The sequence below is a fragment of the Roseomonas mucosa ATCC BAA-692 genome (assembly GCF_000622225.1).
Classification (GTDB): Bacteria; Pseudomonadota; Alphaproteobacteria; order Acetobacterales; family Acetobacteraceae; genus Roseomonas; species Roseomonas mucosa.
Map to the genome: position 1 here is coordinate 1 of NZ_JHWD01000007.1, position 110833 is coordinate 110833.

The following is a 110833-nucleotide window of genomic DNA, read 5'->3' on the forward strand; positions in this document are numbered from 1 at the left end:
CATTTGGCTATCGCCATTGCCCGGGCCTGCATCCGCGATGGAGCGCGCGGACGGTTCTACAACGTGGTTGACCTGGTGAACCGCCTCGAGGCCGAGACCCGGGCCGGACGACAAGGGCGCATCGCCGATCATCTCTGCCGCCTGGATTTCGTTGTCCTCGACGAGCTCGGCTACCTGCCATTCGCCCAGTCCGGCGGCCAGTTGCTGTTCCACCTTGTCAGCCGTCTCTACGAGCAGACCTCGGTCATCGTCACCACCAACCTCGCTTTTGGTGAATGGCCCAGCGTCTTTGGGGACGCCAAGATGACCACCGCCTTGCTCGACCGCCTCACTCACCACTGCGACATCGTCGAGACCGGCAACGACAGTTGGCGATTCAAGAACCGCGCCTGAACGCCTTACAAGAGGGGTCCCTTTTGCGCGCCGATCTGGGGTCCCCATTCAATGCCGATTGACATCATCGTGGTCAACTCCTGCGTGGTAGGAAAATCGAAGCCGTCTGGCGCATGCTCGAAGAGGACGGTGCGGCCGAAATCCAGCGCCTTGTACAGAGCGGGCGTGTAATGTTCGCCCACATCACCGATGTAGCTGCCATAAGCGGGAAAACACATGAGCCGCGCCGTTCCCAGGACGGCACTGGCGATTTCCTTGGCCGTGTCCTGCGATGTCTGAGTTGTGGTCATCCCGAACCGGGCGAAGTACGCTCGGATCTCCTCGTGTGGACGGTAGCGGTACTCACAGTCCCGGACGAAATGCAGATAGCCCTCGACGATCTCTCGCTGCCGCTTCCACTGACGTCGGGTAAGCGCGAAACCCCAGTTGTGCCCCATGGGCATGATGCGGCGGCGAAGGCGGCCATGCTCCTCCGGCGAGGCATGATGCTGGCCATAAGCCGCCACATATCCCACCCGTTCCTCGGCGAGGGCGAAGGCGGAAAGCTTCTCCAGAGCATCGAGGTAGTGCGGCGAGAGGACCATATCGTCCTCGAAGAAGATTCCCAGTTCCGCGTTCAGGGTCTCGAAGAAGAACCGCTCAGCCCGGTCGAAATTCAGCGCGATGCCCAGATTATGCGGCGCCTCGTGCACGACGCCATCGGGGAAATGGCGGCGGAAGACGCTGATGCAGGCGGCGATCTCATCTTCTGTTGCCCGCGTCATGCCACCGGAGCGGTTGCGCGCCGCATCCTGGAACAGATGCACGCGCTGCTCCGCAACCGGCAGTGTCTGGGCCTTCAGGCTGGCCAGCACGCGTTCCAGCATCCCGGGCCGGTTGAACGACATGATGGCGATCGGTGCCGGTAGAGAAACGGCAAGACTGTCTGGCATGAACTGGTTTGTCCTGGCCCCTGTTCCCGCGCGGTGGCCGTTTCCCGGCCCGTTCTTCCACGCGTCCTTCGGTCGTGCTCCGTTCCGGAATGGCGGAGCATCCGGACCGGCCGTGGCATGCCCCGCTGGGCGTGCCCGCGATGTCATGCCCCGTCGAAGAGAAGACGCTCGGTGATGTTCTGCCGCCCCGGCCCATCGGTCTCCGGGGCCCAGCCGACCTGACAGAGACCGACGGCGAAGCGCCGCGGGTCACCCTCGGCCAGTTGCTCGGCCATGCCGATCAGCGTGAAGTCCAGGTCCACCAGCCCGTCGGCGGGCGGGGCGATGCGCAGCCGCAGCACCTTGCTGGTGTTGGGTTGCAGGACCATGCGCCCGGTCGCGGGGTTCTCGATGAACTCGGCATGGAGCGGAATCCGTACGCCTCGCGGCGCCACATGCAGAACCTGCCCCTTCGCATGGGGCGCGCCCACGAGTTGCAGATAGGCGACGATGCAGTCCGTGCCGTTCCAGACCCCATTCGCGGTCGGTTTGGCATAGAAGGCAAGCCGGGCCGCCTCCCCTGCCATCCAGGCGCCGAAGCCTTCGCAGCCGTACCAGCCGTCCACCATGACCGAGCGCAACGGCTGCGCGATGTAGCTCGGCGGCATGCCATGCGTGCGCCCGAGGCTCGACGGCTTGAAGGTGGTTCCGACCGGCAGGCTGGCTACGCTGGCACGCCTGCCCTTCGGGGGACGCGCGCGCTGGCGCTCGATGGCAGCCAGGAGATTGTCAGTGACATCCTTCCAGCTGCGAGGCCGGAAGCGCGCCGCGATCTCCGCCCGGCGCCGGTCGAGCAGGCCGGGCTCGAACAGCATGCGCCGGAAGACCTCGATCCCGTCGCGCAGGTTCAACGGATCGACGTAGTCCACCAGATCGCCGCCGACCTCAGGGATCGAGCTGCTGCTGGAGGCGACGCAGGGCGTGCCATAGGTCAGGCTCTCGCCCACCGGCAGGCCCCAGCCCTCCACGAAGGACGGGAAGGCGGTGAACAGGCAGTTCTGGTAGAGGGTGGCCAGTTCCTCATCCGACAGGTCGTGCAGGATGTGCAGGCGGCCATCGAGATGGTTGGTATCGCGGATCTGGTTCATCAGATCCTGGACGCGCCAGCCGGGGCGGCCGACGAAGACGAGGTCGGGCACCGCCTCGCCCTTCGTCATCATCTCGCGCCAGATCCGGAACAGGTAGGCGTGGTTCTTGCGGGCCTCGATGGTCGAGACGCTCAGCACGAAGGGACGGTCGCGCAGGCGTGCGATGGCCGGTGTCCAGCGGCCCGGCGCCGCCGCGGGGCGCGACGGGACGGGCTTGAGCACATGCGCGAGCGGCACGGCCTCGACCTCGATCCCCGTGATGCCGTTCTCGGCCATCAGCCGGCGCATGTCCCCCGCCACGTGCTCGCTGATGGTCAACAGGAAGTCGAAGCTGAGCAGGCCGTCGCCCATGGCCAGGGTGAACCAGACGCTCAGCGTCGGATCGCAGAACTCTGGATGGGTGATCGGGATCAGGTCATAGACATAGAGGCCGACCCGTACGCCGATCTCGCGCAGCCGGGCGCAGTTGTAGACGACGTCGCGCACGTTCCAGAAGGCGCCCAGCACCAGCAGGGTCTGCGTCGGGGCGGGCGTCAGCGTCTGGGCCGAGAGGCGCAGATCCGCCACCAGTTCCTTGAGCCTGTCATGGCTCACCACCGCACTGGTCGCGTAGCGGATCATCTGCGCCAGCACGTCGCTCTGCAGCAGGAGAAGCCCGGTCGGGCTGCTGATCACGAAGCGGTAGGCGTTCAGCGCCGCGGGTGGCAGGGCCAGGACCTGCTCGATGATGTTGGCTTGCACCCGCTGGATGCCGGAAAGGGTCTTGTGGTTGTCGAGGTAGTGCAGGAGGTCCGTCACCTCCAGCAGCGTGGCCGTGGCGAGTTCCTGTTCCGTCCAATGGCCCATCAACTCCGTGGCGATCTGGCTCTCCCCCAGCATCACCAGTTCCCGATAGGCATCGGCCGAGGCCCCCAGCCGCAGCGCCCCGGCCAGGCACTCGATGGCCTCGCCACGCCGACCGGCCAGGACCAGCGCGCGGCCGAACTGGAGCTGGGCGTCGCCGTCCTCAGGCGCGAGGGCCGCCGCGCGGCGATAGGCCAGCAGGGCATCGGCGGTCTGGCTCTGTTCCTTGAGCGCGTGGCCCAGCTGCACCCAGATGGGGGCATCCTCCGGCTCCGCCTCCAGATGCAGGCGGTAGAACTCCGCTGCGGCGGTCCAGTCCTTCCGATCCCGGGCTTCATCGCCTGCCCGCCGGAACTGGCGGTCCTCACCCCGCAGAGGGGATGTCAGGGAAGCCAGCTTGGTCAAGATCAGTTCCCCGCCACGCATGATTCGTCCGCTCACAAAACTGAGCGATCATCTGTTATCCAATCGAACCATACAACCCGTGGGAGAAACTAAAGAAAGGAATATCCCTTTTGGCGAGTTTTCGTGAAGCCGTAGCATGGATGCGCAGAGGATCAGGCACCTCCACGCGTCTCACCTGTCAGCCAACGCCGTGGCGCCCCATTTCCAGGAACTTCTCGCGACGGCGGCTCTTCAGGGTTGCACCATCGACGGACAGCAGCGGCTGCAGGACTTCCCAGACCTTCTGCCCCACGTCGGACACCGCCTTGGCCGGGTCGCGGTGCGCGCCGCCCAGCGGTTCCGGCACCACCGCGTCCACGAGGTTCAGGCGCAGCAGGTCCTCCGCCGTCAGCTTGAAGGCCTCCGCCGCCTGCGGCGCCTGGGCGGCGTCACGCCACAGGATGGAGGCGCCGCCTTCCGGCGAGATGACGCTGTAGATGCTGTGCTCCAGCATCAGGATGCGGTCCGCCGCGGCCAGGGCGATGGCGCCGCCGGAACCGCCCTCGCCGATGATCGTGGCGACCACGGGCACCGGCGCCTCCAGGCAGGCCTCGATGGAGCGCGCGATGGCCTCGGCCTGTCCGCGCGCCTCGGCCTCGATGCCGGGAAAGGCGCCCGCCGTGTCCACGAAGGTGATGATCGGGATGCCGAAGCGCCCGGCGAGCTCGATCAGGCGCCGCGCCTTGCGGTAGCCTTCCGGCTTGGCGCTGCCGAAATTGTGCTTGATGCGGGTCTCGGTGTCGGTGCCCTTCTCGGTGCCCAGGACCATCACCGAATGGCCGCGGAAGCGGCCGAGGCCGCCCACCACCGCCTCGTCATCGGCGAAGGCGCGGTCCCCCGCCAGCGGCGTGAACTCCTCGACCAGCGCCTCGATATAGGCCAGGCATTTCGGCCGCTCCGGGTGGCGGGCCACCTGCGCCTTCTGCCAGGGGGAGAGCTTGCTGTAGGTGGCGGCGAGGAGCTTCTCGGCCTTGTCCTGCAGGCGGCCGACTTCTTCCGCCACATCGATGCCGCCGGCATCGGTGGTCCGGCGGAGTTCCTCGATCTGGCCTTCCAGCTCGGCGATCGGCTTTTCGAAATCCAGGAAATGACGCATCGGGGGTCCGTACACGGGGGCGTGCGGAGCGGCTAGAGCGGATCGTGCCGGAAGGGAAGCGCCGGACCCGCGAATCCGCCCCGCCAGGAAGGGAAGGCGATGCCCCGGCCCCGGCCGTGCAGGCAAGGCCCAATGCGGGGCGGCGGCGTGCCCGTCAGCGACCTGCCTCGTCCGGCTTCTCGACCTGGCCGCGCCGTTGCAGGCGGAGCGCCACCAGCCAGCACGAAAGGGCCCAGGCCGCGCCCAGGCACCAGCCGGCCAGCACATCGGTCGGCCAGTGCACCCCCAGGTAGATCCGGCTGGCACCCACCAGCAGCGTCACCGCCACCGCGACGGCCATCACATAGAGCTTCAGCCGCGGCCCGGCCTGGATGCGCGTCATCAGCGCCCCCAGGGTCAGGTAGGTGACGGCCGAAAGCATGGCATGGCCGCTGGGGAAGCTGGCGGTGAAGACCTCCACCATATGTGGCACCACATCCGGCCGTGGCCGCTCGAAGGCCAGCTTCACCAGCAGGGAGAGCACGGTGCCGCCCAGGATGGACACCGCGGTCAGCAGGGCCGCGCCGCGCTTGCGCTCCAGCAGCAGGCCGCCCAGCACCACGAGGCTCACGGAAACCAGGATCACGTTGCTGCCCAGGGCCGTCACGTCCTGGGCGATCGCCGGCAACCAGCGGGGACCGATCGGATGCTCCAGGTCGGCCGGGTCCCGCAGCAGGAGCAGCATGTGGCGGTCGAAGCCCTCCAGGCTGTCACCATGCACCAGCGCCGCCAGCGCCACGAAGCCAAGCAGCCCGCCCGCCACCAATAGCAGGCCGAGCAGCCCCGGCAGTTCGGGCATGGCGTCGCGCCGCTCGAATCGGGTCATGCGTGTCCTCCTTCCCGCCCTTGCCCTGGCGAGGTGCCCCGGTTCTCCCTTCGCCCCCGCCAGGGCAGCAACGGCTCAGCCGGCGTCGCGTTCACCCGCCGGCACGGCGGCGTCGGAGAGCGGGTGGTGCAGTTCCATCACCGCCCGCAGCCGCTCCTCCAGCACCTTGGTGTAGATCTGCGTGGTCGCGATATCGGCATGGCCGAGCAGCACCTGCAGCGAGCGCAGATCCGCCCCCCGGTTCAGCAGGTGCGTGGCAAAGGAGTGGCGCAGCACATGCGGCGTCGCCCGCGCCGGGTCCAGCCCGGCCTCCAGCGCCGCCGCATGCAGCAACTGGTTCAGACGCTGCCGCGTCAGATGCCCGGCCGCGGCGCGGGAGGGAAAGAGCCAGCGCGCGCCCGGCCGGCCCTTCCCCTCCTCCGGGGCCGACTTCGGGACCAGATCGGCCAGGGCCTGCCGCGCCCGGGCGCTGATCGGGATCAGCCGCTCCCGCCCGCCCTTGCCCCGGATGGCGATCAGCGGCGCCGTGTCGCGCAGCGCCGCCGCCGGCAGGGCGACCAGTTCGCTGGCCCGCAGGCCGGAGCCGTAGAGCAGCTCGCAGACCGCCACGGCCAGCAGGCCGCTGCGCCCCGGCAGGCGGGAGGCCCCGGCGATCAGCGCCTCCACCTCCTCCTCCCGCAGGGCTTTGGGCAGGGATTGCGGCAGGCGCGGCGTGTCGAGCAGCGCGGTCGGGTCGTCGCCCCGCATTCCCTCGCGGGCCAGGAAGCGGAAGAACTGGCGCAGCGCCGAAAGCCGCCGGGCGACGGTGCGCGCCGAAAGCCCGGCGCCCGAAAGGCCGGAAAGATAGCCGCGCAAGGCCTCGGGCGTGGCGCTTTCCAGCGATCCGCCCTTCCGGCGCAGCCATCCCGCCACATCCGTCAGGTCCGCCTCGTAGGCGGCCAGGGTGTTGCGGGCGGCGCCGCGTTCGGCCGCCAGCATCTCCAGAAAGGCCTCGACACGGGCATCCATGGCGTGCAGGAGGGCCGCCCGGCGACGCCCTCAGCGCGTGCCGAAGCGCTCTGCCGGGATGGTCCGCTCCACCGGCTGTGGACTCACATCGGGCGGAAAGGCACCAATGACGAGCAGGCCCACGGCGAGCAGTGCGATGATGACAAGAATGATCAGGGTCAGTGGGCGACGAAACATGGAGTTGCGCGTGGTCCCTCGCGTGCGGGCGAAGCCGTGCTAGCCTTGGGCATCGTGTCGCGCAACCTGGACATCCTCGCCGATCCGCATTCGGAGCGAAACCGTGGCCCCGCCGCCCCGCCGGCGGAGGCCGGGCCGGCTCCGGAAAGGACCCGGGCGGAGAGCAAGGCGGGACATATCCAGGGGGAAAGGACCCCGGGCCCGGATTCCGCGGCCGTGGAGCGGATGGCATCCGCCGCGACCCGCAGCATCGTCCTGGTCGGGCTGCCGGGTGCCGGGAAGTCCTCGATCGGCCGGCGACTCGCGGCGCGGCTCGGCTGTCCCTTCCTCGACACCGATGCCGAGATCGAGGCCGCGGCCGGCCTGCCCGTCTCCGAGATCTTCGCCCGCTATGGCGAAGCGCATTTCCGCGACGGCGAGCGGCGGGTGATCGCCCGCATCCTGGCCGGCCCGCCGGTGGTGCTGGCGACGGGCGGCGGCGCCTTCAACGATCCGCGCACGCGCGCCGCGGTGCGTGCCTCCGGCGCCGTCGCCGTCTGGCTGCGCTGCTCTCTGCCCGCCCTGGTGCGACGGGTGGCCGGGCGGGACCATCGCCCCATGTTCGTCGGGCGCGACGCGGCCGAGGTCCTGCGCGGGCTCATGCAGGTGCGCCATCCTTATTATGCGGAAGCCGATATCGTGGTGGATTGCACCGATGAGACCCCTGACATGACGACCGCCGATGTCGAAACGGCGCTCCATGCCCATGAGGCGCCGTCCCGCCTGCCGGTCACGCTGGGCGCGCGCAGCTACGAGGTCGCCATCGGCGGGCACCTGCTCGAACGCGCCGGGGGGCTGCTGGCCCCGGTGCTGCCGGCGCGCCGCGTGGCCGTGGTGTCCGACGCGGCGGTGGCGGCCCTGCACGGCGCCCGGCTGAGGGCCGGGCTGGAGGATGCGGGCTTCGAGATCCGCGCCGAGATCGCCGTGCCGCCCGGCGAGGCCTCCAAGAGCATGGCCTCGCTCGAAGCCGTGCTGGACGCGCTGCTCGGCGCCGGGATCGACCGCAAGACGACCGTGATCGCCCTGGGCGGCGGCGTGGTGGGCGACCTGGCCGGCTTCGCGGCTGCCGTTGCCCTGCGCGGCCTGCCTTTCGTGCAGGTGCCGACGACCCTGCTGGCCCAGGTGGACTCCTCGGTCGGCGGCAAGACCGGGATCAACCTGCGCGCCGGCAAGAACCTCGCCGGCGCCTTTCACCAGCCACGCATGGTCCTGGCGGATATCGGCACCCTCGCCTCCCTGCCCCCGCGCGAGCTGCGCGCCGGCTGGGCGGAGGTCGCCAAGCACGGGCTGCTGCAAGGGTCGCTCTGGGACTGGTGCGAGGCGCAGGGGCCGGCGGCCATGGCCGGGGACCCGGCGGCGCTGCGCCACGCGGTGCTGGAATCCTGCCGCCTGAAATCCGCCGTGGTGGCCGCCGACGAACGCGAGGAATCCGCCGAGGGCGGCCGGGCGCTGCTGAATCTCGGCCATACCTTCGGCCATGCGGTGGAAGCCGAGTGCGGCTATGACGGCAGCCTGCTGCATGGCGAGGGGGTGGCGATCGGCCTGGCCCTGGCGGCGAAGCTCTCCGCCCGGCTCGGCCATTGCGACCCGGCCCTGCCCGGGCGCGTGGTGGCGCATCTGCGCGCCGTGGGCCTGCCCGCCTCGATCCGTGACCTGGAGCGGCGCTTCACCGTGGAGGCGCTACTGGGCCGGATGCGCAAGGACAAGAAGGTGCGCGACGGCGCGCTCCGCTTCGTGCTGATCCGCGAGCCGGGCGACGTCTTCACCACGGGCGACGTGCCGGAGGATGTGGTGGCGGCCCTGCTGCGGGAGGACGGCGCCACCGGCTGAGGCGTTCCCCGCGCCCCTGGGAGCCCCGGCCCGTCCAGGGATCGCGCCCTCCCTGCTGCCGGAAGTATGGCACCCTCACGCTTCGGGCGATTCCGCCGCCGGCGATCGCGGGCTAGGCTCGTCCCATGCCCCTTTCCCAGCCCGAGGCGCGCACCCTCCAGCACAGCCGCGACATCACCCTGCGCGGCTATGAGCGCGAGGACGGGTCCTTCGACATCGAGGCCCGCCTGACCGACACCAAGGCCTATCCGCTGCCCAACCTGGACCGCGGCACCCTCATGCCGGGCGAGGCCCTGCACGACATGTGGATCCGGCTGACGGTGGATGCCGAGATGCTGATCCTGTCCTGCGAGGCGGCGACAGACAGTTCGCCCTATTCGATCTGCCCGGACATCGCGCCGAACTTCGCCCGGCTGGCCGGAATCCGCATCGGCCCCGGCTTCAACCGTGCCGTGAAGGAGCGGGTCGGCGGCACCGAGGGCTGCACCCATCTGCGCGAACTCCTGGCGCAGATGGCCACCGTCGCCTACCAGACCCTCCACTCGGCCCGCACCCGCCGGCGCCGGCAGGCCGGCGAGGGCGAGCCGCCCCTGTCGCCGGCGATCCTCGGCACCTGCCATGCCTATGCGCCCGACAGCCCCGTGGTGCGGCGGCGGAAAGGCTGACACGCCGGCGCGGCTCGTTGCTCCCGGACGCTTCCTGGCCGCGCCGGATCTTGTCCTACCGGCGCTCGGCCGCCATGACGGCGCCGAGTTCCTCTGTCACGCTGATCGGTTCGAGTGCCGGCCGGGCCTCCGCAGCGGGCCGGGGGGCGCCGCGGGTCAGCCGCTGGCCCAGCCGCATGCTGGGCGTCTCCACCAGCCGGTAGCCGAGTTCCGCCACCACCAGCGAAACGGGGATCGCCAGCAGCACCGCGAGGCCGGGCGGCACGATTCCCACCAGGCCATGCGCCAGGGCCAGGATGACGATCTGGTGGAAGAGATAGAGGCTGTAGGAGATCTCCCCGAGCCGGCGCAGCGGCCGGATGGCCGCCAAGCGGTGGAACAGGGCGGTGCTGATCGCGGCGGTGATGATCACCGTGGCGGAGAAGCCCATGCCCAGCATCCAGACCAGCTTCATCGCCATGCTCGTGGTGGAGACCGGCCCCCAGGCCGGCATGCCCAGCAGCAGCAGCGCCATGGCCACCAGCCCCAGCCGCGCCACGGCGGGCAGGCCGGAGAAGAACCGTTCCAGCCTTTCGCGCTGGAACCAGAGCGCCGAGCCCAGGAAGAAGAGCGGCATCCACTGGAACAGGAAGGCGAGGCTGCCCAGCGGGGTCATGGGCAGGGTCTGGCCGTCCCGGCTCATGAAGCCCGCCGCCGCCATGTAGAGGCCCAGGGCCAGCAGCGGTGCCCAGAGGCTGCGGCTCCTCACCAGCAGGAAGACCAGCGGGAAGATCAGCGAGGCCCGCAGTTCGACGATCAGGCTCCACATCGGGGCGTTCAGATCGTGATAGGGCTCCATGCCATAGGCCGCGAGATGGCCGAGGACCAGGTCCGGCGTGAGCGGCATGGACCAGGAGGTCGTGTTCAGCCAGTCGCTCATGCCGGGAATGGCGCCCTTGTAGGTCGCGGCATAGAAACCGGCCGCCACCAGCACCGCGGCGGCAAAGGGCAGGTAGATCCGGCAAAGCCGCTTCACCACATACTGCCCATACGAGATGCCGCGCCCGTTCTCGAAGGATGCGGAAAGGACGAAGCCGCTCAGCACGAAAAACACCGCGACGCAGCCGGGCCCGGCCACGAGGAACCGTGCCGGCGTGTATTTCAGCGCGAAGAAAAGATAGTCGGCGAGGCCGGATGCCCCGGTCAGCGGTGGCACATGGAATGCCTGTGGAAACGACATCCAAACATGGTGAAGAAGCACAATGAAAGCGGCGAGACCTCGTACGACGTCCAGCTCATGGTAGCGCCTGGAAGGCATTCGTCCTGATCTCCCTCAATCAGTCAGCAGAGAGGCGCCGGCGGAGGGGTGTACAACCCATCCGGCAAGACTTGGCGGCCAATGCACCTTAAAATGAAATTACATCCATATCATGAGACGTTCGCACAGCGGCAAACGAGAAAGCAAGAAAGCTGCTCAGACCCGGTCGTGAAATGTTTTGGAAGCGGGCCGGCTCCCCCCGGCCCCTTCCCTCTCCAATTCCCCTTCGCGGCCTATACCCTCAGCCCTCGCCCGGCGCCCTGGCCTCGATGGCGAGGGCATGCAGGCCACCGGCGAATTCCCCCGCCAGCGTGGCGTTCACGGCACGTTGCCGGGCCACCCGGGATTGCCCCTGGAATCCCGCCCAGACCACCCGGACGGCATAATGCGTCTCGCCCCCCGGCCGGGCGCCGGAATGGCCGGCGTGGTGATGGCTGTCGTCACGCACCGTGACCTCGGCGCCCGGAAAGGCGGCGGCCAGGGCGGCGTGCAGGCGGGCGGCGCGCGCGCCCGCAGAATGAGGATGCTCTGGGATCATGCAACCGCTTTTTCCATGCGTTACCGATGTTTGTGAAGCGTAGGATACTGCCTTGCCCGCATGGCGCCGGACGCCCATAAGGGGGACACCATGGCCCGACGCGGCACGACACACACCCCGCCCTCACCCGGAAGCAGCAGCTTCCGCCGTTGCGATTTCCCAGGCTGCGAGGCGGCCGGGGAGTTTCGCGCCCCTCGCGACCGGTCCCGCCTGCGCGACTATTATCATTTCTGCCTGGAACATGTCCGCGCCTACAATCAGGCGTGGGACTTCTACAAGGGAATGACGCCGGAGGAGATCGAAGTCCATCTCAAGGAGGATTCCGGCTGGCAGCGCCCGACCTGGCCTCTTGGCCGCCTCGGCATGCAGGGCAAGTTCGATCCCTCGCAGCTCAAGGACCCGCTCGGCCTCTTCGCCGACGCCAAGCCCACCCCTCGAAAATCGGCGACCAAGGCCCCAGCTGAGCTCCGTGCCGCGCTCGACGTGCTGGGCCTCGGCTGGCCGCTCGAGGAAGATGCGCTGCGCGAGCGTTGGAAAGAGCTCGCCAAGCGTTATCATCCGGACACCAACGGCGGCGACAAGTCGGCCGAGGAACGTCTGAAGGACGTGAACCGCGCCTACAGCCTGCTGCGCAAGCGGCTCGCCACCCTGGGGGCCCAGGCGACCAGCGTCGCCGCCTGAGGCCCTTGCCACACTGACACTGAGAAGCGGGAACCCCCCGATGGACACCATCGCCACCTTGCCCGACAGCCGTCCCGACATGCCCGACGCGCGGGTCAAGGTGCGCGAGGTCTTCGGGATCGACACGGACCTCGAGGTCCCGGCTTTCTCGAACCCGACCGAGCACGTGCCGGAGCGCGACCCGACCTACCGCTTCGACAAGGACACGACGCTCGCGATCCTGGCCGGCTTCGCCTTCAACCGCCGCGTGATGATCCAGGGCTATCACGGCACCGGCAAATCCACCCATGTGGAGCAGGTGGCGGCCCGGTTGAACTGGCCCTGCATCCGCGTGAACCTGGACAGCCACATCAGCCGCATCGACCTGGTGGGCAAGGACGCCATCGTCCTGAAGGACGGCAAGCAGGTCACCGAGTTCAAGGAAGGCATCCTTCCCTGGGCCTTGCAGCGCCCCTGCGCCATCGTGTTCGACGAGTACGACGCGGGCCGCCCCGACGTGATGTTCGTGATCCAACGCGTGCTGGAGGTCGAGGGCAAGCTCACCCTGCTGGACCAGAACCGCGTGATCCGCCCGCATCCGGGCTTCCGCATCTTCGCCACCGCCAACACGGTGGGCCTGGGCGACACGACCGGCCTGTATCACGGCACGCAGCAGATCAACCAGGGCCAGATGGACCGCTGGAACATCGTGGCGACGCTGAACTACCTGCCGCACAAGCAGGAGACCGACATCGTCTCCGCCAAGATGGGCGTGACCGACCCGAAGGGCCGCAAGCAGATCGAGGCGATGGTCAGCCTCGCCGACCTGACGCGCGCGGGCTTCATCGCCGGCGACATTTCCACCGTCATGTCGCCGCGCACGGTCATCACCTGGGCCGAGAACGCCAAGATCTTCGGCGATGTCGGCTTCGCCTTCCGCCTCTCCTTCCTCAACAAGTGCGACGAGGCGGAGCGCGCCACGGTGGCGGAATACTACCAGCGCTGCTTCAACGAGGAGATCCCGACGGGCCTCTACGTCAAGGCCTGACGGAAAGGCGGGGCGGCGCGCCGGGCGCTGCCGCCCCACGGGATGACTGCGGCCGGTGGGAGAGGTGTCGGTGAGCAATTCCAAGGATCTGTCCCGCCAGGAGGAGTTCAAGCGGGCCACCGCCGGCGCGGTCCGCGCCATCGCCCGCACCGATGACGTGCAGGTGGCCTTCCAGCCCGGCCCCTCCGGCCTGACCGGCAAGCGCGCCCGCCTGCCACTGCCGACCCGTGCCCTGCCGCCCGCCGAGATGGCGCGGCTGCGCGGTGCCGCCGATGCCGTGGCGCTGAAGCTGCGCTACCACGACGAGACCACCCACGCCGCCCGCCTGCCCGCGCGCCGCGACGCGAAGGAGGTCTTCGACACGCTGGAGCAGGCGCGGGTCGAGGCGGTGGGCAGCCGGGCGATGCCGGGCGTGGCCGCCAACCTCCAGGCGAGGCTGACCGAGCAGGCCGAGGCCGAGGGCTATGACCGGATGACCCGCAAGGACCAGCTGCCCCTGCCGGTGGCGCTGGGCCTGCTGGCGCGGGAGAAGCTGTCCGGCGAGCCGGTGCCCGAGCCCGCCCGCCGCGTCCTCGACCTGTGGCGCGACACGCTGGGCGAGCGGGCCGAGGCCGCGCTCGACGAGATGGCGGGCAGCACCGAGGACCAGGACGCCTTCGCCCGCGCCGCCCGCAAGCTGCTGACCGCGCTCGACCTCGCCGAGGCCGAGGTGGAGGCCGAGAGCAGCGAGGACGAGGAGCAGCAGGGCGACCAGGGCGCCGACTCCTCCCAGGTCCAGGACAATTCCGGCGAGGGCGAGGCCCAGTCCGAGGATGCCGAGAGCATGCTCGGCGCCCAGCCCGAGCAGGCCCAGGGCGAGGCCGCCGAGGATGAGGGCGAGGGCGAGGAGGAGGACGGTTCCGCCGCGGAGGGCGAGGACCGCCCGGGCGGGCCGCAGCAGCGCAAGGAGGTCCCCGCCTCCGACGACGCCTCGGTGTACCGCGCCTATACCAAGAGGTTCGACGAGGAGGTCGGCGCCGACGACCTTTGCGACCCGGAGGAGCTGGCCCGGCTGCGGCAGCAGCTCGACCAGCAGCTTTCCCACCTGCAGGGCGTGGTCTCCAAGCTGGCCAACCGCCTCCAGCGCCGCCTGATGGCGCAGCAGCAGCGCGCCTGGGAGTTCGACCTGGAGGAAGGGATGCTGGACGTGGCGCGGCTGGCCCGCGTCATCTCCAACCCGACCTATTCCCTATCCTACAAGCGGGAGCGGGAGGCGGATTTCCGCGATACGGTCGTCACCCTGCTGATCGACAATTCCGGCTCCATGCGTGGCCGCCCGATCACCGTGGCCGCCATGTGCTGCGACATCCTGGCCCGCACGCTGGAGCGCTGCGCGGTGAAGACCGAGATCCTGGGCTTCACCACCCGCGCCTGGAAGGGCGGCCAGTCGCGCGAGCGCTGGGTGCAGGACGGCAAGCCGCGCAATCCCGGCCGGCTGAACGACCTGCGCCATGTCGTGTACAAGGCGGCGGACGAGCCCTGGCGCCGGGCGCGCAAGAATCTCGGGCTGATGCTGCGCGAGGGGCTGCTGAAGGAGAACATCGACGGCGAGGCGCTGGACTGGGCCTATCGGCGCATGCTTTCCCGCGCCGAACACCGCCGCATCCTGATGGTGATCAGCGACGGCGCGCCGGTGGATGACAGCACTCTTTCGGTGAATCCGGGCAACTACCTGGAGCGGCACCTGCGCAAGGTGATCGCCGACATCGAGGGCCGCGACATCGTGGAGCTGGTGGCCATCGGCATCGGCCATGACGTCACCCGCTACTACCGCCGCGCCGTGACCATCGTGGATGCCGAGGAGCTGGGAGGCACCATGATGCAGAAGCTGGCCGAGCTCTTCGACGAGGATGCCGCGGCCGCCTACCAGCGCGCTGCCGCCGAGCGTTCCCCCGCCCTGATCTGACGGGCTTGCACCGGCGTCGCCTGCTCGGGGGCGGGCTGCTGGCGGCCGTGGCGGGGCTTGGCGGCTGTGCCCTGGCGTTGCAGCCGGAAACCGGCCGCCCCTTGTCGCGCCCGCTGCCGCCACCGGAGGGCGCTCCGCCCTTCGGGGCGGAGCGCGTGCTGGGCATGCTGGAGCTTGATGCCCGGCGCCTGGGGGGAGAGGGCCTGTCCGGCCTGCACATCTCCGACGACCTGCACCTGACCGCGATCGGCGACCGTGGCGCCTGGTGCCACGCGCGCCTCGTGCTGGATGAGCGGGGCGTGCCGCTGCGGCTGGAAGCGCCGCGCGCCGGGCGCCTGCACGACGCGCGCTGGCGGGCCCTGCCCGTGCCCTTCTCGGCCGATGCGGAAAGCCTGGCGCGCCTGCCCGACGGCTCCTGGCTGGTGGGCTTCGAGCGCTGGCACCGGATCTGGCGCTACCGCGACCTGAACGGCCCGGCCGAGCCGGTCAGGGCGCCACCGGGGCTGGAGGAAGCGCCGCTGAACGGAGGGCTGGAAAGCCTCGCCGTGCTGGCGGACGGGCGCTGGCTGGCCATCGCCGAGAAGTACCATGCGGACGAGGCCGGCGCGCTGCGCCATGCCTGGATCGGCAGCCCCGGAGGCTGGCAGGCCCTGGCCTACCGCCCCGCGCCGGGCTTCGACCCTTCGGATGCCTGTCCGCTGCCGGATGGCGGTGCGCTGGTGCTGGAGCGGCATTTCTCCTGGCTGGACGGGTTGCGCGGGCGGCTTTGCCACATCCCGGCCGGACGCCTGGCCCGGGCCGGGGCCGGCAGTGTGCTGGAGGGCGACGCGTTGCTGGACCTGGCCGATCCCCTGCCCACCGACAACTGGGAAGGGGTCAGCGTCTTCCACCACCGGGGGCAACGGCTGGCCGCGCTCATCTCGGACGACAACGGGTTGGCCATCCAGCGGACGCTTCTGATGGTGATCCGCCTCTGACGGGCGTTTCCGTCAGGCGCCGGTGTTGGGGGCGAGCAGGCGGTGTTCCGGCAGCGTCATCCAGACCCGGCTGCCGATGCCGCTCATGGCCTCGACCACCAGGTCGCCGCCATGCGCATGCAGGAGGTCCCGCGAGGTCGCAAGGCCCAGTTCCAGCCCACGCGTCCCGGCGCGCGTGACCATCGTGTCGCCGAGGTCGCCCACGGCGGCGCCATGGCCCTCGTCCTCGACCACCAGAGCGAAGCGGCCCGGCTGGTGCCGGACATGGATGGCGATGCAGTCGCCCATGCCGGTGTCCCGTACCGCCCGGGCCAGGACCTGGAACAGCACCCGGCCGAGCGCCCGCCGGTCACCGAGCAGGACGATGTTCTCGACCTCCGGATCGATCCGCCACAGGCGCATCCCCTCCCCCATGGGGCGCTGCACCTCCGCCAGGGCTTCCTGGAACACTTCGCCCAGCCGCAAGGGTTCCTCGGCCAGATGCCGGCCCTGCCCCTGCGCGGCCTGATGCTCCGCGAGGCTGTCGCCCGTCTCGTCGGCGAGGTTGAGCAGGTGCGCGGCGCCACTGCGAAGCCGGCCGATGGTCTGGAGGTAGAGGGAGGTGGAGACGGTGAGGTCCGGGTGCTGCGCCAGCCGCTCGGACAGGGTCAGTAGTTCCAGCCCGGGCCGGGTCAGCTCTCGGGCCAGGATGCCCAGGTGGCGGCGCTGGGCCGCCAGGGCATCCTGCTCGGCGGACAACCGGGCCTCGGCGGTGCGGGCCCGGCGGGACTGCCTCAGGGCAAGAAGCCCCAGGCCCACCGCAGCCAGAACGGCCGCGAGGGCGAGGAGCGTCAGAATCGGGACGTAAGCCATTTCCCCACCACTATAGGGGGAAAGGTTAAATGCCCGTAAAGATCAGGCTGCCTGCTTCTTGACCTGGGCGCGCTCGATGCGGCGCTTCAGGGTCAGGGCCTCGGTGCCGAGCTTCCGGTCGGGCGTGCCGAGCAGGAAGGAGTCGAGACCGCCATTGTGCTCCACCGTGCGGATGCCATTGGTGGTCAGGCGCATCTGCACCGCCGTGCCGAGCACATCGGAGAAGAACGACGCCTGCTGCAGGTTGGGCAGGTAACGGCGGCGGGACTTGTTGTTGGCGTGGCTGACGTTGTTGCCGGTCAGCACGCCCTTGCCGGTGATGTCGCAGCGGCGGGACATGTCGTTGAACCTCGAATTCGCGAACGCGCGGGAAGGGCGGCCCTATGGCCCACCGAGCCCGCGTCGTCAAGTTTTGTTCCTGGGAAGAACAATCCAGGCAAGGTCGCCGACTGTCCTTCCCGCGTTCTTCAATGGGAGCCGCGCATGCTCTCCAGCTCGCCGCGCTCCACCGATTCGAGGGCGCTGCGCAGCACGCGGGCGATGGCCTTGTCCTCCATCGAGCGCGCCATCAGCCCCAGCGCGCCGCCCAGCAGGGCCGAGGCGACCGAGATCGGCGCGATGTTCTGCTCCGTCATGTACTCGATGGCCTTGTCCACGATGGAGCCGGCATGGCTCAGATCCTCCGGGGCCATTTCGTCGAGCTTGTTGTTCCCCGGGTTGTCAGACGCCATCAGGGGCTCTCCTCAGTTCTGCGGTCGGGCGCAACATGGTCATGCCGTGGCCGGAGCGGAAGCCCCTTCGGCCGCCCCGTGCCGGCGGCGGGCGGCCTCCGGCCCCCGGTCCGCGTCCAGGTCCGCCGCGGCTGCGGCCTCGGCGGCGGCCACCGCCTCGGACTGGCGGCGCCACATGGCGGCATAGAGGCCGTCCTCGGACAGCAGCCGCGCATGGCTGCCCCGCTCGGCGATGCGCCCGTCCTGCAGCACGATGATCTCGTCGGCATCCACCACGGTGGAAAGCCGGTGCGCGATCACCAGCGTCGTCCTCCCCTGCGCCACGCCGCGCAGGGCGGACTGGATCTCGCTCTCGGTGCGGGTGTCGAGGGCGCTGGTGGCCTCGTCCAGGATCAGCACGCGCGGGTCCTTCAGGATGGTGCGGGCGATGGCCACGCGCTGCTTCTCGCCGCCCGAGAGCTTCAGCCCCCGCTCGCCGACCCGCGTGTCGTAGCCGTCGGGCAGGCGCAGCACGAAGTCATGCACCTGGGCGAGCCGCGCCGCCTGCTCGACCTCCTCCTGCGTGGCACCGGGGCGGCCATAGGCGATGTTGTAGCGGATGGTGTCGTTGAACAGCACCGTGTCCTGCGGCACCACGCCGATGGCGGCACGCAGGGATTCCTGCGTCACGTCGCGGATGTCCTGCCCGTCCAGCAGCACCCGGCCGGAGGAGGCGTCGTAGAAGCGGAACAACAGGCGGGAGATGGTGGACTTGCCCGCCCCTGTCGGCCCGACGATGGCCAGGGTCCGCCCCGGCGGCACGGTGAAGGAGACGCCCTTCAGGATCTCCCGGTCCGGGCGGTAGCCGAAATGCACGTCCTCGAACCGCACCTCGCCCTGCCCCGCCGCCAGGGCCGGGGCGCCGGGGCGATCGGCCACCTCGCGCTCCTCCCGCATCAGGGTGAACATGGCGTCCATGTCCACCAGCCCCTGCTTCACCTCGCGGTACACGAAGCCCAGCATGTTCAGCGGCAGGTAGAGCTGGATCAGGTAGGTGTTCACCAGCACGAAGTCGCCCACCGTCATGCTGCCGGCTGCGACGCGGCTGGCCGCCATCAGCATCACCGTGGTCAGCCCCACGGCGATGATCGCCGCCTGGCCGGCGTTCAGCATGTTCAGCGTGGTCTCGGAGCGGGTGTAGGCGCCCTCGTAGCGCGCGAGCGAGGCGTCGTAGCGCCGCTCCTCGTGCCGCTCGTTGCCGAAATACTTCACCGTCTCGTAGTTCAGCAGGCTGTCCACCGCCTTGGTATTGGCATCCTGGTCCATCTCGTTCATCGCCCGGCGGAAGCGCAGCCGCCAGTTCGTGAAGGCGAGGGTGAAGACGATGTAGATGCCGATCGTGCCCAGCGTGACGGCCGCGAAGGCGAAGGAGAACATCTTCCACAGGATCGCCGCGACCAGCAGGATCTCGAAGATCGTGGGGATGATGTTGAACAGCATGAAGTCGAGGACGAAGTTGATCCCCCGCGTCCCCCGCTCGATCACCCGCGACAGCCCGCCGGTCTGGCGGTCCAGGTGGAAGCGCAGGCTGAGCGCGTGCAGGTGCTGGAAGACCTGCAAGGCGATGCGCCGAGCCGCGCGGGCCTGCACCTTCACGAAGATGGCGTCGCGCAGTTCGGCGAAGAGGGAGCTCGCCACCCGCAGCAGCCCGTAGCCCAGCACCAGGGCCACCGGCACCGCCGCGACGGCCGCCATGCCGCCGGCCGCGGTCGCATGGGGGGTCAGCGCGTCCACCGCCCGCGCATAGGCCATGGGCACATAGACATTGGCCACCTTGGCACAGACCAGGAAGGCCAGCGCCAGCACCACCCGGACCCGCAGGCCGGTCTCGTTGCGGGGCCAGAGATAAGGGGCGAGGTTGCGCAGCGTCTGGAAGTGGTTGCCGCCCATGCGGGCGGGGGGTGATTCGGCCATCAGTCGGAAGTCTCGCGAAATTTCCTCCCAGATGGGCAGACTTCGCCACCCCGCAAAGCCGAATGGTTGCAGGCCAGTCCGGCGCGGCGCATCTGCGGGGGATGGACACACGCCTCTATCGCCACATACAGGCCTGCAACGACCATCCGGAGCTGGGGCGCTACACGCCGCTGCGCCTGGGCGGGGAGCAGGTGGGATGGCTGCCGCCGGTCCTGGCGGCGCGCCTGCCGGAGCTCTCGCCGCATCTCCGGGCGGCGCCGGAGGGTGTGGTGCTCGACCCGGGCCTGGCCGGCCCCGGCGAACGCTCCGCCGCCCTGGCGCATCTGACGGCGAGGCTCGCGGCCGAGGGCATGTTCAAGCCGCGCAAGGAGATGTTCGACGTCCGCGCGGCGCCCGGCGGGCCGGTGCTGGCGGTGGTGGACCGGGCGGCCGTCGCCGCCTTCGGCATCCTCAGCCAGGGCGCGCATCTGAACGGGCTGGTGCGGCGGGCGGATGGGCTGCACCTGTGGATCGGCTGGCGCCCCCGCCACAAGGCGCTCGCGCCCGGGCAGATGGACAACATCGTGGCCGGCGGCGTCCCGGCCGGGCTCTCGCCCCACGACACGCTGCTGAAGGAAGCGGAGGAGGAGGCCCGGATGCCCGCTGCCCTGGCCGCCCGGGCGAAGCCCGTGGGCCGCGTCTCCTATGTCATGGACAGCCCGGGCGAAGGGCTGCGCCGCGACATCCTGCATTGCTTCGACATCGAGCTGCCCGAGGATTTCACCCCCGAGCCGGGCGACGACGAGGTGGAGCGCTTCGAGCTCTGGCCCGCCGCCCGCGTGCTGGAGGCGGTACGGGACGGCGATCGCGTGAAGTTCAACGTCAACCTGGTGCTGATCGACCTGTTCCTGCGGGAAGGGCTGGCCGAGGACCCGGACGGCCGCCTCCGCCAGGGCCTGGACCGGTTCCGCTGACGATCCGCCCAGCCGCCGGTTTTCATCGGGACGGCGAGGTGTTGTACCCCTGTCCTCTCCAAGACCCTTTCGGGAGTCCGCTGCCATGATCGTTCTCGTCACCGGCGCCACCGCCGGCTTCGGCACCGCCATCGCCCGGCGCTTCGCCGCCGATGGGGCACGCATCGTCGCCGCCGCCCGCCGGGCGGAGCGGCTGGAGGCGCTGAAGGCCGAGCTGGGCGCCGACAAGGTCCTTCCCCTGGTGCTGGATGTCCGCGACCGCGCGGCGGTGATGAAGGCCGTCGAGGGGCTGCCGGCGGAATGGGCCGCCGTCGATGTGCTGGTGAACAATGCCGGCCTCGCCCTCGGCCTTGATCCCGCCCAGAAGGCCGACCTGGACGACTGGGATACGATGGTGGACACCAACGTGAAGGGACTGATGTACCTGACCCGCGCCGTGCTGCCGGGCATGATCGAGCGCAAGTGCGGCCATGTCATCAACCTGGGCTCCACCGCCGGCGAGTGGCCCTATCCCGGCGGCAACGTCTATGGCGCCACCAAGGCCTTCGTGCGCCAGTTCAGTCTGAACCTGCGGGCCGACCTCTACGGCACGCCGGTGCGGGTGACGGATATCCAGCCGGGCCTGGTGGGCGGCACGGAGTTCAGCAATGTCCGCTTCCATGGCGACGACGCGAAGGCCGGCGCCGTCTACGAGGGCGCCGACGCGCTGACGCCGGACGACATCGCCGATGCCGTCCACTGGGTCGCGACGCGTCCGGCGCGGGTCAACGTGAACATGCTGCAGGTCATGCCGGTCTCCCAGAGCTTCGGCCCGCTGCGCGTCCACAAGCCGGGGAGCTGAGGCCCGGGCGGCCCTCGGCAGGCTGCTCCCTTGGCCATCCGCCGCAGCGGCGGAAAAGGCCGGGGCGGGCAGTGCGGGGGCCAACCCACTCGCTCTGCGTGTTTCCGTTAACTCTTTCTTTACCGTATCACCCGTTCGGGTGATCGCAAGGGGCTCAAAAACTTGCAATCTCCCCGTTAATTTGATCGGGCCCGGGAGGCAGCCTTGCTCGCAATCAGCCACGGCAGCGAAGACCCTTCCCCGGAAACCCTGGCGCTCGACCTCTATGCCGCGTTGCTGGACGGGACCGGGCTGCCGCAGGTGCTGGAACGCATCGCGAAGCGCCTGGGCGCCGCTTCCTATGCCGCGCTGGTGACGGAGTACGACGGACAGCACGTCCTGCGCGGCCATGCCGTCACCTATGCCAATCTCGATCCCGCGCGGATGGTGGAATACGGCCGTCACTGGGTGCATCAGGACCCGTGGTGGCAGGCGGCGCTGCGGCATGGCCCCGGCGTGCTGAACATGACGCGCCTCGTCTCACCGCAGATCTTCGCCCGCACGGCCTTCTGGAACGATTTCCTGCGCGGCCCGGACACGCCGTTCCACGCGCTGGGCGCCCATGTGCACACGGCCGGCGACGTGTCGGCCGCCCTGGCCCTGCACCGCCCCATGCGGCAGGAGCCCTTCGACACGCGCGAGGAGAAGATCCTCGGCTTCCTCTATCCGCACATCCAGCGGGTCCTCGTGGCCCAGGCCCGGCTCAACGCGGCGGAATGGCCACTCGCCACGGCGGCGGGGCTGGACGCGCTGACCCAGGGCGTGGCCGTGCTTTCCACCGAAGGGCGCCTCGTTCTGGCCAATGCGGCGCTCCAGGCCATGGCGGCGCGGGAGGATGGCTTCGTCCTCGACCGCCAGGGGATCTTCTGCGCCGGGGCGGCCGCGCGCCATGCCGTGACCGGCGCGGTGAACGCCGCCCAGGCGGCGGCCAGCGGCAAGGTCCGCCTGTTGCCCGATGCGGGGAGCTTCGCCATCCCCCGCCCCTCCGGCGCGCCGCCCTGGCTGGTCCAGGCCCTGCCGCTCCGGCAGGAGGACGGGGAATGCGGCTTCGCCAGCCTGCCGCGCCGCTTCACCAGGGTCCTGTTGCTGGTGCTCGACACGAGCCGGCGGCAGGCGCCCTCCCAGGGGCTGCTGCGCCGGCTCTTCGGCCTTTCCGCCGCCGAGGCCGCCCTCGCGGCGGCCATGGCGGAGGGCAAGAGCGTCGCCGCCATCGCCCAGATGCGCGGGGTCCTGCCGGGCAGCCTGCGCTCCCAGCTCACCGCGATCCGCCGCAAGACGGGCTGCGCCCGGCAGGCGGACCTCGCCGTGCTGCTCGCCCGGGTCGGGGGCTAGGCCCCTCGCCCGGTCCGGCGGCTCAGCAGTAGCCCGAGGCCACCGGGGTGGCCTCGGCCCGTTCCGGGCCGGACGCCCTTGCCGCGGCACGCTCCGGCTGGCGCAGGGCGATCTCCGGCTCTGGCGGCAGCAGCGCCAGCAGGAGGGCCGCCTGGGAGCGCCCATGGCCCAGGCCGGCCCTGGAGTTGCCGAGCGCCGAGACCCTCGCCTCCAGCCCGTCCGGCCCGTGGTCCCAGAGCAAGCCGCGCAGCACGCGCTGCGCTTGGCCGATCATCACCCCGGCCCGTTCCCGCAGCGCCTCGGAAAGTTCCAGCCGCCCTTCCTCCGCGACGAGGCTGAGCGCGGCCAGCGCGCGCAGCAGCAGCCCACATTCCTCGGCGGACACCACGCCGCTGCGCTGCCAGGGCCCGTCGCTGCAACGGCGGCGGATCAGGATGGTCTCCAGCGGCGTGGCGCGGCCGGGCAGGTCCATGGCCCCCAGCCGCAAGGCCGCCACGCCGCGCGCCAGCGCATCACCCAGTCCGGGCCAGGAAGGGTCCAGCAGGGCCAGGCGCGCCAGGGCGAGCAGCCCGGCCGCGTGGCTGGCCATGGAAAGCGCCTCGCCCTCCTGTCCGGCCCCCTCGGCGAAGATGCCTTCCTCCCCTTCCGCCTGGCGCGCCAGCAGTGCCCGCACAGGCTCCCGCAGCAGGTCCCGCCGCGCTTCCCCGCCCGGCAGGCGTGCCAGGGAATCCAGCGCCAGGACGAGGTCGCAAAGGGACCGCGTCGGCAGGCCGGGCGCCTGTTCCAGCAGGGGAGCGAGATGCGCGTGGCACCAGGAGAGCAGCGCCTCCCTTTCCTCGACCCCGGTCTCCGGCGGTGCCAGGAGCAGCGTGGCCGCGACGGCCAGCAGCGCCGCGGCGGGCTCCTCGGGCGGCGACGGGTCGCGGCCGGCCAGGGCCGCACCCGGTGCCATGGCCCGCGCCGCCTGCGCCACCCCCTCCGCCGTTCCGGTCAATTGCAGCCGGTCCTCCCGCACCACGAAGCTTTCGCCGCCCGCGAGGGAGGCGATCCCGTGGCGGACCAGCAGCCAGTGCAGCCGCCCCGCGCCGTCGGTATGCGCGGTGACGCTCGCCACCGTGCCGGGCGCCCGCGGCCGGGCATGGAGGGCATGGGCGCCACCCGCACCCGCGGCACCGCCGTGGCCCGTCACGGCCAGATGGTCCAGCGGGCCGGCATGCAGGCGCAGAGAGGCCCCGCCGGTTGCGGGCAGGGCGTGCCGCGACAGCGCCCCGTCCCGGCCGCCGATCACGCCGCGCCGCATCGGGCTCAGGCTCAGCTCGTCCCAGGCCGTGGTCACGCGCACGGCGCGGAGCTGGAGGCCACTCTCTGCCCGCAGCGTCACCGTCAGCCGCAACACCGGCTCCCCGGCGCGCAGCGCGTATTCGTAGCGCAGCGTCCCCACCGGGCGTGGCTGGCCACGCCGCAGCAGCCCGCGCAGCCCCGGGCCGCCCGGCACGGCGAGCCGGCTCTCGTGGAACAGCACCACGCCATCCTCGGTGCGCCGAAGGCCGCAGTCGGCGATGCTGTCCTCGACATCCAGGCAATGGGCGCGCCGGCCGAGCCGGAACTCCACCAGGTTGCCCGTATGCCGCGCCGCCTCGGCATCGGGCGCGTCGCTGTCGCAGAGGGATTCGATCACCAGCCCGCGCGACAGATCCCCGGTGAAGCGGGAGGTGCCCGTCACCACCTCGAAGGCGCGCGGATCGTCGCTGCGGATCTCCAGCATGGGCGGCAGCCGGCGCCGCGACGCCATCCCGTCCTCCCCCAACGCCAGGACCGTGTCCCGCAGCCCCCGGGCGAGCTCCGGCGCCGCCGCCCGCAGCGCCGGATGCGCCAGCGCTTCCAGCACCCGCGCATGGTCCACGGTCCAGACGGATCCGGCGGCGGCCGGCGGGGACTGCGCGGGCGGGCGCGGGGTGCCGCCGGCGGGCGGCACCGGTCCTGACACCAAGGCCAGCGACGGGGTCAGGGAGGGACGCACGACCCCGTCCAGGGTGACGTCCCGGATCATCCGCTGCCGCAGGAAATGCAGCAGGCGATTGCATTCGGCTTGCGGTTGGAAGCGTCTCATTGCGGTGCAGGATAAGGCAGCGCCGCGCGTACCGCACCCCCAATATGCAACCTTTGGTGGAGTTTTATTGAATTCCCATAATGGGAAATTTCAGGCTGCCGCGGGCACCACCACCGGACGCAGACCCATCATCGCCTCCACATCCACCAGCGCCGCCAGCCGCTCCGCATCCCAGCCCTCGGTGCCGGCGGGGCGCAGCGGCAGGACCATCCAGCGGTAGTCCGCCGTGCTGTCCACAACCCGCACCGACACGCCGCCCGGCAGGACCGTGCCCCATTCGGCCAGGACGCCGCGCGGGTCGCGCACCGCCCGCGCGCGATAGGCAGCGGACTTGAACCAGCCGGGCGGATAGCCGAGCACGGCACGGGGATAGCAGGAGCAGAGGGTGCAGACGACGAGGTGGCGCCGCGCCTCGGTATCCTCCAGCACGCCCAGCGGCGGCAGGCCGGCCATGCTCACGCCCATGGCCTCGGCGGCGGCGCTGCCGTCGCGCAGCATCAGCGCGCGATAGGCGGGGTCGGTCCAGGCCCGCGCCACCATGGCGGCCCCGATGGCGGGCGAGGCGCGGTCCGTCCGCGCCTGCTGGGCATCGAGCTCGGCGGCATTGGTGATGCCCTTCGCCTCCAGCGCCGCCAGGAAGCGGTCCAGCAGGGCGACATAGGCGGCGCGCGGCGGTGCGGCCATCAGGACATCCTCCCTTCCTGGCCCAGCGGCTCCAGCCAGTGGCCGTAGAGCTCGACCAGGGTCGAATCCTCCTCCGGCACCGCCCCGAAAAGCACCGGCTGGGCAAAGGCCACATGGTACAGCGCGCGCAGCGGCGCCGGGCGGCCGAAGGCCAGTTCCGAGGGGTCCGGGAAATCCCCGAGATGGGCCAGCACGACCCCTTCCCGCCCCCGCAGGTAATGCGGCGTGCGGACATGGGCGGGGCCCCGCGATTCAGGCCAGTCGAAGCGCACGCGCACGCGGGTGCCGGGCACCAGCACGGTCCCCGGCGGGGTGGCTCCGTTCACGCCTCGCCCCCGATCCCGTCCAGCAGTTCCGGGACGACGATCCCCTTCTCGGCCATCAGCGCGGCCATGGCCCGCAGCCAGCGCTCGTAATAGGTCAGCGCATGGTACTCGGCCTCGGGGATGGCCTCGATCGAACGGCGCAGCTCGTCCACCGTCATCAGCCCGCGCGCGGCGAGGATCTGGCGCAGCGCGTCCACCCGGCGGCCGAAGGCGTCGGGTGGGGCATCGTCCTGCGGCTCGACCGGCGTGCAGAGGAAGCGCGGATGCGCGCCGAGATCGTGCGGCGCGGCGCGCGGGTCTCGTTCCGTGCCGGGCGCGTTCCCGGTTGCCGCGGCCTGCGTCATCCGCCGATCACCTCGTCCGCCGTCACGCCGAACATCTCGGCCCGCTTCAGCCAGCCACGGTACTCGCCCACCTGGACCTCGCACCAGGCACTTCCCTGGGCGCAGGCGCGGATGCGGCCGATCACCCCCGGCTGCAGCCGCGCCACCGCGCCGGCATCCTCCTCCGGGCGGCGGCGCATCGTGTGCATCTCGCCCCGCACGGTGAAGGTCCGGCGCCCGAGGCCCAGGTTGGAATGGTGCACCCAGCCCTCGGTGCCGTCCTGGTCGCGGATGCGGCGCCACTGGTCGAACTCGCGGACGATCTCCACCGGCAGGTCCCGGCGCTGATAGGTCCATTCGATGGGGAAGCGCGTGCCCGGACCGGCACGCATGTTCACCTCGTCCGAGCGGAGCGGCGCGAAGCGCGGCAGCGGCAGGCCGGTCACGGAGCCCACGGCGGGCTCCGGCTCGGACGGCGGGGCGGGGGCCGGCGCGGGCGGCTTCAGGACGCCCGCGCCCGCGGCGGCGCCCGCCGCCCCGGCAGCGGCGCCGGCGGCGGCACCGGCCGCTCCCTTGGCGGCGGCGCCCGGGCGCTTGGTGGCGCGGGCATCGGGCTTGCCGGCGGTCGGGGGCTCCCGGCGGGCGGCATTGCCCCGGGCCTCCCCCTGCGGCCTGACGGTGGAAGGGCGGGACGCCGTGCCGGAGCCCCCTTGGGTACTCCCTTGGGCACGCGGCGGCAGTTGCAGCGTGTGCGGCGGGGCGGCCTGCCCCCCGGTCTGTCCCCCGGTCTGGGCCAGCACGGCGGCGGGGGTCCCGAGCGATCCGGAGAAAGCCAGGAGCAGGAAGGTCGGCAGCGTGAAGGTACGTCGCATCGGCAGGCCTATTGAGGGCCGCGAACGGGGGGGTCGGTCAACCCGTCCGGCCCATCATTCAGAAAGTCAGGATTTGCCCCGCCCCGACCGATTCGAGAAAGGTGGCGAAGCCCGCCACCTCCACCTGCGGGTGCAAGGCCGATGCCGGCAAGCCCTCGGCACGCAGCCCGGCCTCGCAGGCGAGCAGCCGGACCGGCAGTTCCAGCGCCGCCTCCAGCAGCTCCGCCGCCGTGGCCACGCCGCGTTCCGCCATCAGCGCCTCGCGCATGTCGGCCAGCAGGGGGCTTTCGCGCAGCAGCAGCCGGCAGCCGCCATTGGTGGCGAAAAGCGTCACCCGCCGCCCTAGCGCCGCTGCCCCGGTCGCCGCCACCAGGGCGTAATGCCCCTTCTCATGTCCCCCGGAGGCGAGCAGCACCCCCAGCGGCACCCCGCCCGTCCCCATGCTCACGCCACCCCGCAGACGGGGGTCGTGGCTTCCGTCGCATGGGCGGAAAGGTCATGGATCGTGGCATTCTCGCCACAGAGCGCGCAGCCTGGATCGCGGCGCAGGCGGATGTCGCGGAAGCGCGCCTCCAGCGAGTCCCAGAGCAGCAGGCGGCCGGACAGGCCGGCGCCGATGCCCAGGATCTCCTTCAGCACCTCCGTTGCCTGGAGCGTGCCCATCACCCCGGTCACCGCCCCCAGCACCCCGGCCTCGGAGCAGGTCGGCACCAGGCCGGGCGGTGGCGGTTCCGGGTGCAGGCAGCGGTGGCAGGGATGCGGCGCGCCGAGATGCGACTTGTAGGTGGAAAGCTGCCCCTCGAAGCGCAGCACCGCCGCCGAGACCAGCGTGCGGCCCAGCAGGTGGCAGGCATCGCCCAGCAGGAAGCGGGTCTCGAAATTGTCGGTGCCGTCGCAAACCAGGTCGTAGCGCGGGATCAGCGCCTCCGCCGCCGCGGCATCCATGCGCCGCGCATGGACCTCGACGCGAACCTCCGGGTTCAGCCGGCGGATGGTCCCGGCGGCGCTTTCCGCCTTGCCCTGCCCCAGCCGGTCCGTGTCATGCGCCACCTGGCGCTGGAGGTTGCTCAGCTCCAGCGTGTCATGGTCCACGATCCCGATCGTGCCGACCCCGGCGGCGGCGAGGTAGAGCGCCAGCGGCGAGCCGAGCCCGCCCGCCCCCACCACCAGCACCCGCGCCGCGCGCAGTTTCGCCTGCCCCGTGGCGCCCACCTCGGCCAGCAGGATGTGACGGGAATAGCGGTGGAGTTCCGCTTCGGAGAAGTCGAGCGACATGCCCGCCATATGGCACGGCGGCGGCGCTTCCGCAGGGGGGGCCTTCCCGCTCCGGCCGCCGGGTTTCAGATCGGCGCGCGGCCGATGCGGCCCAGATGCGTGTCGTGGAAGCCGGAGGCGTATTTCAGCCCGTGTCCCAGGGCGCGGTCGATGCCGATATGCAGCAGCCAGGCCAGGGCGAAGCTGCCCAGCAGCCGGTCGCCGGTGCTGACGGCCAGCGCGCCCAGGACCAGCGGCCCCGGCGTCACATGCACGAGGTTGTAGAGGATGGAGCCCAGCCGCCGCCCACCGAGATAGGCCAGGATCGACAGGTCCGGCGCGATGGCGGCCAGGACGAAGGCCCACCAGCCGGTGCCGAGCCAGATCTGCCCGACCAGCCCGACCGTGGCCAGCGCCAGCCCCTCCAGCCGCAGCATCAGGTTCACCGCGCCGGTCGCATGGCCCGGATCGGTGGAGTAGGTCACGGCGATCGCCTCGGCCTCCCGCCTCTGGCGCGGGGCACGGGCGGGCGCGGCGCGGCGAGGCACGGGGACGGGTTCCGCGACGAGTTCGGGAGCGGGTTCCGGCGGGGCTTCGGCCGGCGACTCGCCCGCGGCGCGGCGGCGGGCCGCGGGGGCCTTCGCCCGGCGCTTCGCGGGGAGCGGCTCCTCGACGGAAAGCGGCGGGCGGCTGCGGGTGGCGCGGGTCACCGCGCGCCGCCCCTGCGGGGGTTCGGGGTGGGAAGACCGGTCCTGTGCGGCGCCATCGGCGGGGTGTCTCGTCCTGGGAAGTGCAAGCGCGAAGAGCATCACCGGCATAACAACCCCGCCTTCGCGCGACCAGGGGCCGGCCAACGCCCGCGCCGGCCCCTGGCCCGCCTGCGGCATGGCGGCTACACCTGCCGCCATGCTGAACGGCAAGCGCGTCCTGCTGATCGTCTCGGGCTCCGTGGCCGCCTTCAAGGCGTTGGAGCTCGCCCGCCTGCTCGGCAAGGCCGGCGCCTCGGTGACCGGGCTGCTCACGGAAGGGGGGGCGCGCTTCGTCACCCCGCACGCGCTGCAGGCCATCACCAACCGCCCCCTGGCGCAGGACCTCTGGTCGCTGGAGGAGGAGGCGGAAGGGCTCGGCCATATCGCCCTGGCGCGCGGGCACGACATCGTGGTGGTCGCCCCCGCCTCGGCCGACCGGCTGGCGCGCATGGCCGCCGGAATGGCGGACGACCTCGCCGGGGCCGCGCTGCTGGCCACCACCGCGCCGGTGCTGGTCGCCCCGGCGATGAACTGGGCCATGTGGGCGCATCCGGCGACGGTGGCGAACATGGCCATCCTGGCGAATCGCGGCGTGCATGTGGTGGGACCGGAGGATGGCCCGATGGCCGAGGCCGAATCCGGCCCGGGCCGCCTCAGCGAGCCGCCCGCCATCCTGGCCGCGATCGGGGCGGTGCTGGAGGAGACCCTCCCCGGCCCGGCCGATCCGGGGCTGGAGGCCGCGCTCGACGCCGCCATCGCCGCCGGCGAGGACGCGGGGGGCATGGCGCCGCCCGGCAACCCGGCGGCGGAGGACGCGGATGTCCCGGCTGCCCCGGCCGCCGCTCCCTTGGGCAGCGCCACGCCCGCCCTGGGCGACGTGCCCGCGCTGCGCGCCGCGCGCCCGGCGGAGAATGCCGCCGCCGCCTCGGCCGCGCGGCCGCTGGTGGGGCGCCACGTCCTGGTGACGAGCGGCCCGACGCATGAGCCGATCGACCCGGTGCGCTACCTCGCCAACCGTTCCTCCGGGCGGCAGGGCCATGCCATCGCCGCGGCGCTGGTGGCGCTGGGCGCCCGGGTGACGCTGGTCACCGGCCCGGTCGCGCTGCCGGACCCGGCGGGCACCGTGGCCGCGCATGTGGAAAGCGCGCGCGAGATGCTGGCCGCCTGCGAGGCCGCCCTGCCGGTGGATGCGGCAGTCTGCGCCGCGGCGGTGGCGGACTGGCGCGTGGCCGAGGCCAGCAACGGCAAGATCAAGAAGCGCGAGGGCGCGGCCCCGCCGGAGCTGCGCCTGGTGCCCAACCCGGACATCCTGGCCACGCTCTCGCACCATGCGCGGCGCCCCGGCCTCGTGGTGGGCTTCGCGGCGGAAACGGACGACCTGCTGGCGAACGCCCAGGCCAAGCTGGCGCGCAAGGGCTGCGACTGGATCGTGGCCAACGATGTCTCGGGAGATGTGATGGGCGGCGCGGAGAACAGGGTGCATCTGGTGACGCGGGACGGCATCGAGGACTGGCCGCGCCTGCCGAAGGAGGAGGTGGCGCGCCGCCTCGCCGCCCGGATCGCGGAGGCGCTGGCATGAGCCGCGCCACCATCCAGGTCACCCGCCTGTCCCATGCCGAGGGCCTGCCCCTGCCCGCCTATGCCACGCCGGGCGCCGCGGGGATGGACCTGCTGGCGGCGGTGACGGCACCGCTGACCATCCCCCCGGGCGGGCGGGTGCTGGTGCCGACCGGGCTCTGCGTCGCCCTGCCGGCGGGGCACGAGCTGCAGGTGCGCCCCCGCTCCGGTTTGGCGCTGAAGCACGGCATCACCATGCCCAACACGCCCGGCACGGTGGACGAGGATTATCGCGGCGAGCTCTCGGTCATCCTGATGAATGCCGGGCAGGAGAGCTTCACCGTGGAGCGCGGCATGCGCATCGCCCAGGCGGTGCTGGCCCCCGTGACCCATGCCGAATGGGCGGAGGTCGAGGCGCTGCCGGAGACCCGGCGCGGCACCGGCGGATTCGGCTCCACCGGCACGCGCTGAGGCGGAGGCCTGCCGCCGTCAGCGGCCGGCCAGCGCCGCCTGCCGCCCGGTCAGCTCCGTGAGGTAATAGGCCATGCCGGCCAGGGCGACGGCCCCGCCGAACCAGGCCACGCCGGTCCAGCCGCCCTGGGTGAAGAGCAGGCTGGCCATGGTGGAACCCACGGCTCCTCCCAGGAAGAAGATCGCCATGTAGAGCCCGTTGAGGCGCGAGCGGATCTCCGCCCGCAGCGTGTAGATGGCGCGTTGTCCCTGGATCTGCGTCATCTGCACCCCGGCATCCAGCACGACCGCCGCGACCACCAGCGCCGCCAGCGAATCCCGCCCCAGCCAGGCGATCACGAAGGCGCAGAGAGCGAAGGCGAAGGCCAGGCCCGTGCTGGGCCGGGTCAGCCCCCGGTCGGCCAGCCAGCCCGCCAGAGGGGCGACCAGCGCGCCCGCCGCCCCGGCCAGGGCGAAAAGCGCGATGCCGGTCTGCGACAGGTGGAAGGGCGATTCCATCAGGTGCAGCGGCACCGCCGTCCAGAACAGGCTGAAATTGCAGAACTGCGCCGTCTGGTAGGCGGCGCGGCGGCGCAGGATCGGCGTGTCGCGCAGCACCGGCCAGAGCGAGCGCAGCAGCGCGCCATAGCCCGCCTGCGGATGCGGGCGGCGCTCCGGCAGGCGGCGGGACAGGATCACCGTGAGGCCCGCCATCAGCACGGCGGAAAGGATGAAGACCGACCGCCAGCCGAAATGGTCGGCGATCAGGCTGGCCGCCGGGCGGGCGAGCAGGATGCCGAGCAGCAGCCCGCTCATCACCTTGCCCACCACCTGCCCGCGCCGGGCCTCCGGCGTCATGTGCGCGGCCAGCGGCACCAGCATCTGCACCGCCACCGAGGCGATGCCGACCAGCAGCGAGGCCAGCAGGAAGACCGGCGCCGAGGTAGCGAGCCCGGCGGCCAGCAGCGCCAGGGTGGAGCCGGCCAGGGTCAGCGCCACCAGCCGGCGGTTCTCCACGAGGTCGCCCAGCGGCACCAGCAGGATCAGCCCGGCGCAGTAGCCGAGCTGGGTCAGGGTCACCACCAGCCCCGCCACCGCCGGGCCGAGGCCGATGGAGGGGGCGATCAGCCCGATCAGCGGCTGGGCGTAGTAGATGTTCGCCACCGCCATGCCGCAGGAGATGGCCAGGAGCAGGATCAGCCCGGAGGACGGGCCGCCGTCGTGCTCGCGCAACTGCGCCGCGCTTTCCGCCATGCATCACCTCTTCCGCTGCTGCTTCGGTCAGGAGCCTTCCCCGCCGGGCAGCGGGCGACGAGGGCGCGGCAGGCGGCCACGCCGGGGCGTCAGGCTCGGTCGGCCCCGGACCAGATAGGCCGGAGCGGCACCGAAGCGGATAGGTCCAGCCCCGCCGGGAGAGCATCCCTGCCCGGCGCTGCGGCGCAGCAGGCCGGGCGGGAGTGGCAGGTCAGGCCCGGGTCAGAGGCGCCAGCCGGTGTGGATCGCCACGATCCCGCCCGAGAGGTCGCGGTGCGACACACGCTCCAGGCCGGCGGCGCGGAACATCTCCTCCAGCCTTTCCTGGTCCGGGAACTGGCGGATGCTTTCGGCGAGGTACTGGTAGCTCTCGGCGTCGTTGGCCACCTTGGCGCCGATCGCCGGCAGGGCCTTGAAGCTCCAGGCATCGTAGAGCTTCGCCAGCGCGTCGATCCGCAGGCGGGAGAATTCCAGCACATGGAATCGCCCGCCCGGCCGCAGCACCCGTCGCGCCTCCCGGATCACGGCATCCTTGTCCGTGCAGTTGCGCAGGCCGAAGGCCATGGAGACCTTCTCCACGCTGCGGTCCGGCAGCGGAATCCGCTCGGCATCGGAACAGACGAAGCTCAGCCCCTCGGCCAGTCCGCGCGACAGCGCCCTGCCCTGTCCGACGCTCAGCATGCTGGCGTTGATGTCCGACAGGATCACCCGCCCCGCCCCGCGCTCCTTCGCCAGGAAGGCCACGTCGCCCGTGCCGGCGGCGAGGTCGAGCAGGGTCTCGCGCGGCGAGGCGGCGATGGCGGCCACGAAGGCGCGCTTCCACAGCCGGTGGATGCCGAGCGACATCAGGTCGTTCATGACGTCGTAGCGGGGGGCGACGCTGTCGAAGACCCCACGCACCAGGCTAGCCTTCTCGTTGCGCGGAACCTGGCGGAAGCCGAAATCGGTCTGGTCGGACATGGCACCCTATCTAGAGCGGAACGCCGCGCCGGGATATCCGCCCCGCGGCGGCTTTCCATGCCCCCACCGGGGGCGTGATCCCCCCGCCCTCCATCGGAGAGAAGATGCCCGAACTGCCCGAGGTCGAGACCGTGATGCGGGGCCTGTCCGCCGTGCTCACCGGCCGCACCATCGCCCATGCCGAGACCCGCCGCGCCGGGCTGCGCTGGCCCTTCCCGCCCGACCTGGCGATACGCCTGACCGGGGCGCGGGTGGAGGGATTCCGCCGCCGCGCGAAATACATGCTGATGCGCCTGTCCACCGGCGATTCGATGCTGGTCCATCTCGGCATGTCCGGCCGCATGGTGGCGCGGCTGGAGGAGTCGCCGCCGGTCCCTTCCCTGGGGCCGCAGGGCGCGGCCTCCGACACGCGCGGCGCGGCGCCGGAGCGGCATGAGCACCTGGTGATGGAGACGGAGGATGGCTGGCGGGTCGGCTTCTGCGACCCGCGGCGCTTCGGGATGGTGGACCTCGTTCCCACCGCGGCGGAGGATTCGCACCGCCTTCTGGCCGGGCTGGGGCCGGAGCCGCTGGACGACGCCTTCACCCCCGCCATCCTGTCCCGTGCCCTGGCCGGCAAGGCGACGCCGATCAAGGCCGCGCTGCTGGACCAGCGCATCGTGGCCGGGCTCGGCAACATCTACGTGTCGGAGGCGCTCTACCGCGCCGGGATCTCCCCCCGCCGCCTGGCCGGCACGGTGCCCGGCGCCCGTGCCGCGCGGCTGGTGCCGGCGATCAAGGCGGTGCTGAAGGAATCCATCGAGGCCGGCGGCTCCTCGCTGCGCGACTATGTGCGGGCGGATGGGGAGGTCGGCTTCTTCCAGGAGCGCTTCCATGTCTATGACCGGGAGGGTGGCGCCTGCCCCGCCTGCCCCGGCCCGCCGAAGTGTCCCGGCATCGCCCGCATCGTGCAGGCCGGGCGCAGCACTTTCTTCTGCCCCCGGACCCAGCGCTGAGGCCGCCTGCCCCCGGGGCAGGCGGCCTTCGGGGGATGCCCGTGACCTTCCGGGCCTCGCCGCGTTCCTCCTGCGCAGAGGAGGCAAGGCCATGGCATGGTTCCACGACAGGTCCTGCGCGCATTGCGGCGGCCGCAGCCCGCTTTCCGCCATCGGTCTCGGCGTCGCTGCCGGCGTCACCGCCGCGGCGGGCCTGCTGCTGGGCCGCAAGGTGCTGGCCACGGCGCGCACCGGCAAGGGCCATCCGCTGAAGCACCGCGCCCTGGACCTCGCCGCCGGCGCCATGCAGACGAAGTATCCGCTGGAGGCGATGAGCACCTACCTGAACGGCTTCCACATGTATGGGGACGACATGGGCCGGCAGGTGGAGGCGACGCATTTCTGCATCCATCTGCGGCACGACCTGCACCAGTGCGTGATCTTCGATTCCAACCGGCCGGATGCGCGGCTGATCGGCATCGAGTACATCATCAGCGAGGAGCGCTTCCGCAGCCTGCCGGAGGAGGAGAAGCGCCTCTGGCACAGCCACCACTACGAGGTGAAGTCGGGCCTGCTGGTGGCGCCCGGCATCCCGGAACTGGCCGAGCGGGCCTATTTCAAGGATCTCGTCTCGACCTACGGCAAGACCTTCCACAACTGGCAGTACGACCGGGACGATTTCCCCTATGGCATCCCGCAACTGATGATGGGCTTCACCGGCGACGGTCAGGCGCATCCGGAGATGGTCGAGGCGCGGGACCGCCGCCTGGGGATTTCCACGGACGAGCGGCGGCGCAAGCGGGAGGGCATCCCCATGCCAGAGGTCGCCGAGGGCGCCAATTCCTGGGAAGGCGGCCGCACCGTCCAGACCCGGCTGGAAGAGCTTCCCATGCGCCGGTAGCGGCTCCGGCCGAGCGCCCCGGGCCTCCGCTGGGCCGGGCGGGAGGCTCCCCGTATGGCCGGCGCGGCCTGGATCCGTCACCGCCCGCCATGTTGCGGATCGGTAACATGATCTGGTTCCCGCATTGGCTTATCCTCGTACGGCACTCCTGAATCCGTCTCTGTTCCGGGCGAGGCGAGGTCCCCTTGCATGCGCGAAGCCGGCATCCGGCAAGGGAAGCGGGGTGCGAACCAAGATCGAGGAAGCATCGTGGTCCATGAGAAACAGGTGATCTCCAAGATCACCCGGCGCCTGATCCCCTTTCTGGGGATCATCTACCTGATCGCCTATATCGACCGGCAGAACGTCAGCTATGCCAAGCTGCAGATGGTCGGCGCGCTCGGCCTGTCGGAATACGCCTATGGCCTCGGCGCCTCCCTCTTCTTCATCGGCTATTTCCTCTTCGAGGTGCCGAGCAACATCTTCCTGGAGAAGTTCGGCGCGCCGCGCTGGTTCGCGCGCATCATGGTCACCTGGGGCGCCGTCACCATCGCCCTCGCCTATACGCAGGGCACCACGATGTTCTACATCCTGCGCTTCCTGCTGGGCGTCTGCGAGGCCGGCTTCTTCCCCGGCGTGCTCTACCTCCTGACGCTGTGGTACCCGCATGAATACCGCGGGCGCATGGTCGGCTCCTTCATGGTCTTCAGCGCCTTCGCCAACGCCATCGGCGCGCCGATCGGCGGCATGCTGCTCGACCTCGACGGGCTTGGCGGCCACCAGGGCTGGCAGTGGGTCTTCCTGGTCACGGGCGTGCCCGCCATCGTGATGGGCATCGCGACGCTCTTCTACCTCGACCGCGGGCCGCAGGAATCCCGCATCCTGTCGCAGGAGGAGAAGGACTGGCTGGCGCGCCGCCTCTCGGACGAGACGCAGCGCATGCGCAAGACCGAGCACAAGAACCCCCTCGCCGTGCTGGGGGACCGGCGGGTGTTGCTGATGTCGCTCTACTACGTCGCCTTCCCGCTCGGCGCCTATGGGCTCAGTTACTGGCTGCCGACTATCGTGAAGGGCTTCGGCGTCAGCAACACCGCCAATGGCTGGATCAACGTGATCCCCTGGCTGCTGGTGGCGCTCGGCCTCTATGCCTGGCCCAAGTTCGCCGCCGGGAAGAGCCCCACCGCCTTCATCGTCATCCCCGCTTTGTTCGGCGCCGCCTGCCTCGTGCTCAGCGTCTATGTGCCGGACAACACGCTGCGCTTCGTCTTCCTCTGCGGCGCGGCGGTCGGGATCTTCGCGCCGCAGCCGGTGCTCTGGGCCATCCCCTCGGCCTTCCTGACCGGCGCCTCGGCGGCGGCGGGGCTCGCGGCGATCAACTCGGTCGGCAATCTCGGCGGCTTCATCGCCCAGAACGCGATCCCCTGGATCCGCGACAGCACGGGCAGCAACACGACGCCGATGCTCTTCCTTGCGGCCTGCCTGGTGGTGGGCGCGCTGATGACCTTCCTGGTCATGAGCGTGATCCGGCGCCACGGGGTGCGGGAGATCAAGGTGGCCGAGGCGGCCCTGTAGCCACCACGGCCGGGGATGCCGTCCGGGCGGCATCCCCTTCGCCTCAGCCCTCGAGTGGCTTGCGCATGTGGACGATCACCCCGCCCGTCCAGGTCTCTTCCCTCTCCACCTCATAGCCCAGGCGCCGGTAGAGGTGGATGTTCTCCGCAAAGCGCTGGTTGGTGTAGAGCCGGACCTGCCCATACCCCTCCGCACGGGCCACCGCCTCGGCATGGGCGACCAGGAAGCGGCCCAGCCCCTGGCCCTGATGCGCCGGCAGCACCGCGACATTCTCGATCATCAGGTGGTCCGGCTCCAGGATCATCTCCACCAGCCCGGCCAGCACATCACCCTGGTGCAGCAGGCCGATCCGATGCCCCTTGCGCAGAGCTTCGGCGTAATCCGCCGTCATCGGCCAGGGCTCGCGCCCGATGAGTGGGACCCATCGGGCATAGGCCGCGCGAGACAGGGCGCGGATCGCCCCGGCATCCGTCACGACGGCGCTACGCAGGGTCGGAATCTCGCTGGTCACAGGGTATCTCCGCTGGAAGCCAGGCCAGCGGAAGGCATGAAACATCCCGCCGACCGGTGGTGGGCAGGAAGTCCGGGTCGGCGGGTCGTGAAGGACGCTAACGCCCCTTCGGCCGACCTCGCACTAGAAACAGCGCAGCGCCCACGCCCTGGATGCAGGGCCGACGTCGCATCGACATCGAGGAAGGTGGGCGGCGCATGCCCCACATTGCGTTGTGGCCCGCCCTCGCTGTCAACGATTCGATGCCGTGATCAGCGCCGCAGCAGCCGCTCCGCGATGGGCCGGCGCTTCTCCCAGCCCAGCCGCTCCAGCTCCGGCGAGGCTTCCTCCGCTTCCGGCCAGCCGAGGCAGAGATAGCCGATGAACAGCCAGTCCCCCGGCACATCCAGCACCCGCCGCACCGCCGCCGGATCGAGGATGGAGACCCAGCCCAGGCCCACCCCCTCGGCCCGCGCCGCCAGCCAGAGCGTGTGCAGCGCCATCACGGCGGAATAGGCCACGGTCTCCGGCATGGTTTCCCGGCCGAGCCCATGGCCCTGCGTCGGGTCGCCCTCCGCGAAGAGGGCGAGGTGGCAGGGCGCCTCTTCCAGCCCGGCGAGCTTCAGCCCCGCATAGAGCCCGGCCCGCTCCTCCGCCTGCCCGGCCAGGGCCGCGGCGTTGCAGCGGGCGAAATCCGCCCGGATCGCGGCGCGCCGTGCCGGGTCCTCCACCAGCACGAAGCGCCAGGGCTGGCTCAGCCCCACCGAGGGGGCGAGGTTCGCCAGTTCCAGCAGGCGCTCCAGCAGCCCCTCCGGCAGGGGGTCGCGGCGGAAATGGCGCACGTCACGCCGCCAGCGGAACAGGGCCCGCAGATCCGCCCGGAAGGCTTCGTCGAAACGCGGCGCATCGGCTTTCGGCATGGCGAGGCTTCTACGCCCTTCGCCCCGGCGCCTCCAGGAAGCCGCGCGTCAGACCACCGGCACGTCCCGCATCCCGCCATGGCGTGCGACCAGCCGGGCGATGACGGGGCCGAGCAGGATCACGATCACCAGCCGGACCGCCTGGAGGGCCATGACGAAGGACAGGTCCACCTGGCTGGAGGCGGCGATGACCGCCACGGAATCGATGCCGCCCGGGCTGGTGGCGAGGTAGGCGGTCAGCGGGTCGATGCCCACCAGATGCGTCAGCATCGCCGCCAGCCCGCCGCAGAAGCCCATCAGCAGCAGGATCGAGACGGCGATGCGCGGCATGGCGCGCAGTGCATGCATCAGCACGCTGCGGGTGAAGCTGAGGCCGATGCGCCAGCCCAGCACCGTGTAGCTGATGGCCAGGAGCCATTCGGGAAGCTGGATGTCCAGCAGGCCGGTGGCATGCAGCGCCGCCCCGGCCAGCATCGGCACCAGAAGCGGCCCGGCCGGGATGCGCGACCACTGCCCCAGGAAGCCGCCGCCGAAGGCCAGCAGCAGCGTGCCGAGGAAGGAGAAGGGATCGAGCGGCGGGAACCAGGCGACGGCCTGCACCGGCGCCCCGGAGGTGTCCACCCAGATCCGCGCGATGAGCGAGGCCGCGATCGCCACGAAGGCCACCCGCAGGTACTGCATGAAGGCCACCAGCCGGGCATCGGCGCCGAAGGCCTGGGCCATCAGCACCATGGCCGAGGCGGCGCCGGGGGTGGAACCCCAGACCGCGGTGGTACCCGGCAGCACGCCCCAGCGGCTCATCAGGAAGCCCAGCACGCTGCTCGCCGCCAGGGTGGACAGCACCACGCCCAGGAAGAGCGGCCAGTCGGACAGGAAGGTCTGGATGATCCCGGCGGTGATGGAGACCGCCACCAGCGCGCCGACGACGCCCTGCACGCCGGTGAAGGCGAATTTCGGCATGCGCAGCGAGGCGCCGCCCACCGCCACCAGGATCGCCGCCACCATGGGGCCGAGCAGCAGGGAGGCCGGCAGGCCGGTGGTCATCAGCGCGGCGGAAAGCAGCACCGAGAGGAGCAGGAGGATCACCCAGGAGGCGGGCACCGGCAGCCGGCTCAGCAGGCCCTTGGCGGCGGGAGGGGGAACCTGCTGGCGTGTCACGTCGGGTGAGCCTTTTCTTTTTCGTCTCGCCCCCGCCCTGCGGGCGGGCGGGGGGCCGGTCCGGCCTACTCCACCGTCACCGCCTTGGCGAGGTTGCGCGGCTGGTCCACGTCGGTGCCCTTCAGCACGGCGACGTGATAGGCCAGCATCTGCACCGGGATCGCGTGCAGGATCGGTGCCACGAAGGGATCGACCGTCGGCAGCACGACCACGCGCTCGGCGAAGCGGCGCAGCACCGGCGCCCCTTCCGCATCGGTGAAGGCGATGATCCGCCCGCCGCGCGCCGCCGCCTCCTGGAGGTTGGAGGCCGTCTTCTCGAAGAGCGGTCCACCGGGGCAGAGGGCGATCACCGGCACGGCGGGATCGATCAGCGCGATCGGCCCGTGCTTCATCTCGCCCGCCGCATAGCCCTCGGCATGGATGTAGGAGAGCTCCTTGAGCTTCAGCGCCCCTTCCATGGCGATGGGGAAGAGCGAGCCGCGCGCCAGGTAGAGCACGTCCCGCGCCTTTGCCACCTCGGCGGCCACGGCCTCGATTTCGCTGGAATCCTCCAGCAGCCGCGCGGCGTGTTCCGGCACTTCCAGAAGCGCCGCGGTCAGCCGCGTCTCCTCCTCGGCGGAGAGCGTGCCGCGCGCCCGGGCGAAGCCGATGGCCATGCAGGCCAGCACCGAGAGCTGCGCGGTGAAGGCCTTGGTCGAGGCGACGCCGATCTCCGGCCCAGCCACGGTCAGCAACGTGGCATCGGCGTCGCGCGACATGCTGCTTTCGGGCACGTTGACCACGGCGAGGGCAGACTGCCCCTGTCCACGCAGCAGGCGCATGGCGGCGAGCGTGTCCGCCGTTTCGCCGGACTGCGAGACGAAGAGCGCCGCGCCGCCTTCCGGCACCGGCGGATCGCGGTAGCGCAGTTCGCTCGCCACGTCGGAATCCACCGCCAGCCGCGCCAGGGATTCGATCCAGTAGCGCCCGACCTGCGCCGCCAGGAAGGCGGAACCGCAGCCGGAGAGCCAGAGGCGCGGCAGGCGCACCGGGTCGAAGGGCAGCACGGGCAGCGCCACGGCGCGGGAGCCGGGATCGACATACTGGTGGAGCGTGTCGCCGATCACCACCGGGTGCTCGTGCAGCTCCTTCTCCATGAAGTGGCGGTAGTTGCCCTTGCCCACCGCGGCGCCGGAGAAGGCGGTGACCTTCACCGCGCGCTCGGCCGGCCGGTCCTGGACATCGAAGAACCGCGCGTCCCGGTCGGAGACGGCGACCCAGTCGCCTTCCTCCAGATAGGCGATGCGGCGGGTCAGCGGCGCCAGCGCCAGGGCATCGGAGCCGACGAACATCTCGCCCTCGCCATAGCCTACGGCCAGCGGCGCGCCCTGCCGCGCGGCCAGCAGCTTGTGCGGGTGCCCGGCGAAGATGGCGGCCAGGGCGAAGGCGCCCCGCACCCGCTTCAGCGCGCCGGAGAAGGCCTCCTCCGGCTCCTGCCCTTCCGCCAGGTTGCGGTCCAGCAGCCGGGCGAAGGTCTCGGTGTCGGTCTCCGTCTCGAATTCGGCGCCCTGCGCCTCCAGCTCGGCGCGCAGCTCGGCATGGTTCTCGATGATGCCGTTGTGCACCACGGAGACACGCTTCGTGCCGTGCGGATGCGCGTTGCGCTCGGTCGGCGCGCCATGCGTGGCCCAGCGCGTGTGGCCGATGCCGGTGCGCCCTTCCAGCGGCTCGCGCTCCAGCACATGGGCGAGGTTCACCAGCTTGCCCTCGGCCCGGCGCCGGTCGATATGGCCGTTGACCAGCGTGGCGATGCCGGCGCTGTCGTAGCCACGGTACTCCAGGCGCCGCAGCGCCTCCAGCAGGCGCGGGGCGGCGTCCTGCTGCCCCACCACACCGACGATGCCGCACATGTCCTAGCGCTTCTCCCTGCGCCCCATGGCGCGCGACCGGGCGGCGCGGAATTCCGCGGCGCGACCGGGTTTCTCTTCCTGCCGGGCCCGGCCGAAGACCATGGCATCCGGCGCCACATCCGCCGTCACCGTGCTGCCGGCCGCGACAAAGGCGCCGTCCCCCAGGGTGAGCGGCGCGACCAGCGTGCTGTTGGAGCCGATGAAGCTGCCCGCCCCGATGCGGGTGGGATGCTTGGCGAAGCCGTCGTAGTTGCAGGTGATGGTGCCGGCCCCGATATTGGCGCCCGCCCCGATCGCGGCGTCGCCCAGATAGGCGAGATGGTTCGCCTTGGCGCCCTCGCCAAGCACGGCGTTCTTCAGCTCGACGAAATTGCCGACATGGGCGCGGCGTTCCACCACCGTGCCGGGGCGCAGACGGGCGAAGGGGCCGATCACCGCCCCCTGCCGCAGGGTGCAGCCCTCCAGGTGGGAGAAGGCGCGGATCTCGACCTCGTCCTCCACGCGCACGCCCGGACCGAAGACCACGTCCGGCCCCACGGTGACGTCGCGGCCCAGCACCGTGTCGTGGCAGAGCGTCACGCTTTCCGGCCGGATCAGCGTGGCGCCGTTCTCCATGGCGGCGAGGCGCAGGCGCCCCTGCACCGTGGCCTCGGCCCCGGCCAGTTCGGCGCGGCTGTTCACGCCCCGGCACTCGGCCTCGCTGCCCTCCACCGCCACGGCGCGGCGGCCATCGGCGCGGCACAGGGCGACGAGGTCGGTCAGGTAGTATTCCCCGGCGGCGTTGTCATTGCGAACCCGGCGCAGCCAGGGGAACAGGTCCGTGCCGGCGGCGCAGACCACCCCGGCATTGCACAGGTTGACCGCACGCTCCGCCTCGGTGGCGTCCTTGAACTCGACGATGCGGGCGATGCCGCCATCGGGATGCGGCAGCACGCGGCCATAGCGCGCCGGATCGGCCGGGCGCATGGCCAGCAGGGCGAGGTCCGCCCCCTCCCGCCGCGCCGCCTGCAGGCGGCGCATGGTCTCGCCGGCGATCAGCGGGTTGTCGGCATAGAGGACGGCGACATCGCCCTCGAATCCCTCCAGCACCGTGGCGGCCTGCAGCGCCGCATGGGCAGTGCCCAGGCGCTCCTCCTGCACCACGCAGGGATAGGGGTCGGCGAGGTCGGCCACCGCCTGCATGTCCGGCCCGATGACCACCACGATATGGTCGAAGGCTTCCTCGCAGGCGGCGATCAGGTGGCTGAGCATGGGTCGGCCCGCCAGCGGGTGGAGGGCCTTGGGGAGGCTCGAACGCATCCGCGTCCCGAGACCGGCGGCGAGAAGAATGGCGGCGGAGGGCATCTTGGCCCATGGACCTAGCCCCCGCCCCCCGTCCCGTCCAGCGCCAGGGGACGTTCCGGGGCGTCCGGGGTTTTCAAACCTTGTTGCCGGCTGTGACGGACCTCCTGTGGCAGCCCGCGGGGAAGATCCTCCGGCCCAGGCTCCGCCGCGCCACGGAACCCGGCGGGCGCATGGCGGCGGGCGCATGGCAGCGGCGGGTCCTGGCGTCGAGACGCGCCCTCCCTGCCCGGCTAGGCTCGGCCGCATGGAACGCATCTGCCTTCTCGACCTCGACGGCACGCTGATCGACAGCGCGGCCGATATCCGCGACGCGCTGAACCGCCTGATGGCCCGGCGCGGCCTGCCCGGCTTCGCCATGCCGGAAGTCCACCGCATGATCGGCGACGGCGTGGCGGTGCTGGTGCGGCGGGCGCTGGAGGCACGCGGCCAGGCCTTCGACCCCGCGGCCCTGGCCAAGTTCGTACCTGATTACGAGGCGCATGCGAACGAACAGACGGCGCCTTTCGCGGGCGTGCCGGAGGTGCTGGCCGAGCTGCGCCGGGAGGGCTGGCGGCTCGCGGTCTGCACCAACAAGCCGGTCGCGGCGGCGCGGCTGATCCTGGAGCATCTCGGCCTCGCGCCCCTGGTCGATGCGCTGGCGGGCGGCGACAGCTTCCCGGTGCGCAAGCCCGATCCGGGCCACCTGCTGGGCACGCTGCGGTTGATGGGCGTGACGGCGGAGGGGTCCGCCCCACCGGGTGTGGTCATGGTGGGCGACCATGCCAACGACATCCGCTCCGCGCGCGGCGCCGGGGCGGCGCCGGTCTTCGCGGCCTGGGGCTATGGCCTGCCGGAGATGGCCGATGGCGCCCCGGTGGCCGCGAGCCCGGCCGACCTGCCGGCTCTGCTGGCGCGGATCGGCGGCCGGGACTGACCGCCAAGGGGCTGTCCTCCATGGGGCGGAGACGCCCGGCAGCGTGATCCGCCGCAAGGACGGATCGGGCTGCCTCCGCGGCCTGGAATCAGCGGCGGGAGGCCGCGGAAGGCATCTCGCCGATCCGCACGAGGCTGATCGTGGTCTGCCCGAACCAGCGGTTGGGGACCTCCAGCCGCACCGGCAGGACCGGGCCGCCGGGATGGACCTCGGCGAGCCAGGCATCGCCCTCCTGTGGGCGCTGGCGTTCGGCCGGGCCGTCGTCCAGCTTGAAGCCATGGGTCAAGCGGCCGCTGAAATGGCAGTGCAGCGCCCGGCCCGGCCAATCGCCCGAAAGCATCTCCCAGCCCAGGGTGCGGGCGGAAAGCACGCTGCGGCGCCGCCCGTCGAAGACGGCAGCCTGGGCCTCGCACCGCCCGCTGTCCCGCACCTGGCGGAGCAGTGCCGCCACCGCGCTCAGGCTATCCATGGTGCCGCGCCGGGCCTCGGCGGGCACGGGCTCCCGCTCATCCGCATCCAGGGGCGGCAGCAGTTGCCGCAACACCGGCTGCCCGTCCACGTAGTCCAGCACCGTGCTGCGCTGCTCCCCGCCCCAGACACCCTGGGCGACATAGCGCCGGGGTTGCGGCCGGCTGTCGGCCCAGGCCCCGCTGGCCCGGGTGGTCATGGTGCCGCTGCGAAAAAGCGCGGCCACGCCACGCATATGGGTGCGGAGTTCCAGGACATACCCACCGGTGGAATCGGCCGGGTCGAAGCTAGCCTCGACATCCATCACGGTCAGCCCGGCGGCGCGGACCACGTAGCTGGCCCGGACGGGCTCGGCCCGCGCCTGGGCGGCGGACAGGGCGGGAAGAAGCATCAGGGCGGCCAGGAGAAGCGCCCGGCGCCCCGGCAACGGCCCGCCCCCGGGTTTTTCCGGGGGCGGGCCGTTGCCGGGACGGGGCGCGCGCGGGAAGACGGGGCCTGTCCGCATCCAGAAGCCTCCGGTGGCGAGCCCTTGCATATCGTACGCCTTCCCCCCGTTGACACCCCTGGCGAGGGAGGATAGTTGAGCGCCCACAGCCTGGGTGCGTAGCTCAGCGGGAGAGCACTGCCTTCACACGGCAGGGGTCACAGGTTCAATCCCTGTCGCACCCACCAGGCTGGCTCCTCACGACATTCCGATGCCGAATTCCCATCACCGGAATGGGTTGGCCGCCACCATGGATGTTTCGGCGGGCGTCCCGGCCATCGGCACCTCCGCGATCCCGGCACAGCGCTGCGCCGCGACCTGCGCCAGATAGGCATTCCGGTCGGTCAGGGCCTTTCCTTCCTTGCCGCTTGCGTTCTGGAAATCCATCCCGAACCACAGCACGGGGATGAAGGCGCCGGCCACGCCCATGGCGATGTTCTGGCCGACCTTCGCACCATCCTCGCGTCCCAGCTCCGTGATCTGGCTGTTGTTGGCCGTGATCTCGGCGCGAATGGCCGCGCAGTCCATGGCCTTGTCCTTGTCCTGCACGAGCGCCACGGGATTCGGCGCGCGGCCGGCACAGGCGGCCAGCAGCAGGGCCAGACAGCAGGGAAGGACGAGGCGCATCGGCGAGACCTTTGCCAGGGAAGGATGGCAAAGGCTTACATTGCGAATTCATAACAATCCGTTGCCGCAACCGGACCGAGAAAGCCGGAATTTTCGCGGTTCGGCATCAATCCCAGGCGGACAGGATATCCGCCATCCGGGCTGTCTCCACCTGCTGTCCGTAGCGTTCCCGGTAGAGCGCCAGCAGCGCGTCATGCGTCCGGTCGGAGGACGAGCAGAGCGCATCCGTCGGCAGCACCACGCGGTAGCCACGATCCACCGCGCCCAGCACCGCGGCCAGGACGCAGACGTCGGTTTCGACCCCGGTGATCACCAGCGTGTCCACGCCACGGGCACGCAGCCTTTCCTCCAGCTCCGTCCCGCTCCAGGGCGAGTACACCGTCTTGTCCAGGACCTCGGCGGGCGGGACGAAGCGCGCGAGTGGCGGCAGCAGGTCGATGGCCTCGGGCGGCAGGGCATCCAGCCGCATCTCCGGCCAGCGCTCGTAGTAGCGCCGCCAGGTCCCCCGCCCCTCGCGCGGCGAGCGCAGCGGGATGAAGCGGGTGAAGACCGTCCGCTCCGCATGGCGCTCGGCCAGCGCCTCCACGGCAGGCAGGACGCGCTCCATCCACGGCGTCTCCCAGGGGCTGCCCTGCGAGAAGAGGTTCTGCATGTCCACGCAGAGATGCAGGCAGTGGCCGCCGAGCGGCCCGAAACGCAACCCGTCCTGCGCCTGTGTGATGCCTGTCTGTTCCATGCGCCTTGATCCTCCCGCCGTTCCGAACGGGCGAAAGAGCGAGAGGATGCAGGCGGGCCGGTAGGACGCGCTCCGCCTGGGGGCCGGAGGGCCTATTCCGGCCCCGGCCCTTCCGCCTTTCCTTCCGGCACGTTGCGGCGCAGCTCCTCCAGCCAGGCCTCGGCATTGCCGTCGGAGGGTGCGCGCCAGTCGCCGCGCGGCGAGAGCGAGCCGCCCGCCACCACCTTCGGCCCGTTCGGCATGGCGGAGCGCTTGAACTGGCTGAAGGCGAAGAAGCGGCGCAGGAAGACCTCCAGCCAGTGCCGGATCTCCGGCAGCGCATAGGCCCGGCGCGCCTCCTCCGGGAAGCCCGGCGGCCAGCGCCCCGCCCCGGCATCGGCCCAGGCGCGCAGGGCGAGAAAGGCGATCCTGGAGGGCCGGAACCCGTAGCGCAGCGTGTAGAACAGGTTGAAGTCCTGCAGCGCATAGGGGCCGACCTTGGCCTCCGTGCTCTGGATCGCCTGCCCTTCCGTGGCGGGGATCAGCTCCGGCGAGATCTCGGTGTTCAGGATCGAGCCCAGCGTCTCCCCCACCGCCGCGTCGAACTGTTTGGAGGCGATCACCCAGCGGATCAGGTGCTGGATCAGCGTCTTCGGCACGCCGCCATTGACGTTGTAGTGCGACATCTGGTCGCCGACGCCATAGGTGCACCAGCCCAGCGCCAGCTCCGAGAGGTCGCCCGTGCCGAGCACGATGCCGTCATGCAGGTTGGCGGCGCGGAACAGGTAGTCCGTGCGCAGCCCCGCCTGAACATTCTCGAAGGTGATGTCGTAGACCGGCTCGCCACGCGCGAAGGGGTGGCCGAGATCGTCCAGCATCTGCTGCGCCGCCGGGCGGATATCGAGCTCGTGCGCCGTGACGCCCAGCGATTCCATCAGCCGGTGCGCGTTGGTCTTCGTTCCCGCGCTCGTGCCGAAGCCCGGCATCGTATAGGCGATGATATCCGTGCGCGGCCGTTCCAGCAGGTCGAAGGCCTTGGCCGCGACGATCAGCGCCTGGGTGGAATCGAGCCCGCCCGAGACGCCGATGACGAGGCGCCTGATGCGGGCCTCGCGCAGCCGCTGCACCAGCCCCGAGACCTGGATGTTGTAGGCCTCATAGCAGTCCTGGTTCAGCCGCGCCGGATCGGCGGGCACGAAGGGGAAGCGCTCCACCGCCCGTTCGAAGCCCAGGTCGCCCTCCGGCGCCTCCAGCCGGAAGCCGATGCGGCGGAAGGGCCGTCCGTGGCGGCGGCGGTTGTCGTCGAAGGTGCCCTGGCGCGCCCGCTCCTGCCGCAGCAGGTCGAGGTCCACATCCGCCACCGCCATCTGGTCGCCGGCGGGGAAGCGGTCGCTCTCGCATAGCACCGCGCCGTTCTCGAAGATCGAGACCTGCCCGTCCCAGGCCAGGTCGGTGGTGGATTCCCCCACCCCTGCCGCGGCATAGACATAGGCGGCGAGGCAGCGCGCCGACTGGCTCTGCGACAGCAGCCGCCGCGTCTCGGCCTTGCCCACGGTGATATTGCTGGCGGACAGGTTGGCCAGCACGGTGGCCCCGGCCAGGGCGCCCTCGGTGCTGGGCGGCAGCGGCACCCAGACGTCCTCGCAGATCTCGGCATGCACCACGAGGCCGGGCAGGTCCTCGGCGGCGAAGAGCAGGTCCGGCCCGAAGGGCGCCTCCAGCCCCGCCACCGCGATCGTGCCGCCCTCTGTACCGAGGCCCGAGGCGAAGTGCCGGCGCTCGTAGAATTCGCGGTAGTTCGGCAGGTGGATCTTCGGCACCACGCCCAGCAGCCGCCCGTGCTGGATCGCCAGGGCGCAGTTGTAGAGCCGCCCTTCGTGGCGCAGCGGCGCCCCGATCAGCAGCAGCGGCATCAGCCCGGCGGATTCGTGCACCAGCCGCGCCACCGCCGTCTCCACCGCCTCCAGCACCGCATCCTGCAGCAGCAGGTCGTCGATGGCGTAGCCGGACAGGCAGAGCTCCGGGAAGACCGCCACCGCCACGCCCCGCGCGTCGCAGCGGTGCGCGAGGTCCAGCAGGGCATCGGCGTTGCGGGCCGGGTCGGCGGCATGGGCGCGGCCGCTGCAGGCGGCGATGCGGGCGAAGCCGTGCCGGTAGAGGGAAAGGAAGCTCATGCCACGCCCGCCCCATCCCGCTGCAAGGACCGGGGCCCCGGTTCATGGCAATGGATCACGGGCATGGCGGCGTCTCCGGCAGGAAGCGTCCATCCGCGGCGGGAAGCAGGGACGGACGGAAGAGACTTGGCGTCGATCGGCCCGCCCGGCAAGCGCGCAGGCCCGCTGGGTCGCACCGTACCGGGCCGGGGTCTCCCACCGGCCGGGCATCCCCGGCCCCGGGGAGTGGCGCCTCAGCGCGCCGGGGCCGCCCCCTGCCCTGCCCCACGGCTCGCCCCATGGCCCGCTGGGCGCAGCTCGTCCGGGGTCAGGGCGCCGTCGCCGTTCCGATCGGCCATGCGGAAGAAGGCCTGCGCCACAGGCTGGAGTTCCGCCAGGGTCACGCGCCCATCGCCATTGGCATCGGCGGCGCGGAACAGCGCCTCGGCCCGGGCTTCCATGGCGGGTGGCACGGGCCGGTCGGCACGCCGGCCGCCGGCGGCGCGCTGGCTGGTCACATAGACGCGCAGCTCCTCCCGCGTCACGGCGCCGTCATGGTCGGCATCGATCGCGGCGAAACGGGTGGAAAGCGCGGACCAGGCCTCGTCCCAGGTCACCCGGCCGTCGTGGCTGGAATCGGCCTCGGCGAAGATCCGCGCCATGCCGTGCGGCACCCGGCCTGTGGTGGGGGCCTGCCGGGATTGGGGGGCCGCCTGGGGCGCGGGGGCCGGGGCCTGGCTGGCACCCTGGGCCAGCACGGGGCTGGCCAGGGGCAGGCCGAGCAGCGCGCCCAGCACGAAAGCGGGCCAGCGGTTCCGGGCCGGGGTGGCGGTGGTGGAGGTCATGGCGGCGTGTCCTGGTCCCCGTGGGAAAGTGCCGCCAATTGGGGTGGGAATGTAACGGAGCCATGGGCCGCCGCGTGAGGAAGAGTGACGAAGTCCCGTTCCTCCTCCGCGCGGCGGGTCCGGGAACCTACCAGCGGTTCCAGGGATCGTTCCGGCGCCGGTCCGCGTCCTGCCAGCGGCGCTGCTGTTCCCAGCGCTGGCGCATGTCCTGCTCGCGGCGCCATTCCGCCTCGCGCCGCCGCTGCATGGTGTCATCGCGCTGGCGCTGCGTGTCGCGCCATTGCCGCTCCTCGATCCGGCGGCGGTCCATCTCGACACGGCGCCGGTCCTGCTCGACCCGCTGGCGCTGCTGCTCGGCCTGGATGCGCGCGCCTTCCTGCAGCAGGCGCTGCCCCGCATCGGCGGGCTGCGCCCGGGCCGGCGCGGTCATGCTCAGAAGGGCCGGGGCCAGGAACAGAGCCGGCAGAAGCCTGGCAAGAATTCGGCGTCGCATCATGGTGGCGTTCCTCCCACTTCCTGAACGACCGGGAGGAAGACTCGCTGCCTCCCATGGCAAGGCCGGGGCGATGCCGTGGTGGAACCATGGCGCGGAAGCGGGACCGGGCACGTGGCCCGACCCGCACCGGGCGGCGTCACCCGCGCGGCGGCGTGCCCGGCTCGCCCAGGTCCCAGTACATGCCGGCGAAGCCGGCGATGCCCTCGCGCAGCGTGGCCGGCAGGGCGTGCTCGTCCGGCCCGTGCTGCTTGCAGCCGTTGTAGGAATGCGGGACCCAGACCAGCGGCACGCCCAGCGCATCCACGAAGACATCGCCCGGCAGCCCGCCGGAGGTGTTGGGGATCACCTGCACCCGGCTGCCCAGCGCGCTTTCCATGCTCGCCTTGGCCCAGCGCACCCAGGGATGGTCCGGGTCGGTGCGGCTGGCCGGCATGCGGAGCCCGGCATTCTCGATGCCGATCTCCGGGAAGCCGTGCGCGTCCAGGTGCCGCCGCAACGTGGCCTCGAAGCCCTTCGGGTCCGTATCCACCGTGTAGCGGATCTGGCAGGTGGCCGTCGCCCAGGGCGCCACGGCATTCACCGGGTTCTCCGGACGCCCCGAGAGCATCGCCAGCACGATGAAGGAGTTCCAGCCATAGATCTTCTCGGCGGAGGTCAGGCCGGGCTCGCCCCAGCCCTCGACGATCGCCGCCGCCTCGCCCGCGCCGCCCACCGGGCAACCCTCCAGCACGCGCCGGATGGCGGGGGGCACCGTCTCCCCGGCCAGCCAGCCGCGCACCAGGATCTTGCCGTTGCGGTCGCAGATGCTGGCCAGGGCATGGGCCAGCACCACCGCCGGGTCATTCGTCAGCCCGCCCCAGTGGCCGGAATGCACGCCGCCCTGACGGAAGCGCGCCACGAGGTCGAAATGCCAGGTGCCGCGCGTGCCGGTGGCGATGGTGGGCAGACCCGGTTCCACGCGCGGCCCGTCCGAGGCGATCAGCACGTCGGCCGCCAGGGCCTCCCGGTTCGCGAAGACGAAGTCGCGCAGTCCGGCCGAGCCGCGTTCCTCGCAGGTCTCGATCAGCACCTTCACGTTGAAGCCGAGCCTGCCGCCGCGCTCCGCCAGCACCGCCTCCAGCGCCGAAAGGTTCAGCGCGTGCTGGCCCTTGTTGTCCACCGTGCCGCGCCCGTACCAGCGCCCGTCGCGCTCGGTGAGGGTCCAGGGCTTCAGCCCCTCCGACCACTGCTCGTCCAGCCCGTGCACCGTGTCGCCATGGCCGTAGAGCAGCACGGTCGGCCGCGACGGGTCCTCGATCCGCTCCGCCGTCAGGATCGGTCCGAAGCCTTCCGCCGGGTTGTCGTGGATGCCGACCGCGAAGCCCATCCCTTCCAGCCAGGGGCGCAGCGCCGCCTCCAGGTAGTGGCGGCAATCCACCGCATGGGCGGGGTCCTGCGAGGTGGAGGGGATCGCCACCAGCGCGGCCAGGCGGTCCCGGAAGCCCTTGTCGAAATATTCGCGCGCGCGATCCAGCGCGCCCTGCCGCGTCGCCATGGCCAGACTCTCCTGCGGTTCCCGGGAAAACGGGCCGCAGGTTGCGACGAGGGAGCGGCGAAGGAAAGACCCGCGCCGATCTTCGCCCCGGCGCCGGGGCGGACCGCACCTAGCGCGTCCGGCTGGGTGCCCCGCCATCGCCGCCGGACGCGCCGGCCGCGAACAGCGCCGCCGCGGCGGCGAGCGGCACGAGGCTCAGCAGGGGCATGGCGCTGCCGCTTTCCGGCTCTGCCTCCCCGGGGGAGCGGAGCCCCGCCGGGGCGGCGGGCAGCGCGGCGGGCGGGCGGGCGGCCAGCCGGGGCGGGGCGCTGCGGGGCGCCACGACCACGCCGGAGCCGGAAGGCACCACGACGGTCTTCACGCTCTGGGCCAGGGCCGGCGGGGGCAGCGCCAGAAGGACGGCACAGGCCGCCACCAGCGGCGGGATCGCGGTCTTCCTTCGCGGGCAATGGCTGCGCGGCACTGGCACCCTCATGCGATCCGGCTGGCGTGAAGGCCGAAACCTATCGCTTTTTCGCGAGGAAAACACCCTTTATTCAACCCATGGTGGCATTCCTGGCGTGCCAGACCAGAAGGGTGCGGCCATCCCATGGCGTCATCACGCCCGCTCATGACAAAGGTCCATGACAGGACCTGTCACAACTGCCAGTCCGGGGCGGCCGTCACGGCCGGGGCATGGCTGTGCGACTGCGCCTCGCCCGATTCGCCAATGGCATAGGCGAGCTCCAGCCGGCTGTGCCCCGCCTTGAGCCAGTTGCTCCAGTTCGCGATCTCGCCCGCCGAGGCGCCGCGCCCCAGCGCGGCATCGTAGAGATCGGCGATGAAGCCGGAATCATCCTGCCCGCCATGGCGGGTGGTGAAGAGCTCCGTCTGCATCAGCTCGGCATAGAGGTCGCGCAGCGCCGCGCCACCGGCGAGCTTCTGCGACCAGAGCAGCAGGGAGGAGGCGTCCGGCCCGCTGTCCAGGACCGCCTCATAGGCCCGGGCCACCTTCGCGCCCTGGGGATCGGCCAGCCAGATGCCCTGCGGATGCTGCGCCAGGAAGAGGTTGCGGCTTTCCACCGATCCGGCGATCCCGACCGCCAGCGCGGCCTTGCTCATGCCGCCGGCGACGAGCGCGACCTGGTAGTCGATCTCGGACGCGGCGGCGGAGCGGCCGAGCGCGCCCTTGTAGAAGGCTGATACCTGCTGCGCCGTGCTCAGCGCGCCGAAGCGGCTGGCGAATTCCGCGCTGCCCACCAGGTCCGCCGCAAGCTGCGCCGGGGTCAGGCCGGCATCGAGCCGCGCCGCATGGGTCGCGAGGCCGCTGGCATCGGCCTCCCGCATCAGGATGGTCTCGTAGAGCCGCACCACCCAGGCCGCGGCGGTGCCGCTGCCCAGGTCCAGCCGCCCGTCGTCGAAGCGGACCGACTGCGCGCCCGACAGCAGCAGCGTGTCGCCCGCCCAGTTCAGTTCCAGGCCCTTGGGCGTCGCGATCCAGTGGCTGGCATCCGAGGACACGCCGTCGAGCACCGCCACCCCGGCGGCCGAGAAGGCGATGTCCGCCGCCACGCCGCCCGGGGAGAGCCGGACCACCGTGGCGGTGCCGGGCGCGGGCAGCTCGGTCATCAGCGCACCGGCTGCCACGGAAGGGGCGGTGAAGGCGGCCCTGGCCTCCGCCGAACGGCCGATCAGCATCAGCACGTCGATGTCCGACCAGCCATGGCTGGCGATCATGCCGTGCCAGCTCGCGAGATCGGCCGCGCCGGGTGCCCGTTCCAGCGCATCCGCGAAGAGGCGGGTGAGGAAGCTCGCCTCGCTTTCGCCGGAGGGGTGCCGGGCCAGATAGGCCTGGGTCTGCGTCAGGCTGCGGTAGAGGTCCGTCAGGCTGGAGGTGCCGGCGGCGATCGCCTGTTCCCAGCGCGCCAGCGCGGCCACGTCCGGCACGTCGTCCAGCACGGCGTCATAGGCGTAGAGGATCTCCCGCGCCGTGCCGTCCACGACCCAGGTGCCGCCGGGATGCGAGGCCGCGTAGCGCGCCTTCGCCTCGGCGGAAGTGGTGAAGCCCAGCACGATCTGCGCCCGGTCCGTCCCATGCGCCAGCGCGTTCACGTGCGCCGCATAGCCGCCGGCATCCGGCTGCCGCCCCAGGGCAATGGTGTAGAGGCGCGTCACCAGATCGGCATTGGACAGCGTGCCGAAGCGGCTCTGCGCCTCCGCGCTCGACAACAGGCTGCGGGCCATGTTCAGCAGGGTCAGGGCGCCGCCTTCCAGCAGATGCGTGTGCAGGTAGAGGCCGCCGGGGTCGGGATCGCGCAGCAGCAGCGTCTGGTAGAGGCGCGTCACCTGCGCCGCGGCGGAATCCGCGGCCAGCTCCAGTTGGCCGTCCATGAAATCGACCTGCCGCACCGCGCCGAGGTCGAACAGCGTGCCATCGGCGAGGCGCAACTCCAGCGCGCTGCCGTTCAGCCCGGCACGGCTGCCCCCGGCGGCGGCGGCCACCACCGCCACGCTGCCGGTGCCGCGCGCCACCGCATCCACCCAGCTTCCCGCCGCCAGGACGGTGGGGCGGTCGTCGTTCAGGATGGTGCCGGTGGCCTCGCCATCCCCGACCACGGCGCCGCCAACATCGGAAAGCACCAGCCGGAAGCTCTCATCCGCCTCCCGCAGTCGGTCGCCCAGCACCGTCACCGCGATGCTGGCCGTGCTGGACCCGGCCGCGATGGTGAGCTGCCCGCTGGCGGCCTGGAAATCCTGCCCTGCCGTGGCGGTGCCGGACAGTGCGTTCCATCGCAGCGTCACCGGCGCATCCGCCGCGCGCGACAGGCTGACGGCGAAGCGCATCGTGCCGCCGCCGGAACTGCCTTCGGCCAGGCTGGCATCGGCGATCCGCAGCACCGGCGGGGCGGGCGTGTCGTCCTCGCTGGTGACGTTCAGCACGGCGACATCCACCGTCATCGCCGCGTCCTGGTGCCCGTCCGAGACGATGACCGACACCGGCAGGGTGCTGCCGCCCGAGCGCAGCAGGTCGTAGCCGTCGCGCAGCTTCAGGACGTTGCCGTCCACCACCTCGAAGCGCCAGTCGTCCTGCGGCGCGACGACGAAGGTGAGCTGCGCGGCGGCACTGTCCGGATCGCTGGCGGCGAGGCGGCCGACGATGCCGCCCGCATCGGTTTCCAGCACGCTGCCGCCGCTGGAGAAGGCGAGGCCGGAGGGCGGCGTGTCGTCCACCCCCAGCAGCGTCACGGCCCAGCCGGTGCCGAGATCCTGCCAGCCGGCCGCGGTCTGCACCCGCAGGTCGAAGGCGAGCACCGGGTCCGCCCCGGCGGCCCAGTCCTCCCGGTCCAGCAGCCGGGCGGGGGCGATGGTGACGGTCTGGCCCGCGGCATCCAGCGTGGCGGAGAAGGCGCCGGCACCGGCGCCGGTCAGAGCCACCGCCAGCACGCCCGCCGCCGGCCCGCCGCTGTCGGACAGGGTCAGCCGCGCCGACCAGTCGCCCGCGCCGGAATTCTCCAGGATGGTTCCCGGCACCTGGCCCGAGATCTGTAGCATCCGGAGACAGCCCCCAGCGTCCGCGCCTCTGCGGCACGCCGTCCTGGCACGCCCGTCCCGATGCCCTCCTGGCCCTGGGTTTCTGGCATCCCCTTGCTGAACAGGGGGTTAAGGACCTCCGCCTCCCTCCTGTGCCCGGGGCGCAGTCCGGCCCTGCCCGGCGGGCATTCGCCTTGGAGCCAGGGAAGGGTATAGGGCGGCGCATGATGCGCGCCTTCCGGATCCTGATCGCCGTGCTCGTCCTGGTCCTCGCGGGGGGCTGGGCCTTCGCCTGGTTCCAGCGGGAACCCGGGGAAAGCTGGCCGGACTCCTTTGCGCGGATGGTCACGCGGCAGCAGACCCCGGCCCGGCCCATGATCGCCTCGCCGAACGCGGTCACGCTGCCCTCCGGGGCGCGGATCGGCGGCGATTTCGCGCTCACCGACCAGACCGGCAAGCCGGTGACGGAGGCGAGCTACCACGGCAAGGCGGTGCTGATCTTCTTCGGCTTCACCCATTGCCCGGATGTCTGCCCGACCGAGCTCAGCACCCTGGCCACGGCCATGGACCAGCTCGGCCCCGATGCCGCCCGCGTGCAGCCTCTCTTCATCACCGTGGACCCGGAGCGCGACACGCCGGAAAAGCTCGCCGACTATGTCGGCCTCTTCCACCCCGCCCTGGCCGGGCTGACCGGCACGCCGGAGCAGATCGCCCAGGTCGCCAAGGCCTATCGCGTCTATTACGCCAAGGTGACGCCGCCGGGGGCGAGCGACTATCTGATGGACCACTCCGCCTTCGTCTATCTCCTGGGCCCGGACGGGGCGCTGCGGGGCATGTTCCGGCCGGGCGCGACCCCGGAGGAACTGGCCGCGGCCGCCCGGCAGGTCCTCGGCTGAAGGAACTCCCCGGCCATGGCTCTCCTCCCCCCTTCCACCATCCCGACCGAGGCCCGTCCCGACGTGATTTCCCTGCCCAAGGACCGCATCAAGATCCTGCTGCTGGAGGGTATCTCGGACAGCGCCGTCGCCACCTTCAACACCTCCGGCTACGCCACCATCCGGCGCGAGGCCAAGGCGCTGGAGGGCGAGGCGCTGCTGGAGGCGGTGCAGGGCGTGCACCTGCTCGGCATCCGCTCCCGCACCCAGGTGACGGAGCAGGTGCTGAAGGCCGCCGACCGGCTGATCGCCATCGGCTGCTTCTGCATCGGCACCAACCAGGTGGACCTCGCCGCCGCGCGGCAGCGGGGCATCCCGGTCTTCAACGCCCCCTTCTCCAACACCCGCTCCGTGGCGGAGCTGGTGATGGGCGAGATCGTGATGCTCCTGCGCGGCATCCCCGGCCGCTCCATCGCGGCCCATGCCGGCGGCTGGGACAAGTCCGCCACCGGCGCCCACGAGGTGCGCGGCAAGACGCTGGGCATCGTCGGCTACGGCAATATCGGCACCCAGGTCAGCAACCTGGCCGAGGCTTTCGGCATGCGCGTCATCTACCACGACGCGATCCGCAAGCTGGGCCACGGCAACGCCCAGGCCGCCGCCTCGCTGGGCGAGCTGCTGGCGCAGAGCGACGTGGTGACGCTGCACGTGCCGGAAACGCCGGAGACCACCGGCATGATCGGCGCGGCGGAACTGGCGGCGATGAAGCCCGGCGCCGTGCTGATCAACAATGCCCGCGGCAAGGTGGTGGACATCGACGCGCTGAAGGCGGCGATCGGGGCCGGCCATCTGGGCGGCGCGGCGCTGGACGTCTTCCCCTCCGAGCCCAAGCGCAACGGCGACCGCTTCGTCTCGCCGCTGCAGGGGCTGCACAACGTGATCCTGACGCCGCATATCGGCGGATCCACCGAGGAGGCGCAGGAGCGCATCGGCGAGGAGACGGCGGACAAGCTGGTGAACTATTCCGACACCGGCGCGACGCTGGGCGCGGTGAACTTTCCCGAGGCCAACCTGCCGGCCCGGGCACGCGGCACGCGCTTCATGCATGTCCACCACAACATCGCGGGGATGCTGGCGGCCATCAACGACACTTTCCGCAAGTTCCAGCTCAACATCGCGAGCCAGGTGCTGCAGACCGATCCGGAGCTCGGCTACGTCGTGGTGGATGCCGAGAACGTGGCCGACCCCCAGGCGGTCCTGGCCGACCTGCGCGCCCTGCCCGGCACGATCCGCGCCCGGCTGCTCTACGAGCGCAACTGAGCCGGAGAGCTTGACACGGAAAGGGCCTGTCCGGCGTGCCGGACAGGCCCTTTCCGTGTCTCCCGACGGGCGCCCCCGCGAGGCAGGCCCCCGGGATGTCCGCCGGGGGTCCTGTATCCGCGGCTACCGGCTGTTGCCGCCGCGTAGGCCAAGCGGCACGAAGCGCTGGCCCTGCGCCCCTTCCACCAGCATCAGCGCGCTGGGGCGGTTCTGCTTGCGCAGGTCGTCCAGCTTCGCCTTCAGCTCCTGCGGCGTGTTCACGCGCTCCTGCTGCACCTCCACGACGCGGTCGCCGGCGGTGATGCCGCGATCCGCCGCCGGGCTGCCCGGGGCGACCTCGACCACCACCACGCCCTTCGCATCGGGCGCGATGGAGAAGCGCTCCCGCAGCTCCGGCGTGACGGCGGCGACCTTCATCCCCGTGCCTTCCAGCTCCACCAGGGCCGGCTGCGCGGGGGCGTTGCCGGTGCTCGCCTGCTGCTGGTCGGCCGGAATCTCGGAGACCTTCACCTGGACGGTCTGCTCCTTGCCCTCGCGCCAGAGCAGGACCGGCACCTCGCTGTTCACCGCCGTCTCGGCGACGATGCGCGGCAGGTTGCGCATCTCCTGCACATCCTGGTTGTTGAACTTCAGGATGATGTCGCCGGCGCGGATGCCGGCCTTGGCAGCCGGGCCGTCATCCTGGGCCCGCGCCACCAGCGCGCCGCGCGCCCCGCCCTTCAGGCCCAGGGATTCGGCGATGTCGTCGGTCACCTGCTGGATGTTCACGCCCAGCCAGCCGCGCCGCACCTGCCCGCCGGTACGCAGTTGCGCCACGATGTTCCGGGCCAGGTTGGCGGGAATGGAGAAGCCGATGCCGATCGAGCCGCCGGAGGGCGAGTAGATCGCCGTGTTGATGCCGATGACCTTGCCGTGCATGTCGAAGAGCGGGCCGCCGGAATTGCCGCGGTTGATGGCGGCATCCGTCTGGATGAAGTCGTCGTAGAGGCCCTGGCGGATGTCGCGGCCGCGCGCCGAGACGATGCCCGCCGTGACCGATCCACCGAGGCCGAAGGGATTGCCGATCGCCAGCACCCAGTCGCCGACCTGGGCGGTGTCGCTGTCGCCGAAATCCACCTGGGAGAGCGGATGGTCGGTCTTGATCTTCAGCACCGCGATGTCGGTGCGCTGATCGGTGCCGAGCAGCTCCGCCTTGATCGTGGTGTTGTCCTGCAGCACCACGTTGATCTCGTCGGCGCCGTCGATGACGTGGTTGTTGGTCACCACGATGCCTTCCTTGGCATCGACGATGAAGCCCGAGCCCAGGGACTGCGCCCGGCGCGGCGGCTGGTTGGGGCGCGGCCCGCCGGGGCGGTTGCGCTCCAGGAAGTCGCGGAAGAACTCCTCGAAGGGGCTGCCCGGCGGCGCCTGCGGGATCTCGGGCGCATCCGGCCGGTTCGGCCCGCGCGCCTGCAGCGTGGTGGTGGTCTGCACGTTCACCACCGCCGGCAGGAGCTGCTTGGCCAGGGGGGCGAAGGAGGTCGGCGCATCGCGCAGGGGGATCTGCGGCGAGGGCGTGCTGCCCGGCGCCGGGATGGTGGAAGGGGCCTGGGCCGGAGTCTGGGCCTGGGCGGGGGCGGAAGGCGCGGGAGCCTGGGCCCGGGCGGACGCCATCGGGAGGGCGGCGACGCCAGCCAGAATGGCCGCCGAGGCGAGCAGATAAGGACGCACGGTGATTCTGCCTTCCTGTCGGTCTGAGAAATCAGCCTGGAATGTGACCACTCGTGCCGCCATGGAAAGCCACAAAGGGTCACAATCGGATGACTCCGCGCCAGCCTCTCCCCCAGGCCGCCGCGGATCAAGGGGGCGGCCGCATCAAAGCCTGTTCAGCGCGGACCGCCGCCGCCCCGGGATCTGCCTGCCGGAAACGGAAAGGGGGGAACGGCATGGCCGTTCCCCCCTTTCCGGGAACCCTTCCGGAACCTGCCCCGCCTTTACGGGGCCGGCGCGGGCGTTGGCGTGGGGGCCGGAGCCGCCGGGGGCACGATGCTTCCCGGGGTGGGCGCCGAGCGGAAGTAGCGGAAGAAGTCGCTGTCCGGCGCCAGCAGCAGCCGGGTTTCCGCCCGCCCCTCGACGAAGGCCGTCCGGTAGGCCTGCATGCTCCGCCAGAAGGAGAAGAACTGCGGGTCCGCCCCATAGGCCCTGGCGTAGATCTTGGTCGCCTCCTCCTCGCCCTCGCCGCGCAGCGCGTCGGCCTGGGCCTGGGCCTCGGCCAGCAGCACGGTGCGCTCGCGGTCGGCGCGGGCGCGGACCTGGGTGCCGATCTCGGCGCCCTCGGCGCGGATCTCGCGCGCCACGCGCTCACGCTCCGACTGCATGCGCGACAGGATGGCCTGGGTGTTCTCCTCAGGCAGGTCGGCACGGCGGATACGGACATCCACCACCTGCACGCCAAAGGAATCCGCCTCGGCATTCACCTGGTCGCGGATCGTGTTCATGATCCGCAGCCGGTCGGTCGAGAGCACCGAGAGCAGCGGCTCGTTGCCCAGCACGCGGCGCAGCGAGCCCGACATGATGGAGGACAGCCGCCCGCGGATGCCGCTCTCCAGCGAACCCACCGTCTGGTAGTAGCGCAGCGGGTCGCTGATGCGGAAGCGCGCGAAGCTGTCCACGATCAGCCGGCGCTGGTCGCCCAGGATGATCTCCTCGCCCGGCGATTCGAAGTCGAGCAGCCGGCGGTCGAAGGAGATCACGTTCTGGATCAGCGGGATCTTGGCATGCAGCCCGGGGTCGCGGATCACGCGGATCGGCTCGCCGAACTGGGTGATCAGCACCTGCTGGGTCTGGTGCACGGTGAAGAGGGTGGAGCTGAGGAGGATCAGCACCACCACCACGGCGGCGCCGAGCGCGATCAGGCGGTTCATCGGCCAGCCCCCTGCTGCACGAGGCCGCTGGCCGTGCCGGGCGCGCCGCCGGAGGGTGGGTTCGGCGCCGGGGCGGCACCGTTCTGGCCGGGGGCGCGGGGCGCGGCCGGATGCGGCGCCGCCTGCCCGTCGAGGTTGAGCAGCGGCAGCACGCCGCCGACATTCTCGTCCACGATCACCTTCGGGTTGTTCTGCAGGATCTCCTGCATGGTCTCCAGGTACATGCGCCGCAGGGTGATGTCCTGCGCGGTGCGATAGGCGGTGAGCACGCTGGTGAAGCGCTGCGCCTCGCCCTTGGCCCGGGCCACCTGCGCCTCGCGGTCCGCCTGGGCGGACTGGATCAGCTTCTCGGAATCACCGCGGGCGCGCGGGATGATGTCGTTGCGATAGGATTCCGCCTCGTTGCGGGCGCGCTCGCGGTCCGCCTGGGCGCGCTGCACGTCGCGGAAGGCATCCACCACGGAGGGCGGCGGGTCCACCTTCTGCATCTGCACCTGGGTGATCTCCACCCCGGCGCCGTACTGGTCCATGATCGCCTGGGTGCCCTGGCGCACCGCCTGCTCGATCTGCGCGCGCGCCTCGGTCAGCGCGGGCTGGATCGGGGTGCGGCCGATCACCTCGCGCATCATGCTCTCGGCGGCGGACTTCACCGTCTGCTCGGGATTGCGGGTGTTGAACAGGAACTCGCCGGCGTCGCGGATGCGCCAGAAGACGGCGAAGTCGATGTCGATGATGTTCTCGTCGCCGGTCAGCATCATCGATTCCTCGGTCACGTTGCGCGAGGGATTCGGCCGCACATTGGTCGCGCTGCTGTCCGCCGAGGAGCGGAAGCCGATGTCGATGCGGTTGATGCGGGTCACGCGCGGCGTCGTCACGCTTTCGATCGGCCAGGGAAGGTGGTAGTTCAGGCCGGGGCCGGTGGTCGCGCGGAAGGCGCCGAAGCGCATCACCACGCCCTGCTCGTCCGGCTGCACCCGGTAGATGCCGGAGGCCGCCCAGACGGCCACGAGGGCCAGGCCGATCAGGGCGATGCCCTTTCCGCCCCCGCCGCCGCGCGGCAGGAAGCGCCGGGCGGCGTCCTGCGCCTGGCGGATCACGTCATCGAGATCGGGACCGCGGCCGAAGGGACCGTTGCCGCCCCCGCCGCGGGGTGGCTGGCCCCAGGGGCCGTTGCCGGGACCGTTGCCCTGGTTGTTGCCATTCCCCCCGCCCGAAGGCGGGCGGGGATTGCCCCAAGGATTGGGTCCGCCGTTGCTGTTCCACGGCATGGGCCGTCAGGTACTCCCTGGTTTGGTCGCGTCTGCTATCCGTTCGCCACCCGGTGAGGGTCAAGCCCCGGTCCCTGCCACGCGTGCAACCGCCGGTGCCCGCCCGGCTTCCCCGGGGCGGGAAAGCGACAGGACGGAAACCGGGGAGTGCCGGAGCCGGGGCCGCCATGCGAAGGTCCCCGGCCCTGCCGGCACTCCCGCTGCCGGGGGGCCAGCGGACCGGCGCCGTCCCGCGCCCCGGCTTGCACGCGATGGCAGCATGGGCGCAAGAGCAGCCTCAAGGGAAGTCCCGGGCTTCCGGGGTTCCGGCTTCAAGGCCTGATTCAGGTTGATGGCCCCCGTGGCCGGGATGGACCGTGTGACGATGCGGCAGTTTCCGCCATTACATGATATTTTGTTAATCTTGCCGTAATTTGGAAAAGGTCAAGGGGACGAGGCATGGAAAGCGCGCTGACCGATGCGATCCGCGCGGCGCTCACCGAGGTCCGGGACCCGCAGACGGGACTGGATGTGGTCTCGGCGGGCTGGGTGCAGGGCCTGGTGGCCCGAGACGGGCTGGTGCAGTTCGCGCTGGAAGTGCCGCGCGAGCGCGCCCGCGCGCTGGAGCCGGTGCGTGCCGCGGCGGAACGCGCCGTGGCCGCCGTGCCGGGCGTGCTGTCGGCGACCTGCGTGCTGACCGCCCATCGCGCGGCGCCCCCGGCGGATGCGCCCCGGGCCGTACGCCCGCCGCCGGGCCAGGACAGGATGCTGCTGCCGGAGATCGGCGCCATTGTCGCCGTGGCCTCGGGCAAGGGCGGCGTCGGCAAGTCCACCACCGCCGTCAACCTCGCGGTCGCGCTGGCGGCGCAGGGGTTGCAGGTCGGACTGCTGGACGCGGACATCTACGGCCCTTCCCTGCCGCAGATGCTGGGCACGAAGCAGCGGCCGCGCAGCGCCGGGCAGCGGATCGAGCCGCTTTCCCGCTGGGGGCTGAAGGCCATGTCCATCGGCTTCCTGGTGGATGAGGAGACGGCGATGATCTGGCGCGGCCCGATGGTGATGGGCGCGCTGGAGCAGATGCTTTCCCAGGTCGAATGGGGCGCGCTGGACGTGCTGGTGGTGGACATGCCTCCCGGCACGGGCGACGCGCAGCTCACCATGAGCCAGCGCGTGCCGCTGAGGGGCGCGGTGATCGTGTCCACGCCCCAGGACGTGGCGCTGATCGACGCGCGGCGCGGCGTGCGGATGTTCGAGAAGGTCAATGTCCCGGTGCTCGGGCTGATCGAGAACATGTCCTATTTCTGCTGCCCCAACTGCAACCACCGCACCGAGATCTTCGGCCATGGCGGGGCCCGGGCGGAGGCGGAGAAGCTGGGCGTGGAGTTCCTGGGCGAGCTGCCGCTGCGGCTGGCGATCCGCGAGACCGCCGATGCCGGGACGCCGATCGTCCTGGCCCAGCCGGAGAGCGAGGAGGCCACCCTCTACCGCGCCATCGCGGCGCGGGTCTGGGAGAAGGCCGGCACCGTCGCCCCCGCGGCCCCCCGGATCACCATGGACTAGGAGCCGGGAACCGGCTTCCCCCGCGGGGCGGGCCGCCAGCCGCCTCGCCCCGGCCGTGGTGCGGCCGCGCCCGGCCCGCGCGGGATGGGCAGCGGCGCCGTGGCTTGGCAGATTGCAGAGGATGCGGCCCGGCCAGGGTCGCCACACCGGAGGAACCGCCCTTGATCCCCCATGTTTCCCGGCCGCGGCATGGCGGTCGCCGCCTGGCGCTGCCGATGCCGGCCGTCCCTGCCCTACTCGTCCCCGCTCTGCTCGGCGCGGCCCTGCTCGCCCTGTCCCCGGCGGCCAGGGCGGACGATACCTCGGAGGCCCTGGAGCGGGCCCGGAAGCTCTACGGCTCGGGCGACCTGAAGGGCGCCGCGAAGGAGCTGTCCTTTGCCGCCCGCGACATCGACCTGAAGCGCCGCACCCGCTACGCCAAGCTCTTCCCGCCCGCGCCCAGGGGCTGGACCCTGGAGGAGATGGAGAAGGAGGAGGAAGGCAGCGCCCTGGCCACCCAGATGCTCGGCGGCGGCGTCATGGTGGAGCGGACCTATAGCCGCGCCTCCGACGATGCGGAGATCAAGGCGCAGGTGATGGTGGACTCGCCGCTGGTGCAGTCCCTGGCCAGCGTGGCCAACAACCCGATGATGATGCGCCCCGGCGACAAGCGCGTCCGCCTGGGCGAGGAGAACGCCATCCTGCACTACGAGGCGGACAACAAGTCGGGCGAGGTTTCGCTGGTCGGCGGCAACCTCATGATCAAGCTGGAAGGCAGCGGGATCGAGGACCCCAAGGTCATGACCGACCTGCTCGGCGCCTTCGACCTGAAGAAGCTCCGCGACGGCGGCTGAAGCCTCAGCGGGCGGTGGCGCGCCCCAGGGCGAAGCCGGCGGCGAGGCAGCCGAGCATGATGGCACCGAGTTCCCCGAACAGCGCCTGCATCACCGGCAGGCCGACAAAGAGCGCCAGCAGGATCAGGATGATGGACAGCGGCCTGCGCCACCAGGGCAGGCCGGGGCGGCCCTGAAGCGCGGCGCGCAGCCGGGCGCCCTTGCCGTTGCCGGTCCGGCGCGGCCCCTTGCCGGGGGCGCGGGGGCCAGCCTTGCCGCCCGGCGGACGGGGGGCCGTGCCGGCGGAACCCGGCTTCCCGGCAGGGCCGGGGCGCTTGGCCGCCGTGCCGCTCATGCGCGGCCGAGCACCGCCATCAGCTCCCGCCATTCGCGCTTGCTGAGACCGGCCGCCTCGGCCGTGGGCTCCTGTCCGTCCAGCATGGCGCGCACCACCTCCAGCATCCGCGACGACAGCGTCACCGCGCCCAGGCGGTAGTCGCGGAAGGCCTCGGCGCAGAGCGGCACCCAGGCCTCCACCGCGCGCAGGATGGCCTCGGCATAGACGCGGATCTCGTACTGCGCATGGGCATCGGCGCGCAGCGAGAGGAAGTGGAACAGGTTGTGGAGATCCGCCTTCCAGTACCACTGCGTGTAGGCGTTCAGCGTCAGGTTCATCCGCGCCAGCTCGCGCGTCAGCCCCTGGCGGGCGGGATCGAGCACCTGCCCGTCCTCGCCCTCGTTCAGCATCTCGATGTAGTGGTCGTAGTTCCGCCCGGCATCCTCGCGCAACAGGGCGAGGACGCGCTCCGCCTCCTCCCCGCCCAGGATGTCTCCCCTGCCCTGGCGGTTGCTGGCGGACTGGGCGGCCAGGGCGCCGCGCTCGGGGATGTAGAACTCCCGGTCCAGCACCGAGTAGCGGGCGGAATACTCGTTCACATTGGCCATGCGGTGCCGGATCCACTGCCGGGCGACGAAGATCGGCAGCTTCACATGCAGCTTGATCTCGCACATCTCGAAGGGCGTGGAGTGCCGGTGCCGCATCAGGTAGCGGATCAGCCCCCGGTCCTCGTTCGCCGCGCGCGTGCCGCGACCATAGGAGACGCGGGCGGCCTGCACCACCGCCGCGTCGTCGCCCATGTAGTCCACCACCCGGACGAAGCCGTGGTCCAGCACCGGCAGCGCCTCGAAGAGCATCGCCTCCAGCGCCGGGACGGTGGGGCGGCGCGTCTCGTGCCGCTGGGCCCGCGCTTCCGCCAGTTCCGCCTGCTGCCGCTCCGTCAGCGCCATGCCCTGTCCCCCATCAACGCGCGGACATGCCGCAGTTCCGGGCCGTTCTAGAATGGCCGAAGCCGCGGCGCCATAACGCTGCCGAATGGCAGACCGGCCGCCAGGATCACCCGGCGCGGGCGGCCGGATGCGCCTTCAGGAAGGCCTCCAGCGCCGCGATGAACTCGGGCCGCCCCGGTGCGGTGCCATGGCTGGCGCCGGGGATGGTCACCAGCTCCAGCTGCGGCATCACGGCCTTCAGCCGCTCGAAATCCTTGAGGTACGGGTCGTTCGTCCCGACGATCCCCAGCACCGGCACGGTGACGGCGCGCATCTGCGCCTCGGTCACCACCTGGTCGGGGTTGGAACGCCGCACCGCCGCCAGGGCCTTCGGGTCCTTGCCCGCCAGGGCCTGGGCCGAACGCTCCCGCAGTTGCGCCTCGGTCGGCGGCGGCTGGTCCCGGGGCCAGAGGCGCAGGATCTGCGACGTCAGGAGTCCCTCGTCCATCTCGGCGGATTCCACGTCGACGCGCTTCTGGTCCTCCTCGCTCCAGTTCCGCCGGCCCGAGGCGCCGCCCAGGGTCGCGGTGACGAAGCGCTCCGGCCGTGTGGTCAGGAGTTGCGCCACCACATGCGCGCCCATGGAATAGCCCACGATATGGGCCTTGGTGATCGACAGGTGGTCCATCAGCCGCGTGATGTCGTAGCCCATCTCCGGCCCGTAGGCGGAACGGTCATGCGGCTTGCCGGACAGCCCGTGGCCGCGCGCGTCGAGGGCGATGGTGCGGTAGCCCCGCGCCAGGGCCGGGAAGATGCCGGTCCGCACCCATTGCCCCTGGATGTCGTCCGTGTAGCCGTGCAGCAGGATGACCGGATCGCCCTGCCCCGCCTCGATGTAGCGAATCTTCACCCCTGCGGAGTCGAAGGAGCGGTTCTCCTCTGCCGCCCGGGCGCCGGGCCAGCCCATGGCACTCCATGCGGCACCCATGGCGGAAGCCGCCAGCAACCGGCGCCGGCTCGTGATCCCTCGCATGTTCGTCCTCCCTCGTTCGCGGGCGCTCTGCGGCGCCGGCGGAGAGGATGGAACCCTGGGAAAGGACGCGGCAAGTCGTGGTGGGCAGCCCCTCGATTTCCGTCACGGGATCGCCTATATGGGTGTTGCTCACCTTCGGGTGGCTATGGCGATAAACGGCAGGTGGAATAAGTGTTGCGGACCCGGGGGCAGTGCCCGGCGCCTCCACCATTCGATCCCCCGAGGTCGTTCGGGGCAGGATGGGGGCGAAACAGGTTCGACGCGCATGGTAAAGCCCTGTCTTTTGCCCGGCATTGTACCGCCGTTATCGGGCTAATTCATAAGTGCCAACGATAACAGCCGCGAGGCTGTGGCGCTCGCTGCCTAAATAGGTAAGCGCCGTCCGGGGGGAACGGGGCAACAGAATCCCCCCACTTATCTTCTTTTTGGCCTTCCCCGATGCGTTCTCCGCTTCCGTGGGCCTTGCCAATCCTGCCCACTGGCGCCATCCCGCCATCGTTCCTAAAATCCGGGGCAACAGGATTGACCGTGACATGAGTGACCAGCCCCCCCTGGCCGAGAGTCTGCTGCCCTATGACCGCTGGACCGAGGACGCCATGCGCGAGGTCGCGCTGCGCGCCCTCGAACACGCGGCGGAACACGGGCTGCCCGGGGAGCATCACTTCTACCTCAGCTTCCGGACCGACGCGCCCGGCACGGTCGTGCCGGGCCATCTGCGGGCGAAGTATCCGCAGGAGATGACGGTGGTGCTGCAGCACCAGTTCTGGGACCTGAAGGTGGACCGCGAGGCCCGGCAGGTCTCCGTCGGCCTCAGCTTCGGCGGCACGCCCTCCACGCTGGTCATCCCCTTCGATGCCCTGACCGGCTTCCTGGACCCGCATGTGCGGGTCGGGCTGCGCTTCAACCCGCCGGAAGGTGTCGGGGAAATGCCCGAGGAGCCGAGCCTGCTGCCCCCCGCCGAGGCACGTCCTGCCGAGCCCGAGGCCCCGCCGCCGCCTTCCGGCCCGGCCGAGGTGGTCAGCCTGGATGCCTTCCGCCGGCGCCCCAGCGGCCGGGATTAGCCCCCGGGGCTGAGCCGGGCGGGCACCCTCGCCTTTCCGCCCCATCCCCGGCGGGAGCCTGGCCGCGCCCTGCCGCATGGCTGCCACCGCAAGGGCACCATTTCTCCGGGCATCGGGTCCGGATGCCCCGCCGCAGCCCGCGGCCAGGGAAAAGCGCTTGCCCGCGACGGTAGCGTGCCCGGGATGGGTGGAGTAGAGCGTGGAAAAACGCGTTCTTCTCCCTTCTGCCCGGAGAGCAAAAAGTGACCGACGTTCTGACCACCCCCTCGCCCGACGCCTCCTCCGGCGCCGAGGCCGATGCCGGCATGCCGGTGTCACAGCGGAGCAAGGATTTCCGCTACAGCCCGCTCCTGCCACTCGGCGAGGACAGGACCCGCTACCGCCGCCTGCCCATCGAGGGCGTGAAGACCATCGAGGCGAACGGCAGGCGCATCCTCTCCATCCCGGAGAAGGTGCTGGAGGACCTGGCCTTCGCCGCCTGCCACGATGTCTCGCACCTGCTGCGGCCGGCGCATCTGGCGCAGCTCCGCAGGATCCTCGACGATCCCGAGGCCAGCCCGAACGACCGCTTCGTGGCGCTGGACCTGCTGAAGAACGCCAACATCGCCGCTGGTGGCATCCTGCCCATGTGCCAGGACACCGGCACCGCCATCGTCTTCGGCAAGAAGGGCCAGCGCGTCTGGGTCGAGGGTGACGAGGAGGAGGCGCTCTCCTATGGCGTGTTCCGCACCTATACCGAGACCAGCCTGCGCTATTCGCAGATGGCGCCCCTCTCGATGTTCGAGGAGGTGAACACCGGCAACAACCTCCCCGTCCAGTTCGACATCTACGCCAGCCCCGGCGAGCACCATGCGGACGAGTTCCACCTGATGTTCGTGCTGAAGGGCGGCGGATCGGCCAACAAGACCTTCCTCTACCAGCAGACACGCGCGGTGCTGAACAAGCCCAAGCTGCTCGCCTTCCTGGAAGAGAAGATCAGGACGCTCGGCACCTCCGCCTGCCCGCCCTACCACCTCTCCATCGTGATCGGCGGCACCTCGGCCGAGGCCAACCTCAAGACGGTGAAGCTCGGCTCCACCAAGTACCTGGACGAGTTGCCGGAGAAGGGCGACCGCACGGGCCACGGCTTCCGCGACCGGGAGCTGGAGGCCGAGATCCACAAGCTGACGCAGAACATCGGCATCGGCGCCCAGTTCGGCGGCAAGTATTTCTGTCACGACGTGCGCGTCATCCGCCTGCCGCGCCATGGTGCCTCGCTGCCCATCGGCATCGGCGTCTCCTGCTCCGCCGACCGCCAGATCAAGGCGAAGATCACCGCCGAGGGCGTGTTCCTGGAGGAGCTGGAGCACGATCCGGCGAAGTACCTGCCGGAGCACACGGACGAGGCCCTGGGCGGCGAGGTGGTGAAGATCGACCTCGGCCGTCCGATGGACGAGATCCGCGCCGAGCTGAGCCGCCACCCGGTGAAGACCCGCGTCTCGCTGACCGGCACCATCGTGGTGGCGCGCGACATCGCCCATGCCAAGCTGCAGGAGCGGCTGGACCGGGGCGAGGGCCTACCGCAGTACATCAAGGACCACCCCGTCTATTACGCCGGCCCTGCCAAGACGCCCGAGGGCATGCCCACCGGTTCCTTCGGCCCCACCACCGCCGGGCGCATGGACAGCTATGTGGCGAATTTCCAGGCCGCGGGCGGGTCGCTGGTGATGCTGGCCAAGGGCAACCGCTCCAAGGCCGTCACCAATGCCTGCAAGCAGTATGGCGGCTTCTATCTCGGCTCGGTCGGCGGCCCCGCCGCCCGGCTGGCGCAGGACTGCATCAGGAAGGTCGAGGTGCTGGAATATCCGGAGCTCGGCATGGAGGCGGTCTGGAAGGTCGAGGTGGTGGACTTCCCGGCCTTCATCGTCGTGGACGACAAGGGCAACGACTTCTACGAGGGGCTGGAGTAAGGCCCCTCCCCTCCCGGAAGGCAGGCTCCGAAAAGGGCGCGGCGGCGGAAACGCCGTCGCGCCCTTTTCCGTTCCGGAGCCGGGCGCGGCACTTCTCCACCGGGGAACGGTGCCACGCCATCCTGGCAGGAGGCTGTGCTGTGGAAGTCCGTTACCTGGAGAGCGTGGCAGGCGAGCATGTGTCGCGGGCGGTCCGTTTCAACGGCCCCGGCTGGTACGTGCTGGATGACCAGGGCGACCTGGTTTCCGGCCCCTATCCGAGCCGCGAGAAGGCCCAGAAGGTGGTGGCGGAGCAGTTCACCGTGCCGAGGCCCTGAAGCGCTACGCAGCCGGCCCCGGAGGCTGGGCACGGCCGTCCCCCCCGCTGGACGCCCCGCCGTCCTGGCGCCAACATCGGCGCAAAGGAAACGGAGACCCGCCATGCGCGCCCTGGTTCTGGAAAGGCAGCACGAGCTGCGCCTGCGTGACATCGACCTGCCCGACAGGCTGGGCGAGGAGGATGTACGGATCGCCGTGAAATGCGTCGGCATCTGCGGCAGCGACCTGCACTACTACCTGCACGGCGCCATCGGCCAGTTCGTGGTGCGAGAGCCGATGGTGCTCGGCCACGAGGCCAGCGGCGTGGTGACGGAGGTCGGCGCCAGGGTCACGAACCTGAAGCCCGGCGACCGCGTCTGCATGGAGCCCGGCATCCCGGACTGGACCTCGCGCGCCGCGCGCCAGGGCCTCTACAACCTTGACCCCGCCGTGCGCTTCTGGGCGACGCCGCCGGTCCATGGCTGCCTGGCGCCGGAGGTGGTGCATCCCGCCAACCTGACCTTCCGGTTGCCGGACAATGTCAGCTTCGCCGAGGGTGCCTTTGTCGAGCCTCTGGCCGTCGGCATTCAGGCGGCGGTGAAGGCGCGCATCGCCCCCGGGCAGGTGGCGGTGGTGCTGGGCGCCGGGACGATCGGCATGATGACCGCCCTCGCCGCCCTGGCTGCCGGCTGCGCCTCGGTGGTGGTGACGGACGTGCAGGCGGAGAAGCTGGAGATCGCCGGCCGCTATGCCGGCATCCACCCGGTGAACGTCGCGCGGGAGGATGCGGCGGAGAAGGTCCGCGCCCTCACCGATGGCTGGGGCGCCGACGTGGTCTTCGAGGCCAGCGGCAGCCCGCGCGCCTTCGCCGGGATGATGGACCTCGCCTGCCCCGGCGGCGCGTTGGTGCTGGTCGGCATCCCGCCGGGTCCCGTCCCCTTCGACGTCAGCGCGGCGCAGGTGAAGGAGCTGCGGATCGAGAACGTCTTCCGCTACGCCCATGTCTTCCCGCGCGCGGTGGCGCTGCTGGCTTCCGGCAAGATCGACGTGAAGCCGCTGATCTCCCGCACCTTCCCCTTCGAGCAGTCGGTGGAGGCCTTCGAATTCGCGGCGGAAGGGCGGCCCGAGGTCATCAAGACGCAGATCGCCTTCGATTGATCGCCTCGCCATGCCCGCCGGCCCGGCCGGCGGGTGTTCCGTCGCGCGATGCCGGATTATCGTCGCCCCTCCTTCATCGGGCGGGCGGGTATCGCAGGCCGGATCGACGGCCCCATCTGTTGTTCGAGGAACTCTGACCCATGCGCTTCGCCGTGGACCGGCTCGACCACCTCGTCATCACCTGCCGCGACCTGGAGACCAGCGCCTCCTGGTACCAGCGCGTGCTGGGCATGGAGCGGGAAGCCTTCGGCCCGAAGAACCGGACCGCGCTGCGCTTCGGCGGCCAGAAGATCAACCTGCGCCCCGTGGATGCCTCGGCGGAGGACTGGGAGACGGGGCACAACCCGACCCCGGGCGTGCAGGACCTCTGCTTCGTTGTCGCCGTCTCGGGCGAGGACATCGCGGCGCATCTGCGCGAATGCGGTGTGACCGTGCTGGACGGGCCGGCGCCGAAATACGGCGCGCTGGGGCCCATCACCTCGGTCTATTGCCGGGACCCGGATGGCAACCTGATCGAGATCTCGACCTACTCCAACCAGTCCTGAGCCATCTCCACCAGCGCCGCTCCCATGGGGGAGGCTCACGGTGTTTTGCCCGCCCCGAGGTGCCCCGCGAGCCATGGATCACCCCCAAGATGAGACAGCGAGGCACCGGAGGGGCGGGATGCGAGGACAGGTTCGGACGGTGAACCCGGTGGGCCGGGCGATACCCCCAGGAATGGCCGGCGCCCTGCTGGCCGCCGCCGTCCTGCTGAACCTTCCCCTGGCGACACAGGCCGCAGGGTCGGCGGAACCCTCCGGCCCGGCCGCCCGCTGCGCCCGGATCGGCGACGACGATACGGTCCGGGGCTATGATCCTTCCCTGCGCGACGGCTTCCTGCGTGCCTGGCGCAAGAGCTTCCCCGGCGGCACGACGAAGCCGGACGAGGCTCTGTTGCAGGCCCAGTCGCACTATCGCTGCATGGACGGGCATCTCTATGCCTGTTTCACCGGCGCCAACCTGCCCTGCGACAAGCTGGACCAGCGGCGCGAGAATGCCGGGGCGGAGGCGTTCTGCCGGGAGAACCCCGCTTCCGACTCGATCCCCATGGTCGCGACCGGCCACGACACGCCCTATGAATGGCGCTGCCGCAACGGCCGCGCCGAAGTGGTGGGCACGGTGCAGGACCTGGATGCACGCGGCTTCGGCAAGGCGCTCTGGACCCGCATGAATTGAGTTCGATGCTCCCTGCCGATGAAGCTGGCTTTGGCCAGCGGGTGCGGCCGGGGGACATGATCCATGCCGGCTCCGGCCTTTCCGGCGCCAGGGGCTGATCCCACATCCCGGCGGACATTCCGAAACGAGGCCGATGCGGCATCTGTTGAAACGTTCCTTCAGCCTGGCGGGGCATCGCACCTCCGTCGCGCTGGAGCCCGATTTCTGGACAGCGCTGGAGGGCATGGCCCACCGGCGCAGCCTGCCCCTTGCCCGCCTGGTGGCCGAGGTCGATGCGGCGCGCACGGAGACCGGCATGCCGCTGGCCTCCTCGCTGCGCCTCCTCGCCCTGGCGGATGCCCGCAAGGCGGCACGGGGCGGGGAACCGGCATGATCGACACCGCGCATCCGGATTTCTTCGCGCGCTTCCCCATGCGGCCCGTCACCCATGACAGGCTGGATGCCGTGCTGGCCGAGGAGGTGCCGCAGCACCTGGCGCTGCTTTTCCTCTGGGGCCGCGACTGCCCCAACTGCGACATCGCCAAGGCGGCCATGCTGACACGGCCCGAACGCTTCCAGTGGCCGGAACTGCGCTGGCTGCACGACAACGTCTATGACGATCCGGAGATGGCCACCCGCTTCGGCCTGCACGGCATCCCGGTCTTCTTCCTGTTCCAGGGGCGGCGCGTGGTGGGCCGCATCACCGGCTGGCCCGGGGCCGCCGCCTTCACCGGCGCCATCGCGCAGCAGCTCGCCGCCCTGCCCTCCCAGCCCCGCTGACGTCGCCCTTTCCGAACGTGTGCCTTCGGCTCTCGCGGCCGATGCCGGGGCCGCTCCGACCGGGCACCGCCGCCCACCACGGCCAAACCGGGCTGATCCGGACGGATCAGGCGCCGGACCTGCCCGCCGCCAGGATCGTCGCCAGGTTCACCGGCCGGAAATCCCAGGCATCCACGCCGACATCGGTCTGGCGCGGCAGCGGCTTCAGCCGGCCATGGCTGTGCCCGTGCAGGTTGCGCCAGCCCTTGTGCATGTTCCGCCAGGTCCGGAAGGCATAGTGGCAGAGCACCAGCGGCACTTCCTCCACCACGATCTCCGCATAGGGCCTCATGCTGGCCCAGCCGGGCTGCTCCGTGACGGCGGGCCCGTCATTGTTGCCGGTGACGAGATGCTTCCTGCCATGCAGCCCATCCAGCAGGGCCGCCACTTCCGCCACGGACCGGTTCAGCGCGAAATCGCCGAGATGCCAGACCTCGTCCTCCGGCCCGACCACCTCGTTCCAGCGCGCGGCCAGGGCCGCATCCATCGCGGCGACCGAGGGGAAGGGGCGCCGGTAGAGACCCAACGCCCCGCCATGGCCGAAATGCGTGTCGGCGGTGAAGAAGACCGTCAGCGGTGCCGCACCGAAGCAGTGATCAGGCGGCATCCTCGCGCCGGTCCCGCGCCTTCACGTAGGCGATCGAGGCGTGTTCGGCGCAATAGGGGCGGCCCGACACGGCCTCGGCCGTGCAGAAGCGGAATTCCGGCGTGCCTGGCTCGCCGATCGGCCAGCAGCAGGTGCGCGCGCCGGAACGCTGGAAGGGGCGCACCACCGGCGGCGCGGCAACCGGAGCGCGCGGCGCCGGGGCGCTGCGCGGGGCCGGAGGCGGCGCGGAAACGGCGGACACTGTGGCAGCCGGCGCGGCAACGGCCGGGCGCGGCGCGGGCGGCGGAGCCACCGGCGGCGGCGCGGCGGGGCGCGGGGCCTCCGCGACAGCGGCGCGTGACACGGCGGGCTCGGCGGCACGCGCCTCCCCCGCCTCCTCGCGCCGGATCGGGCTGGGACGCGCGGAGAGGTTCAGGCGATGTGCCTTACCCACCACCGCATTCTTCGAGATTCCCATCCGCCGGCCGATCTCGGCCGTCGAATGTCCTTCGGCCCAGAGAGCCTGCAGCGTCTCGATCGCTTCGGCGGTCCACTCCATCAGGGACTCCTCCGTATCCAGCACCGCTAGATACGGTAGGTGAATGCGCCCTGTTCCCACAAGATGCGGGCCGGCTCAAAGGCACGCAAAAGTTGTGGACGGATTGTGGATACCGGGGAGAAGCGGCTTCAGAACAACACTCCCTTGCGCAGCATCCCGTGCACGCCCTTCTCGCCGTTCACCGTCTGCGTCACGCGGAAATCCACCGCGAGGGAACAGAACTGATAGGCATCGGCGGGCGAGAGATCGGTGCGCGATGCGATGAAGCCGATCATCTCGCGCAGTGCCTGCTTCATGGCGAGGTCGAGATCCTCGTTCATGCCCATGGTGATAAAATGCGTCGCCGTCTCCGCACGCGGGAAACGCAGCAGCGGGTCCTTCGCGCCGCCGCCCTTCTCCAGCGTCAGGCGGAAATGCCCGTCGAGGCAGATTTCCAGCGCGTTGATGCAGACCTCGCCATCGCCCTGCACGCCATGCCCGTCGCCCGCGGAAAACAGCGCTCCCTCCACATGCACCGGCAAATAGAGCGTGGCGCCCGCGCCCAGCTCCTTGTTGTCGAGGTTGCCGCCATGGGCGCGCGGCTCCTTGGTGTTGATGCGCCCCCACTCGCGCGGCGGCGCCACGCCCATCACGCCGAAGAAGGGCGAAAGCGGCAGGGTGATCTCGCGCGCCATCGGCAGGCGGCAGGTCATCGCCTCGCGATCCACCGGGATGTGCAGCATGCGCGTGAAAGGGAAATCCTCCGGCAGCGTGCCCATCAGCGGACGGAAGCCGCAGAAGCCCCAGTCGGCGCCGAGCTCGATGCGCTCGATGTCCACCCGCAGCATGTCGCCGGGCTCCGCGCCGCGCACCGCCACAGGGCCGGTCAGGATATGCCCCGCCCCCAGGCGCGGCACCTTCGCCGCATGGATCGCTGCCAGGGCGGGCGGGATGGCGAGGCCGCTTTCCGGCGGCGGCATGATCTCCGGCGCGCCGGAGACGCATTGCAGCACCACGAGATCCCCGGATTCCACCGTGGCGACCGGGGCGAAGGAAGGATCGAAGACTCCCCAGCGCACGGTTTCGGGCGTCGCGGCGATCTGGTGCGTCTGGGGCAAGGGGCCTCCTGCGGGCGATGGGAGCCGGCCGAGTCCGGCGCGCGGAATTTTTCCGCATCATGTCGGGCTTGGCGAGGGCCTCACTCCGCTTCGGGCGATGCCTTTCGTGCGCGCGGGCGTGCCCCTGCCGCGAATTCCGCCACCAGATCCACCAGGTGCCCGTTTTCCACCAGCCGCAGCCCCTCCGGCGCGCTGAGCGCCCGGCCGCCGCGCGCCACGCGGCGCGGCAGGGTGGCGGCGTCGAAGCCCAGCTTGTGCGCCTCGCGCAGCCGCGTCTCCATCTGCGCCACCTGCCGGATCTCGCCGGACAGGCCGACCTCGCCGAAATAGACCATGCCCGGGCTGCTCGGCTGGTCCGTTGCCGCCGAGGCCAGCGCCGCCGCCACGGCGAGATCCGCCGCCGGCTCGGTGATGCGCAGGCCGCCCGCGATGTTCAGGTACACGTCGTTCTGCCCGACGCTCAGCCCGCAGCGGCTTTCCAGAACGGCGAGCAGCATGGAGAGCCGCCCGGAATCCCAGCCCACCACCTGCCGCCGCGGCGAGCCGCCATTGGAGGGCGAGAGCAGCGCCTGCACCTCCACCAGCACAGGCCGCGTGCCCTCCAGCCCGGCGAAGACAGCGGAGCCCGAGACATTCCCCCGGCGCTCCGCCAGGAAGAGCGCGGAAGGGTTCGGCACCTCCATCAGCCCGGCCTCGGTCATCTCGAAGACGCCGATCTCGTCGGTGGCGCCGAAGCGGTTCTTCACCGCGCGCAGGATGCGGAACTGGTGGCCGCGATCGCCTTCGAAATAGAGCGTGGCATCGACCATGTGCTCCAGCACACGGGGCCCGGCCAGCGTGCCCTCCTTGGTCACATGCCCGACCAGCACCAGCGCGAAGCCGCGCGTCTTGGCAAGGCGCGAGAGTTCGGCGGCGCAGGCGCGCACCTGGCTGACCGTGCCGGGTGCGCTGTCCAGGCTGTCGAGCCAGACGGTCTGGATCGAGTCGATCACCACCAGCCCGATATCGTGCTCATCCTCCAGGCTGGCCACGATGTCGCGCAGGTTGCCGGCGGCGGCGAGGCCCATCGGCGCCTCCGCCACGCCCAGTCGCAGGGCGCGCAGACGCACCTGCTCCACCGCCTCCTCGCCCGAGATGTAGAGCGTGCGCTTGCCGCGCGCGACACGCGCCGCCGCCTGCAGCAGCAGCGTGGACTTGCCGATGCCCGGATCGCCGCCCACCAGCACCACCGAGCCCGGCACGAAGCCGCCGCCCAGCACGCGGTCCAGCTCCGCGATACCCACCGCCGTCCGCGCCGGCGGGGCGGAACGCCCCTTCAGCCCGACGAACTCCACCCGCCGCCCCCCTGCGGTGCGCCCGGCCGGCCCCGGCGAGCGCGCCTCCACGGTCTCCTCGACCAGCGTGTTCCACTCGCCGCAGCCCTCGCACTTGCCCTGCCATTTCGGATGGGGCGTGCCGCAGGACTGGCAGACGTAGCGGGTGACGGGCTTGGCCAAGGCAGGGAACTCCGATCCCGAAAACAGGAACTATTCGGGAACATATAGCCCTGCACGCCCCGGAAAACGAGGGCGGCCGCCGCCGTCCCGTGCCCCGAAAGGGCCGCGCGCCTCCGCGGGGAGGGCGGCCACGGCGGGGCCGGTGACAGGCGGCGGCCGAAGGGGAACCGGCCGTCGCGTCGCCGCGTCCCGAAAGGGCGGCGCAACCCCGGGACGGGGGCGCGGCCACGGCGGGACCGGTGGAGCGCGACGGCCGGAGAGCCGTCCGCGAGGGAGGAGGAAAGCGGCCGTCACCGCCCCGCGCCCCGAAAGGACCACACGCCTCGGAGTGAGGGCGGTCGCGGCGGGGCCGGTGGAACGGTGACGGCCGGATGGGAAGCGGCCGCCGCCTCCCCGCGCCCCGAAAGGGCGGCGCGGCCCGGAAAGGGCGCGCCGTCACGGCGGAACCGGTGGAAGGCGGCGGCCGGAGCGTCAGCCCCTGGCGGGCAGGTGCTCCGCGATATAGGGCGGCAGGTGGAAGGCGCCGGCCTGGATCTCGGGCGTCCAGTAGCGGGTCTGGCCGAGGATGCCGGCCTTCTCCGCGCGCTCGCGGATCTGTTCCACCGTCGCATGGCGCGCCGCCGGGTCCTTGGCGGACCAGCCGAGCGTCATGTAGCCGCCGACATAGGTCGGCACCGCGGCGACATAGGCCCAGACATCGGCAAAGACCTTGCCGCGGCGCAGGCTGGTATCGCGCAGCTCGTCGGCCTGCATGATCGGCACGCCGCACTGGTTCACGACCAGCCCGCGATCCGACAGCAGGCGCGCGACATTGGCGTAGAACTCGTCGGTGAAGAGGACCTCGCCCACGCCGACCGGGTCGGTGCTGTCCACGATCACCACGTCGAAGGAACCCGCCGCCGCCTTGCGCACATAGTCGATGCCGTCGCCGACGATCACCTCGGCACGCGGGTCATTCCAGGCGTCCCCGGCGATCTCCGGCAGGAACTCCTTGACCAGGCGGATCACCTCGCCGTCGATCTCGACCATCACGGCCTTCTCGACATTGCGTTGCTGCAGCACGCGCTTCAGAACGCCGCCGTCGCCGGCGCCGATGATCAGCACGCGCCGCGCATCGCCATGCGCCAGCAGCGGCACATGGGTCAGCATCTCCTGATAGACGAACTCGTCCATCTCGGTGATCTGCGTCACGCCGTCGAGCAGCATGACGCGGCCATGGCTGTAGGACTCGAAGATCATGATGTCCTGGAAGTCCGACTGGACGCGCGCCAACTCGCGCTTCACGCGGAAGCGCTGGCCCCAGTCGGGATAGAGGGTCTCGTTCACCCAGGAATCAATCGTCATCTCGAATCCCTCGCCCAAGAGCTTCGGAATGGTTTCCGCAAAGAGAGAGGGCGGACCCTAGGGCCCGCCCCCGGTCATCGCACGTGACGCTTTGGCGTCAGACGGAGATGCCGCGGCGATGCTCGCCGAGCTGCACGCGCTCGGGCAGGAAGCCCTTCTTCAGCAGCGGGATCGCCTTGTACGGATCGCAGACGCCGCAGACGAAGATGTCCAGCGCGGCGAAAGCCTTTTCCGGCCAAGTGTGGATCGACACGTGGCTCTCCGCCAGGACCAGCACGCCGGACACGCCGCCGTTGGGCTGGAAGTGGTGGAAGTGCCCGTGCAGGATCGTGGCACCCGTGGCGATCGCGGCCTCACGCAGCACATCGTCGATGTGCGCGGGGTCGTCGAGATTCGTCGCACCCCAAAGGTCGATGATCAGATGCGTACCCGCGAAGCGGACACCATCCTTCTCGACGAAGTAATCCTTTGCCTCATCGGCGCCGGAGGAGAAGTTTCCCTGGGCGTCGCTCGGAAATTCCGAGACCATCCCCAGCGGAGCGGTAAGAGCGTCCATATCGGCCCCCTGTTCCACCAGAAGACGACCTGTGAGCCGGCAGCGCCGATCAGGTCAGTTGTTGCGGAGGGCGCATATGGGGCATGGGGGTCCAGGGGGCAAGCGAAATCGGGACTTCACGGGCCGAAAAAAATGCGGCCCTCCCCCGCGCCGCGCACGATGCTCACCGCGCCGCCCCCGCATCGGCCCGCAACTCATCCAGCCGACCGGAAAATCCCCGGAAAAGGTTCAGTTCGCGCTGCAGCCTCGGCAGGTCCGCCATCCCATGCACCGGATCGAGGGTCAGGGCGTTGAAATCCTGGCTTAATTTCCCCTCCCCCATCTGTGGTGCCCAACGTGTGCGCAGGCCGCCCAGACGTTGGGCATCACCCGAAAGCACGGCATAGGCGGCGGCACGCAGAAGCAACTGGCGCCGCGCGTCGTCCATCTCTCCCTGGGCCGCCGCCGCCAGTCCGGCCAGTGCATCGGACGCACCGGCCCAGTCGTGACGCGCGGCGAGAATCCCGGCGAGCTGTTCCGCTCCATCGCTGCCCAGGCCACGCAACAAGGCGACGGCATCATCCTCCTTGCCCTGCCGCGCCAGCAGGCGCGCGGACAGCAGCGTCCGCTCCCGCACCAGATCCGGCGGCAGAAGCTGAGCGCCACCATCCGACAAGGCCGCAGCGGCGCCGGCAGCATCGCCGCTTTCCAGACGCAGGCTGGCGAGGCGTAGTCCCAGCCGCGCGCGCGCCTCGCCCGAAGCCCCGGCCATGCCGCGCACGAGAAGCTCCGCCGCGCGTGCCGGCAGGTCGAGCGCCACCAGGCGATCCGTGAGGCCGAGCAGCAGGCGGCCCTGATCCGGATCGGCAGCCAGCAATTGCGGATTGGCGTCCGCCAGCGCGATGGCAGCCACCGGCGAGTCCTTTTCCAGCGCCATGGCCAGTGCCTGCCGCATCGGCGGACGCAGCACCGCTTCCTGATCGGGGAAAAGGCGCGCGGTTTCCTGCAGCATGGCCAGCGCGGCACGGCCATTCCCCGCCTGCTGCCGCAAGGCGGCGATCCGCTGCCGCGCCGCCAACTCCTCGCCCTCGCCGCGCCAGCTGTAGAGCGCTTCCTCCAGCGCATCCGCCGCGGCAGCGGCATCGATCTGCCCGCCCGCCAGGCGCAGTTCCACGGCATGGCGGATGGCCCGCGCCCGCGCCGGCCGGTCACGGCCGCGCATCGCCTCTTCATAGGCGGCCAGCGCGTCGTCTCGGCGTCCCTCCGCCTCGGCCAGCCGCCCACGCAATTCCGCCAGGGCCGGCACCGCGCCGCCCGCATCGAGAACCCGCCGCGCCGCCACCCGCTCGCCACCTGCCAGCAGGGCCTCCACCGCCGGGCTCAGCAGCCGCGACCTCAGCGGCAGCGGATAGGCCAGCAACACCGGCACGGCCGCGGCGATGCCAGGCGCCGCCTCCCGCCCTTCCCCGCGCGCGCCGCGCAGCAGTCCCTGCCAGAGTGCCGTCTCGTCGGTCCTGGGCAGGGCCGCGTCCTCCAGTGCCCTGGCCTCGTCCAGGCGGCCGCCGAGCAGCGCCGCCGCGCCTTGCAGCGCCCGCAGCACGGGATCGAGCCCCGCCTGCGGATCTTCCTGGAAAGCCAGGCGCAGCATGGCCTGCGCCTCCTGCGCCTGGCCCAGGGAAAGCAGGGTTTCCGCCGCCGCCCGCCGCAGAGACGTGCGCTGCAATGGCGCGGCCGAGGCGATCCCGGCCTGTTGCGCCCGCAGGCGCTCGGACAGCGCCGCCGCATCCAAGGGCGGCAGGTCGAAGAGGCGCGTCATCCCGCGCGCCTCGGCGGCAGGCGCCTCCGGCCCCGCCGCGCTTTCCCCGGCGCCCGAAAGCAGGAAGCGGCCGGCGCCGGCCCGGAAATCCACCGCATCGCCGCGCGCGAGCAGAGCCGCGCCCAGCACGGTCGGCAGCAGTTCGGCCTGGGGCAGCCGCCGCGCCTGCGGCACCATCTGGTCCGCCTCCCGCACCGTGCCCACCAGCAGCGGCAGGCCCGTTTCCGGATCGGGCAGGGCCACCACGCGGCCCGGCGCGACGGCACGCAGCACCAGCATCCCGTCCTCCTGACCGGCGCGGATCGAACGGGCCTGCGGCAGTGCGGGCACCGGCTCCAGCAGCCAGCGTTCACCCTCCCGCCGGGCCCGCAGCGCGGCGGGCGCGGCGAGGCGGAGGCGCAGCACCGTGGCTTCCGGCAGGGGCAGCAGGTCGGCGGAGCCGAAGACCGGATCGTCGCGCAGGGCGGAAAGATCCAGCGGCCGGGCGAGATCCGACACCACCAGCAGAAGGTTGCCCCGGCGCAGCACCGCCAGGCCCGCCTCCGCCGGCAGCGGCAGGGCGAGGACCCGCGCCTCCCCAGGGCGCGCGAGGACCCGCACCGGCAGGCCCGGCGGAGGCTCGGCCCGCGTCGCGGCGGCGGGCGCCGCAGGGGCGAGGGGCGGCGCCACGGGCTGCTCCGCCGCCGGAAGCGGCGTTACGGAAGCCTGCATGGGCGCCGGAACCGGAAGCGGCACGGGAAGCGGCACGGGAAGCGCCTGGGCCGGCTGGGCACTCTCTGGCCCGTTCCGCCGCGCGGGCGGCTGCCGCCCGTGATTCCGCGCCTCGCGCGTCGCGGCCTCGCGCGCCGGGGGCTTTGCCTCCGGCTTCCGGGGCGCCGGCGGATCGAGCACGTCGAGGACGATGCGCTCGCCCAGGCGGAAGGGACGGATCTGCGCGCCGCTGCGAAGGGTCACCTCCACCCCGTCCGCCACGCCGCGCAGGGCCAGCACGTTGCGCGGCAGCTTCGCCGGCATGCGTAACTCGCCGGGGCTTTCGAAGTGCAGCATCGCCCGGTCGCCGAGCTGCTCCAGGCGGTAGCCCGTGGGCAGGGACCAGTCGAAGACGAGCCGACCCATCCCCGGATGCTCGCCGGAGCGCACCGCCACTGGCTCGGCCCGCCCGGGCAGGGCGGCGAGAAGCAGCGAGACACCGAGCGCCAGCCCCATGGCGACGGCCTTTTGCCGGTCGGGGGCGCGCATCAGTCGAAACTCGCCAGAAGGGCATCGATCTCCGCCTGGGACGAGGCGGCGGCCGGCAGTTGCGGGCCCTGCGCCAGCCGCTCGCCCTCGCTGCGCTCCGGCACCCGTTCCCGCGTGGCGGCAACGGGCGCGCCAGCCCTGGCCGCCGGGCCGAAGCGCTGGGTGATCTGCTGCACGCGGCCCTCGATCTCCTTCAGCGCCGCCACCACCTTGGCGATGCGCTGGCCCGTGATGTCCTGGAAGGAACAGGCCTCGTAGATCCGCGTCACCGCCTCGCCGATCCGGGCCGCCGGTGCCGCGGGCAGTTCGGGGAGCAGCCGCTCCAGGGTCTCGCAGGTGTCGAGGATCTCGTTGGTGGCGGTGGCGGTATGCTCCACCACCGCATCCAGCTCGTCGGTCGCCACCGGGATGTGCTCGGCCTCGATCTCCTCCACCCGCAGGGCGGCGATCTCGGCCTTGGCCTGGGCGATGGTGCGCCCCAGCGCCTCCAGCTCCGCCAGCAGCACGATCTCGTTGGTGGTGATGTCGCCGCCCATGCTGGCAAGGACGCTGCGCACGGCCTGCTCGATGCGTTCCTGGTCAGGCATCCTGCATCACCTTGGCGATCTTCTCGCGCAGCGTCTCGGCGTTGAAGGGCTTGACGATGTAGTTCGAGACGCCCGCCTGCTTCGCCGCGATCACGTTCTCCGTCTTGCTCTCGGCGGTGATCATGATGAAGGGCGTGGACTTCAGCCGGGCATCGGCGCGGACCTCCTTCAGCAGGTCCAGCCCCGTCATCGGCTGCATGTTCCAGTCGCTGATCACCAGCCCGAAATTGCCGGCGCGCAGCTTCGACAGCGCCTCCTGCCCGTCGGACGCTTCCTCGACATTCTCGAAATCCAGCTGCTTCAGCAGGTTCCGGATGATGCGCAGCATCGTCTTGTAGTCATCGACGATCAGCACGTTGATGTTCCTGTTCATCGCCTGGCATCCTGGCTGTTGTCGGGTCCGTCCGGGTCGTTGGCCCGGCTGCGGTGGCGGGCGAGCTCCGCGGTCAGGAGCCGCGCGCGGTCGGGACGCATGGCGCCCAGCACCGGCGCGGCCTTGGCCTCCCGCATCCGGTCCACGATCCGGACGAGCACGGGCATGTCGAGCTCGTCGAACACGGCGGCCGCGTCGCGCGGCCGCATGGTCTCATAGGTCTTCACCAGCCCGCGCCAGCCGGCCTCCTCGCGCTCGTTGCGGGACTGCTCCAGCTTCTCCAGCCGCGCCTGCAGCGCCGCCATCTCGTCGAGGCGCGACTTCAGCCGGCTCTCGGCCGCGGCGAGGACGGCCTCGCGTGCCGCCAGCGCCTGCTCGCGCCGCTCCAGCTGCCCGCGGCGCTCGCGCAGGCTTTCCAGCACCGCCCGCTCCGCGATGCTGACGGGGTCCGGCTCCGGCACCGGCATGGCGGGGGCGGTGGACGGCTTCGCGGCGGCGGGCGCGGCCCCATGCTGCACCGGGTTGGGCGACACCGGGTCGGGCGATACCGGAGCGGGCGGCGCGGAAGCGGTGGCGCTGGCGATCAGCATTCCGTCCAGCCGCCCCATGGACGGGATGCCGGGCAGCCCCGCCGGCCATTCCACCGCCTGACCGAGGGCCAGCAGCTTGCAGCCCGCCAGCAAACCACCGCTCAGCATCAGCAGCGGCAGGAGACGCGGCCGGCTCATCGGGCCAGCCTCAGGGCGCGCAGCAGGTCGCGCTCCGCCTGGCTGCGGGGGACGTCCTGGGCATTGCCGGCGGGCACCGCGTGGCCGGAGGGGCGCTCCGGCATCGCCATGGCCTCCGGCACCGTCTCGGCCCGCGCCACCGGCGCCACCGGACTGGGCTCCGCCGTCGCGGGCGCCACCACCAGGGGCCGCGCCTCCCGCACCAGGGCCTCCAGCCGGTCCGCCATCAGGCTGGCGCGCTCGGTCAGGAAGCGCAGGTCCTCGCCCAGCGGCTCCGCACGCGCCAGCGTGGCCGACAGGGCGCGGTCGGCCTCCTCCGTGCCGCGCCGCATGCGTTCCAGCGCGCGTTCCGCCTGGCGTGCCGCCTCGCCCAGCTCGGCCGTTCCGCTTTCCAGCGCCGGCCTTTCGCGGCGCAGGGCGGCCAGCCGCCGGTCCAGCCGCCAGACGAAGGGAATGGCGAGGCAGAGCAGCAGCACCACGACGCCCTGGAGAGTCCATTCCACCGTGTTCATCGCCAAGGCCCTCAACCCATCCTCACGACGCCGGCACCGTCGCGGCGCAACTCGTGCTCCACCCGCACCGCCAGCCGGTTCTCCCGCCGGCCGAGCTGCCCCTCGAAGAGCGGCACGTCGCCGCAGCGCAGCCGCACCGGCGCCCCGGACGCGACGTTGAGCGCGATGCGGTCCCCGGGCTTCAGCGCGGTGATGGTGGACAGCGGCAGGGTTTGCTCGTCGAGCACCACGTCGAGCCGCACCAGCGTGTGGCGCAGCTCCTCGGCAAGGTGGTTCTCCCAGATGCTGTCGCGGCCGAAGCGTTCGCCCATGAACTGCTGCAGCAGCACCTCGCGCACCGGCTCCAGCGTCGCATAGGGCAGGATCATGTCGAGCCTGCCGCCACGGTCCTCCATCTCGATGCGCATGCGCGCGAGCACGGCGGCGTTGGAAAGCCGGGAGATGGCGGCGAAGCGCGGGTTCACCTCCAGCCGCTCGAAGCAGAACTCCACCCCGGCGATCGGCGAGAAGGCGTGCCCCAGGTCGGACAGCACCACGGAGATCAGCCGCTCCACCAGCGTGCGCTCGATGGTGGTGTAGGGGCGCCCCTCGATCCGCATCGCGGAGGTGCCGCGCCGCCCGCCCAGCAGGACGTCCACGATCGAGTAGATCATGGCGCTGTCCACCACGATCAGGGCGTGGTTGTCCCACTGCTTCACCTTCACCACGGCCAGCATGGCCGGCAGCGGGATGGAATCGAGATAGTCGCCGAAACGCATCGACGTCATGTTGTCGAGCGACACCTCGACATTGTCCGAGGTGAAGTTGCGCAGCGTCGTGGTCAGCAGCCGCACCAGCCGGTCGAAGACGATCTCCAGCATCGGCAGCCGGTCGTAGGAGACCAGCCCGGCATCCACGACGCGCTCGATGCCGCTGCGGTGCCGTTCCTCGGTCTTCCCGTCGAAGCCGAGCAGGCTGTCGATCTCGGCCTGGTTCAGGACCTTGGCGGCATCCGGCGCCGGGGCCGGCATCTCCTCGATCCCTTCCACGGCCTCGGCCAGCGAGGCACCCCAGGCGGCCGCGAGATCGTCCTGGCTCCCTTCCTCCGCCGCGCCGCTCATTGCACGAGGATCTCGGTGAAGAGCACGTCGTTCACGCGCGCCGGTGCGGCGGCGATGTTGGCGCGCGCGATCAGCTCCTCGCGCAGCCGATGCGTGCCGATGCTGCCGCGCAGTTCCTCGGGCCGCATCTCGCGCAGATAGGTCTGGAACAGGTCCAGCAGCCGCGGCATGGCCTGCCGCGCCGCCTCCATGTCCTCGGGCCGCGCCAGCTCCAGCTTGGAGCGCAGGCGGATGAAGGTGCCGCGCCGCCCGGGCGCGTTCAGGTTGGACAGGATCTCGGGCATGTCCAGATAGGTCACGGCCGTGCCCGCCGGCGGGGCGGCTTCCTGCGTGCCCCCATGCGCGCCGCCCTCCTGCGGCGGCGCCTCCGCATGGCCGCCTCCGGAGGCGCCGCCGAGCAGGCCGGAGAACCAGGCCCCCGCGCCGCCAGCCAGCAGTACCGCCGGCACGGCCAGGAGCAGGAGCTTCCTGCGGCCGCCCGCGCCCTTCTCTTCCACGGGTTTCTCGGTCTTCGCCATGCGCCGTCCTGGCCGCCCCCAATCCGGAAGATCCGCGGCTCACGCCGCCTGCTGCGTCGCGGAAGATGCGATCCGAACCCTTAAGGAAGGCTTTCCCCCCGGCAGGGATTCGCCCGCACCCGGCAGATCCTGCCGGGGCGGCGGCAATTTCCGGCCCGCGCCCCTCCCTCCCCGGCGGCGTCCGGGCTGGCACGCGGGTTGCGGAACACGTTCCGTCGGCGCCCGGTGCGCGCCGCATCCGCAAAGGGGGCCCAGGATGGACAATGCCGGCTATATCGCGCTTTCCCGCCTGATGGCGCAGGCGCGCACCACGGCGATGCTGGCCAACAACATGGCCAATGCGGACACGCCGGGCTTCCGCGCCGCGCGGCCGGTCTTCGCCCAGCATCTCGACCGGCAGCACGCAGTGGACGAGCCCCGCGGCGGCAGCGAGCTGGCCTTCACCTGGGACCGTGCCGCCTGGCGCGACACCGCGCCCGGCCCGGTGCAGACCACCGGCAACCCGCTGGACGTGGCCATCTCCGGCGAGGGCATGTTCGTCCTCCGCACGGAGAAGGGCGAGCGCTACACGCGCGCCGGCCGCTTCGCCCTGGGCGCCGACGGCACGGTGGTGGACCCGGAGGGCCATGCGCTGCTCGGCACGGGCGGCGAGCCGATCCAGCTCGGCCTGAACGACACCCGCATCACCATTTCCGGCGAGGGCGTGGTGTCGAGCGAGAATGGCGAGCTCGGCCGCATCCGCATCGTGCGCTTCGCCGACGGGCAGAAGCCGCAGGCGGAGGGCGACCGCCTCTTTGCCAGCGACACGCCGCCCGAGGCGGTGGACCGCCCGACGCTGGTCCAGGGCGCGGTGGAGGGCAGCAATGTCCGCCCCATCCTGGAGATGACGCGCATGACCGAGGAGCTGCGCGAGTTCCAGTTCACCGCGCAGTTCGCGGAGCGCGAGGATGAACGGATCCGCAACGCTCTCGACCGCATCCTGAAGAAGCGTTGAGCGGGGGCGATGCCTTGAACCGCCCCTGGAAACGACCGAACAGCAAGACCGTCCGCCCCCGCGCGGCGAAAGGGAACTGACCGATGCGTTCGCTCTGGACCGCCGGCACGGGCATGATGGCCCAGCAGACCAATGTGGAGGTCATCTCCAACAACATCGCGAACATGAGCACCACCGGCTACAAGCGCCGGCGGGCCGAGTTCCAGGACCTGATCTACCAGAATGTCCGCCGCGTCGGCTCGCAGAGCTCCGACACGGGCACAAGCCTGCCGCAGGGCGCGCAGGTCGGCCTCGGCGTACGCACCGCCGCGATCTACCGCATCCACGAACAGGGCAACCTGAACCAGACGGACAACAAGTTCGACCTGGCGATCAAGGGCAACGGCTTCTTCCAGGTGCAGCTTCCCTCGGGGGAGACCGCCTATACCCGCGACGGCACCTTCGGCCTCGCCGCCGACGGCACCATGGTCACGGCGGAAGGCTTCACCGTCCTTCCCGGCATCCAGGTCCCGGCCAATGCCACCGACGTCACCATCAACGCGACCGGCGAGGTGCTGGCCAAGATCGCCGGGCAGGAGCAGCCGCAGAATGTCGGCCAGGTCCAGCTCGCCGTCTTCGCCAACGAGGCGGGGCTGGAGGCGATGGGCGATAACCTGCTGATGGCCACCCCGGCCTCCGGCGCGGCGCAGGTCGCGGCCGCCGGGCAGCCCGGCTACGGCAACGTCATGCAGGGCTTCGTGGAAACCTCCAACGTCAACGTGGTGCAGGAGATCACCAGCCTGATCACCGCCCAGCGCGCCTACGAGATGAACTCCAAGGTCATCACGGCGAGCGACGACATGCTCTCCACCCTGACGCGGCTGAAGTGATGCGCGCCACCCGCCCGCCCCTGCTCGCGCTGCTGCTGCTCGTGGGCCTGCCCGGCCTCGCATGGGCCGACCTCGCCAGCCTCCGCCCGCATGTGGTGGTGGAGGACGAGGTGGTGCGGCTGGGCGACGTCTTCGCCGATCTCGGTTCGGAAGGGACGCGCGTGCTCGGCCCGGCGCCCCCGCCGGGGCAGCGTATCATCGTGGAAACGCCCCAGCTCCTCGCCATCGCGCGCGGCGCCGGCATTTCCTGGCGCCCCTTCGCCAGCGACGAGCGCGTGGTGATCGAGCGGGCCGGACGCGCCCTGGCGCGCGAGGAATGGCTGGAGCCGCTGCGGGAGGCGCTGTCGGCCCAGGGCCTCGACCCGGCGATGGAGCTGGAGATCCCCGGTTTCACCACGCCCATGGTGCCGCTTTCCGGCCTGGTGCGGGTGGAGGTGGCGCAGCCCTGGCTCGACGGCCGGCGCTTCGGCGCCACGCTGGTCCTCGCGGCGGAAGGGATGCCGACCCAGCGCCTGCGCATCGCCGGGCGCGGCCATGCCACGGCGCCGGTCGCCATCGCCACGCGGCGCCTCGCGCTGGGCGAGGTGGTGCGCGCCGGCGACGTGCAGGTGCAGCGCCTGCGCACCGACCGGCTCCGCCCCGGCCTCGCCGAGGATGCCTCGCTCGTGGTCGGCCAGCAGCTCCGCCGCCCGGTCATGGAGGGCGCGCCCTTCGCACTCCGCGATCTCGGCGCTCCCGTGCTGATCGAGAAGAACACGACCGTGACCATGGTGGTGGAACGCGGCGGACTGCTGCTGACCGCCCAGGGCCGGGCGCTGGAGGCCGCACCACGCGACGGGGTGGTGAACGTGATGAACCTGTCCTCGCGGCAGATCGTGGAGGCGCAGGCCATCGGGCCCGGCCGCGTCCGCGTCGGCCCGCCGGCCCGCTAGAGGAGAGCCCTGACATGCGGCGCGCCCTGCTGCTTCTCCTGCCGTTGGCGCTCGCCGCCTGCGGCTCCACCGAGCGCCTGGCCCGGCTCGGCCGGGCGCCGGACCTGGCCGGCATCGTCGATCCGACACGCGATCCGGACTGGAAGCCGGTGACCATGCCGACGCCCGCCCCCACCGACACGCGCCAGCTCAGCGCCAACAGCCTCTGGCGCCCGGGCAGCCGGACTTTCCTTCGGGATTCCAAGGCGGCCTCGGTGGGCGACCTCGTGACGGTACTGGTTTCGATCTCCGACAAGGCCTCGCTGGCCAACGACACGGAGCGCAGCCGCGACAATTCGGAGGATATGGGCATCCCGCGCCTGCTGGGCCTCGATGCCTCCTACCTGCGCTTCTTCCCGAACGGCTTCGACCCGACCAAGATGGTTTCGGCCAGTTCCGCCAATTCCAGCGAGGGCAAGGGAACGGTGAAGCGCAACGAGGAGATCACGCTCCGCGTCGCCGCGACGGTCACGCAGGTCCTGCCCAACGGCAACATGGTGCCCGCGGGGCGCCAGCAGGTGCGTGTGAACCACGAACTGCGCGACCTGACGCTGGCTGGCATCATCCGCCCGCAGGACATCGCCTCCGACAACACGGTGAAGCATGATCGGCTGGCGGAAGCACGCATCTCCTATGGCGGCCGCGGCACGCTCAGCGACGTGCGGAAGCCGCGCTATGGGCAGGAGCTGCTGGACTCCATCCTGCCTTTCTGAACGCGAAAAAGGGCAGCGCAGCCCAGGCTGCGCTGCCCCTACCTGAGGATGGTGGCCTCAGTGCTTGTCGGTGACCTCACGGGCCTTGTCCTTGATGCCGCCGGCGGCGTTCTGGACCTTGCCCTCGGCGCGGTCTGCCTTGCCCTCGGCTTCCATCTTCTTGTCGCCGACCACGGAACCGACATTCTCCTTGACGGCGCCCTTGGCCTGCTTCAGCGAACCTTCGATGCGGTCCTTGTCCATGTGACGGTCTCCTCTGTCGTGTACGGTCTGCATCAGGAACGTGGCGAACCATGGGCTGGTTGCAGCGGCCGGCCGACACCAGATCCAGGATCATGTGCGGACGCTATTACCTCGAAGCCAGCCCGGCGAAGCTGGAGAAGCAGTTCAGCCCGAAGAACCCGCTTCCCAATCACCCAGCCAACTACAACGTCGCCCCGACGCAGGAGAGCCTCGTGCTGCGCTTCAACCCTGCCACGGGGGAGCGCAGCCTGGACCCGCTGCGCTGGGGGCTGGTGCCGCGCTGGGCAAAGGATGCCAGTGGCGCGGCGAAGCTGATGAATGCGCGGTCGGAGGGGGTGGCGGAGAAACCGTCCTTCCGCGACGCCTTCGCGAAGCGGCGCTGCCTCGTGCCGGCCGATGGCTTCTATGAATGGCGGCAGGAGGGGCCGGGGCCGAAGCAGCCCTATGCCATCGCGCTGCGTTCCGGCGAGACCATGGCCCTGGCCGGCCTCTGGGAGGGCTGGAAGCAGCCGGATGGAAGTTGGCTGCGCACCTATACGATCGTGACCACCGAGGCGACGGGCAAGATCACCGCCCTGCACCACCGCACCCCCGTCATCCTGCCGCCGGAGCACTGGGACGCCTGGTTGGGGGAGCGGGAGAGCGGAACGGAGGGGCTTCTCGGCCTGATGCAGGCACTGGATGCAGAGAAGCTGCGCGTCTGGCCGGTCAGCAAGCGGGTGAACAGGTTCAGCGAGAACGGCCCCTCGCTGCTCGCCCCCGTGAGTGACGCACAGCCGCCGGAAGGACTGAACGACCCGCCCTGATCCCGGGGCGGGCCGCCCCGTTCAGGAGCCGCGATAGGTGCTGTAGCTCCAGGGCGAGCAGAGCAGCGGCACGTGGTAGTGCCCGCCCTCCGCCGTCAGCCCGACGCGGATCGCCACCCAGTCGAGATAGCCGGGGTCGTTCCCCTGGTCGGTGAAGTAGTCGCCCACGCCGAAGCGCAGCTCGTAGCGTCCCGGCAGGAAATCCTGCGGCGAGAGCAGCGGCGCGTCCGTGCGGCCATCGGCATTGGTCACCGTTTCGGCCAGCAGCGCCGGGGCCGGCGCGTCCACGCGCCAGAGCTGCACCGCCATGCCGGCGGCGGGGCGGCCGGCAGCGGTGTCGAGCACATGGGTGGTAAGGGCGGAGGGCTTCACTCCGCGGCCTCCAGTTCCTGCGGGATCTCGCTCACCAGTTCCTCCATGTCGAAGGAAAGTAGCGCATCCATGTGCATCTCCGCATCGTCCAGCCACAGGCTCCGGCAGATCCCGTCCACCAGCCGCGGCACGCCATACTTCATGCCGCTGATCGAGGCGCCGGACAGGCCCATCGAGGGCGTGGCGCCATAGCCCATGAAGTGGATGTGCCGCAGGAAGGGCGCCTCGCCCGGCATCCTCTCGCGGAAGGCGAAGCCCGGCGTCAGGTAGGGGCAGGCGGCGAGGTTCGGGAACTCCAGGCCCGCCGGCGGCGTATAGGCGTCGCGCCACAGCAGGATATGCGGCGCGATCGCCGCCAGTTCCGGCCGCAGGGCGAGGTTGAAGGCCGTGCCGGTGCCGACGATCACATGGTCCGCGCGGTGCTCGCCGCGCGGCGTCTCCAGCACCACTTCCTCGCCCTCCATGCGCGCCCCCTGCACCGGGCTGCCCATGTGCAGCGCGAAGCGTGGGTCATGCGCCACGCGGTCCCAGCTTTCCTGCGGCGGCGGCTGGTTGAGGTCGAAGATGTGACGCATCATCCGCCACTTCAGCGGGTCCGGCATGGCGTGGAACTGGCCGAGGAATCCCGCCTGCTCCATCCAGCGGAAGGGGTTGACGCGTGGCATCCGGCGGCGCCGCACCAGCATCGTGCCCTGCGCCGCCCCGGCCTCCAGCGCGGTGGCGAGGTTGTCGAAGGCGCTGGCCCCCGCCCCCACCACCAGGATGCGCCGGCCCTTCAGCGCCTCGAAATCGACATGGCCCGAGGTGTGCGACACGCGCTCCCCCGGCAGGCCGTCGAAGGGCGCCGGGATCGACCAGGCGCCGGTGCCGTCCATGCCTGTGGCCAGCACCATCTTGCGCGCCTTGACCACGCGCTCGCCCTCCGGCGTGCGGAAGCGCAGCAGGAGCAGGTCGGCCTCCGGATCGTGGCCGACGGAAAGCAGCTCGTGCTCGTGCCGGACCGGCAGGGCCAGCACCTGCGCGTACCAGTCGAGATAACGCTGCCAGTCCACGCGCCCGATCTTGTGCAGGTCCTCCCAGGCCTCCAGCCCGTCCCGCGCCTCGAAGAAGGCGCGCGGCGTCAGCGCGGCCACGCCCAGGTCGGGACCGCTGACATGCTTGGGCGTGCGCAGCGTGCGCATGCGCGCGAAGACCGTCCAGCAGCCCGTAGCGCCCGGCTCGGCCCGGTCGAAGACCGCGACGTTCCCGACCTTCTCACGCCGCAGGCCGAAGGCAGTGGCAAGGCCCGTCTGCCCGGCACCGATGATGGCCACGTCCAGCGCGCCGTCGGTGCGTTCGGGAACCCATGGGCGCTTGGGGTAGTCGAGAAGTTCCAGCTGCCGGCGGACCTCGGCCTCGAGCGCGGTCAGGGTATTGGCCATCACGGACATCGCATCTCCTTGCAACGCAGCATGACGAGCGGCGGGGCCGGCAGCAAGGGGCAAGCGTAACGATGCCGCACCGGAACCGTGGCCGGCCGCCCCCCCTGCCAAGGCTCAGCCGCGCGGTTAGCCGTACTGGGGCACGCGCTCCAGGCGTTCCAGCACCTCGGCGGCGGTCAGCGGTCCGTCGAAGTGGAAACCCTGCCCCTCCGTATAGCCGGCCTGCATGGCGAGCCTCACCAGCTCCTCGTTCTCCAGCCCCTCCACCGTGGTCGCCATGCCCAGGCGGCGCGCCAGGTCGGCCATGGTGCGCACGATGGCAAGGCAGTCCGGCCGCGTGGCCATGGCATGTACGAAGGAACGGTCGATCTTGATCTTCTCGAAGCGGAAGCGGCGCAGGTAGTCGAAGGAGGAATAGGCGATCCCGAAATCGTCGAGGGCGATGCCGATCCCCAGTTCGCGCAGCTCCGCCAGCGTGGCCAGCACCCCGGCATCGTCCTGCAGCAGCAGGGATTCCGTGACCTCCAGCTCCAGCCGCCGCGCCGGGAGGCCGGAGGCCGCCAGGGCCCGCGCCACGGCGATCAGCAGCCCCCCATCGGCGAACTGCCGCGGCGACAGGTTCACCGCCAGCCGGATTTCCTCCGGCCACTGCGTCGCATCGGTGCAGGCCTGCCGCAGCACCCAGTTACCGATGGGCACGATCAGCCCGCTCTGCTCGGCGACGGGAATGAAGCTCTGCGGCCCGATCAGGCCCAGCCGGGGATGCCGCCAGCGCAGCAGCGCCTCCAGCCCGGTGATCCGCCCGTCCGCCAGATGCACCTGCGGCTGGTAATGCACCTCGAACTGCCCCTCGTGCAGCGCCGCCACCAGATCGGATTGCAGCCGCTGCCGCTCCTCGGCCGCCTGCAACAGCCGTTCCTCGAAGAAGCGGCAGGTGTTCCGCCCCTCCCCCTTGGCCTCGTAGAGCGCGAGGTCGGCATGGCGCATCAGCATGACGGCGTCACCCCGCCCGGGCGCGAGGTCGGCGATGCCGATGCTCACCCCGGGCATGATCAGGCGCCCTTCCATCTCCAGCGGCCGGTTGACGACCCGGCCCAGCCGCATGGCCAGGTCCGACAGCGCTTCCCGCTTCAGCCCCAATGGCGGCAGTACGGCGAACTCGTCGCCACCGAGGCGCGCCACCATGTATTCCTCCGGGCCTTCCTCCGGCACGCTGCCGCGCAGCCGCCGGGCGATCTCCCGCAGCATGTCGTCGCCCGCGACATGGCCCAGCGTATCGTTGACATCCTTGAAGCAGTCGAGATCCAGCAGCAGCATCGGCACGCGGCGATGCGCCCCCCGCCCGCTGCCGCGCGCCGCGCCGCGCCGCGCCGGCGGCGCCAGCCGCTCCGCCAGCCGGTCCAGCAGCGCGCGCCGGTTCGGCAGGCCGGTCAGCGGATCCTCCAGCGCGATGCGCCGGATCTGGCGGTTCTGCTGGACCAGCAGCGCCGACAGCCCCACCCCGGCGGCGATCATCGCCAGCAGCACCGCGATAAAGGCGACATAGAGGCCCCGCAGCTCGGCCTGGTCCTCGCCGACGAGGTTGCTGCCCTCCATATGCGTGGCCGCGGCGAGGCGGATCATGGGCACGTTCAGCGCGCCCAGCAGGAGAAGCATCTCCCGGCTGCTCTCGTCCGAGGCCGGCTGGTCGAGCAGGGCCTGCACCCGCTCGATCGTCTCCTCCAGCCGGTCCAGCAGCCCGGCATTCTCCGGATTGCGCCGGATCAGCATCCGCACCTCGCCCTGCCGCAGCACGGAAAGCCGGTTGCGCAGGATGTCGAGGCGCAACTGCACATCCGCGCGCTCCACCGGCATGTTCGGCATGGCATAGGCCGCGAGCTCGGTCTGCAGCCGCATGAACTCCACCGCGCCGAGCGTGGTCTCGAACATGCTGTTGTAGCGGGTGAGCGCCTCGAAGAGATTCTGCTGCCGGACGGTAAGCGACGCGATGAAACCCGCCGCGCCGGCCAGGCCGCCCATCAGCACGATCAGCGACACGCGCAGCCAGCGCTGGATGCCACCCTCGGCTCCCGGCAGGCGCCTGCGTCGTCCCACGGGTTTCACCTGCTCCGTCACGCGAGGATGGCATCCGGCGGGGCCGGGTCCGGAGATATCCTCTTCCGCGACGCTTTCCGTCAAGGCAAGATCAAAGGCACGGACGGCCGAGTCGCGGAAAGACCGTGCCGGATGCGCGCCTCCTCCAACGGGAATGCCTGCCGCCCCGCGCGGATGCCCCGCCCGGGCATTCGCCGGAGCCCGTTCCACCGGACGCACGGCGCCCTGCCCCGCCCTTGATCCCGCGGGCGGCCGCTCCCAAAACGGCGGGGCAACAGCCCATGCAGGAACAGGCGAGACGATGACCGACACGGCGCCCCCCAACCTGATCGCGGCGGTGGACCAGGACCGGCACTGGGACCGGCTGATGCGGATGGCGCGGATCGGCGCCATCCCCGGCGACGGCGTGAACCGCCCCTGCCTCTCGCCGCTGGACCGCGAGGCGCGGCGCCTGCTGATCGGCTGGGCCACGGATCTGGGCCTGACCGTCTCGGTCGATCCGATGGGCAACCTCTTTCTGCGGCACGAGGGCACGGACCCGGAGGCGGCGCCGGTGCTGACCGGCAGCCACATGGACAGCCAGCCCATGGGCGGCCGCTTCGACGGCATCTGGGGCGTGCTCGCCGGACTGGAGGCGGTGCAGGCGATCCGCGACAGCGGCGCCACCACGAGGCACCCGATCGAGATCGTGGCCTGGACCAACGAGGAAGGCGGCCGCTTCGCGCCCGGCTGCATGGGCTCCATGGCCTGGTCCGGCCATTCCCCGGCCGATACCTGGGACGCGGTCGCCGATTCCGAGGGCGTGACCTTTGCCCTGGCCCTGGCCGGGCAGCGCGAGGCCGAGGCCGACCTGCCGCAGCGCCCGCTCGGTCCCATCCGGCAGCCGGTCGCCTATCTGGAGGCGCATATCGAGCAGGGCCCGCTGCTGGAGGCCGGTGGCTACGACATCGGCGTGGTCACCGGCATCCAGGGCAGCCGCTGGTTCCTGGTCGAGCTGCGCGGCGAGGCCGCCCATGCCGGCACCGCGCCGCTCGCCCTGCGCAAGGACGCGGTGCAGGACATGGTGCGCGCCATCAACGCGCTGAACGCGCTGATGACCGATCCCGAGGACATCCTGCGCTTCACCGTCGCCCGCATCGAGGTCACGCCGAACACCTCGAACTCGGTGGCGGAGCTGGTGCGCTTCACCATCGACTTCCGGCACCCCGACAAGGACGTGCTGCTGATGAACGGCGACGCGATCGACAACACGATCCGCTCCGCCGTGAAGAACTGCGAGGTCACGGTCACCGAGCGCTTCCACGCCCTGCCGGTGGATTTCGACATCGGCGTGCTGGACACGGTGGAGGCCGCCGCCCAGGCCCAGGGGATGCGCGCGCTGCGCCTGCCCTCCGGCGCCTTCCACGACGCGCAGTTCATGGTGCCGGTCTGCCCCACGGGCATGATCTTCGTGCCCAGCCACAAGGGCATCAGCCACAACCCGGCGGAATATTCCTCGCCGGAACAGCTCGCCGCCGGCGTCCGCGTCCTGGCGGCCTCGCTGCTCTCGCTCGCCAGGGGCTGAGCGGGGCGCGCCACGAACCATGGGAGGCGGCGCCTCCCATGGGACAGGGCGGCACCAGAGGTTCAGACGCTGGCGAGCAGCCCGGCCAGGAGCTTCGCCCGCGGCACGAGGCTGTCCACCTCCAGATGCTCGCCCAGCGTATGGTGGCCCGCGCTGATCACCCCCAGCCCGTCCAGCGTCGGGATGCCCAGGGCGCCGGTGAAGTTTCCGTCCGAGCCGCCGCCGGCGCTGCCATGGCCGATCCCGGCGCCCAGCCGCTGCCCGATGTGCCGGGCCTTCTCATAGAGGCCGAGATCCGCCTCCGAGGGCTCCCAGACCGGACGGGTGACGCCGCGCCGCACCGCCAGCGCCACGTCGGGGGTGGAGGCGCGCAGGCCCAGCATCCGCTCCACCGCCGCATCCAGGTCCTGCTGCCGCCTGGCCATGGTCAGCGCCTCGGCATCGCAATGCGTGGCGACGCAGTTCACCCACTGCCCGCCATGCACGACGCCGACCGAGAAGGTGCAGGCCTCGGTCGTCATGGCCTCGATGGCCAGCACCTGCCGGCACATCTCGCGGATCGCGCTGCGCCCCTCCCCCGGCGAGGCACCGGCATGGCTGGGCCGGCCGGTGGTCCGCAGGCCGAAGCGCGCGATGGCGTAGCGGCCCGTCACCAAGTCGCCCAGGACCGGGCTGCGCCCCGGGCGTCCCGGTTCCGGCACCAGCACCACGGCATGGCGCCGTGCTTCCGCCTCGATCAGGTCGCGGGTGGAGGGGCTGCCGATCTCCTCGTCCGGCGTCAGCAGCACCGTGATCGGGCGGGAGGCCGGGATGCCGGCGCGGACCATCTGCCGGATCGCCTCCAGCGCCAGGAAGGTGCCGCCCTTCATGTCGCCGATCCCCGGTCCGTAGCAGCGACCGCCATCGCGGCGGAAGGGCAGCGCCGCCAGCGTTCCCACCGGATGCACCGTGTCGAGATGCGCCAGCACCAGGATGCCCGGCTTCTCCCCGTCCGGATGCGGAAAGCGCGCCCGCACGCAGCCGCCCAGCATCACGCCGGTCGGCCCCGGACGGCCGGGGATGCGCTCGATCCGTGCCCCGGTCAGGGCGAGGTCGCGGGCGGCGAGGTCCATCATCCGGTTGACGGCGGCGGCGTCGAAGGTCGGGCTCTCGCATTCCACCCAGGGCCGCAGCCCCTCCAGGATGGCATCGGTCTCGAAAGGCAGGGTGAGGGCGGCGGCGAGCGGGTCGGAGGGAGTGTTCATGCCCCCATGCTTTCCCGCCCGGCCTGCCCCGGCAAGGCCATATCCGCGCCCTGCTCCCGCCGGATTGCTGCGCCGCACGGCTGGGATTCGCGCGATGCGGCGCGGCAGGCTAGCTTCTCCCGCAATGAACGACACATCGCGACCCTTCCTCCGAAGGATCATGCCCCAGCTCGGCCCCATGGGCTGGGAAGGGGCGGAGCTGTCCGCCAGCGAGTACATGCTGCCCCTGGGGGCGGAACAGCGGGCCGAGATCGAGGCCGGCCCCGAGGCGCCGGGCCCCTGCATCGAGGCCCTGGCCGGAACGATGCGCCCCCGGCTGGACCATGGCCAGGGCTTCATGCTGCTGCGCGGCCTGCCGCGGGACCTGCCGGCCGCCTCGGTGCTCCGGGCGCTGGGCCGGCATCTCGGCACCGCCCTTCCGGCGGAGGCCGACCCGACCTTCTGCGACGTCCTGCTGCTGCGCCCGGACGCACCGGCGCGCCTCACGCTGCTGTCCGCCGCCTCCGTCCACAACGCCCTTCTGCTGCGCGACAAGCCGCTGCTGACCAGCCTCTATGCCGCCAGCCCCGCCCTGGGCGACGGGATCGCCTTCCAGGTCTCCGGCGGCGTCTTCGCCGGCTATCGCGGACCGGCGGTGCCTGAGGCGGCGGTGCCCGAGACCCTGCGAACGGCGCTGGAGGCACCGGGCCTTTCCCTGTCGATGCAGGGCGGCGACGTGCTGGTGCTGAACCCCTTCCTGGTCTGGCTGCGCGACAGGCCTGAGGCCTCCCACCTGGCGCTCCGGGCGTCGCAGACGCGGATGGACTTTCCCGAATGGGCGCCGCCGATGCAGAGCCTGGCCGCCGCCGGCTGATGCGCATCCTTCTGGCGAACGCCAACACCACGGAGGCCATCACCGAGCTCTGCGCCGCGGCGGCGCGCGGCACGGCCTCGCCCGGCACCGTGATCGTCCCCGCCACGCCGCGCTTCGGCCCGGCGGTGATCTCCACCCGCGCCGAGAACGCCATCGCCTCCCATGCCGTGCTGGACCTCCTGGCCGGCTATGCCACGGGCGAGGACAGGGTCGATGCCGTGCTGCTCGCCGTGTCCCACGACACGGCGCTGGAGGCGGCGCGGCAGCTCATGCCCTGCCCCGTGCTCGGCATGACCGAGGCCGCCTGCCTGACCGCCTGCATGCTCGGCGCCCGCTTCGGCCTGGTCACGCTGGGCGGGGTGGAGATGTACAGCGAGCTGATGGCCCGGCATGGCCTCGCCACCCGCTGCGCCGGTCTGGAAGGGGTGGACGCCACCCCGCCCCAGGCGCTGGAGGACCCGGAAGGCGTGGCCGCGAAGGTCGGCGCCGCGATCGCCCGCCTCGTGTCCCAGGGCGCCGATTCCGTCGTGCTCGGCGGCGCCGCCCTGGCGGGGATGGAGGAGCGGCTGCGGCGCGACGCCTCCGTGCCGCTGCTGGAGGGCATCGCCTGCGGCGTGCGGCTGGCGGAGATGCTGGTGCGCATGGCCCCGGGCAAGCCGGCGACGGGCGCCATGGCCGCCCCGCGCGGCCGGGGCAGCATCGGCCTTTCCCCCGCCCTGGCGGCGCTGCTGCAAGGTCCTCCCGGCTAGGCGTCCTTCCTTCCCGGGCGACCATGCCGCGGCCACGATCCTCCGCCATGCTCCGCCCGGCTCATGACCGGCGCCCCCGGTTCCGCCGGGGGCAACCGGCCGGCCCGGGCGGACGTTGCCGGAAGCGGAACGAGGAGGGACAGATGCGGCTCGATGGACCCGAAAGCGAGAACGTCGAAGACCGGCGCGGCCAGGGCGGCGGCTTCCGGGGCGGTCTCGGCGGCGGCGGCGGCTTCCGCATCCCTGGCGGCCGTGTCGGCGGCGGCCTCGGCACCATCGCAATCCTGCTGATCGCCGCCTTTCTCGGCGTGGACCTCACCGGCATCGTCGGAGACGACCCCGGGCAGCCCGCCCCGCAGGAACGCCGCCTTGATCCTGGGCAGGCGGGCAACGGCCAGCAGGCCGGGCGCGAGGATGCCGGCCGCCGCTTCGTGGCGCAGGTGCTGGGCGAGACCGAGCGCGTCTGGACCGACCAGTTCGCGCAACTGGGCCGCACCTACCACGACCCCACCCTGGTCCTCTTCTCCGGCGTCACGCGCTCCGGCTGCGGCACGGCGCAGTCGGAAACCGGCCCCTTCTACTGCCCCAACGACCAGAAGGTTTATATCGACCTCGACTTCATGCAGCAGTTGCAGAACCGGCTGGGCGCGCGCGGCGACTTTGCCGCCGCCTACATCATCGCGCATGAGGTCGGCCACCATGTGCAGAACGAGTTGGGCACGCTGGAACGCGCGCACCAGTTCCAGGCGCGCTACGGCGGCAACAGCCCGGAATCCAACCAGGTCCAGGTCAGGGTGGAGTTGCAGGCCGATTGCTATGCGGGCGTCTGGGCCAATCTCGCGAACCGCGAGCGCCACATCCTGGAGGATGGCGACATCGAGGAGGGCCTGAACGCCGCCGCCGCCGTGGGCGACGACCGTCTGCAAAGGCAGATGCGCGGCACCGTCCAGCCGGAAACCTTCACCCACGGCTCCTCGGCGCAGCGCGTGCGCTGGTTCCGGCGCGGGCTGGAAGGCGGCAACATCCGCGCCTGCGACACCTTCGGCACGCAACAGCTCTGACCACGGCCTCGGGGCGGAAGACCCGCTCCGGGTTCCCGCCGCCGGCCGGTGGGGCCTCGTCCCCCGGCCAATCCATCCAGGAACGGCCCCGGCGCGCATCCCCCGCGCCATTGCACAACCGTTGCGATCCGGCCGGCGCGGAGGCAGTCTTCCACCGGGGGAACACGGCACGAGAAGCCGCGGCCCCGGGAGAGGAAGCACCATGACGGGTTCCAGGAAGAGCGGCGCCGCCCTTCTGTTCGCGACGCTGCTGGCGGCGGCCATGCCAGGACCGCAAGGGGAGGCCCGGGCGCAGCCCGCACCGCCACCGGGCGGGGACGCCGTGCAGAAGCTGCAGGAATTCCGCGGCACGGGTGCCAGCCGGGACATGGAGACGGTGCCGCAGACCGGCCGCCGCGCCGACCAGATTCGCCGCAACCTGGAACGCATCCGCCTGCCGGAAGGCTTCCGCATCGGCCTCTACGCCCTGGTGCCGGATGCGCGGCACATGGCTGTGGGCCCCTCCTCCGGCGTGGTCTTCGTCGGCACGCGCAAGAACCGGATCTGGGCCGTCACCGACCGGGACCGGGACCGCGTGGCCGACGAGGTGAAGGTCTTCGCGCCCTCCGTCACCTTCGCCATCCCGAACGGCCTCTGCTTCAGCCCGGACGGCATCCTCTACACGGTGGAGCAGAACCGCGTCCTGGCCTTTCCGGCGGCGGAGTTCTTCTACGAGGGGCCGGATGTCGCGGCGGCAACGGTGGTGCCGCAGGGGCAGCTCATCCCGGCCGCCGAGGAGAGCTTCAACCACACCGCCCGGGTCTGCCGCATCGGGCCGGACAACAAGCTCCACATCGCCCTCGGCCAGCCCTTCAACGTCCCGCCCCCGGCCAAGCGCGCGCTCTATGACCAGTGGGGCATCGGCGGCATCATCCGCATGGACCGGGACGGCCAGAACCGCGAGGTCTTCGCCCGCGGCATCCGCAACTCCGTCGGCATCGCCTTCCGCCCCGGCACCAGCGAGCTCTGGTTCACTGACAACCAGGTGGACGGTATGGGCGACGACACCCCGCCCGGCGAGATCAACCGCGCCACGAAGGCGGGGCTGAACTTCGGCTTCCCCTGGTATGGCGGCGGCACGGTCCGCACCGCCGAATACGCCAAGGACACCGTGCCCGCCGACGTGGTCCCGCCGGTGGTGGAGATGGCGCCCCATGCGGCAGACCCGGGCATGACCTTCTACACCGGCCGCATGTTCCCCGAGCTCTATCGCGGCGCCATCTTCGACGCGCAGCACGGTTCCTGGAACCGCAGCCAGGCGGTCGGGGCACGGGTGATGGTCACCTTCCTGAACGCCGATGGCAGCGTGAAGGAAAGCAAGCCCTTCGCGGAGGGATGGCTGGACGAGGAGACCAACGAGTATTCCGGCCGCCCGGTGGACGTGGCGCAGCTGGCGGACGGCTCCCTGCTGGTCTCGGACGATGCGGCCGGGGCGATCTACCGAATCTCCTATGGGGACCGGAATTGAAGCGAGGCGCCACGGCCGGTCGCCTCCGCCTGCTGGCCGGCCTGCTCACCCTCGGCGTCCTGGCGCCGGGGGGATGGATGGCACCGGCATGGGGGGCCGAGGGCGACGCGCGGGCCGGGCGCCGACTGGCCGGCGGGCAATGCGCCGGCTGCCACGGCAATGACGGGCTGGCGGTGGTGCCGGGCGCGCCCAACCTCGCCGGGCAGGTCGCGGATTATCTCGGCACCAAGTTGGCCGCCTTCCGCTCCGGTGCCCGGCAGCAGGAACAGATGAACCTCGCGGCCCGCGAGCTGACCGACGCGCAGATCGCGGATCTCGCCGCCTGGTACGCCTCGATCCGCGTCGAGGTGGAGATCCCGGGGCGCTGACGCCCGCCACAGCGGCCGCGGCGGGGCACCGTCCGGCGCGGCCGGCGCGCGTGACCGCGCACCCCTTCCCGGCTTCAGGAAATCTGTGCCTGGGGCGTCCGCCTGTCCTGGTCCAGCCGTTCCGGACGAGCCGGCGCGGCGGCCGCCATCTCCTTCCGATCCCGCAGGTGGCGGCGCAGCAGCAGCAGCAGCGCGGCCGTGGCGAGGAACACGCCCAGTATCGGCAGCTTCGGGATGTCGAAGAGGAAGCGGGTATAGGTCAGCACGGCCGCGGCCTGCATGCACAGCGCGGCCGGCCAGAGGCCCGGGCGGAGCAGGGCGAGCACATAGGTGAGGACGCCCGCCGCGATGAAGTAGCGCTCATGCATCCGGGGCGCGAAATAGGGCACCAGCAGCGCCGCCAGGGCCAGCATGGTCACCAGCTGCGCCGGCCCCGGCCGGCCACGGCAGGTCAGAAAGGATAGCAGCAGCGCGCCACAGGCCAGCAGCGCGAGGGCCACGCCCGCGAGGATCATGCCGTCGTGCTGCGGCAGGACGGCCTGCAGCCAGAGGAAGGTGTCGGGAGCCAGGCGCGACAGCAGGGGCGGCTCACGGAAATCCGCCGGATAGGCGACGAGCTGCTGAACGATCAGCCAGGGATTGGGTGCCGCCATCGACAGCAGCGGATGCTCGCCATACTGGCTGGCATAGAAGGTGAAGAGCTCCCGCAAGGGCCGCCCCGCCAGCACCGCCGGCAGCATCATCGCCGCATAGGTCAGCGGCACCAGCATGGCATCGCGCAGCGCCCGCAGGGCGCGCCCTGGCACCGGCAGGTCTCGCAGCAGCAGATAGGCGACGAAGGGCGCGACCACGGCGGCCAGTGGCTTGAAGGCCAGGGCGATGCCGAACATCACCATGGCCCAACCGCGCCTTCCCCGAAGCAGGGCATGGAGGAAAGCCAGCAGAAAGGAGACGTAGATCACGTCCGACTGGCCCCAGACGATGCTGTTGAGGCTGATCTCCGGCAGCGTGGCGAAGATCACCGCCGCCAGCAGGGAGAATTCCCGCGACCGGCCCACCGCGCGGCAGATGCCATGGACCTGTGTCGCCCCGAACAAGGTCCAGAGCATGGAGCAGAGCTTCACCGCCACGATCGGGCTGAGCCACCCGTCGGTCAGGGTGCAGAGGACGAGAACGTAGATATAGGGCGGGGTGTAGTCGGAGAATCCGCCATGCAGGGCGGCCAGCCGGCCCTCGGCCAGGATGGCCTGATACCAGGGAAGCAGGAACACCCCGAAATCGCTGTTGGAACGGGTGATCCAGAACCAGGCCATCGCCAGGGCCGCCAGGGAAAGAACGAGTGCCAGGCCACGCATCACCACGAGGGCGCGCGCCGATTCCGGCGAAACCGTCTCGATCTTCTGGATGTGCGCCATGTGACTTGCTTTTTCTTTACCAGAACATGGCAATAGCAAAATATTTCAAGAATGCTATATTAAAGATACGTTGGCCCCGTAATTTTCACCGTTTTGGGACTGGCTCACCGCGTGGCGGAGCCGCCTGAAGGTGGCGCGCTGCTACAATCCAGCACGGCAAACCTGTGGGACACCGGCACACCGCCGCCAGAGGCCGAGCCGTCTCCCCGGATACATTGACGCCCTTCCCGCCTCGGCCGAGTCTATGCGGGTCCGACATCGGTTTTGCAACCTTTAGTTGCAGTCCCGCCGGCGGCAACGGGATGCGGCACAGGGATCGCCCTGAGGGGACAGCGGCATGCGGATTCGGTTCGATGGCATCACGGTGGCGGTGGCCGGCGCGGGGCATGGCTTCGGGCGACGCATCGCCCACGACTTCGACGGTCTGGGCGCGCGCGTCTTCGCCTGCGATCTTTCGGTGGAGGAGCTTGAGGACACCGCCACGGGCACCGGCATCGCGGCTGAGGCCTTCGACCTCACCGCCCCCGGCGCCGCACGCGGCTGGATCACCCGTGTCGAGGAAGCCAGCGGCGGGCCGGTCGGCGTACTGGTCTGCAACGCCGGCGGCGTGCGCGGGCAGGTGATGCACCCGCTGGAGGAGGTGCCGGAGGCGGACTGGCATGCGCTGTTCGACATAAACCTGCACGCCGCCTTCAACCTCTGCGCGGCCGTGGCGCCCGGCATGAAGCGCGCCGGCACGGGGCGGATCGTCACCGTCAGCAGCAGTGCCGGGTTGCGCGCCTCGCTGACCGGCATCCAGGCCTATTGCGCCGCCAAGCACGGGCTGGTCGGGCTGACCCGGCAGCTCTGCCACGAGCTTGGCCCGCATGGCATCACCGTGAACTCCGTGGCGCCAGGCTTCGCCCCTACCAACCCTGCCAGCATCGCGCAGTTCGAGAGCTATGGCTCCGAGGGGCGGAAGGCGCTGCTGGACGGCATCGCCCTGCGCCGCCTCGGCACGGCGCAGGACATCGCCAACGCCGTGCTGTTCTTCGCGAGCCCCCTCGCTTCCTGGATCAGCGGCGAGGTGCTGAGCGTGAACGGCGGCCGCTGAACCACGCGCCGCGATGGCGCGACCGTGACCGTCTCCACCCCTGGCCCAACCCGTGCCCGCGCGGCAGTTTGACGCGGTGCGACCCATGACCCCGAGGGGAATCCTTCCCGTGACCCGTTCCACCATCCTGGCCGGCCTGCCGGCCCCCGCCAGCGTCCTGGCCGGCTTCCTCGCCGGCTTTCTTGCCCTGGCCGGACAGGCCGTCGCGCAGCCCGCCCCGGCGCCCGCCACGCCCCCCGCTCCGGAGGCCGGCCGGCACGAGACGAAGTTCGAGTATATCGACCAGTCGCTGGAGGCCCTGCTGAAGGACGGCTTCGAGGTGCGCACCTCGATCGGGCCGATGCTCTTCCTCTCCAAGCCCGGGGCGCTCGGCGCTGCCCGCACGGCGGCCTGCACCGTCGGCCTGACCAACAGCATGATGGCGCGGCCGACGGAGATGAAGCAGGCGCCCTCGACCTGCTTCTCGCTGAACTAGGGCGGATCGCCGCCGGACGGCCCCGCCCGGAAGCGTGAAGCCGCCTTCCGGGCGAGAGGACCGATCGTCCGCCAGGGACACCCGGGAACCGGAAGGTCCCCCGGGCCGGACCGGCGCGGCGGCCGTTGGACGGGATTGGCGGAACGGTGGCTTTGTGCCAGTTTTGTTCTCGTCCTTCCCGATGGGCCGCCCCAGCACATGAGCAACCGCGAAGCCCGCCGCCATCTGGCGCAGGATCCCGTCCTGGCCCCGGTGATCGCCCAGGTCGGCGCTTGCCGCCTGAAGCCCGTCGGCGGGCGTGAACCCTATGAGGCCCTGGTCCGGGCCATTGCGCACCAGCAGGTGCATGGCCGCGCCGCCGAGGCGATGCTGAACCGGCTGATCGCCCTGGCGCCCGGCCATCCCTTCCCGCCCCCGGCCGGCATCCTGGCGCTGCCCGAGGGCGCCTTGCGGTCCTGCGGCTTCTCCGGCGCCAAGCAGGCCGCGATCCTGGACATCGCCCATAAATCCGCCGCCGGCTGGGTGCCCACCCGCCGCGCCGCCAGCCGCATGGCGGACGAGGCGCTGATCGAGCGCCTGGTGGCGCTGCGCGGCGTCGGCCGCTGGACGGTGGAGATGCTGCTGATCTTCACCCTGGGCCGGCGCGACGTGCTGCCGGTGGACGATTTCGGGGTGCGGGAGGGCTATCGCCTCGCCGCCGGGCTGGAAAGCCAGCCCCGCCCACGCGACCTCGCCACGATCGGCGAGGCCTGGTCCCCCTTCCGCTCCGCCGCCTCCTGGTATCTCTGGCGCGCGGCGGACCTGCACAAGGCCGGGCAGTTCCGGATGCCCCAGGCGATCTGAAGCAGGCGATCCGGACCGGGCCACCCGGACCGGGCCACCCGGACTGGGCCACCCGGACTGGGGCTGTCCGAACCCGCCGGCCGCCATGGACGCGCGCCACCCATCCGCGGCGTGACGCTTTCTCCATCCCGCCCCGCCCGCCATGGACGCCGCGGGAAGCCCCGTGCCAGAAGCGGGCATGTCTTTGCTGACCCGCCGGAACTTGCTGGCCGCCGGCGCCACGCTCCTGGCCACCGGCGCCTCCGGCTCCGCCTATGCCATGGTGATCGAACCCGGCTTCCGTCTCATCGTGCAGGAATACCGGATCCCCATGGCCAGCTGGGGCGACCGGCCGGAGCTGCTGATCTGCGCCACCGCCGACCTGCACAGCGGCGATCCCTGGATGCCGCTCAGCCGCGTGGAGCGCATCGTGGACTTGGCGAACCGGCTCCAGCCCGACCTGCATGTGGTGCTGGGCGACCTGCCGGGCGCGCTGCGCGGGCGCTTCCGCCGCGCCTTCCCCGCCCCGCCGCCGGAGGAGACCGCTTGGCGCCTCGGCCGGCTGGAAGCGCCGCTGGGCGTCTTCGCGGTGACGGGCAACCACGACTGGTGGGACGACCGGGAGGCCGTGCTGAACCGGCAGGGCCCGCCCCGCTCCGCCCGCGCCATGAGCGAGGCGGGGCTGCGCCTCCTGTCCAACGAGGCGACGCGCCTGCCGCTCGGCCCACCCGGGCGTGATGGCGGCGTCTGGCTCAGCGGCATCGACAGCCAGCAGGCCTTCTGGCCGCTGATGCACTGGGAGGGGGCGGACGACCTGCCCGCCGCCCTGGCGCCCCTGGCCCTGGACGACGCCCCGGCCATCCTGCTGGCGCACGAGCCTGACATCTTCCCGCACGTCCCCGCCCGGGTCGGCCTGACCCTGTCCGGCCATACCCATGGCGGGCAGATCCGCATCCTGGGCTATTCGCCGATCGTGCCGTCCCGCTACGGCCGCCGCTACGCCTATGGGTTGGTCGAGGAGGAAGGGCGGCGGCTGGTGGTTTCGGGCGGGCTGGGCTGCAGCCGCTACCCGGTCCGCTTCGGCGTGCCGCCGGAGCTCACCCTGGTCAGGCTCGGCCCTCCAGGAAAGGCGTGATCGCCTCCAGGAAGCCGGCCGGGTTCTCGGCATGCAGCCAGTGCCCGGCCTTCGCCACCGTGGCGAAGCGCGCCTGGGGGAAAAGCGCGCGGAGGCCCGGCTCGTCCTCCGGGCGGATATAGCCGCTGCTCTCGCCACGCAGGATCAGCACCGGCCCGTCATAGCGCGCCCCCGCCGACAGTGCCGGCCAGCCGACGATGTCGTCCATCGCCGCCGCGATCTCCTCCAGCCCGATCCTCCAGCGCGGCGGTTCGGCGGCAAAGTCCAGGTTCTGCAGCAGGAAGGCCCGCACCCCCGCCTCCGGCACCGCCTCCACCAGCGCGGCATCGGCCTCCTTGCGCGTCAGCCCCGGCCGCAGCGGGATGGCCCGCATCGCCGCCGCATAGGCGCCAAAGGTCGGGCGGTAGTCCCGTGGGGCGATATCGGCCACCACCAGGCGCGACACGGCGCCCGGATCGGTGAGCGCCAGCATCATCGCCACCTTGCCGCCCATGGAGTGGCCCAGCACCGCTGCCGGCCGCGCCTCCGCGGCCCGCAGCGTTTCCGCCACGTCCCCCGCCATGGCCGGGTAGTCCATGCGGGCATCGTGCGGGCTTTCGCCATGGTTGCGGAGGTCGATCGCCAGCACGCGGTGCCGTTCCGAGAGGTTCCGCTGCACGAGGCCGAAATTCCGCCCCTGGCCGAACAGCCCGTGCAGCAGGGCGACGGGCTCCCCCGCTCCGGCTTCGAGCATCTTCAGGCGCATCGGCTCTTCCCCTCCAGGCCAGGGCGCTGGTTCGCAGGCGGGCGCCATCCCGTCAAACCCGGCGGCCGGATCAGGCGGCCACCTCCAGCATGATCTTGCCAATATGAGTGCTGCTCTCCATCAGCGCGTGGGCCTCGGCCACCTTCTCCAGCGGGAAGCGCGCATGGATGCGCGGCGCGCAGCGCCCGGCGGTGAGCAGCGGCCAGACCTGCCCTTCCAGCGCCTGGGCGATGGCGCCCTTCTCCGCCGCCGTGCGCGGCCGCAGGGTGGAGCCGGTGACGGTCAGCCGCCGGACCATGATCGGCCGCAGGTCCACCTCGCTGGCCTTGGGCCCGTCCAGGAAGGCGATCATCACCAGCCGCCCGTTCTGCCCCAGGCAGCGGAGGTTGCGGGGGAAATAGGAGCCGCCGACCATGTCCAGGATCGCGTCGATCCCCTTGCCGTCGGTCAGGCGCTTCACCTCCTCGGCGAAATCCTGCTCGCGGTAGTTCCAGGCTTCCGCCGCGCCGAACTCGCGGCAGGCGGCCACCTTCTCCGCGCTGCCGGCGGTGGCCAGCATCCGTGCGCCGAAGGCCTCGCCGAGCTGGATCGCGGTGATGCCGATGCCGGAGGTGCCGCCATGCACCAGCGCCGTCTCGCCCGCCTGCAGCCGCCCCAGCCCGAAGAGGTTGGCCCAGACGGTGAAGAAGTTCTCCGGCAGCGCCGCCGCCTTCACGGCGTCATAGCCTCCTGGCCAGGGCAGGCACTGGGTCTCCGGCGCCGCCACGTATTCGGCATAGGCCCCGCCATTGGTCAGGGCGCAGACGCGGTCGCCCGGGCGCCAGCGGCCGACATTGGCGCCGCAGGCCACCACCTCGCCCGCCGCCTCCAGCCCCAGCACCGGGCTGGCGCCCGGCGGCGGCGGATAGCTGCCCTGGCGCTGCGCCACGTCGGGCCGGTTCACCCCGGCCACCAGCACGCGGATCAGGACCTCCTCCGGCTTCGGCTGCGGCAGGGGCCCCCGGGCCACCCGCATCACCCCGGGGTCACCGCCCTCGCCGTGCTCGATGAAGCGCATGCTGTCCGGCAATGCCATGGCGGCCTTCCCCCCTGTATGGACCCGCGCCGGCCACGCCCTGCGGCAGCAGGCAAGGCGCGGGGCGGCGGCGAACCTCCAGGGTCGGGACAGGAAGCCGGGGCGTCAAGGCCGGGCGCCCGGCAACCCGGGAGGGGAAGGCTTCCCGGGACGCGCCAGGGCATGAACAAGGACCGGCCCCTTTCCCCCGAAGCCGCCGGGGAGCGCCCCGGGGTTGCGCTGGCCGGGCGCTTCCGCTTGCATGCCTGCCGGATTTCCCTCCAGCCGGGCCAGATTCCCCCTCCGATGCCTCCTGCCGCGCGCCGTCCCCTGCTGGCGGGCCTTGCCGCCCTCCTTTTGCCCGGCATCCGGCCCGCCCAGTCGCAGGCCCCGGCCGTGCCGGGGGTCGGCCAGACCATGCCGCCCGCCGTCACGGTGGGGGAATGGCGCCTCGGTGCCCTCTTTCCCTTCACCGGGCCCTTCGCGCTGATGGGCGACGAGGCCTATCGCGGGCTGGAGATGGCGGCGGACGAGCGCAACGAGGCGGGCGGCCTCGCCGGGCGCCAGATCCGGCTGCTGCGCGGCGACGCCTCGGACCAGACCCAGGCGGTGAGCGAGGTCCGCCGCCTGACCTCGGGGGAAGGCCGGGTCGCCTGCGTCTTCGGGACCACCATCTCCGCCCTGGCCCTGGCCGCCTCCCAGGTGACCGAGGCGCTGGGCACGCCCTATTTCGAGCTCGGCGCCATCGCCGATGCACTGACCGCGCGCGGCGCCCGCTTCGTCTTCCGCAGCTGCCCGCGCGCCATGGAATTCGGCCGCCTCTCGGTGGATGCCGTGGCCGACCGTCTCGCCCCCGCCTGGAAGGCCGACCCCAGGGCCCTGCGCATCGCCATCCTGGCGGAGGACGGCCCCTATGGGCAGAGCGTCGCCGCCGCCCAGGAGGACCGGCTGCGCGCACGCGGCATCCCCCTCGCCGTCCGCCTGTCCTTTCCGTCCCGCACCACGGATCTCGGCACGCTGCTCGGCCAGCTCCGCACGGCGCGGGCCGAGGTGGTGCTGCACAGCGCCTATCCCGGCGATGTCGTCCCCTTCTTCCGGGCCATGCGGGAGGCGCGCTGGCAGCCGCGCATGGTGATCGGCGCCGGCGGCGCCTACAGCCTCAGCGACACCGCCCGCAGCCTGGGGCAGGAGATCGAGGGGGTGATGAACGTCGATGTCACGCCCTTTGCCACGGATGAGGCCGCCGCCCCCGGCGTGGGCTCCTTCGCCGAGGCCTACAAGCGCAAATACGGGGCCGAGCCGCGTTCCGGCCACAGCCTCGCCACCTATGCCGGCGCCGCGGTCTTCCTGGAGGCGCTGAGCCGCGCCGGCACGGCGGAGAAGGAGCGCCTCCGCGCCGCCGTGCTTGCCACCGATCTGCCCGAAGGCAAGGCCGTCACCGGCTGGGGCGCCCTTTTCGACGAAAGCGGCCAGAACACCCGCGCCCGCCCGCTGCTGGCGCAATGGCAGGAGGGCCGGCTGGTGACGGTGGCCCCGGCCCCGGCGGCGGTGGGCGCGCTCCGGGGAAGTCTCGGCGCGGCGCGTGCCGCCCCGCCCTGACGGGTTTCCCGGGGGGTCAACCTGCCCCGGGGACTTCCTAGCTCGCCGTGATCCCGGCATCCTTGATGATCGGCTCCCACTTGGCGATCTCGGCCTTCAGGAAGTCGCCGGTGGCCTCGGGCGTGAAGCTGGAACGGGTCTCCATGGTGAGGTCCGACAGGCGCTTCTGCACGGAATCCATGGCCATGACCCGGTTGGTCGCCGCGTTCATCGCCTGGACGATGGCGGGCGGCGTGCCGGCGGGGGCGAAGATCATGTGCCAGGTATAGGCCTCGTAGCCCGGCACCCCGGCCTCGGAGAAGGTCGGCAGGTCGGGCAGCTGCGGCAGGCGCCTGGCGGAGGAAACGGCCAGGCCGCGCACCTCGCCCCGCTGCACGAAGGGCAGCGCGTTGTTGGCCACGTCCAGCATCATCACCACCGTGCCGCTCAGCAGGTCCGGCATCGCGGCGGCGGAACCGCGATAGGGCACGTGGTTCACCTTCAGCCCGCCCGCCTGCTTCAGGAACAGCTCGCTCGCCAGGTGCAGCGCCGCCCCGGCACCGGTGCTGGCATAGTCGAACTTGCCCGGATTGGCTTTGGCCAGGGCGATGAACTCCTGCAGCGTCTTCGCCGGCAGGTCCTTGTTCACCATCATCAGCATCGGGATCACGCCGGTCATGGTGACGGGCGTGAAATCCGCGATCGGGTCGAAGGGCAGCTTGGCGAAGATCGCCCGCAGCGTGGCATGGGCGATGGTGGTGTAGAGGAAGACCGAGCCGTCCTTCGGCGCCTTGGCCACCACGTCGGAGCCCACGACCACACCGGCCCCGGTGCGGTTCTCCACCACCACCCGCTGCGGCAGCTGCTTCGACAGCTCGTCCGCGATCAGCCGGGCCGGGATGTCGGTCGGCCCGCCGGCGGCGAAGGGCACCACGAGGCGCACCGGCTGGTCCGGCCAGGTGCCCTGGGCGCGCAGCACGGCGGGGGTGGCAAGGGTCGCGAGGGCGGCCCCGGCCAAGGTACGACGCCTCATTCGTTCCTCCAGAACATCGTTCAGCCCGGCGCGGTGGCCGGACCTTTCACGGCGGATTACGCGTCAGTCATGACAGAAGGTCAATCGTACCGAAAGGCACGGTGCCCCTCAGGCTGTGCCGCTGGTCAGCCCGCCGCCGCCCCGGCAAAGGGCGCATCGGCGCCGAAGGCCAGCACCCGGCTTCCGGCATCGAGGCCCAGAGCCGACCGCGCCGCCGGGTCGCGCACGGCCAGCAGCAGCCCCGCCATCACCGCCGCGCCGCGCTCCCCTGACCTGATCGCTCCGTCGATCCCGGCGGACAGGCTCCGCCTCGCCCCCGCCACCGCCTCCGGCGGGACGGCGAGGCAGGCGAAAGCGGCTCGCTCCAGCTCCCCCCAGGCCAGCAGCGACGTGCTTTCTCCCGCCTCGCCTCGCCCGGCCCGGGAATGGCCGGTCCAGGAATGGGCGGCCTCCCGCATCAGCCCCTCCGGCTGTTGCCCCTCGCCTTCCGCCTCCACCACGACCAGCCTCGGCGCCGTCCCGCCCAGGCGGCGCGCCTCCACCGCGACCGCCGCGGCCAGGGCACCGCTGCCGCCAGAAACGAAAACATGGCTGGGCGGAGCGGGCAGGCCGGAGAAGGCTTCCTCCGCCACGAGGCGGCAGCCCTGCATCACGTCGCGCGCCGCCTCGGTCTGGCCTGGCCAGGAGTGGTCCGACAGGAACAGCCATCCCCCCGCCTCCGCCCGCCGCGCCGCGTCCCGCACCGCGCACCGCTCTCCTGCCGGTCCGCCCGGGCATTCCAGGACTTCCGCGCCCTGGCCCGCCAGCGCCTCACGCCAGGCGGCCGGGCTTCCTGCCGGCAGCAGCGCCACGCAGCGGGCATGGAAGCGCCGCGCCCCCCATGCCACGGCCAGGGCGAAGCCGGCCTCCGGACCGCTGGCCAGAGTGATGCCCCGCGTCGCCTCCGCCAGTCGCCCGGATTCGAGCTCCGGGGCCTCCGCCGCCCGCGCCACGCCGCGCCGGGCCAGTTCCGCCGACAACAGGCGCTGCACCGCATAGGCGGCCCCCAGCGCCTCGGCGCCGCCCACGGCCTCCGGTCCGGCGCGCCGGCCTTCATCCTTCCAGTGCAAGGCCGCAAGCCCAAGCGCCGCCGCCAGGCCGGGAAGGCCGGTCGGCGGCGCCGGCGCATGGCCGGGCCAGGCCGTGATGGCGGCCCGGGCCCGCCGCCAACCCCCTTCCGGCAGGGTCACGAGGCCCGGAACGCCGGGATGCGGATTGACGAGGCAGTGGAGGGATGCGGGCGCGCTCATGCCGCCAGCCTAGCCGGCGATCGCCCCGCGGTGGAATCGCCGGGCCTGAAGCGCCTGCCGGGACAACACCCCGCACCCTGCCACGCCGCGTCCCCGGCGCCCCGCTTCCTCCGGCGGTCTGGCCATTCCGGACCGGGCTTCGCGAGGGCTATCCCATCGTGCCACTTCCCGGCACCATTCCTCCCCATGGCCGCCCCTGGCGCAAATCTACGCCAGGGGACGTCCTGCAATGGCGGGGGAAGCCGGGTCACGGGTTGATGCGACCTGGGCGAGACCGCATTTGTT

109 protein-coding genes, 1 tRNA gene and 1 other RNA gene are annotated in these 110833 nt (G+C 71.4%); 46 read left to right on the forward strand and 65 right to left on the reverse strand.

What is annotated here, in order from left to right; translation table 11 throughout:
- Positions 1-393 (forward strand): ATP-binding protein (locus tag BT98_RS23775; RefSeq protein ID WP_037250257.1); only part of this gene is annotated, 393 nt, incomplete at its 5' end.
- 5 nt (positions 394-398) lie between these two features.
- Here BT98_RS23775 and BT98_RS0108630 read toward each other — a convergent pair.
- The 6 genes from BT98_RS0108630 to BT98_RS27700 form a co-directional block, all read right to left on the reverse strand.
- Positions 399-1325 (reverse strand): glycosyltransferase family 2 protein, encoded by a 927-nt coding sequence (locus BT98_RS0108630; protein WP_147292438.1) that lies wholly within the window; start codon positions 1323-1325, stop codon positions 399-401.
- A gap of 143 nt (positions 1326-1468) precedes the next feature.
- The gene (locus BT98_RS26060; RefSeq protein WP_139341652.1) at positions 1469-3700 is read right to left on the reverse strand and encodes a glycosyltransferase family 4 protein; all 2232 of its coding nucleotides are present in this window, start codon (positions 3698-3700) and stop codon (positions 1469-1471) included.
- A 178-nt stretch (positions 3701-3878) separates the two neighbouring features.
- Positions 3879-4835, reverse strand: coding sequence for an acetyl-CoA carboxylase carboxyltransferase subunit alpha (locus BT98_RS0108640; protein WP_019463254.1), 957 nt, complete (start codon positions 4833-4835; stop codon positions 3879-3881).
- 154 nt (positions 4836-4989) lie between these two features.
- Positions 4990-5700, reverse strand: a complete 711-nt coding sequence (locus BT98_RS0108645; RefSeq protein ID WP_019463255.1) for a phosphatase PAP2 family protein — start codon at positions 5698-5700, stop codon at positions 4990-4992.
- A 75-nt stretch (positions 5701-5775) separates the two neighbouring features.
- Entirely contained in the window at positions 5776-6708 is a 933-nt protein-coding gene (locus tag BT98_RS0108650; RefSeq protein WP_019463256.1) for a site-specific tyrosine recombinase XerD, read from the reverse strand.
- A gap of 30 nt (positions 6709-6738) precedes the next feature.
- Complete coding sequence (locus BT98_RS27700; RefSeq protein WP_019463257.1) at positions 6739-6885, reverse strand: hypothetical protein; 147 nt, start codon at positions 6883-6885, stop codon at positions 6739-6741.
- A gap of 54 nt (positions 6886-6939) precedes the next feature.
- Here BT98_RS27700 and aroB point away from each other — a divergent pair, with 54 nt between their 5' ends.
- On the forward strand, positions 6940-8754 hold the full coding sequence (gene aroB / locus BT98_RS23785) for a 3-dehydroquinate synthase (RefSeq protein WP_390889524.1): 1815 nt from the start codon (positions 6940-6942) through the stop codon (positions 8752-8754).
- 125 nt (positions 8755-8879) lie between these two features.
- A complete protein-coding gene (locus tag BT98_RS0108665; protein ID WP_019460743.1) occupies positions 8880-9419 on the forward strand; it encodes a DUF2889 domain-containing protein in 540 nt (179 codons plus the stop codon).
- 55 nt (positions 9420-9474) lie between these two features.
- Here the strand turns inward: BT98_RS0108665 and BT98_RS0108670 are convergent, their stop codons facing one another.
- Complete coding sequence (locus tag BT98_RS0108670; RefSeq protein ID WP_075822605.1) at positions 9475-10716, reverse strand: acyltransferase family protein; 1242 nt, start codon at positions 10714-10716, stop codon at positions 9475-9477.
- A gap of 241 nt (positions 10717-10957) precedes the next feature.
- Complete coding sequence (locus BT98_RS0108675) at positions 10958-11254, reverse strand: BolA family protein (protein ID WP_019460741.1); 297 nt, start codon at positions 11252-11254, stop codon at positions 10958-10960.
- Between the two features lie 60 nt (positions 11255-11314).
- On the opposite strand from BT98_RS0108675, the gene BT98_RS0108680 reads away from it, so the two are divergent.
- From BT98_RS0108680 to BT98_RS23790, 4 genes are all read left to right on the forward strand, one after another.
- Complete coding sequence (locus BT98_RS0108680) at positions 11315-11935, forward strand: J domain-containing protein (RefSeq protein ID WP_019460740.1); 621 nt, start codon at positions 11315-11317, stop codon at positions 11933-11935.
- Between the two features lie 40 nt (positions 11936-11975).
- Positions 11976-12962: a cobaltochelatase subunit CobS gene (cobS, locus tag BT98_RS0108685; protein WP_019460739.1), complete on the forward strand. Its 987-nt coding sequence runs from the start codon at positions 11976-11978 to the stop codon at positions 12960-12962.
- A gap of 70 nt (positions 12963-13032) precedes the next feature.
- A complete protein-coding gene (gene cobT / locus BT98_RS0108690; protein WP_051004787.1) occupies positions 13033-14907 on the forward strand; it encodes a cobaltochelatase subunit CobT in 1875 nt (624 codons plus the stop codon).
- Positions 14908-14912: 5 nt separating this feature from the next.
- Complete coding sequence (locus BT98_RS23790; RefSeq protein WP_139341725.1) at positions 14913-15884, forward strand: esterase-like activity of phytase family protein; 972 nt, start codon at positions 14913-14915, stop codon at positions 15882-15884.
- Between the two features lie 12 nt (positions 15885-15896).
- Here the strand turns inward: BT98_RS23790 and BT98_RS0108700 are convergent, their stop codons facing one another.
- The 4 genes from BT98_RS0108700 to BT98_RS23795 form a co-directional block, all read right to left on the reverse strand.
- Complete coding sequence (locus BT98_RS0108700; RefSeq protein WP_019460736.1) at positions 15897-16736, reverse strand: sensor histidine kinase; 840 nt, start codon at positions 16734-16736, stop codon at positions 15897-15899.
- A gap of 42 nt (positions 16737-16778) precedes the next feature.
- Complete coding sequence (rpmB, locus tag BT98_RS0108705; protein WP_019460735.1) at positions 16779-17075, reverse strand: 50S ribosomal protein L28; 297 nt, start codon at positions 17073-17075, stop codon at positions 16779-16781.
- Positions 17076-17203: 128 nt separating this feature from the next.
- A complete protein-coding gene (locus BT98_RS0108710; protein WP_019460734.1) occupies positions 17204-17467 on the reverse strand; it encodes a hypothetical protein in 264 nt (87 codons plus the stop codon).
- A 39-nt stretch (positions 17468-17506) separates the two neighbouring features.
- Complete coding sequence (locus tag BT98_RS23795; protein WP_051544268.1) at positions 17507-19420, reverse strand: ABCB family ABC transporter ATP-binding protein/permease; 1914 nt, start codon at positions 19418-19420, stop codon at positions 17507-17509.
- 101 nt (positions 19421-19521) lie between these two features.
- Here BT98_RS23795 and BT98_RS0108720 point away from each other — a divergent pair, with 101 nt between their 5' ends.
- From BT98_RS0108720 to BT98_RS0108730, 3 genes are all read left to right on the forward strand, one after another.
- Entirely contained in the window at positions 19522-20373 is an 852-nt protein-coding gene (locus BT98_RS0108720) for an NUDIX hydrolase (protein WP_027297195.1), read from the forward strand.
- An 85-nt stretch (positions 20374-20458) separates the two neighbouring features.
- On the forward strand, positions 20459-21214 hold the full coding sequence (gene ydfG, locus BT98_RS0108725; RefSeq protein ID WP_019460509.1) for a bifunctional NADP-dependent 3-hydroxy acid dehydrogenase/3-hydroxypropionate dehydrogenase YdfG: 756 nt from the start codon (positions 20459-20461) through the stop codon (positions 21212-21214).
- A 204-nt stretch (positions 21215-21418) separates the two neighbouring features.
- A complete protein-coding gene (locus BT98_RS0108730) occupies positions 21419-22585 on the forward strand; it encodes a helix-turn-helix transcriptional regulator (RefSeq protein ID WP_027297196.1) in 1167 nt (388 codons plus the stop codon).
- A gap of 22 nt (positions 22586-22607) precedes the next feature.
- Here the strand turns inward: BT98_RS0108730 and BT98_RS0108735 are convergent, their stop codons facing one another.
- The 8 genes from BT98_RS0108735 to BT98_RS27775 all read right to left on the reverse strand — a co-directional run bounded on the left by BT98_RS0108735 (position 22608) and on the right by BT98_RS27775 (position 28864).
- A complete protein-coding gene (locus BT98_RS0108735; protein WP_019460507.1) occupies positions 22608-24695 on the reverse strand; it encodes a hypothetical protein in 2088 nt (695 codons plus the stop codon).
- Positions 24696-24785: 90 nt separating this feature from the next.
- Entirely contained in the window at positions 24786-25379 is a 594-nt protein-coding gene (locus BT98_RS0108740) for a nitrile hydratase subunit alpha (protein ID WP_019460506.1), read from the reverse strand.
- The gene (locus BT98_RS28405; protein ID WP_019460505.1) at positions 25379-25705 is read right to left on the reverse strand and encodes an SH3-like domain-containing protein; all 327 of its coding nucleotides are present in this window, start codon (positions 25703-25705) and stop codon (positions 25379-25381) included. The genes BT98_RS0108740 and BT98_RS28405 overlap by 1 nt, the downstream gene beginning before the upstream one ends.
- Entirely contained in the window at positions 25702-26049 is a 348-nt protein-coding gene (locus BT98_RS28410) for an SH3-like domain-containing protein (protein WP_019460504.1), read from the reverse strand. Before BT98_RS28410 ends, BT98_RS28405 begins: the two co-directional genes overlap by 4 nt.
- A complete protein-coding gene (locus BT98_RS26550) occupies positions 26046-26900 on the reverse strand; it encodes an SH3 domain-containing protein (RefSeq protein ID WP_019460503.1) in 855 nt (284 codons plus the stop codon). The genes BT98_RS28410 and BT98_RS26550 overlap by 4 nt, the downstream gene beginning before the upstream one ends.
- A 58-nt stretch (positions 26901-26958) precedes the next feature.
- The gene (locus tag BT98_RS0108760) at positions 26959-27342 is read right to left on the reverse strand and encodes a DsrE/DsrF/DrsH-like family protein (RefSeq protein WP_019460502.1); all 384 of its coding nucleotides are present in this window, start codon (positions 27340-27342) and stop codon (positions 26959-26961) included.
- A 2-nt stretch (positions 27343-27344) separates the two neighbouring features.
- The gene (locus BT98_RS0108765; protein ID WP_019460501.1) at positions 27345-28184 is read right to left on the reverse strand and encodes a HesA/MoeB/ThiF family protein; all 840 of its coding nucleotides are present in this window, start codon (positions 28182-28184) and stop codon (positions 27345-27347) included.
- Positions 28185-28240: 56 nt separating this feature from the next.
- Positions 28241-28864: a DUF4260 domain-containing protein gene (locus tag BT98_RS27775; RefSeq protein WP_019460500.1), complete on the reverse strand. Its 624-nt coding sequence runs from the start codon at positions 28862-28864 to the stop codon at positions 28241-28243.
- Between the two features lie 175 nt (positions 28865-29039).
- Here BT98_RS27775 and BT98_RS0108775 point away from each other — a divergent pair, with 175 nt between their 5' ends.
- Both BT98_RS0108775 and dut read left to right on the forward strand, forming a co-directional pair.
- Positions 29040-30482, forward strand: a complete 1443-nt coding sequence (locus BT98_RS0108775) for a bifunctional phosphopantothenoylcysteine decarboxylase/phosphopantothenate synthase (protein WP_026033083.1) — start codon at positions 29040-29042, stop codon at positions 30480-30482.
- The gene (gene dut / locus BT98_RS0108780; protein WP_019460498.1) at positions 30479-30931 is read left to right on the forward strand and encodes a dUTP diphosphatase; all 453 of its coding nucleotides are present in this window, start codon (positions 30479-30481) and stop codon (positions 30929-30931) included. The genes BT98_RS0108775 and dut overlap by 4 nt, the downstream gene beginning before the upstream one ends.
- Positions 30932-30949: 18 nt before the next feature.
- Here dut and BT98_RS0108785 read toward each other — a convergent pair whose 3' ends face one another.
- On the reverse strand, positions 30950-32164 hold the full coding sequence (locus tag BT98_RS0108785; protein WP_019460497.1) for an MFS transporter: 1215 nt from the start codon (positions 32162-32164) through the stop codon (positions 30950-30952).
- A 222-nt stretch (positions 32165-32386) separates the two neighbouring features.
- Positions 32387-33124 carry a class I SAM-dependent methyltransferase gene (locus BT98_RS0108790; RefSeq protein WP_019460496.1) on the reverse strand — a complete coding sequence of 246 codons (738 nt, stop codon included), beginning with the start codon at positions 33122-33124 and terminating at the stop codon, positions 32387-32389.
- Positions 33125-33228: 104 nt separating this feature from the next.
- Between BT98_RS0108790 and mutM the strand changes: the two genes are divergently transcribed.
- From mutM to BT98_RS0108805, 3 genes are all read left to right on the forward strand, one after another.
- Positions 33229-34119 carry a bifunctional DNA-formamidopyrimidine glycosylase/DNA-(apurinic or apyrimidinic site) lyase gene (gene mutM, locus BT98_RS0108795; RefSeq protein WP_019460495.1) on the forward strand — a complete coding sequence of 297 codons (891 nt, stop codon included), beginning with the start codon at positions 33229-33231 and terminating at the stop codon, positions 34117-34119.
- A gap of 91 nt (positions 34120-34210) precedes the next feature.
- Entirely contained in the window at positions 34211-34999 is a 789-nt protein-coding gene (locus tag BT98_RS0108800) for an OBAP family protein (protein WP_019460494.1), read from the forward strand.
- Positions 35000-35248: 249 nt separating this feature from the next.
- On the forward strand, positions 35249-36550 hold the full coding sequence (locus BT98_RS0108805; protein ID WP_019460493.1) for an MFS transporter: 1302 nt from the start codon (positions 35249-35251) through the stop codon (positions 36548-36550).
- 43 nt (positions 36551-36593) lie between these two features.
- Here BT98_RS0108805 and BT98_RS0108810 read toward each other — a convergent pair whose 3' ends face one another.
- The 5 genes from BT98_RS0108810 to glmU form a co-directional block, all read right to left on the reverse strand.
- Positions 36594-37061, reverse strand: a complete 468-nt coding sequence (locus BT98_RS0108810) for a GNAT family N-acetyltransferase (RefSeq protein WP_019460492.1) — start codon at positions 37059-37061, stop codon at positions 36594-36596.
- 251 nt (positions 37062-37312) lie between these two features.
- The gene (bluB, locus tag BT98_RS0108815; protein ID WP_019460491.1) at positions 37313-37960 is read right to left on the reverse strand and encodes a 5,6-dimethylbenzimidazole synthase; all 648 of its coding nucleotides are present in this window, start codon (positions 37958-37960) and stop codon (positions 37313-37315) included.
- Positions 37961-38008: 48 nt separating this feature from the next.
- The gene (locus BT98_RS0108820; protein WP_019460490.1) at positions 38009-39118 is read right to left on the reverse strand and encodes an AbrB family transcriptional regulator; all 1110 of its coding nucleotides are present in this window, start codon (positions 39116-39118) and stop codon (positions 38009-38011) included.
- A 65-nt stretch (positions 39119-39183) separates the two neighbouring features.
- Complete coding sequence (gene glmS / locus BT98_RS0108825; RefSeq protein ID WP_019460489.1) at positions 39184-41007, reverse strand: glutamine--fructose-6-phosphate transaminase (isomerizing); 1824 nt, start codon at positions 41005-41007, stop codon at positions 39184-39186.
- A 3-nt stretch (positions 41008-41010) separates the two neighbouring features.
- Positions 41011-42351: a bifunctional UDP-N-acetylglucosamine diphosphorylase/glucosamine-1-phosphate N-acetyltransferase GlmU gene (glmU, locus tag BT98_RS0108830; protein WP_027297197.1), complete on the reverse strand. Its 1341-nt coding sequence runs from the start codon at positions 42349-42351 to the stop codon at positions 41011-41013.
- A gap of 244 nt (positions 42352-42595) precedes the next feature.
- Between glmU and BT98_RS0108835 the strand changes: the two genes are divergently transcribed.
- Positions 42596-43264: an HAD family hydrolase gene (locus BT98_RS0108835; RefSeq protein WP_019460487.1), complete on the forward strand. Its 669-nt coding sequence runs from the start codon at positions 42596-42598 to the stop codon at positions 43262-43264.
- A gap of 88 nt (positions 43265-43352) precedes the next feature.
- On the opposite strand, the gene BT98_RS0108840 is transcribed toward BT98_RS0108835, so the two are convergent.
- The gene (locus BT98_RS0108840; protein WP_051004764.1) at positions 43353-44123 is read right to left on the reverse strand and encodes a DUF3108 domain-containing protein; all 771 of its coding nucleotides are present in this window, start codon (positions 44121-44123) and stop codon (positions 43353-43355) included.
- A gap of 206 nt (positions 44124-44329) precedes the next feature.
- On the opposite strand from BT98_RS0108840, the gene BT98_RS0108845 reads away from it, so the two are divergent.
- A tRNA-Val gene (locus BT98_RS0108845) sits at positions 44330-44404 on the forward strand.
- Between the two features lie 37 nt (positions 44405-44441).
- On the opposite strand, the gene BT98_RS26065 is transcribed toward BT98_RS0108845, so the two are convergent.
- From BT98_RS26065 to BT98_RS0108885, 8 genes are all read right to left on the reverse strand, one after another.
- Positions 44442-44843 (reverse strand): hypothetical protein, encoded by a 402-nt coding sequence (locus BT98_RS26065; protein ID WP_019463313.1) that lies wholly within the window; start codon positions 44841-44843, stop codon positions 44442-44444.
- A 106-nt stretch (positions 44844-44949) separates the two neighbouring features.
- Positions 44950-45579: a cysteine hydrolase family protein gene (locus tag BT98_RS0108855; RefSeq protein ID WP_019463312.1), complete on the reverse strand. Its 630-nt coding sequence runs from the start codon at positions 45577-45579 to the stop codon at positions 44950-44952.
- Between the two features lie 92 nt (positions 45580-45671).
- Entirely contained in the window at positions 45672-47732 is a 2061-nt protein-coding gene (locus tag BT98_RS0108860; RefSeq protein WP_019463311.1) for an NAD(+) synthase, read from the reverse strand.
- Between the two features lie 233 nt (positions 47733-47965).
- A complete protein-coding gene (locus BT98_RS26070) occupies positions 47966-48556 on the reverse strand; it encodes an EF-hand domain-containing protein (RefSeq protein WP_019463310.1) in 591 nt (196 codons plus the stop codon).
- A 127-nt stretch (positions 48557-48683) separates the two neighbouring features.
- Entirely contained in the window at positions 48684-49052 is a 369-nt protein-coding gene (locus BT98_RS0108870) for a hypothetical protein (protein ID WP_019463309.1), read from the reverse strand.
- 136 nt (positions 49053-49188) lie between these two features.
- Positions 49189-50586: a M20/M25/M40 family metallo-hydrolase gene (locus tag BT98_RS0108875; RefSeq protein ID WP_019463308.1), complete on the reverse strand. Its 1398-nt coding sequence runs from the start codon at positions 50584-50586 to the stop codon at positions 49189-49191.
- A 109-nt stretch (positions 50587-50695) separates the two neighbouring features.
- On the reverse strand, positions 50696-51061 hold the full coding sequence (locus tag BT98_RS0108880) for a hypothetical protein (RefSeq protein ID WP_139341682.1): 366 nt from the start codon (positions 51059-51061) through the stop codon (positions 50696-50698).
- A 161-nt stretch (positions 51062-51222) separates the two neighbouring features.
- A complete protein-coding gene (locus BT98_RS0108885) occupies positions 51223-54117 on the reverse strand; it encodes a DUF4214 domain-containing protein (RefSeq protein WP_019463306.1) in 2895 nt (964 codons plus the stop codon).
- A gap of 203 nt (positions 54118-54320) precedes the next feature.
- Here BT98_RS0108885 and BT98_RS0108890 point away from each other — a divergent pair, with 203 nt between their 5' ends.
- Together BT98_RS0108890 and serA are read left to right on the forward strand one after the other, a co-directional pair.
- A complete protein-coding gene (locus tag BT98_RS0108890; RefSeq protein WP_019463305.1) occupies positions 54321-54992 on the forward strand; it encodes an SCO family protein in 672 nt (223 codons plus the stop codon).
- Positions 54993-55007: 15 nt separating this feature from the next.
- A complete protein-coding gene (serA, locus tag BT98_RS0108895; protein ID WP_019463304.1) occupies positions 55008-56291 on the forward strand; it encodes a phosphoglycerate dehydrogenase in 1284 nt (427 codons plus the stop codon).
- Between the two features lie 123 nt (positions 56292-56414).
- On the opposite strand, the gene BT98_RS0108900 is transcribed toward serA, so the two are convergent.
- From BT98_RS0108900 to hflK, 3 genes are all read right to left on the reverse strand, one after another.
- Positions 56415-58001, reverse strand: a complete 1587-nt coding sequence (locus BT98_RS0108900) for a DegQ family serine endoprotease (protein ID WP_019459312.1) — start codon at positions 57999-58001, stop codon at positions 56415-56417.
- 263 nt (positions 58002-58264) lie between these two features.
- Positions 58265-59194, reverse strand: a complete 930-nt coding sequence (gene hflC / locus BT98_RS0108905; protein WP_019459313.1) for a protease modulator HflC — start codon at positions 59192-59194, stop codon at positions 58265-58267.
- A complete protein-coding gene (gene hflK / locus BT98_RS0108910; RefSeq protein ID WP_019459314.1) occupies positions 59191-60462 on the reverse strand; it encodes an FtsH protease activity modulator HflK in 1272 nt (423 codons plus the stop codon). Before hflK ends, hflC begins: the two co-directional genes overlap by 4 nt.
- A gap of 438 nt (positions 60463-60900) precedes the next feature.
- Between hflK and apbC the strand changes: the two genes are divergently transcribed.
- Together apbC and BT98_RS0108920 are read left to right on the forward strand one after the other, a co-directional pair.
- Positions 60901-62001 carry an iron-sulfur cluster carrier protein ApbC gene (gene apbC, locus BT98_RS0108915; protein WP_019459315.1) on the forward strand — a complete coding sequence of 367 codons (1101 nt, stop codon included), beginning with the start codon at positions 60901-60903 and terminating at the stop codon, positions 61999-62001.
- Between the two features lie 161 nt (positions 62002-62162).
- Complete coding sequence (locus BT98_RS0108920) at positions 62163-62834, forward strand: hypothetical protein (RefSeq protein WP_019459316.1); 672 nt, start codon at positions 62163-62165, stop codon at positions 62832-62834.
- 4 nt (positions 62835-62838) lie between these two features.
- Here the strand turns inward: BT98_RS0108920 and BT98_RS0108925 are convergent, their stop codons facing one another.
- The 3 genes from BT98_RS0108925 to BT98_RS0108935 form a co-directional block, all read right to left on the reverse strand.
- Positions 62839-63168, reverse strand: a complete 330-nt coding sequence (locus BT98_RS0108925) for a hypothetical protein (RefSeq protein WP_019459317.1) — start codon at positions 63166-63168, stop codon at positions 62839-62841.
- Positions 63165-64100, reverse strand: coding sequence for an FAD-dependent thymidylate synthase (thyX, locus tag BT98_RS0108930; RefSeq protein WP_019459318.1), 936 nt, complete (start codon positions 64098-64100; stop codon positions 63165-63167). Before thyX ends, BT98_RS0108925 begins: the two co-directional genes overlap by 4 nt.
- Before the next feature lie 106 nt (positions 64101-64206).
- Positions 64207-65112, reverse strand: a complete 906-nt coding sequence (locus tag BT98_RS0108935) for an alpha/beta fold hydrolase (RefSeq protein ID WP_202801163.1) — start codon at positions 65110-65112, stop codon at positions 64207-64209.
- Between the two features lie 88 nt (positions 65113-65200).
- On the opposite strand from BT98_RS0108935, the gene ssrA reads away from it, so the two are divergent.
- From ssrA to BT98_RS0108975, 9 genes are all read left to right on the forward strand, one after another.
- Positions 65201-65527: a transfer-messenger RNA gene (gene ssrA, locus BT98_RS26555) on the forward strand.
- Between the two features lie 118 nt (positions 65528-65645).
- Positions 65646-66173 (forward strand): SspB family protein, encoded by a 528-nt coding sequence (locus tag BT98_RS0108940; RefSeq protein ID WP_019459320.1) that lies wholly within the window; start codon positions 65646-65648, stop codon positions 66171-66173.
- Positions 66174-66478: 305 nt separating this feature from the next.
- Positions 66479-68122, forward strand: coding sequence for a fumarate hydratase (locus BT98_RS0108945; protein ID WP_026032897.1), 1644 nt, complete (start codon positions 66479-66481; stop codon positions 68120-68122).
- A 140-nt stretch (positions 68123-68262) separates the two neighbouring features.
- A complete protein-coding gene (locus BT98_RS27190) occupies positions 68263-68439 on the forward strand; it encodes a hypothetical protein (RefSeq protein WP_019459322.1) in 177 nt (58 codons plus the stop codon).
- Positions 68440-68542: 103 nt separating this feature from the next.
- Positions 68543-69577, forward strand: a complete 1035-nt coding sequence (locus BT98_RS0108955) for an NAD(P)-dependent alcohol dehydrogenase (protein WP_019459323.1) — start codon at positions 68543-68545, stop codon at positions 69575-69577.
- 140 nt (positions 69578-69717) lie between these two features.
- The gene (locus BT98_RS0108960) at positions 69718-70122 is read left to right on the forward strand and encodes a VOC family protein (protein WP_019459324.1); all 405 of its coding nucleotides are present in this window, start codon (positions 69718-69720) and stop codon (positions 70120-70122) included.
- Positions 70123-70294: 172 nt separating this feature from the next.
- Entirely contained in the window at positions 70295-70792 is a 498-nt protein-coding gene (locus BT98_RS0108965; RefSeq protein ID WP_019459325.1) for a hypothetical protein, read from the forward strand.
- Between the two features lie 133 nt (positions 70793-70925).
- On the forward strand, positions 70926-71165 hold the full coding sequence (locus tag BT98_RS0108970; protein WP_019459326.1) for a ribbon-helix-helix domain-containing protein: 240 nt from the start codon (positions 70926-70928) through the stop codon (positions 71163-71165).
- The gene (locus tag BT98_RS0108975) at positions 71162-71551 is read left to right on the forward strand and encodes a YbbN family protein (RefSeq protein WP_019459327.1); all 390 of its coding nucleotides are present in this window, start codon (positions 71162-71164) and stop codon (positions 71549-71551) included. Before BT98_RS0108970 ends, BT98_RS0108975 begins: the two co-directional genes overlap by 4 nt.
- A 106-nt stretch (positions 71552-71657) precedes the next feature.
- On the opposite strand, the gene BT98_RS0108980 is transcribed toward BT98_RS0108975, so the two are convergent.
- The 13 genes from BT98_RS0108980 to BT98_RS28025 form a co-directional block, all read right to left on the reverse strand.
- A complete protein-coding gene (locus BT98_RS0108980; RefSeq protein WP_019459328.1) occupies positions 71658-72197 on the reverse strand; it encodes a metallophosphoesterase family protein in 540 nt (179 codons plus the stop codon).
- On the reverse strand, positions 72187-72735 hold the full coding sequence (locus tag BT98_RS0108985) for a GcrA family cell cycle regulator (RefSeq protein WP_026032899.1): 549 nt from the start codon (positions 72733-72735) through the stop codon (positions 72187-72189). The genes BT98_RS0108980 and BT98_RS0108985 overlap by 11 nt, the downstream gene beginning before the upstream one ends.
- A gap of 128 nt (positions 72736-72863) precedes the next feature.
- Positions 72864-73832, reverse strand: a complete 969-nt coding sequence (locus BT98_RS0108990; RefSeq protein WP_019459330.1) for an acetamidase/formamidase family protein — start codon at positions 73830-73832, stop codon at positions 72864-72866.
- Positions 73833-73912: 80 nt separating this feature from the next.
- Positions 73913-75328: a DNA repair protein RadA gene (radA, locus tag BT98_RS0108995; protein ID WP_019459331.1), complete on the reverse strand. Its 1416-nt coding sequence runs from the start codon at positions 75326-75328 to the stop codon at positions 73913-73915.
- A 471-nt stretch (positions 75329-75799) separates the two neighbouring features.
- Positions 75800-76672, reverse strand: coding sequence for a polyamine aminopropyltransferase (gene speE, locus BT98_RS0109000; RefSeq protein WP_026032900.1), 873 nt, complete (start codon positions 76670-76672; stop codon positions 75800-75802).
- 97 nt (positions 76673-76769) lie between these two features.
- Positions 76770-77228 carry an adenosylmethionine decarboxylase gene (gene speD / locus BT98_RS0109005; protein ID WP_026032901.1) on the reverse strand — a complete coding sequence of 153 codons (459 nt, stop codon included), beginning with the start codon at positions 77226-77228 and terminating at the stop codon, positions 76770-76772.
- Positions 77229-77391: 163 nt separating this feature from the next.
- Entirely contained in the window at positions 77392-80262 is a 2871-nt protein-coding gene (locus BT98_RS0109010) for a hypothetical protein (RefSeq protein ID WP_019459334.1), read from the reverse strand.
- Positions 80262-80849 (reverse strand): protein phosphatase CheZ, encoded by a 588-nt coding sequence (locus BT98_RS0109015; protein WP_019459335.1) that lies wholly within the window; start codon positions 80847-80849, stop codon positions 80262-80264. Before BT98_RS0109015 ends, BT98_RS0109010 begins: the two co-directional genes overlap by 1 nt.
- Positions 80842-81222, reverse strand: coding sequence for a chemotaxis response regulator CheY (locus BT98_RS0109020; RefSeq protein WP_019459336.1), 381 nt, complete (start codon positions 81220-81222; stop codon positions 80842-80844). The genes BT98_RS0109015 and BT98_RS0109020 overlap by 8 nt, the downstream gene beginning before the upstream one ends.
- Positions 81219-81950, reverse strand: coding sequence for a MotE family protein (locus BT98_RS26075; protein ID WP_019459337.1), 732 nt, complete (start codon positions 81948-81950; stop codon positions 81219-81221). The genes BT98_RS0109020 and BT98_RS26075 overlap by 4 nt, the downstream gene beginning before the upstream one ends.
- Positions 81947-82462, reverse strand: a complete 516-nt coding sequence (locus tag BT98_RS0109030) for a DUF6468 domain-containing protein (protein WP_019459338.1) — start codon at positions 82460-82462, stop codon at positions 81947-81949. Before BT98_RS0109030 ends, BT98_RS26075 begins: the two co-directional genes overlap by 4 nt.
- 11 nt (positions 82463-82473) lie before the next feature.
- Entirely contained in the window at positions 82474-83562 is a 1089-nt protein-coding gene (fliM, locus tag BT98_RS28020; RefSeq protein ID WP_019459339.1) for a flagellar motor switch protein FliM, read from the reverse strand.
- Complete coding sequence (locus BT98_RS28025; protein ID WP_019459340.1) at positions 83559-84080, reverse strand: flagellar basal body-associated FliL family protein; 522 nt, start codon at positions 84078-84080, stop codon at positions 83559-83561. Before BT98_RS28025 ends, fliM begins: the two co-directional genes overlap by 4 nt.
- Positions 84081-84336: 256 nt before the next feature.
- On the opposite strand from BT98_RS28025, the gene BT98_RS0109045 reads away from it, so the two are divergent.
- The 4 genes from BT98_RS0109045 (at position 84337) to flgH (ending at position 87627) form a co-directional block, all read left to right on the forward strand.
- Entirely contained in the window at positions 84337-85074 is a 738-nt protein-coding gene (locus tag BT98_RS0109045; protein ID WP_019459341.1) for a flagellar hook-basal body complex protein, read from the forward strand.
- Positions 85075-85157: 83 nt separating this feature from the next.
- Positions 85158-85943 carry a flagellar basal-body rod protein FlgG gene (gene flgG, locus BT98_RS0109050; RefSeq protein WP_019459342.1) on the forward strand — a complete coding sequence of 262 codons (786 nt, stop codon included), beginning with the start codon at positions 85158-85160 and terminating at the stop codon, positions 85941-85943.
- Positions 85943-86875 carry a flagellar basal body P-ring formation chaperone FlgA gene (gene flgA / locus BT98_RS0109055; protein WP_019459343.1) on the forward strand — a complete coding sequence of 311 codons (933 nt, stop codon included), beginning with the start codon at positions 85943-85945 and terminating at the stop codon, positions 86873-86875. The genes flgG and flgA overlap by 1 nt, the downstream gene beginning before the upstream one ends.
- 14 nt (positions 86876-86889) lie before the next feature.
- Positions 86890-87627: a flagellar basal body L-ring protein FlgH gene (gene flgH / locus BT98_RS0109060; RefSeq protein ID WP_019459344.1), complete on the forward strand. Its 738-nt coding sequence runs from the start codon at positions 86890-86892 to the stop codon at positions 87625-87627.
- Between the two features lie 57 nt (positions 87628-87684).
- Here flgH and BT98_RS0109065 read toward each other — a convergent pair whose 3' ends face one another.
- A complete protein-coding gene (locus BT98_RS0109065) occupies positions 87685-87870 on the reverse strand; it encodes a CsbD family protein (RefSeq protein ID WP_019459345.1) in 186 nt (61 codons plus the stop codon).
- Between the two features lie 92 nt (positions 87871-87962).
- Here BT98_RS0109065 and BT98_RS0109070 point away from each other — a divergent pair, with 92 nt between their 5' ends.
- Positions 87963-88676, forward strand: a complete 714-nt coding sequence (locus BT98_RS0109070; RefSeq protein ID WP_019459346.1) for an SOS response-associated peptidase — start codon at positions 87963-87965, stop codon at positions 88674-88676.
- A gap of 21 nt (positions 88677-88697) precedes the next feature.
- Here BT98_RS0109070 and uraH read toward each other — a convergent pair whose 3' ends face one another.
- From uraH to BT98_RS23825, 3 genes are all read right to left on the reverse strand, one after another.
- Positions 88698-89048, reverse strand: a complete 351-nt coding sequence (gene uraH / locus BT98_RS0109075; RefSeq protein ID WP_019459347.1) for a hydroxyisourate hydrolase — start codon at positions 89046-89048, stop codon at positions 88698-88700.
- Positions 89045-90478, reverse strand: a complete 1434-nt coding sequence (locus tag BT98_RS0109080; RefSeq protein ID WP_019459348.1) for a SidA/IucD/PvdA family monooxygenase — start codon at positions 90476-90478, stop codon at positions 89045-89047. Before BT98_RS0109080 ends, uraH begins: the two co-directional genes overlap by 4 nt.
- A 117-nt stretch (positions 90479-90595) precedes the next feature.
- Complete coding sequence (locus BT98_RS23825) at positions 90596-92563, reverse strand: putative bifunctional diguanylate cyclase/phosphodiesterase (protein ID WP_162175652.1); 1968 nt, start codon at positions 92561-92563, stop codon at positions 90596-90598.
- Between the two features lie 301 nt (positions 92564-92864).
- Here BT98_RS23825 and BT98_RS0109090 point away from each other — a divergent pair, with 301 nt between their 5' ends.
- Entirely contained in the window at positions 92865-94127 is a 1263-nt protein-coding gene (locus tag BT98_RS0109090; RefSeq protein ID WP_019459350.1) for a M20 family metallo-hydrolase, read from the forward strand.
- Between the two features lie 62 nt (positions 94128-94189).
- Here the strand turns inward: BT98_RS0109090 and BT98_RS0109095 are convergent, their stop codons facing one another.
- Positions 94190-95371 (reverse strand): M20/M25/M40 family metallo-hydrolase, encoded by a 1182-nt coding sequence (locus BT98_RS0109095; RefSeq protein ID WP_019459351.1) that lies wholly within the window; start codon positions 95369-95371, stop codon positions 94190-94192.
- Between the two features lie 160 nt (positions 95372-95531).
- Between BT98_RS0109095 and BT98_RS0109100 the strand changes: the two genes are divergently transcribed.
- The 5 genes from BT98_RS0109100 to BT98_RS0109120 all read left to right on the forward strand — a co-directional run bounded on the left by BT98_RS0109100 (position 95532) and on the right by BT98_RS0109120 (position 99909).
- The gene (locus tag BT98_RS0109100) at positions 95532-96224 is read left to right on the forward strand and encodes a hypothetical protein (protein WP_126281950.1); all 693 of its coding nucleotides are present in this window, start codon (positions 95532-95534) and stop codon (positions 96222-96224) included.
- Positions 96224-96973: an aspartate/glutamate racemase family protein gene (locus BT98_RS0109105; protein ID WP_026032902.1), complete on the forward strand. Its 750-nt coding sequence runs from the start codon at positions 96224-96226 to the stop codon at positions 96971-96973. The genes BT98_RS0109100 and BT98_RS0109105 overlap by 1 nt, the downstream gene beginning before the upstream one ends.
- 143 nt (positions 96974-97116) lie before the next feature.
- Positions 97117-98034, forward strand: coding sequence for a KPN_02809 family neutral zinc metallopeptidase (gene ypfJ / locus BT98_RS0109110; protein ID WP_019459354.1), 918 nt, complete (start codon positions 97117-97119; stop codon positions 98032-98034).
- Between the two features lie 202 nt (positions 98035-98236).
- On the forward strand, positions 98237-99541 hold the full coding sequence (locus BT98_RS0109115; RefSeq protein WP_019459355.1) for a PQQ-dependent sugar dehydrogenase: 1305 nt from the start codon (positions 98237-98239) through the stop codon (positions 99539-99541).
- Positions 99538-99909, forward strand: coding sequence for a c-type cytochrome (locus BT98_RS0109120; protein WP_019459356.1), 372 nt, complete (start codon positions 99538-99540; stop codon positions 99907-99909). Before BT98_RS0109115 ends, BT98_RS0109120 begins: the two co-directional genes overlap by 4 nt.
- Positions 99910-99983: 74 nt before the next feature.
- Here the strand turns inward: BT98_RS0109120 and BT98_RS0109125 are convergent, their stop codons facing one another.
- Complete coding sequence (locus BT98_RS0109125) at positions 99984-101324, reverse strand: glycosyltransferase 87 family protein (RefSeq protein WP_019459357.1); 1341 nt, start codon at positions 101322-101324, stop codon at positions 99984-99986.
- Positions 101325-101661: 337 nt separating this feature from the next.
- Between BT98_RS0109125 and BT98_RS0109130 the strand changes: the two genes are divergently transcribed.
- From BT98_RS0109130 to BT98_RS0109145, 4 genes are all read left to right on the forward strand, one after another.
- On the forward strand, positions 101662-102417 hold the full coding sequence (locus BT98_RS0109130) for an SDR family NAD(P)-dependent oxidoreductase (RefSeq protein ID WP_019459358.1): 756 nt from the start codon (positions 101662-101664) through the stop codon (positions 102415-102417).
- A 109-nt stretch (positions 102418-102526) separates the two neighbouring features.
- Complete coding sequence (locus tag BT98_RS0109135) at positions 102527-102892, forward strand: hypothetical protein (protein WP_019459359.1); 366 nt, start codon at positions 102527-102529, stop codon at positions 102890-102892.
- 198 nt (positions 102893-103090) lie between these two features.
- A complete protein-coding gene (locus tag BT98_RS0109140; protein WP_019459360.1) occupies positions 103091-103735 on the forward strand; it encodes a DNA-3-methyladenine glycosylase family protein in 645 nt (214 codons plus the stop codon).
- A gap of 178 nt (positions 103736-103913) precedes the next feature.
- A complete protein-coding gene (locus BT98_RS0109145) occupies positions 103914-104849 on the forward strand; it encodes a metallophosphoesterase (RefSeq protein WP_037250267.1) in 936 nt (311 codons plus the stop codon).
- Here the strand turns inward: BT98_RS0109145 and BT98_RS0109150 are convergent.
- Positions 104821-105594 carry an alpha/beta fold hydrolase gene (locus BT98_RS0109150; protein ID WP_019459362.1) on the reverse strand — a complete coding sequence of 258 codons (774 nt, stop codon included), beginning with the start codon at positions 105592-105594 and terminating at the stop codon, positions 104821-104823. The genes BT98_RS0109145 and BT98_RS0109150 overlap by 29 nt on opposite strands.
- Positions 105595-105664: 70 nt before the next feature.
- Positions 105665-106669, reverse strand: a complete 1005-nt coding sequence (locus BT98_RS0109155) for an NAD(P)H-quinone oxidoreductase (protein WP_019459363.1) — start codon at positions 106667-106669, stop codon at positions 105665-105667.
- Between the two features lie 285 nt (positions 106670-106954).
- Here BT98_RS0109155 and BT98_RS0109160 point away from each other — a divergent pair, with 285 nt between their 5' ends.
- Positions 106955-108247 (forward strand): ABC transporter substrate-binding protein, encoded by a 1293-nt coding sequence (locus tag BT98_RS0109160; protein ID WP_157223088.1) that lies wholly within the window; start codon positions 106955-106957, stop codon positions 108245-108247.
- A gap of 37 nt (positions 108248-108284) precedes the next feature.
- Here the strand turns inward: BT98_RS0109160 and BT98_RS0109165 are convergent, their stop codons facing one another.
- Both BT98_RS0109165 and BT98_RS23830 read right to left on the reverse strand, forming a co-directional pair.
- Positions 108285-109259 carry a Bug family tripartite tricarboxylate transporter substrate binding protein gene (locus tag BT98_RS0109165; protein WP_026032904.1) on the reverse strand — a complete coding sequence of 325 codons (975 nt, stop codon included), beginning with the start codon at positions 109257-109259 and terminating at the stop codon, positions 108285-108287.
- 125 nt (positions 109260-109384) lie between these two features.
- Complete coding sequence (locus tag BT98_RS23830; RefSeq protein WP_019459366.1) at positions 109385-110548, reverse strand: pyridoxal-phosphate dependent enzyme; 1164 nt, start codon at positions 110546-110548, stop codon at positions 109385-109387.
- Positions 110549-110833 lie beyond the last annotated feature (285 nt).

Bases quoted from the DNA above. Each gene is read 5' to 3' on its own strand.
- BT98_RS0108645 (WP_019463255.1), bottom strand. From the start codon at position 5,700: ATGACCCGATTCGAGCGGCGCGACGCCATGCCCGAACTGCCGGGGCTG.
- BT98_RS23830 (WP_019459366.1), bottom strand. From the start codon at position 110,548: ATGAGCGCGCCCGCATCCCTCCACTGCCTCGTCAATCCGCATCCCGGC.
- BT98_RS0108885 (WP_019463306.1), bottom strand. From the start codon at position 54,117: ATGCTACAGATCTCGGGCCAGGTGCCGGGAACCATCCTGGAGAATTCC.
- BT98_RS0109095 (WP_019459351.1), bottom strand. From the start codon at position 95,371: ATGAACACTCCCTCCGACCCGCTCGCCGCCGCCCTCACCCTGCCTTTC.
- flgG (WP_019459342.1), top strand. From the start codon at position 85,158: ATGCGTTCGCTCTGGACCGCCGGCACGGGCATGATGGCCCAGCAGACC.
- BT98_RS0108880 (WP_139341682.1), bottom strand. From the start codon at position 51,061: ATGAGGGTGCCAGTGCCGCGCAGCCATTGCCCGCGAAGGAAGACCGCG.
- BT98_RS0108985 (WP_026032899.1), bottom strand. From the start codon at position 72,735: ATGGAGTGGACCGCCGAAGCGATCGAGACGCTGCAGGCTCTCTGGGCC.
- flgA (WP_019459343.1), top strand. From the start codon at position 85,943: ATGCGCGCCACCCGCCCGCCCCTGCTCGCGCTGCTGCTGCTCGTGGGC.
- BT98_RS0109105 (WP_026032902.1), top strand. From the start codon at position 96,224: ATGCGCATCCTTCTGGCGAACGCCAACACCACGGAGGCCATCACCGAG.
- BT98_RS0108740 (WP_019460506.1), bottom strand. From the start codon at position 25,379: ATGGCCGCACCGCCGCGCGCCGCCTATGTCGCCCTGCTGGACCGCTTC.
- BT98_RS0108650 (WP_019463256.1), bottom strand. From the start codon at position 6,708: ATGGATGCCCGTGTCGAGGCCTTTCTGGAGATGCTGGCGGCCGAACGC.
- BT98_RS0108925 (WP_019459317.1), bottom strand. From the start codon at position 63,168: ATGAGCGGCACGGCGGCCAAGCGCCCCGGCCCTGCCGGGAAGCCGGGT.
- BT98_RS0109015 (WP_019459335.1), bottom strand. From the start codon at position 80,849: ATGCCTGACCAGGAACGCATCGAGCAGGCCGTGCGCAGCGTCCTTGCC.
- BT98_RS0108970 (WP_019459326.1), top strand. From the start codon at position 70,926: ATGCGGCATCTGTTGAAACGTTCCTTCAGCCTGGCGGGGCATCGCACC.
- BT98_RS0109070 (WP_019459346.1), top strand. From the start codon at position 87,963: ATGTGCGGACGCTATTACCTCGAAGCCAGCCCGGCGAAGCTGGAGAAG.
- BT98_RS0108980 (WP_019459328.1), bottom strand. From the start codon at position 72,197: ATGCCGCCTGATCACTGCTTCGGTGCGGCACCGCTGACGGTCTTCTTC.
- BT98_RS0108860 (WP_019463311.1), bottom strand. From the start codon at position 47,732: ATGAGCTTCCTTTCCCTCTACCGGCACGGCTTCGCCCGCATCGCCGCC.
- BT98_RS26075 (WP_019459337.1), bottom strand. From the start codon at position 81,950: ATGAGCCGGCCGCGTCTCCTGCCGCTGCTGATGCTGAGCGGTGGTTTG.
- BT98_RS0108765 (WP_019460501.1), bottom strand. From the start codon at position 28,184: ATGGCGGGCATGTCGCTCGACTTCTCCGAAGCGGAACTCCACCGCTAT.
- hflK (WP_019459314.1), bottom strand. From the start codon at position 60,462: ATGCCGTGGAACAGCAACGGCGGACCCAATCCTTGGGGCAATCCCCGC.
- BT98_RS0108800 (WP_019460494.1), top strand. From the start codon at position 34,211: ATGGCATGGTTCCACGACAGGTCCTGCGCGCATTGCGGCGGCCGCAGC.
- BT98_RS0108935 (WP_202801163.1), bottom strand. From the start codon at position 65,112: ATGCGAGGGATCACGAGCCGGCGCCGGTTGCTGGCGGCTTCCGCCATG.
- BT98_RS0108720 (WP_027297195.1), top strand. From the start codon at position 19,522: ATGGACACACGCCTCTATCGCCACATACAGGCCTGCAACGACCATCCG.
- BT98_RS0109065 (WP_019459345.1), bottom strand. From the start codon at position 87,870: ATGGACAAGGACCGCATCGAAGGTTCGCTGAAGCAGGCCAAGGGCGCC.
- BT98_RS27700 (WP_019463257.1), bottom strand. From the start codon at position 6,885: ATGTTTCGTCGCCCACTGACCCTGATCATTCTTGTCATCATCGCACTG.
- BT98_RS0108630 (WP_147292438.1), bottom strand. From the start codon at position 1,325: ATGCCAGACAGTCTTGCCGTTTCTCTACCGGCACCGATCGCCATCATG.
- BT98_RS0108840 (WP_051004764.1), bottom strand. From the start codon at position 44,123: ATGCTTCTTCCCGCCCTGTCCGCCGCCCAGGCGCGGGCCGAGCCCGTC.
- BT98_RS0108640 (WP_019463254.1), bottom strand. From the start codon at position 4,835: ATGCGTCATTTCCTGGATTTCGAAAAGCCGATCGCCGAGCTGGAAGGC.
- serA (WP_019463304.1), top strand. From the start codon at position 55,008: ATGGCTCTCCTCCCCCCTTCCACCATCCCGACCGAGGCCCGTCCCGAC.
- mutM (WP_019460495.1), top strand. From the start codon at position 33,229: ATGCCCGAACTGCCCGAGGTCGAGACCGTGATGCGGGGCCTGTCCGCC.
- BT98_RS0109100 (WP_126281950.1), top strand. From the start codon at position 95,532: ATGCCCCAGCTCGGCCCCATGGGCTGGGAAGGGGCGGAGCTGTCCGCC.
- BT98_RS0108785 (WP_019460497.1), bottom strand. From the start codon at position 32,164: ATGGCGGAAAGCGCGGCGCAGTTGCGCGAGCACGACGGCGGCCCGTCC.
- BT98_RS0108960 (WP_019459324.1), top strand. From the start codon at position 69,718: ATGCGCTTCGCCGTGGACCGGCTCGACCACCTCGTCATCACCTGCCGC.
- BT98_RS0109145 (WP_037250267.1), top strand. From the start codon at position 103,914: ATGTCTTTGCTGACCCGCCGGAACTTGCTGGCCGCCGGCGCCACGCTC.
- fliM (WP_019459339.1), bottom strand. From the start codon at position 83,562: ATGAGCGGCGCGGCGGAGGAAGGGAGCCAGGACGATCTCGCGGCCGCC.
- BT98_RS0109045 (WP_019459341.1), top strand. From the start codon at position 84,337: ATGGACAATGCCGGCTATATCGCGCTTTCCCGCCTGATGGCGCAGGCG.
- hflC (WP_019459313.1), bottom strand. From the start codon at position 59,194: ATGAACCGCCTGATCGCGCTCGGCGCCGCCGTGGTGGTGGTGCTGATC.
- BT98_RS0108965 (WP_019459325.1), top strand. From the start codon at position 70,295: ATGGCCGGCGCCCTGCTGGCCGCCGCCGTCCTGCTGAACCTTCCCCTG.
- ypfJ (WP_019459354.1), top strand. From the start codon at position 97,117: ATGCGGCTCGATGGACCCGAAAGCGAGAACGTCGAAGACCGGCGCGGC.
- BT98_RS0109130 (WP_019459358.1), top strand. From the start codon at position 101,662: ATGCGGATTCGGTTCGATGGCATCACGGTGGCGGTGGCCGGCGCGGGG.
- flgH (WP_019459344.1), top strand. From the start codon at position 86,890: ATGCGGCGCGCCCTGCTGCTTCTCCTGCCGTTGGCGCTCGCCGCCTGC.
- BT98_RS26550 (WP_019460503.1), bottom strand. From the start codon at position 26,900: ATGCGACGTACCTTCACGCTGCCGACCTTCCTGCTCCTGGCTTTCTCC.
- BT98_RS23795 (WP_051544268.1), bottom strand. From the start codon at position 19,420: ATGGCCGAATCACCCCCCGCCCGCATGGGCGGCAACCACTTCCAGACG.
- speE (WP_026032900.1), bottom strand. From the start codon at position 76,672: ATGACGATTGATTCCTGGGTGAACGAGACCCTCTATCCCGACTGGGGC.
- apbC (WP_019459315.1), top strand. From the start codon at position 60,901: ATGGAAAGCGCGCTGACCGATGCGATCCGCGCGGCGCTCACCGAGGTC.
- BT98_RS0109020 (WP_019459336.1), bottom strand. From the start codon at position 81,222: ATGAACAGGAACATCAACGTGCTGATCGTCGATGACTACAAGACGATG.
- BT98_RS28025 (WP_019459340.1), bottom strand. From the start codon at position 84,080: ATGGCGAAGACCGAGAAACCCGTGGAAGAGAAGGGCGCGGGCGGCCGC.
- BT98_RS0109030 (WP_019459338.1), bottom strand. From the start codon at position 82,462: ATGAACACGGTGGAATGGACTCTCCAGGGCGTCGTGGTGCTGCTGCTC.
- glmU (WP_027297197.1), bottom strand. From the start codon at position 42,351: ATGCCCTCCGCCGCCATTCTTCTCGCCGCCGGTCTCGGGACGCGGATG.
- BT98_RS0108790 (WP_019460496.1), bottom strand. From the start codon at position 33,124: ATGTCCGACCAGACCGATTTCGGCTTCCGCCAGGTTCCGCGCAACGAG.
- BT98_RS0108945 (WP_026032897.1), top strand. From the start codon at position 66,479: ATGCCGGTGTCACAGCGGAGCAAGGATTTCCGCTACAGCCCGCTCCTG.
- cobS (WP_019460739.1), top strand. From the start codon at position 11,976: ATGGACACCATCGCCACCTTGCCCGACAGCCGTCCCGACATGCCCGAC.
- BT98_RS0109080 (WP_019459348.1), bottom strand. From the start codon at position 90,478: ATGTCCGTGATGGCCAATACCCTGACCGCGCTCGAGGCCGAGGTCCGC.
- BT98_RS0109165 (WP_026032904.1), bottom strand. From the start codon at position 109,259: ATGAGGCGTCGTACCTTGGCCGGGGCCGCCCTCGCGACCCTTGCCACC.
- BT98_RS0108760 (WP_019460502.1), bottom strand. From the start codon at position 27,342: ATGGGGACGGGCGGGGTGCCGCTGGGGGTGCTGCTCGCCTCCGGGGGA.
- BT98_RS0108680 (WP_019460740.1), top strand. From the start codon at position 11,315: ATGGCGCCGGACGCCCATAAGGGGGACACCATGGCCCGACGCGGCACG.
- BT98_RS0109125 (WP_019459357.1), bottom strand. From the start codon at position 101,324: ATGGCGCACATCCAGAAGATCGAGACGGTTTCGCCGGAATCGGCGCGC.
- BT98_RS0108870 (WP_019463309.1), bottom strand. From the start codon at position 49,052: ATGATGCGACGCCGAATTCTTGCCAGGCTTCTGCCGGCTCTGTTCCTG.
- bluB (WP_019460491.1), bottom strand. From the start codon at position 37,960: ATGCCGAAAGCCGATGCGCCGCGTTTCGACGAAGCCTTCCGGGCGGAT.
- BT98_RS0108835 (WP_019460487.1), top strand. From the start codon at position 42,596: ATGGAACGCATCTGCCTTCTCGACCTCGACGGCACGCTGATCGACAGC.
- BT98_RS28410 (WP_019460504.1), bottom strand. From the start codon at position 26,049: ATGACGCAGGCCGCGGCAACCGGGAACGCGCCCGGCACGGAACGAGAC.
- BT98_RS0109160 (WP_157223088.1), top strand. From the start codon at position 106,955: ATGCCTCCTGCCGCGCGCCGTCCCCTGCTGGCGGGCCTTGCCGCCCTC.
- BT98_RS26070 (WP_019463310.1), bottom strand. From the start codon at position 48,556: ATGACCTCCACCACCGCCACCCCGGCCCGGAACCGCTGGCCCGCTTTC.
- BT98_RS0108735 (WP_019460507.1), bottom strand. From the start codon at position 24,695: ATGAGACGCTTCCAACCGCAAGCCGAATGCAATCGCCTGCTGCATTTC.
- BT98_RS26065 (WP_019463313.1), bottom strand. From the start codon at position 44,843: ATGCGCCTCGTCCTTCCCTGCTGTCTGGCCCTGCTGCTGGCCGCCTGT.
- BT98_RS0108940 (WP_019459320.1), top strand. From the start codon at position 65,646: ATGAGTGACCAGCCCCCCCTGGCCGAGAGTCTGCTGCCCTATGACCGC.
- BT98_RS0109150 (WP_019459362.1), bottom strand. From the start codon at position 105,594: ATGCGCCTGAAGATGCTCGAAGCCGGAGCGGGGGAGCCCGTCGCCCTG.
- BT98_RS0109010 (WP_019459334.1), bottom strand. From the start codon at position 80,262: ATGCGCGCCCCCGACCGGCAAAAGGCCGTCGCCATGGGGCTGGCGCTC.
- speD (WP_026032901.1), bottom strand. From the start codon at position 77,228: ATGGACGCTCTTACCGCTCCGCTGGGGATGGTCTCGGAATTTCCGAGC.
- BT98_RS0108855 (WP_019463312.1), bottom strand. From the start codon at position 45,579: ATGGAACAGACAGGCATCACACAGGCGCAGGACGGGTTGCGTTTCGGG.
- BT98_RS0109090 (WP_019459350.1), top strand. From the start codon at position 92,865: ATGACCGACACGGCGCCCCCCAACCTGATCGCGGCGGTGGACCAGGAC.
- BT98_RS0108955 (WP_019459323.1), top strand. From the start codon at position 68,543: ATGCGCGCCCTGGTTCTGGAAAGGCAGCACGAGCTGCGCCTGCGTGAC.
- BT98_RS0109140 (WP_019459360.1), top strand. From the start codon at position 103,091: ATGAGCAACCGCGAAGCCCGCCGCCATCTGGCGCAGGATCCCGTCCTG.
- BT98_RS0108890 (WP_019463305.1), top strand. From the start codon at position 54,321: ATGATGCGCGCCTTCCGGATCCTGATCGCCGTGCTCGTCCTGGTCCTC.
- BT98_RS0108710 (WP_019460734.1), bottom strand. From the start codon at position 17,467: ATGGCGTCTGACAACCCGGGGAACAACAAGCTCGACGAAATGGCCCCG.
- BT98_RS0108675 (WP_019460741.1), bottom strand. From the start codon at position 11,254: ATGATCCCAGAGCATCCTCATTCTGCGGGCGCGCGCGCCGCCCGCCTG.
- glmS (WP_019460489.1), bottom strand. From the start codon at position 41,007: ATGTGCGGCATCGTCGGTGTGGTGGGGCAGCAGGACGCCGCCCCGCGC.
- BT98_RS0108875 (WP_019463308.1), bottom strand. From the start codon at position 50,586: ATGGCGACGCGGCAGGGCGCGCTGGATCGCGCGCGCGAATATTTCGAC.
- BT98_RS0108700 (WP_019460736.1), bottom strand. From the start codon at position 16,736: ATGGCTTACGTCCCGATTCTGACGCTCCTCGCCCTCGCGGCCGTTCTG.
- BT98_RS0108670 (WP_075822605.1), bottom strand. From the start codon at position 10,716: ATGCCTTCCAGGCGCTACCATGAGCTGGACGTCGTACGAGGTCTCGCC.
- BT98_RS0109155 (WP_019459363.1), bottom strand. From the start codon at position 106,669: ATGGCATTGCCGGACAGCATGCGCTTCATCGAGCACGGCGAGGGCGGT.
- BT98_RS0108975 (WP_019459327.1), top strand. From the start codon at position 71,162: ATGATCGACACCGCGCATCCGGATTTCTTCGCGCGCTTCCCCATGCGG.
- BT98_RS0109115 (WP_019459355.1), top strand. From the start codon at position 98,237: ATGACGGGTTCCAGGAAGAGCGGCGCCGCCCTTCTGTTCGCGACGCTG.
- BT98_RS0108775 (WP_026033083.1), top strand. From the start codon at position 29,040: ATGGCGGCTACACCTGCCGCCATGCTGAACGGCAAGCGCGTCCTGCTG.
- dut (WP_019460498.1), top strand. From the start codon at position 30,479: ATGAGCCGCGCCACCATCCAGGTCACCCGCCTGTCCCATGCCGAGGGC.
- rpmB (WP_019460735.1), bottom strand. From the start codon at position 17,075: ATGTCCCGCCGCTGCGACATCACCGGCAAGGGCGTGCTGACCGGCAAC.
- thyX (WP_019459318.1), bottom strand. From the start codon at position 64,100: ATGGCGCTGACGGAGCGGCAGCAGGCGGAACTGGCGGAAGCGCGGGCC.
- BT98_RS0108665 (WP_019460743.1), top strand. From the start codon at position 8,880: ATGCCCCTTTCCCAGCCCGAGGCGCGCACCCTCCAGCACAGCCGCGAC.
- ydfG (WP_019460509.1), top strand. From the start codon at position 20,459: ATGATCGTTCTCGTCACCGGCGCCACCGCCGGCTTCGGCACCGCCATC.